Origin of the sequence: Streptomyces cinnamoneus (assembly GCF_014650495.1) — a bacterium.
Taxonomy (GTDB): Bacteria; Actinomycetota; Actinomycetes; order Streptomycetales; family Streptomycetaceae; genus Streptomyces; species Streptomyces cinnamoneus.
In genome coordinates, this window is record NZ_BMVB01000013.1 from 54662 (window position 1) to 163004 (window position 108343).

Annotated in this window: 95 protein-coding genes and 1 tRNA gene (1 of these 96 only partly in view); 43 read left to right on the forward strand and 53 right to left on the reverse strand. The window is 73.5% G+C overall.

The genetic code is table 11. From position 1 onward, the window contains the following. The 3 genes from IE182_RS19555 to IE182_RS19565 form a co-directional block, all read right to left on the reverse strand. Nucleotides 1-911, reverse strand: partial view of an NADP-dependent isocitrate dehydrogenase gene (locus IE182_RS19555; RefSeq protein WP_190111168.1) — the 5' portion only. It extends 310 nt beyond the left edge of the window; the window shows 911 of its 1221 coding nt (coding positions 1-911); the start codon lies at nucleotides 909-911; its stop codon lies beyond the left edge, outside the window. Nucleotides 912-1033: 122 nt separating this feature from the next. Beyond that, nucleotides 1034-1501 carry a DUF3017 domain-containing protein gene (locus IE182_RS19560; protein ID WP_190111169.1) on the reverse strand — a complete coding sequence of 156 codons (468 nt, stop codon included), beginning with the start codon at nucleotides 1499-1501 and terminating at the stop codon, nucleotides 1034-1036. Then, a complete protein-coding gene (locus IE182_RS19565) occupies nucleotides 1491-2360 on the reverse strand; it encodes a bifunctional methylenetetrahydrofolate dehydrogenase/methenyltetrahydrofolate cyclohydrolase (RefSeq protein WP_190111170.1) in 870 nt (289 codons plus the stop codon). The genes IE182_RS19560 and IE182_RS19565 overlap by 11 nt, the downstream gene beginning before the upstream one ends. Before the next feature lie 217 nt (nucleotides 2361-2577). Between IE182_RS19565 and IE182_RS19570 the strand changes: the two genes are divergently transcribed. Then, on the forward strand, nucleotides 2578-3225 hold the full coding sequence (locus IE182_RS19570) for an RDD family protein (protein ID WP_190111171.1): 648 nt from the start codon (nucleotides 2578-2580) through the stop codon (nucleotides 3223-3225). A 96-nt stretch (nucleotides 3226-3321) separates the two neighbouring features. Here the strand turns inward: IE182_RS19570 and purH are convergent, their stop codons facing one another. Both purH and purN read right to left on the reverse strand, forming a co-directional pair. Continuing rightward, nucleotides 3322-4869: a bifunctional phosphoribosylaminoimidazolecarboxamide formyltransferase/IMP cyclohydrolase gene (gene purH, locus IE182_RS19575; RefSeq protein ID WP_190111253.1), complete on the reverse strand. Its 1548-nt coding sequence runs from the start codon at nucleotides 4867-4869 to the stop codon at nucleotides 3322-3324. 26 nt (nucleotides 4870-4895) lie between these two features. Then, a complete protein-coding gene (gene purN / locus IE182_RS19580; protein ID WP_190111172.1) occupies nucleotides 4896-5513 on the reverse strand; it encodes a phosphoribosylglycinamide formyltransferase in 618 nt (205 codons plus the stop codon). Between the two features lie 257 nt (nucleotides 5514-5770). On the opposite strand from purN, the gene IE182_RS19585 reads away from it, so the two are divergent. After that, nucleotides 5771-6550 (forward strand): hypothetical protein, encoded by a 780-nt coding sequence (locus IE182_RS19585; protein WP_190111173.1) that lies wholly within the window; start codon nucleotides 5771-5773, stop codon nucleotides 6548-6550. A gap of 45 nt (nucleotides 6551-6595) precedes the next feature. Here the strand turns inward: IE182_RS19585 and IE182_RS19590 are convergent, their stop codons facing one another. The 6 genes from IE182_RS19590 to IE182_RS19615 all read right to left on the reverse strand — a co-directional run bounded on the left by IE182_RS19590 (nucleotide 6596) and on the right by IE182_RS19615 (nucleotide 15785). Beyond that, nucleotides 6596-8560 carry a cell division protein PerM gene (locus tag IE182_RS19590; RefSeq protein WP_190111174.1) on the reverse strand — a complete coding sequence of 655 codons (1965 nt, stop codon included), beginning with the start codon at nucleotides 8558-8560 and terminating at the stop codon, nucleotides 6596-6598. 279 nt (nucleotides 8561-8839) lie between these two features. Continuing rightward, nucleotides 8840-9724 carry a succinate--CoA ligase subunit alpha gene (gene sucD / locus IE182_RS19595; protein ID WP_190111175.1) on the reverse strand — a complete coding sequence of 295 codons (885 nt, stop codon included), beginning with the start codon at nucleotides 9722-9724 and terminating at the stop codon, nucleotides 8840-8842. 20 nt (nucleotides 9725-9744) lie between these two features. Next, nucleotides 9745-10923: an ADP-forming succinate--CoA ligase subunit beta gene (gene sucC, locus IE182_RS19600; RefSeq protein ID WP_190111176.1), complete on the reverse strand. Its 1179-nt coding sequence runs from the start codon at nucleotides 10921-10923 to the stop codon at nucleotides 9745-9747. Nucleotides 10924-11164: 241 nt separating this feature from the next. Continuing rightward, the gene (locus IE182_RS19605) at nucleotides 11165-12343 is read right to left on the reverse strand and encodes a VWA domain-containing protein (RefSeq protein WP_190111177.1); all 1179 of its coding nucleotides are present in this window, start codon (nucleotides 12341-12343) and stop codon (nucleotides 11165-11167) included. Then, a complete protein-coding gene (locus IE182_RS19610; protein ID WP_190111178.1) occupies nucleotides 12340-14688 on the reverse strand; it encodes a DUF5682 family protein in 2349 nt (782 codons plus the stop codon). Before IE182_RS19610 ends, IE182_RS19605 begins: the two co-directional genes overlap by 4 nt. Beyond that, nucleotides 14685-15785, reverse strand: a complete 1101-nt coding sequence (locus IE182_RS19615) for an ATP-binding protein (RefSeq protein ID WP_229844950.1) — start codon at nucleotides 15783-15785, stop codon at nucleotides 14685-14687. Before IE182_RS19615 ends, IE182_RS19610 begins: the two co-directional genes overlap by 4 nt. A gap of 127 nt (nucleotides 15786-15912) precedes the next feature. On the opposite strand from IE182_RS19615, the gene IE182_RS19620 reads away from it, so the two are divergent. Both IE182_RS19620 and IE182_RS19625 read left to right on the forward strand, forming a co-directional pair. After that, nucleotides 15913-17313 carry an SWIM zinc finger family protein gene (locus IE182_RS19620; RefSeq protein WP_190111179.1) on the forward strand — a complete coding sequence of 467 codons (1401 nt, stop codon included), beginning with the start codon at nucleotides 15913-15915 and terminating at the stop codon, nucleotides 17311-17313. Nucleotides 17314-17395: 82 nt separating this feature from the next. Beyond that, entirely contained in the window at nucleotides 17396-19006 is a 1611-nt protein-coding gene (locus IE182_RS19625) for a DUF5691 domain-containing protein (protein WP_190111180.1), read from the forward strand. A 588-nt stretch (nucleotides 19007-19594) separates the two neighbouring features. Here IE182_RS19625 and icmB read toward each other — a convergent pair. Then, the gene (gene icmB / locus IE182_RS19630; RefSeq protein WP_190111181.1) at nucleotides 19595-20008 is read right to left on the reverse strand and encodes a coenzyme B12-dependent isobutyryl CoA mutase small subunit; all 414 of its coding nucleotides are present in this window, start codon (nucleotides 20006-20008) and stop codon (nucleotides 19595-19597) included. Between the two features lie 384 nt (nucleotides 20009-20392). Here icmB and IE182_RS19635 point away from each other — a divergent pair, with 384 nt between their 5' ends. Together IE182_RS19635 and IE182_RS19640 are read left to right on the forward strand one after the other, a co-directional pair. After that, on the forward strand, nucleotides 20393-21286 hold the full coding sequence (locus tag IE182_RS19635; protein ID WP_190111182.1) for an esterase/lipase family protein: 894 nt from the start codon (nucleotides 20393-20395) through the stop codon (nucleotides 21284-21286). Nucleotides 21287-21481: 195 nt separating this feature from the next. Then, complete coding sequence (locus IE182_RS19640) at nucleotides 21482-23065, forward strand: M23 family metallopeptidase (protein ID WP_190111183.1); 1584 nt, start codon at nucleotides 21482-21484, stop codon at nucleotides 23063-23065. Between the two features lie 62 nt (nucleotides 23066-23127). Here IE182_RS19640 and pcrA read toward each other — a convergent pair whose 3' ends face one another. Both pcrA and IE182_RS19650 read right to left on the reverse strand, forming a co-directional pair. Next, nucleotides 23128-25614 carry a DNA helicase PcrA gene (gene pcrA, locus IE182_RS19645; protein ID WP_190111184.1) on the reverse strand — a complete coding sequence of 829 codons (2487 nt, stop codon included), beginning with the start codon at nucleotides 25612-25614 and terminating at the stop codon, nucleotides 23128-23130. 218 nt (nucleotides 25615-25832) lie between these two features. Next, the gene (locus IE182_RS19650) at nucleotides 25833-26186 is read right to left on the reverse strand and encodes a hypothetical protein (RefSeq protein ID WP_190111185.1); all 354 of its coding nucleotides are present in this window, start codon (nucleotides 26184-26186) and stop codon (nucleotides 25833-25835) included. Nucleotides 26187-26464: 278 nt separating this feature from the next. Here IE182_RS19650 and IE182_RS19655 point away from each other — a divergent pair, with 278 nt between their 5' ends. Further along, entirely contained in the window at nucleotides 26465-27556 is a 1092-nt protein-coding gene (locus IE182_RS19655) for a C40 family peptidase (protein ID WP_190111186.1), read from the forward strand. Nucleotides 27557-27631: 75 nt separating this feature from the next. Here the strand turns inward: IE182_RS19655 and IE182_RS19660 are convergent, their stop codons facing one another. From IE182_RS19660 to IE182_RS19675, 4 genes are all read right to left on the reverse strand, one after another. Continuing rightward, a complete protein-coding gene (locus IE182_RS19660) occupies nucleotides 27632-28747 on the reverse strand; it encodes an alpha/beta hydrolase (protein ID WP_190111187.1) in 1116 nt (371 codons plus the stop codon). A gap of 113 nt (nucleotides 28748-28860) precedes the next feature. After that, on the reverse strand, nucleotides 28861-29553 hold the full coding sequence (locus IE182_RS19665; RefSeq protein WP_190111188.1) for a LuxR C-terminal-related transcriptional regulator: 693 nt from the start codon (nucleotides 29551-29553) through the stop codon (nucleotides 28861-28863). Beyond that, nucleotides 29550-30818 (reverse strand): ATP-binding protein, encoded by a 1269-nt coding sequence (locus IE182_RS19670; protein ID WP_190111189.1) that lies wholly within the window; start codon nucleotides 30816-30818, stop codon nucleotides 29550-29552. The genes IE182_RS19665 and IE182_RS19670 overlap by 4 nt, the downstream gene beginning before the upstream one ends. Before the next feature lie 70 nt (nucleotides 30819-30888). After that, nucleotides 30889-32664 carry a serine/threonine-protein kinase gene (locus IE182_RS19675; RefSeq protein WP_190111190.1) on the reverse strand — a complete coding sequence of 592 codons (1776 nt, stop codon included), beginning with the start codon at nucleotides 32662-32664 and terminating at the stop codon, nucleotides 30889-30891. Between the two features lie 146 nt (nucleotides 32665-32810). Here IE182_RS19675 and IE182_RS19680 point away from each other — a divergent pair, with 146 nt between their 5' ends. Beyond that, nucleotides 32811-34175 carry a PspC domain-containing protein gene (locus tag IE182_RS19680; RefSeq protein ID WP_190111191.1) on the forward strand — a complete coding sequence of 455 codons (1365 nt, stop codon included), beginning with the start codon at nucleotides 32811-32813 and terminating at the stop codon, nucleotides 34173-34175. Beyond that, nucleotides 34162-34416, forward strand: a complete 255-nt coding sequence (locus tag IE182_RS19685) for a hypothetical protein (RefSeq protein ID WP_190111192.1) — start codon at nucleotides 34162-34164, stop codon at nucleotides 34414-34416. Before IE182_RS19680 ends, IE182_RS19685 begins: the two co-directional genes overlap by 14 nt. A gap of 112 nt (nucleotides 34417-34528) precedes the next feature. Here the strand turns inward: IE182_RS19685 and IE182_RS19690 are convergent, their stop codons facing one another. The 5 genes from IE182_RS19690 to guaA all read right to left on the reverse strand — a co-directional run bounded on the left by IE182_RS19690 (nucleotide 34529) and on the right by guaA (nucleotide 39730). Continuing rightward, a complete protein-coding gene (locus tag IE182_RS19690) occupies nucleotides 34529-35053 on the reverse strand; it encodes a DoxX family membrane protein (protein ID WP_190111193.1) in 525 nt (174 codons plus the stop codon). A gap of 157 nt (nucleotides 35054-35210) precedes the next feature. Then, nucleotides 35211-36239 carry a L,D-transpeptidase gene (locus tag IE182_RS19695; protein ID WP_190111194.1) on the reverse strand — a complete coding sequence of 343 codons (1029 nt, stop codon included), beginning with the start codon at nucleotides 36237-36239 and terminating at the stop codon, nucleotides 35211-35213. Nucleotides 36240-36527: 288 nt separating this feature from the next. After that, complete coding sequence (locus IE182_RS19700) at nucleotides 36528-37322, reverse strand: class II aldolase/adducin family protein (RefSeq protein WP_190111195.1); 795 nt, start codon at nucleotides 37320-37322, stop codon at nucleotides 36528-36530. A gap of 85 nt (nucleotides 37323-37407) precedes the next feature. After that, entirely contained in the window at nucleotides 37408-37992 is a 585-nt protein-coding gene (locus IE182_RS19705) for a Uma2 family endonuclease (RefSeq protein ID WP_229844951.1), read from the reverse strand. A 133-nt stretch (nucleotides 37993-38125) separates the two neighbouring features. Continuing rightward, nucleotides 38126-39730: a glutamine-hydrolyzing GMP synthase gene (gene guaA, locus IE182_RS19710; protein WP_190111197.1), complete on the reverse strand. Its 1605-nt coding sequence runs from the start codon at nucleotides 39728-39730 to the stop codon at nucleotides 38126-38128. A 317-nt stretch (nucleotides 39731-40047) separates the two neighbouring features. Between guaA and IE182_RS19715 the strand changes: the two genes are divergently transcribed. Together IE182_RS19715 and IE182_RS19720 are read left to right on the forward strand one after the other, a co-directional pair. Further along, nucleotides 40048-40398, forward strand: a complete 351-nt coding sequence (locus IE182_RS19715) for a chorismate mutase (RefSeq protein ID WP_190111198.1) — start codon at nucleotides 40048-40050, stop codon at nucleotides 40396-40398. An 833-nt stretch (nucleotides 40399-41231) separates the two neighbouring features. Continuing rightward, a complete protein-coding gene (locus IE182_RS19720; RefSeq protein ID WP_190111199.1) occupies nucleotides 41232-42308 on the forward strand; it encodes an LAETG motif-containing sortase-dependent surface protein in 1077 nt (358 codons plus the stop codon). A 140-nt stretch (nucleotides 42309-42448) separates the two neighbouring features. Here IE182_RS19720 and IE182_RS19725 read toward each other — a convergent pair whose 3' ends face one another. The 4 genes from IE182_RS19725 to IE182_RS19735 are packed head-to-tail and all read right to left on the reverse strand — an operon-like array spanning nucleotide 42449 to nucleotide 46617. Continuing rightward, complete coding sequence (locus tag IE182_RS19725; protein WP_190111200.1) at nucleotides 42449-44320, reverse strand: GMC oxidoreductase; 1872 nt, start codon at nucleotides 44318-44320, stop codon at nucleotides 42449-42451. A gap of 33 nt (nucleotides 44321-44353) precedes the next feature. Next, nucleotides 44354-45979, reverse strand: coding sequence for a succinic semialdehyde dehydrogenase (locus IE182_RS19730; RefSeq protein WP_190111201.1), 1626 nt, complete (start codon nucleotides 45977-45979; stop codon nucleotides 44354-44356). A gap of 57 nt (nucleotides 45980-46036) precedes the next feature. Continuing rightward, nucleotides 46037-46303: a DUF6255 family natural product biosynthesis protein gene (locus IE182_RS32815; RefSeq protein ID WP_373303587.1), complete on the reverse strand. Its 267-nt coding sequence runs from the start codon at nucleotides 46301-46303 to the stop codon at nucleotides 46037-46039. Then, nucleotides 46300-46617, reverse strand: coding sequence for a hypothetical protein (locus IE182_RS19735; RefSeq protein WP_190111202.1), 318 nt, complete (start codon nucleotides 46615-46617; stop codon nucleotides 46300-46302). Before IE182_RS19735 ends, IE182_RS32815 begins: the two co-directional genes overlap by 4 nt. A gap of 179 nt (nucleotides 46618-46796) precedes the next feature. Between IE182_RS19735 and IE182_RS19740 the strand changes: the two genes are divergently transcribed. Together IE182_RS19740 and IE182_RS19745 are read left to right on the forward strand one after the other, a co-directional pair. Next, complete coding sequence (locus IE182_RS19740) at nucleotides 46797-47339, forward strand: GntR family transcriptional regulator (RefSeq protein ID WP_190111203.1); 543 nt, start codon at nucleotides 46797-46799, stop codon at nucleotides 47337-47339. Next, a complete protein-coding gene (locus IE182_RS19745; protein ID WP_190111204.1) occupies nucleotides 47336-48121 on the forward strand; it encodes a GntR family transcriptional regulator in 786 nt (261 codons plus the stop codon). The genes IE182_RS19740 and IE182_RS19745 overlap by 4 nt, the downstream gene beginning before the upstream one ends. On the opposite strand, the gene IE182_RS19750 is transcribed toward IE182_RS19745, so the two are convergent. Next, complete coding sequence (locus tag IE182_RS19750; RefSeq protein ID WP_268249627.1) at nucleotides 48118-49647, reverse strand: serine/threonine-protein kinase; 1530 nt, start codon at nucleotides 49645-49647, stop codon at nucleotides 48118-48120. The two genes, IE182_RS19745 and IE182_RS19750, sit on opposite strands and share 4 nt — an antisense overlap. A gap of 52 nt (nucleotides 49648-49699) precedes the next feature. Here IE182_RS19750 and IE182_RS32130 point away from each other — a divergent pair, with 52 nt between their 5' ends. Continuing rightward, the gene (locus IE182_RS32130; RefSeq protein ID WP_229844953.1) at nucleotides 49700-49888 is read left to right on the forward strand and encodes a hypothetical protein; all 189 of its coding nucleotides are present in this window, start codon (nucleotides 49700-49702) and stop codon (nucleotides 49886-49888) included. 100 nt (nucleotides 49889-49988) lie between these two features. On the opposite strand, the gene IE182_RS19755 is transcribed toward IE182_RS32130, so the two are convergent. After that, the gene (locus IE182_RS19755; protein ID WP_190111206.1) at nucleotides 49989-51620 is read right to left on the reverse strand and encodes a serine/threonine-protein kinase; all 1632 of its coding nucleotides are present in this window, start codon (nucleotides 51618-51620) and stop codon (nucleotides 49989-49991) included. Between the two features lie 145 nt (nucleotides 51621-51765). Here IE182_RS19755 and IE182_RS19760 point away from each other — a divergent pair. Then, a tRNA-Arg gene (locus IE182_RS19760) sits at nucleotides 51766-51838 on the forward strand. Between the two features lie 114 nt (nucleotides 51839-51952). Next, the gene (locus tag IE182_RS19765) at nucleotides 51953-53131 is read left to right on the forward strand and encodes a winged helix DNA-binding domain-containing protein (protein WP_190111207.1); all 1179 of its coding nucleotides are present in this window, start codon (nucleotides 51953-51955) and stop codon (nucleotides 53129-53131) included. Nucleotides 53132-53207: 76 nt separating this feature from the next. Here the strand turns inward: IE182_RS19765 and IE182_RS19770 are convergent, their stop codons facing one another. Then, nucleotides 53208-53600, reverse strand: coding sequence for a VOC family protein (locus IE182_RS19770; RefSeq protein WP_190111208.1), 393 nt, complete (start codon nucleotides 53598-53600; stop codon nucleotides 53208-53210). A gap of 30 nt (nucleotides 53601-53630) precedes the next feature. Beyond that, nucleotides 53631-55097 carry a DHA2 family efflux MFS transporter permease subunit gene (locus IE182_RS19775; protein WP_190111209.1) on the reverse strand — a complete coding sequence of 489 codons (1467 nt, stop codon included), beginning with the start codon at nucleotides 55095-55097 and terminating at the stop codon, nucleotides 53631-53633. Between the two features lie 85 nt (nucleotides 55098-55182). Here IE182_RS19775 and IE182_RS19780 point away from each other — a divergent pair, with 85 nt between their 5' ends. After that, entirely contained in the window at nucleotides 55183-55842 is a 660-nt protein-coding gene (locus IE182_RS19780; RefSeq protein ID WP_190111210.1) for a TetR/AcrR family transcriptional regulator, read from the forward strand. Between the two features lie 164 nt (nucleotides 55843-56006). On the opposite strand, the gene IE182_RS19785 is transcribed toward IE182_RS19780, so the two are convergent. Beyond that, entirely contained in the window at nucleotides 56007-57293 is a 1287-nt protein-coding gene (locus IE182_RS19785) for a M64 family metallopeptidase (RefSeq protein WP_190111211.1), read from the reverse strand. A 151-nt stretch (nucleotides 57294-57444) separates the two neighbouring features. Further along, the gene (locus IE182_RS19790) at nucleotides 57445-58710 is read right to left on the reverse strand and encodes an alpha/beta fold hydrolase (RefSeq protein WP_190111254.1); all 1266 of its coding nucleotides are present in this window, start codon (nucleotides 58708-58710) and stop codon (nucleotides 57445-57447) included. Nucleotides 58711-58953: 243 nt separating this feature from the next. Between IE182_RS19790 and IE182_RS19795 the strand changes: the two genes are divergently transcribed. After that, nucleotides 58954-60267: a helix-turn-helix domain-containing protein gene (locus tag IE182_RS19795; protein ID WP_229844962.1), complete on the forward strand. Its 1314-nt coding sequence runs from the start codon at nucleotides 58954-58956 to the stop codon at nucleotides 60265-60267. 52 nt (nucleotides 60268-60319) lie between these two features. Here IE182_RS19795 and IE182_RS19800 read toward each other — a convergent pair whose 3' ends face one another. Next, nucleotides 60320-61168 (reverse strand): DUF4344 domain-containing metallopeptidase, encoded by an 849-nt coding sequence (locus tag IE182_RS19800; protein WP_190111213.1) that lies wholly within the window; start codon nucleotides 61166-61168, stop codon nucleotides 60320-60322. A 190-nt stretch (nucleotides 61169-61358) separates the two neighbouring features. On the opposite strand from IE182_RS19800, the gene IE182_RS19805 reads away from it, so the two are divergent. Both IE182_RS19805 and IE182_RS19810 read left to right on the forward strand, forming a co-directional pair. Next, nucleotides 61359-62024, forward strand: a complete 666-nt coding sequence (locus tag IE182_RS19805) for a response regulator (RefSeq protein WP_190111214.1) — start codon at nucleotides 61359-61361, stop codon at nucleotides 62022-62024. Between the two features lie 29 nt (nucleotides 62025-62053). After that, the gene (locus IE182_RS19810) at nucleotides 62054-63157 is read left to right on the forward strand and encodes a sensor histidine kinase (protein ID WP_190111215.1); all 1104 of its coding nucleotides are present in this window, start codon (nucleotides 62054-62056) and stop codon (nucleotides 63155-63157) included. A 19-nt stretch (nucleotides 63158-63176) separates the two neighbouring features. Here IE182_RS19810 and IE182_RS19815 read toward each other — a convergent pair whose 3' ends face one another. Then, nucleotides 63177-63554: an STAS domain-containing protein gene (locus tag IE182_RS19815; protein ID WP_190111216.1), complete on the reverse strand. Its 378-nt coding sequence runs from the start codon at nucleotides 63552-63554 to the stop codon at nucleotides 63177-63179. Between the two features lie 422 nt (nucleotides 63555-63976). On the opposite strand from IE182_RS19815, the gene IE182_RS19820 reads away from it, so the two are divergent. Together IE182_RS19820 and IE182_RS19825 are read left to right on the forward strand one after the other, a co-directional pair. Then, nucleotides 63977-64540, forward strand: coding sequence for a sigma-70 family RNA polymerase sigma factor (locus IE182_RS19820; protein ID WP_190111217.1), 564 nt, complete (start codon nucleotides 63977-63979; stop codon nucleotides 64538-64540). Then, nucleotides 64537-65667: a maleylpyruvate isomerase N-terminal domain-containing protein gene (locus IE182_RS19825; RefSeq protein ID WP_190111218.1), complete on the forward strand. Its 1131-nt coding sequence runs from the start codon at nucleotides 64537-64539 to the stop codon at nucleotides 65665-65667. Before IE182_RS19820 ends, IE182_RS19825 begins: the two co-directional genes overlap by 4 nt. Before the next feature lie 26 nt (nucleotides 65668-65693). Here the strand turns inward: IE182_RS19825 and purU are convergent, their stop codons facing one another. Both purU and IE182_RS19835 read right to left on the reverse strand, forming a co-directional pair. Then, nucleotides 65694-66557 carry a formyltetrahydrofolate deformylase gene (gene purU, locus IE182_RS19830; protein WP_229844954.1) on the reverse strand — a complete coding sequence of 288 codons (864 nt, stop codon included), beginning with the start codon at nucleotides 66555-66557 and terminating at the stop codon, nucleotides 65694-65696. Nucleotides 66558-66636: 79 nt separating this feature from the next. After that, nucleotides 66637-67080 (reverse strand): SCO4402 family protein, encoded by a 444-nt coding sequence (locus IE182_RS19835; RefSeq protein ID WP_229844955.1) that lies wholly within the window; start codon nucleotides 67078-67080, stop codon nucleotides 66637-66639. 180 nt (nucleotides 67081-67260) lie between these two features. On the opposite strand from IE182_RS19835, the gene IE182_RS19840 reads away from it, so the two are divergent. Beyond that, nucleotides 67261-68550, forward strand: a complete 1290-nt coding sequence (locus IE182_RS19840) for an ABC transporter substrate-binding protein (protein ID WP_190111220.1) — start codon at nucleotides 67261-67263, stop codon at nucleotides 68548-68550. 52 nt (nucleotides 68551-68602) lie between these two features. Here IE182_RS19840 and IE182_RS19845 read toward each other — a convergent pair whose 3' ends face one another. Both IE182_RS19845 and IE182_RS19850 read right to left on the reverse strand, forming a co-directional pair. Next, nucleotides 68603-69838: a hypothetical protein gene (locus IE182_RS19845; RefSeq protein ID WP_190111221.1), complete on the reverse strand. Its 1236-nt coding sequence runs from the start codon at nucleotides 69836-69838 to the stop codon at nucleotides 68603-68605. A 1150-nt stretch (nucleotides 69839-70988) separates the two neighbouring features. After that, nucleotides 70989-72377, reverse strand: coding sequence for an NsdA family TPR-like regulatory protein (locus IE182_RS19850; protein WP_190111222.1), 1389 nt, complete (start codon nucleotides 72375-72377; stop codon nucleotides 70989-70991). A gap of 316 nt (nucleotides 72378-72693) precedes the next feature. On the opposite strand from IE182_RS19850, the gene IE182_RS19855 reads away from it, so the two are divergent. The 3 genes from IE182_RS19855 (at nucleotide 72694) to IE182_RS19865 (ending at nucleotide 75898) form a co-directional block, all read left to right on the forward strand. Beyond that, nucleotides 72694-73362, forward strand: a complete 669-nt coding sequence (locus tag IE182_RS19855) for a bifunctional DNA primase/polymerase (RefSeq protein ID WP_190111223.1) — start codon at nucleotides 72694-72696, stop codon at nucleotides 73360-73362. Nucleotides 73363-73499: 137 nt separating this feature from the next. Then, nucleotides 73500-74279, forward strand: coding sequence for an ABC transporter ATP-binding protein (locus tag IE182_RS19860; protein WP_229844956.1), 780 nt, complete (start codon nucleotides 73500-73502; stop codon nucleotides 74277-74279). After that, on the forward strand, nucleotides 74276-75898 hold the full coding sequence (locus IE182_RS19865; protein WP_190111224.1) for a transporter: 1623 nt from the start codon (nucleotides 74276-74278) through the stop codon (nucleotides 75896-75898). Before IE182_RS19860 ends, IE182_RS19865 begins: the two co-directional genes overlap by 4 nt. A gap of 12 nt (nucleotides 75899-75910) precedes the next feature. Here IE182_RS19865 and IE182_RS19870 read toward each other — a convergent pair whose 3' ends face one another. From IE182_RS19870 to IE182_RS19880, 3 genes are all read right to left on the reverse strand, one after another. After that, on the reverse strand, nucleotides 75911-77335 hold the full coding sequence (locus IE182_RS19870; protein WP_190111225.1) for an FAD-dependent monooxygenase: 1425 nt from the start codon (nucleotides 77333-77335) through the stop codon (nucleotides 75911-75913). A gap of 143 nt (nucleotides 77336-77478) precedes the next feature. After that, nucleotides 77479-78327 carry an alpha/beta fold hydrolase gene (locus IE182_RS19875; RefSeq protein ID WP_190111257.1) on the reverse strand — a complete coding sequence of 283 codons (849 nt, stop codon included), beginning with the start codon at nucleotides 78325-78327 and terminating at the stop codon, nucleotides 77479-77481. Between the two features lie 462 nt (nucleotides 78328-78789). Continuing rightward, nucleotides 78790-79482, reverse strand: a complete 693-nt coding sequence (locus IE182_RS19880) for an iron-dependent transcriptional repressor DtxR (RefSeq protein WP_190111226.1) — start codon at nucleotides 79480-79482, stop codon at nucleotides 78790-78792. Between the two features lie 221 nt (nucleotides 79483-79703). Between IE182_RS19880 and IE182_RS19885 the strand changes: the two genes are divergently transcribed. Further along, nucleotides 79704-80459 carry an SIS domain-containing protein gene (locus IE182_RS19885; protein ID WP_190111227.1) on the forward strand — a complete coding sequence of 252 codons (756 nt, stop codon included), beginning with the start codon at nucleotides 79704-79706 and terminating at the stop codon, nucleotides 80457-80459. An 81-nt stretch (nucleotides 80460-80540) separates the two neighbouring features. On the opposite strand, the gene IE182_RS19890 is transcribed toward IE182_RS19885, so the two are convergent. Then, entirely contained in the window at nucleotides 80541-81902 is a 1362-nt protein-coding gene (locus tag IE182_RS19890) for a PAS domain-containing protein (protein WP_229844957.1), read from the reverse strand. Between the two features lie 460 nt (nucleotides 81903-82362). Further along, complete coding sequence (gene pdxH / locus IE182_RS19895; protein ID WP_268249629.1) at nucleotides 82363-83031, reverse strand: pyridoxamine 5'-phosphate oxidase; 669 nt, start codon at nucleotides 83029-83031, stop codon at nucleotides 82363-82365. A gap of 456 nt (nucleotides 83032-83487) precedes the next feature. Here pdxH and IE182_RS19900 point away from each other — a divergent pair, with 456 nt between their 5' ends. Next, nucleotides 83488-84588 carry a citrate synthase 2 gene (locus IE182_RS19900; RefSeq protein WP_190111228.1) on the forward strand — a complete coding sequence of 367 codons (1101 nt, stop codon included), beginning with the start codon at nucleotides 83488-83490 and terminating at the stop codon, nucleotides 84586-84588. A 31-nt stretch (nucleotides 84589-84619) separates the two neighbouring features. Here IE182_RS19900 and IE182_RS19905 read toward each other — a convergent pair whose 3' ends face one another. Next, a complete protein-coding gene (locus IE182_RS19905) occupies nucleotides 84620-85066 on the reverse strand; it encodes an ester cyclase (protein WP_190111229.1) in 447 nt (148 codons plus the stop codon). A 75-nt stretch (nucleotides 85067-85141) separates the two neighbouring features. On the opposite strand from IE182_RS19905, the gene IE182_RS19910 reads away from it, so the two are divergent. From IE182_RS19910 to IE182_RS19920, 3 genes are all read left to right on the forward strand, one after another. Then, nucleotides 85142-85843, forward strand: a complete 702-nt coding sequence (locus IE182_RS19910; protein ID WP_190111230.1) for a TetR/AcrR family transcriptional regulator C-terminal domain-containing protein — start codon at nucleotides 85142-85144, stop codon at nucleotides 85841-85843. Between the two features lie 529 nt (nucleotides 85844-86372). Beyond that, complete coding sequence (locus IE182_RS19915) at nucleotides 86373-87392, forward strand: esterase-like activity of phytase family protein (protein WP_190111231.1); 1020 nt, start codon at nucleotides 86373-86375, stop codon at nucleotides 87390-87392. An 83-nt stretch (nucleotides 87393-87475) separates the two neighbouring features. Then, the gene (locus IE182_RS19920; RefSeq protein ID WP_190111232.1) at nucleotides 87476-87850 is read left to right on the forward strand and encodes a peptidoglycan-binding domain-containing protein; all 375 of its coding nucleotides are present in this window, start codon (nucleotides 87476-87478) and stop codon (nucleotides 87848-87850) included. 87 nt (nucleotides 87851-87937) lie between these two features. Here IE182_RS19920 and serC read toward each other — a convergent pair whose 3' ends face one another. Next, a complete protein-coding gene (gene serC, locus IE182_RS19925; RefSeq protein ID WP_190111233.1) occupies nucleotides 87938-89056 on the reverse strand; it encodes a phosphoserine transaminase in 1119 nt (372 codons plus the stop codon). Between the two features lie 154 nt (nucleotides 89057-89210). On the opposite strand from serC, the gene IE182_RS19930 reads away from it, so the two are divergent. From IE182_RS19930 to IE182_RS19960, 7 genes are all read left to right on the forward strand, one after another. Further along, complete coding sequence (locus IE182_RS19930; RefSeq protein ID WP_190111234.1) at nucleotides 89211-92132, forward strand: FAD-binding and (Fe-S)-binding domain-containing protein; 2922 nt, start codon at nucleotides 89211-89213, stop codon at nucleotides 92130-92132. A gap of 48 nt (nucleotides 92133-92180) precedes the next feature. Continuing rightward, a complete protein-coding gene (locus IE182_RS19935; RefSeq protein WP_190111235.1) occupies nucleotides 92181-93881 on the forward strand; it encodes an acyclic terpene utilization AtuA family protein in 1701 nt (566 codons plus the stop codon). 109 nt (nucleotides 93882-93990) lie between these two features. Next, a complete protein-coding gene (locus IE182_RS19940; RefSeq protein WP_190111236.1) occupies nucleotides 93991-95589 on the forward strand; it encodes an acyl-CoA carboxylase subunit beta in 1599 nt (532 codons plus the stop codon). Between the two features lie 46 nt (nucleotides 95590-95635). Beyond that, nucleotides 95636-97585, forward strand: a complete 1950-nt coding sequence (locus IE182_RS19945; protein WP_190111260.1) for an ATP-binding protein — start codon at nucleotides 95636-95638, stop codon at nucleotides 97583-97585. Beyond that, entirely contained in the window at nucleotides 97582-98757 is a 1176-nt protein-coding gene (locus IE182_RS19950; RefSeq protein WP_190111237.1) for an acyl-CoA dehydrogenase family protein, read from the forward strand. Before IE182_RS19945 ends, IE182_RS19950 begins: the two co-directional genes overlap by 4 nt. 28 nt (nucleotides 98758-98785) lie before the next feature. Next, nucleotides 98786-99523, forward strand: a complete 738-nt coding sequence (locus tag IE182_RS19955; RefSeq protein ID WP_190111238.1) for an enoyl-CoA hydratase family protein — start codon at nucleotides 98786-98788, stop codon at nucleotides 99521-99523. Then, nucleotides 99511-100119, forward strand: coding sequence for a TetR/AcrR family transcriptional regulator (locus IE182_RS19960; protein ID WP_190111239.1), 609 nt, complete (start codon nucleotides 99511-99513; stop codon nucleotides 100117-100119). The genes IE182_RS19955 and IE182_RS19960 overlap by 13 nt, the downstream gene beginning before the upstream one ends. 23 nt (nucleotides 100120-100142) lie before the next feature. Here the strand turns inward: IE182_RS19960 and IE182_RS19965 are convergent, their stop codons facing one another. Genes IE182_RS19965 through IE182_RS19975 form a run of 3 tightly spaced genes read right to left on the reverse strand, consistent with a single transcriptional unit; the run spans nucleotide 100143 to nucleotide 101557 of the window. Continuing rightward, nucleotides 100143-100553, reverse strand: coding sequence for a VOC family protein (locus IE182_RS19965; protein ID WP_190111240.1), 411 nt, complete (start codon nucleotides 100551-100553; stop codon nucleotides 100143-100145). A gap of 48 nt (nucleotides 100554-100601) precedes the next feature. Then, entirely contained in the window at nucleotides 100602-100961 is a 360-nt protein-coding gene (locus IE182_RS19970) for a helix-turn-helix domain-containing protein (protein ID WP_190111261.1), read from the reverse strand. 32 nt (nucleotides 100962-100993) lie between these two features. Further along, nucleotides 100994-101557 (reverse strand): DUF3995 domain-containing protein, encoded by a 564-nt coding sequence (locus IE182_RS19975; RefSeq protein WP_190111241.1) that lies wholly within the window; start codon nucleotides 101555-101557, stop codon nucleotides 100994-100996. Between the two features lie 63 nt (nucleotides 101558-101620). Between IE182_RS19975 and IE182_RS19980 the strand changes: the two genes are divergently transcribed. Next, complete coding sequence (locus IE182_RS19980) at nucleotides 101621-102217, forward strand: TetR/AcrR family transcriptional regulator (RefSeq protein WP_190111242.1); 597 nt, start codon at nucleotides 101621-101623, stop codon at nucleotides 102215-102217. Here the strand turns inward: IE182_RS19980 and IE182_RS19985 are convergent. After that, the gene (locus IE182_RS19985; RefSeq protein ID WP_190111243.1) at nucleotides 102214-103134 is read right to left on the reverse strand and encodes a LysR family transcriptional regulator; all 921 of its coding nucleotides are present in this window, start codon (nucleotides 103132-103134) and stop codon (nucleotides 102214-102216) included. The two genes, IE182_RS19980 and IE182_RS19985, sit on opposite strands and share 4 nt — an antisense overlap. A gap of 132 nt (nucleotides 103135-103266) precedes the next feature. Here IE182_RS19985 and IE182_RS19990 point away from each other — a divergent pair, with 132 nt between their 5' ends. Next, on the forward strand, nucleotides 103267-103611 hold the full coding sequence (locus IE182_RS19990) for a carboxymuconolactone decarboxylase family protein (RefSeq protein ID WP_190111244.1): 345 nt from the start codon (nucleotides 103267-103269) through the stop codon (nucleotides 103609-103611). Between the two features lie 14 nt (nucleotides 103612-103625). Here the strand turns inward: IE182_RS19990 and IE182_RS19995 are convergent, their stop codons facing one another. Together IE182_RS19995 and IE182_RS20000 are read right to left on the reverse strand one after the other, a co-directional pair. Continuing rightward, a complete protein-coding gene (locus IE182_RS19995) occupies nucleotides 103626-104564 on the reverse strand; it encodes a GDSL-type esterase/lipase family protein (protein ID WP_190111245.1) in 939 nt (312 codons plus the stop codon). Nucleotides 104565-104727: 163 nt separating this feature from the next. Next, a complete protein-coding gene (locus IE182_RS20000; protein WP_190111262.1) occupies nucleotides 104728-105495 on the reverse strand; it encodes a MerR family transcriptional regulator in 768 nt (255 codons plus the stop codon). 226 nt (nucleotides 105496-105721) lie between these two features. Between IE182_RS20000 and IE182_RS20005 the strand changes: the two genes are divergently transcribed. The 3 genes from IE182_RS20005 to IE182_RS20015 all read left to right on the forward strand — a co-directional run bounded on the left by IE182_RS20005 (nucleotide 105722) and on the right by IE182_RS20015 (nucleotide 107164). Next, entirely contained in the window at nucleotides 105722-106195 is a 474-nt protein-coding gene (locus IE182_RS20005) for a carboxymuconolactone decarboxylase family protein (protein WP_190111246.1), read from the forward strand. A gap of 198 nt (nucleotides 106196-106393) precedes the next feature. Beyond that, on the forward strand, nucleotides 106394-106804 hold the full coding sequence (locus IE182_RS20010; RefSeq protein ID WP_190111247.1) for a DUF8189 domain-containing protein: 411 nt from the start codon (nucleotides 106394-106396) through the stop codon (nucleotides 106802-106804). A 93-nt stretch (nucleotides 106805-106897) separates the two neighbouring features. Next, nucleotides 106898-107164, forward strand: a complete 267-nt coding sequence (locus IE182_RS20015; protein ID WP_190111248.1) for a hypothetical protein — start codon at nucleotides 106898-106900, stop codon at nucleotides 107162-107164. Between the two features lie 18 nt (nucleotides 107165-107182). On the opposite strand, the gene IE182_RS20020 is transcribed toward IE182_RS20015, so the two are convergent. Beyond that, on the reverse strand, nucleotides 107183-108226 hold the full coding sequence (locus IE182_RS20020) for a hypothetical protein (protein WP_190111249.1): 1044 nt from the start codon (nucleotides 108224-108226) through the stop codon (nucleotides 107183-107185). Nucleotides 108227-108343 lie beyond the last annotated feature (117 nt).

Sequence of the window (108343 nt, forward strand, 5' to 3'; positions counted from 1 at the left end):
GCCTCGACGGTACGGCCGTCCGGCGACATCAGGACGGAGGTCATCAGCCCCAGCGAGCCGAAGCCCTGGGCGACGATGTCGGACTGCACGTCGCCGTCGTAGTTCTTGCAGGCCCAGACGTAGCCGCCCGACCACTTCAGCGCCGCGGCGACCATGTCGTCGATCAGCCGGTGCTCGTAGGTCAGCCCCTTGGCGTCGAAGTCGGCCCTGAACTCGGCGTCGAAGACCTCCTGGAAGACGTCCTTGAAGCGCCCGTCGTACTTCTTGAGGATCGTGTTCTTGGTGGACAGGTAGACCGGGTAGCCGCGGGAGAGGCCGTAGCGGAACGAGGCGCGGGCGAAGCCGCGGATGGACTCGTCGAGGTTGTACATCGCCAGTGCGACGCCGGCGCCGGGGAAGTCGTAGACCTCCAGCTCGACCGGTTCGGAGCCGTCCTTCGGAGTGAAGGTCATGGTGAGGGTGCCCTCGCCCGGGACCCTCAGCTCGGTCGCGCGGTACTGGTCGCCGAAGGCGTGGCGGCCGACGACGACCGGCTCGGTCCAGCCCGGGACCAGGCGCGGCACATTCTTCATGATGATCGGCTCGCGGAAGATCACGCCGCCGAGGATGTTGCGGATCGTGCCGTTGGGCGAGCGGTACATCGCCTTGAGGCCGAACTCCTCGACCCGTGCCTCGTCCGGGGTGATGGTGGCGCACTTGACGCCGACCCCGTGCTCCTGGATGGCGTGGGCCGCGTCGACGGTCACCTGGTCGCCGGTCGCGTCGCGGTGCTCGATGCCCAGGTCGAAGTACTTCAGGTCGATGTCGAGGTAGGGCAGGATCAGCCGGTCCTTGATGAACTGCCAGATGATGCGGGTCATCTCGTCGCCGTCGAGCTCGACGACGGGACGGGCCACCTTGATCTTGGTCATGAGCCGGAACGTCCCTCTCGCGCAGCAGGGGTGTCTCGACATCAAGACACTGGCCGAGCATCCCGACGTCGCGACGTCTGCGGGGCCGGCGCCGTGGACGGCCCCTCGACAGACACCTTGCGCTACCGGACGGTGAAGTGCAGCACGTCGTCCAGGAAAGGGATCTTCAGCCAGGCGTGCGGTTGGGCCATCAGGGCGAGCAGCACGATCGCCACGCCCATCCCGCCGTAGGTGAACATGTCGGTGAAGCGCGAGCGCACCGCCAGCATGCCCACGTCGGGCAGCATCCAGCGCAGCACCGCTCCGCCGATCATGGCCAGCCCGATCAGGAGCGCCCCCACCCGGAACGCGTCGAACGCCACGACCAGCAGGCCCAGGCCCGTCACGCCCAGCACGGCCAGCAGCGGCCACTGGCGCGCGGGCGCCGGGGCGTCGCCGGCCGCGGCGCGGCCGCCCCCCTCGGGGCGGGCGGTGTCCCGGGTCAGCCGCGGCGGGCGGCGCGAGAAGCGGGCGCCCCCCGGCCCGCCCGCGCGGGCGGGCCGGGGGGCGTCGGCGGAGCCGTTGCCCGGCTCGTCCCGCTCAGCCCGCATGGCCGCCCCCGGCGGCACGCTCGGCGGCCTCCACGACGTTGACCAGCAGCAGCGCGCGGGTCATCGGGCCGACGCCCCCGGGGTTGGGGGAGACCCAGCCCGCGACCTTGGCGACGGCCGGGTCCACATCGCCCATGATCTTGCCCTCGCCGTCCCGGCTGACGCCGACGTCCAGGACCGCCGCGCCCGGCTTGACGTCCTCGGGCTTGATCAGGTGGCCGACGCCCGCCGCGGCGACGATGATGTCCGCCTCGCGCAGCCTGGCCGACAGGTCACGGGTGCCGGTGTGGCAGAGGGTGACCGTCGCGTTCTCCGTCTTACGGGTGAGCAGCAGACCGATCGAACGGCCCACCGTGATGCCGCGGCCGACGACCACCACGTGCGCGCCGCCCAGCTCCACGTCGTGCCGGCGCAGCAGCTCGATGATGCCGTTCGGGGTGCAGGGCAGCGGGCCGGTCTCGTTCAGCACCAGGCGGCCCAGGCTCATCGGGTGCAGGCCGTCGGCGTCCTTGGCCGGGTCCATCAGCTCCAGGACGCGGTTGGTGTCGATGCCCTTGGGGAGCGGAAGTTGGACGATGTAGCCGGTGCACTCGGGGTTGTCGTTGAGCTCGCGGACGACCGCCTCGATCTCCTCCTGCGTGGCGGTGGCGGGCAGCTCGCGCTGGATCGAGCCGATGCCGACCTCGGCGCAGTCACGGTGCTTTCCGGCCACGTACCACTTGCTGCCGGGGTCGTCGCCGACGAGGAGGGTGCCGAGGCCCGGCGTGACGCCCTTGGCCTTCAGCGCCTCCACGCGGGTGGTGAGTTCGGACTTGATAGCGGCCGCGGTGGCCTTGCCGTCGAGAATCTGGGCGGTCATGTGTCCATCCTCCAGGATGTGATGCTGTGGGTTCCACTCAGGTGGGGCGCGGGCGGGGGTCGGGCGGGGCACGAGCGCGGGTCCGGGCGGGCACGGGCGGGCACAGGCGAGCACGGGCGGAGCGGCGGTACGACCGTATGCCTACGATGACCGCCGCCGTGGCGGACGCCACGGCCGTCCCCCGTACGTTTTCCGCCACCGCTCTAAGGACGCCCAGGTGACCCACCCGCAGCCGCCCGGCCAGTACCCGCCCTATCCCCAGCAGCCGGGCGGGGCGTACCCTCCGTTCCCGCAACAGCAGCAGCCGTACGGCTACGGGCCGGGTCCCGCCCACACCCCGGGCTACGGCTACGGGCAGGCCCCCTACGGCGCCGCACCGCAGCTCCCGCCGCTGGCCGGCTGGGGCTCTCGCGTGGGTGCGACCCTGCTGGACACGCTGATCGGCGCGCTCGTGCCGCTCATCGGCATGGTCGCCGGCGCGGTCATGATCTTCGCCGCCGTCGACGCCAGCGAGGAGTGCACGACCACGGCGTCCGGCTTCGAGATCTGCACGCACGACTCCGCCGCGGCCGTCCCGGGCATGGTCGTGATCGGCCTCTCGTTCCTGGTCGCGATGTTCATCGGCTTCTGGATGCTCTACCGCCAGGGCAAGACCGGTCAGACGCCCGGCAAGAAGGCGATGGGCATCAGCGTCCTGCGCGAGCGCGACGGCCTGCCGATCGGCTTCTGGATGACGTTCGTCCGCAACCTCTGCCACATCGTCGACAGCTTCCTCTACCTGGGCTACCTGTGGCCGCTGTGGGACGAGAAGAAGCAGACGTTCGCCGACAAGATCATCGGAACGGTCGTCATCCGGACGCGCTGAGCGTCCACGGAGGTGGAGGCCGCACCCGGGCGCCGGGTGCGGCCTCCACCCGTCTCAGTGGAATCTCAGCGGAATCTCAGTGGGTCCCAGTGGGTCTCAGTGGAAGAAGTGGCGCGTGCCGGTGAAGTACATCGTCACGCCGGCCGCCTTGGCGGCCTCCACCACCTGCTCGTCCCGGACCGAACCGCCGGGCTGGGCCACGGCCTTGATGCCGGCGGCGGTCAGCACCTCCAGCCCGTCGGGGAAGGGGAAGAACGCGTCGGAGGCGGCGTACGCGCCCCGGGCGCGCTCCTCGCCCGCGCGCTGGACGGCGAGCTTGGCGGAGTCGACGCGGTTGACCTGGCCCATGCCGACGCCGACGGTCGCGCCGTCCTTGGCGAGCAGGATCGCGTTGGACTTCACCGCGCGGCACGCCTTCCAGGCGAAGGCCAGCTCGGCGAGCTCCTCGGCGGACAGCGCCTCGCCCGTGGCGAGCGTCCAGTTGGCCGGGTCGTCGCCCTCGGCCTGGAGACGGTCCTTGGCCTGGACCAGCAGACCGCCCTCGATGGGCCGGGACTCGCCGTGCGCCGCGGGGGCGTCGGCGCAGCGCAGCACACGGATGTTCTTCTTGCGGGCCAGCACCTCGACGGCGCCGTCCTCGTAGGCCGGCGCGACGATGACCTCGGTGAAGATCTCGGCGACCTGCTCGGCCATGGCCACCGACACCGGGCTGTTGACGGCGATCACGCCGCCGAACGCGGACAGCGGGTCGCACGCGTGCGCCTTGCGGTGCGCCTCGGCGACGTCGGCACCGGTCGCGATGCCGCAGGGGTTGGCGTGCTTGATGATCGCGACGCAGGGGTCGGTGTGGTCGTACGCGGCGCGGCGGGCGGCGTCGGTGTCGACGAAGTTGTTGTACGACATCTCCTTGCCGTGCAGCTGCTCCGCGTTCGCGAGCCCCGTGCCGGTGGGGTCGAGGTAGAGCGCGGCGGGCTGGTGCGGGTTCTCGCCGTAGCGCAGCACCTGCTTGCGCTCGTAGGAGATGCCGATGAAGTCCGGCCAGGGGCTCTCGTCCGCGCCGTAGCCCTCCGCGAACCAGTTCGCCACGGCCACGTCGTAGGCGGCCGTGTGCTGGAACGCTTCGGCAGCCAGGCGCTTGCGGGCGGCGAGGTCGAAGCCGCCGTCGGCGACGGCCTTGAGCACGTCGTCGTAGCGGGCGGGGTTGACGATCACGGCCACGGAGGGGTGGTTCTTGGCCGCCGCGCGGACCATCGAGGGGCCGCCGATGTCGATCTGCTCGACGCACTCGTCGGGCGAGGCGCCCGAGGCGACGGTCTCGCGGAACGGGTAGAGGTTGACGATCACCAGCTCGAAGGGGCGGACGTCGAGCTGCTCAAGCTGCTCGCGGTGCGCCTCCAGCCGCTGGTCGGCGAGGATGCCGGCGTGGACGCGCGGGTGCAGGGTCTTCACCCGGCCGTCCAGGCACTCGGGGAAGCCGGTGAGCTCCTCGACCTTGGTCACGGGAACACCGGCGGCGGCGATCCGGCCGGCCGTGGAACCGGTGGAGACCAGCTCGACGCCCGCGTCGTGCAGACCGCGGGCCAGCTCCTCCAGCCCGGTCTTGTCGTAGACGCTGACCAGCGCCCGGCGGATGGGCCGCTTCATGCCTTCGGAGGTCGTACCTTCGGCGGTCACGAGATCCGTACCTTTCGTCCCTCAATGCGATAGTCGTGCCGGGCCAGGCGGCCCACGACTTCGACGAGCAGCGCTCGCTCGACTTCCTTGATCCGCTCATGGAGAGCGGCCTCGTCGTCCTCGTCCCGGACCTCGACCACGCCCTGGGCGATGATCGGTCCGGTGTCGACGCCCTCGTCGACGAAGTGGACGGTGCACCCGGTGACCCGCACGCCGTACGCGAGCGCGTCGCGGACGCCGTGGGCACCGGGAAAGCTGGGGAGCAGGGCGGGGTGCGTATTGACGATCCGCCCGCCGAACCGGGCGAGGAAGTCCTTGCCCAGGATTTTCATGAAGCCGGCCGAGACCACCAGGTCCGGCTCGTACGCCGCGGTCGCCTCGGCCAGGGCCCGGTCCCACGCGTCGCGCGTGGGGTGGTCCTGCACCCGGCACACGAACGTCGGCAGCCCGGCGCGCTCGGCGCGCTCCAGCCCGGCGATGCCGTCCCGGTCGGCGCCCACGGCCACGATGCGGGCCCCGTAGCCGTCGGGGTCGGCGGCGATGGCGTCCAGCAGGGCCTGCAGATTCGTCCCGGAACCGGACACGAGCGCAACGATGCGGGCGGGGGCAGCCACAACAGGGCCCTTTCTGGCGTTCTGGCGGGTGGCGCGGTTTGTATGGTCGTACGAGTCGGAGGGGTCGCCGAATACGGGGGACTCTACGAAGCCGCCGACCGCCAGCAACGATACCGGCACACCGAACCGCCCCCGCGGGACGGGGGCGCGCACGGGAGGTAGCGTCGGGACCGGGCCGGGCGACGGCGCGGGAAACGGGGCGCGGCACCGTAGGCTCGATGTGCAGGACGACGACACAAGGGGAAGACCTACTCCACATGCCGGACCGACGCCGCCACGCGGCTCACCGCCTTCCGCCGACGACCCCGGGCCTCGTGCTGCGCGAGGGCGGATCGTCGTCGTCCCCCACGGACGAGCAGCGGGACAACCCCTTCGCCGCGCCCCCGCAGGGCCGGCCGGACCGCCCCTGGCAGCCCCGGCAGCCGGGCGGCGAGGACAGCGGGCCCGGAACGCAGGGCGAGAGCGGCGGAACGCAGGGCCAGAGCGGCGGACAGGGCGACGAGCAGCCTCCGGCGTGGGGCAGCCAGTGGAGCAGCCGGCAGCCCGGCCGGCAGAGCGGCGGCTTCGGCGGCCAGGGCGGCGGCCCCGGCGGCCCTCCGGGCGGCCCGAACGGCGGCCTGCGCTGGGACCCCACGGACCCGGCCCAGCGCCGCGCCCGCTATGCCCTGCTCGCGGGCATGTGGGGCTTCTTCTTCGCCCTCTTCAGCATCCCGCAGGTGGCCCTGCTCCTCGGCGCGCTCTCGGTCTACTGGGGCGTCAGCTCCCTGCGCGCCAAGGCCAAGCCGAAGCCGTCCGACCCGGACGTCCCCGCCCCGCCGCCCCCGCCGGGCGGCTTCCGCCCCCAGACGACGGCGGCGGTGAGCGGCCTGGTGACGGGCGGCCTGGCGCTGGCGATCGTGGCGGCGACGTTCGCGTTCCACGTGGTGTACCGCGACTACTACACGTGCGTGGACGACGCCCTCACCCAGACCTCCCTCCAGTCCTGCGAGAACCACCTGCCGAAGCAGCTGCGCCCGCTGCTGGGGACGCAGGACTGAGGGCCACGACAGCGCAGGAACACGGTACGGCCCGGCCGCCCCTCGTCAGCGGTGATCGTCGGGCGGAGGCGCCGGCTCCTGCGGCGTGAAGTCCGGCACGAGGCCGCCACCCGAGTCCTTCAGAGCCGCCCACCGCCGCCGACGGGCAGCCGGGTCGTGCCACGCCTCCGAGGCGTCGAACGGCCCCCGGGACAGGGGCGGCGACTTGTGGCGGGACTTGTCACGGCGCGCCGTCTTCCGCCGGCGCGGCCGCCAGCGGCGGCGCCGCTCGCCGCGCGAGGCGCCCTCGGCGGACGAGGCCGTTCCCAGCGGCGGTGCCGCGTTCGGCTGGGGCAGCACGGGAAGCGTCTCCGGTTCGTACGCCACCTGCTCCGGGGCGAGCGCCACCGCCCCGCGCACACCGAAGCCGAACCAGGCCGCCAGGGCCCGCCACCACGAACGCGAGGGCTCGCCCGGGCACTGCTCCTGCTCCGCTTCCGGACCAGGATCACGTTCGGAGGGCTCGGCCCCGGCCTCGTCGTCCCCACCGGGTTCCGGCGCAGACGCCTCGGGGCCCACCGCGGACGGTGGCGTCGGGACGGCCAGCCCCAGCGCGTACCCCACGCGCCGCCACCCCTTCAACGCCACACCCTCGCCCCCACCGCCGCCCCCACCGCCGCTCGCGCCGCCGCCCTCGCCCCCACCGCCGTTTTCGGCATCCACAACCGCACGGCGCGCGCCTGCCGCTTCGCGCCTCCAGCGCACCACCAGGGCGCCCGGGACACCGATCGCAGCCGTCCAGACGGCGGCCGCCGCGCCCGTGCGCCAGCAGTTCGGGCCGAAGTCGGCGAGCACGGCGTTGCCGAGCGACCCGGCCGACGCGTACGCCAGAACGACCATCGCGGCCCCGCACACCACCGCCCCCAACAACGCGGTGGCCGCGACCTCCCGGCGCCCCACCCGCCCCCCGCCGCACTCCGAACGCTTCGGCACGGCAGCCCGGGCCACCACCACCCCCGCCCCCGCGGCCACCGCGGCCGCGCCCGCCAGCGCGAGCGGACCGGCCTGGCCCGGCGCCGGGAGTGCCGCGAGCAGCGGGAAGCGCGGCAGTACGGGCCGGGCGGTCACCAGTCCCAGGGGTGCGACGAGGCTGCCCGCCCCCACCGTGAACCCGGGCCCGAGCCCGTACGCCGCCGCCCAGACCACCGCATTGGGCAGCAGGGCCGCGCTCAGCAGGCCCACCGCCACCTGCCCCGACCAGCGCGGCGCCAACTGGATGAAGGCTTCCTGCGCCTCACCCGACCGCACGGCCAGCGACACGGCCACGAGCAGGAGCCCGCCGACGAGCAGCACCCCGGTCGCGAGCGCCCCGGTCCGTACGACCGCGGCCAGGCGGGCGCGGGTGAGCCACCGCCGCACGAACCCCGGCACCACCCGGCACAGCAGCGGCGACGCGTGCCAGCCCGGGCGCCCGGCGGCCCGCCAGACCCCGGCGGCGGTGAAGGCGCCGGCGACCAGCGGCAGGTGCACCAGCGCACTGAGCGGCGCGACCCGCACCGGCCCCGACCACGCGTACAGCGCCGCGGCGAGGCCCACCAGCAGGTAGCCGCCGAGCATGGCGGTGAAGGCGACGCGGGGCAGCGGCCCGGGCTCGTCCGGGGCCGCGCTCTCGGGGGGTTCGAGTGCGTGCCGGGCCGCGCGGTAGAGCAGGGTGCAGGGCACGACCGACAGCAGCAGCGGCGTCAGCCCGAGCGGCGCGGGCCCGCCCGAGAGCGTCTCGGTCCGTACGAGCGAGGCGCCATGGGCCAGCAGCCACAGGTCGGCGGCGATGCGCAGCGCACCGGCGGGGCCGTTGTCGGGGTACGGCGAAGTGATCCACAGGGCCAGGACGACCATGGAGATGGCCCCGATCCCCAGCCCGGCGGCCAGCATCCCGCCGAAGAACACGGTGGACGCCGCGGACGACGGCCCGGTCACGGCGGACCGGGGGCACGGCGGCGACGACGGTCCGTGATCGGCGTATTGGCTCACGGGGCCATGCTGCCAATAACACGGCTTTCCGTCCGGTAGCTGGCAAATGACCGTCGTGTCGCTTGTATGGCAAGGAATACGCCTATGACCGTTTCATGAAACCGCCATGTCGTGCAGACGGCCGTGGGCCCGTCCCCCTCTCGGAGGACGGGCCCACGGCCTGAAGAGTGACGCCCGGCCCGAAGGCCGGAGCCGCACCGACCCGAAGGCCGGTCACGCGCGGGTCCCGGCCCTAGGGCCGGAGACCAGGCGGCCGGAACGCCGGTGGCGACGTCGTCGTCAGCCGGCCAGCGCGGCGCGCGCGAGGAGAGCCGTCTCGGACGGGGTCTTGCCGACCTTCACGCCCGCGGCCTCAAGGGCCTCCTTCTTCGCCTGCGCGGTGCCGGAGGAACCGGACACGATCGCACCGGCGTGACCCATGGTCTTGCCCTCGGGCGCGGTGAAGCCGGCCACGTAGCCGACGACCGGCTTGGTGACGTTGGCCTTGATGAAGTCCGCGGCACGCTCCTCGGCGTCGCCACCGATCTCACCGATCATGACGATCAGGTCGGTGTCGGGGTCGGCCTCGAACGCGGCGAGCGCGTCGATGTGCGTGGTGCCGATGACCGGGTCGCCACCGATGCCGACGGCGGAGGAGAAGCCGATGTCACGGAGCTCGTACATCATCTGGTAGGTCAGCGTGCCGGACTTCGACACGAGACCGATGCGGCCGGGCTTGGTGATGTCGCCCGGGATGATGCCGGCGTTGGACTGGCCCGGGGTGATGAGACCGGGGCAGTTCGGGCCGATGATGCGGGTCTTGTTGCCCTTGGACTTGGCGTACGCCCAGAAGGCGGCCGAGTCGTGGACGGCGATGCCCTCGGTGATCACGACGGCCAGGCCGATCTCGGCGTCGATCGCCTCGACCACGGCGGCCTTGGCGAAGGCCGGCGGGACGAAGACGACGGTGACGTCGGCACCGGTCTTCTCCATCGCCTCGGCGACGGAGCCGAAGACCGGGACGGCCGTGCCGTCGAAGTCGACCTCGGTGCCGGCCTTGCGCGGGTTCACGCCGCCGACGATGTTGGTGCCGTCACCCAGCATGAGCTTGGTGTGCTTCATGCCCGTGGCACCGGTCATCCCCTGGACGATGACCTTGCTGTCCTTGGTGAGGAAGATAGCCATGGTTGTGGAGTCCTCGTCCTTTACTTAGCCGCAGCCAGCTCGGCGGCCTTGTCGGCCGCGCCGTCCATGGTGTCCACGCGCTGCACGAGCGGGTGGTTGGCGTCGGACAGGATCTTGCGACCCAGCTCCGCGTTGTTGCCGTCGAGGCGCACGACCAGCGGCTTGGTGACGTCCTCGCCCTTGTTCTTGAGCAGCTCAAGAGCCTGGACGATGCCCTTGGCGACCTCGTCGCACGCGGTGATGCCACCGAAGACGTTGACGAAGACGGACTTGACGTCCGGGTCGCCGAGGATGATCTCAAGGCCGTTGGCCATGACCTCGGCGGAGGCGCCGCCACCGATGTCGAGGAAGTTGGCGGGCTTGACGCCACCGTGGTTCTCACCGGCGTAGGCGACGACGTCGAGGGTCGACATGACCAGACCCGCGCCGTTGCCGATGATGCCGACCTGGCCGTCGAGCTTGACGTAGTTCAGGCCCTTGGCCTTGGCGGCCGCCTCAAGGGGGTTGGCCGCGGCCTTGTCCTCAAGCGCCTCGTGCTCCGGCTGGCGGAACTCGGCGTTGGCGTCCAGGGACACCTTGCCGTCGAGGGCGATGACGTCGCCGTTGGCGACCTTGGCCAGCGGGTTGACCTCGACGAGGAGCGCGTCCTCGGCGACGAAGGTCTTCCACAGGGTCACCATGACCTCGGCGACCTTCTCGGCGACCTCGGCCGGGAACTTCGCCTGGGCGACGATCTCGCGGGCCTTCTCGATGGTGACGCCCTCGTTGGCGTCGACCGGCACCTTGGCGAGCTTCTCGGGGGTCGTCGCGGCGACCTCCTCGATGTCCATGCCGCCCGCGACCGAGGCCATGGCCAGGAAGGTGCGGTTGGTGCGGTCGAGGAGGTACGAGACGTAGTACTCCTCGAGGATCTCCGGAGCGGTCTCGGCGATCATCACCTTGTGGACCGTGTGGCCCTTGATGTCCATGCCGAGGATGTCCGTCGCGCGGGCGACGGCCTCGTCCGGGGTGGCGGCCAGCTTCACGCCGCCGGCCTTGCCGCGGCCGCCGACCTTCACCTGAGCCTTGACGACCGAACGGCCGCCCAGACGCTCAGTGGCCTCGCGCGCCGCCTCAGGCGTGTCGATGACTTCACCGGCCAGCACCGGTACACCGTGCTTGGCGAAGAGGTCCCTCGCCTGGTACTCGAACAGGTCCACGCGCGTCCGTCCCTTTTCCATGGATATCGCGGTTCGTTGTCTGCGCGGGCGTGCCGCGGGGCAGCGTGACGACGCGATCTTTTACGAGGGCGGCACACGTTCACCGTTGACGCGGCATGTCCGTCTCGCAGGTTATCCCCGAGGGCGGGGGCTCCCTAAATCACAGGTCACACTCTGGCCGTGATTACGCTCACAGATCGCGGCGGCGGCCGCACGTCCAGGGGTATACCTGATGGCCGCCTCACGCCTCCGGTATGGGGAGCGGGCGCTTCTCCAGGGCCGCGGCCATGACGTCGGGGAAGAGGTCCGGCGTACAGGCGAAGGCCGGGGCGCCCAGGGCCGCCAGCGCCGCCGCGTGATCGCCGTCGTAGGCGGGAGCCCCCTCGTCGGAGAGCGCCAGCAGGGTGACGAACTGGACACCGGACGCCTTCATCGCCGCCACCCGCTTGAGCATCTCGTCACGGATGCCGCCCTCGTAGAGATCACTGATGAGGACGACGACGGTCTCCGCCGGCCGGGTGATCCGCGACTGGCAGTAGGCGAGCGCGCGGTTGATGTCCGTGCCGCCGCCGAGCTGGGTGCCGAACAGCACGTCCACGGGGTCGGTCAGCTGCTCGGTGAGGTCCACGACGGAGGTGTCGAAGACGACGAGGCGGGTGTCGAGGGCCCGCATCGAGGCGAGGACCGCGCCGAAGACGGAGGCGTAGACGACGGAGGCGGCCATCGAGCCCGACTGGTCGATGCAGAGGATCACCTCTTTCCTCACCGACTGCGCGGCGCGGCCGTAGCCGATGAGGCGCTCCGGGACGACCGTGCGGTACTCGGGCAGGTAGTTCTTCAGGTTGGCCCGGATGGTGCGGTCCCAGTCGATGTCGTGGTGGCGGGGGCGGCCGACGCGCGCGGAGCGGTCGAGGGCGCCGGAGAGCGTGGCGCGGGTGCGGGTCGCCAGGCGCTTCTCCAGGTCCTGGACGACCTTGCGCACGACGGCGCGGGCCGTTTCCTTCGTCGTCTCGGGCATGGCCCGGTTGAGCGAGAGCAGGGTGCCGACGAGGTGGACGTCCGCCTCGACGGCCTCCAGCATCTCCGGCTCCAGCAGCAGGGCGGACAGCCCGAGCCGGTCGATGGCGTCGCGCTGCATCACCTGAACGACGGATGCCGGGAAGTACGTGCGGATGTCCCCCAGCCAGCGCGCGACCCGCGGCGCGGAGCCGCCGAGCCCGCCCTCGCGCGGGCCGCCGCCCCGTTCCCGGCCGGTGCCGGGCCGGGAGCCGTAGAGCGCTTCCAGCGTCCGGTCCATGGCGGCGTCGGTGCCCGCGAGCGCGCACCCCGTGCCGTCGCCGCCCTCGCCCCCGAGGACGAGCCGCCAGCGCCGCAGCCGCTCGCCGGCCCCGGTCGCCCGTGTGGCGGGTGCCGTGTTCATCGTCCCGTTCCTCCCGTCGGTGTCGTGCCCAGCAGCAGGCGCATGGTCGGCAGTACGGCCTCGGCCCGCTCCTCGTCGAGGGCGGCGCCGAAGCCGGGTATCCCCTTCTCCTCGGCGGCCCGGCCCGCCTCCTCGTCCGCCGGGCCGCGGCGCACCTGCTCGCCGAGGGCCCGGCGGACCCCCGCCTCGAACGCGGAGAAGGTGCGGCGCAGCAGCGGCAGCACGCCCGTGAAGGCGTCCGGCGGGACGCCGGTGAGCCAGTCGTCGACGAGGGTGAAGAGACGTGGGTCGTGGATCAGCAGGGAGCCGCCGCTGCCGAGGAACCCTTCGATCCATGCGGCCGCGTCGGCCGGTGCGGCGCCGGCGGACAGGGCGAGGCCCATGAGGCGGGCGGCCTCGCCCTCGGCGAGCCCGCCGTCGTCGAGCAGCAGCCGCGCGGCCCGGCCGCGGATGCCGCCGGGCAGCCCGTCCCGCCCGGCGAGCACCGTGAGCACGGCCGCCCACCGCTCGCGCATGCCGGACTCGCCCGGCACTCCGGGCCCCGCCAGGAGGCCGACGGCCTGGTGGACGGCGTCGACGTGCTCCCGCATCCGGGCGGCGGCGTCGGCGTCGAGGCCCGAGCAGGCGGCGGGCAGGCCGACGAAGACGCGCTCGGCCAGCCCTGCGGCCACCTCGCCGAGCGCGGTGGCGTCCGTGCGGCGCACGTCGCCGTAGCGCAGGGAACGGACGAGGGCGGGCAGGGCCTGCGCCAGGTGCCCGACGTCCGTGTCGAGGGCGGCGCGCTCGGACAGGGCCCGCATGACGACGGGCAGGGCCTCCCCCAGCCCGGCGAGCAGGCACAGCTCGGCCAGGGTGGTGACGTCGGCGAGGGCCTTCGCCTCGTGGGCCAGGGACTGGGCCCTGGCGGTGGCGGCGCTCTCCACGGTCGTGCCCCACACCGCCGCCTCGGCCAGGCGCACGGCCAGCTCGGGCTCCCAGCACAGCCGCCAGGTCTCGCGGAACGTCCCGAGGCCGCCGCGCGAGCGGACCGGCTCGCCCCAGCCGACGCCGAGCAGCCGCAGCCGGTGCAGCAGCCGGCTGCGGGCCGCGTCGGTGTCCTTGCGCAGGTCGAACTCCCAGTCCCGGCCGGCTGCTTCGGGCTTGAGGCGCAGGGTGCGCTGGAGGCGGGTCAGGTCGCGCTGCAGGGGTGAGGCGGGCGCGGAGTCGGGGACCTTGCCGAGCACGTCGCCGATCACGAGCCGGTCCCGGACGAGCGCGAGGGGGACGTCCGAGCCCTCGCACATCACCGCGCGGATCGCGTCGGTGGTCTCGGTGAGCCCGGCGAGCGGGCGGCCGCGCAGCGCGGCGAGGGTGTCGGCGAGCCGTACGGCCTCGATGACGTGCGCGGAGGAGACGGGGTGGTCCTCTTCGCGCAGCAGGCGCGCGACGGTGGTCATCCACCGCTCGACGGGCCGGTCGGGGGCGTGGAAGAGGTGCCCGTACCAGCCGGGCGAGGTGATGCCGGCGCCGTAGCCGCTGTGGCGCGAGAGCCGGCGGTGCGTCCACGGCACCCAGACCGTCTCCGCCTTGACCTTGGGCAGTCCCTTCAGCAGCTGCCGGTCGGCGGTCACGGTCCGCTTCTCGGCGAGGGCGGGGACGTGCCAGGCGCCGCAGACGACGGCGATGTCGTCACCGAACTCCCGGCGGGCTTCCCGCAGTTTGAGCCGCATGTGCGCCTCGCGCACGGTGTCGCGGCCGGCGTCTCCGCTGCTCCCGTCACTGTCGTCGTCGCCGTAGGCGGTCCGCAGCTCCGCCATGGCCTCGGCGATGGCCCGGAAGGGAGCGAGCGCGTCGCCGCCCGCGGGGCCGCCGTCGCGGGAGTGCTCGACGACGTCCTCCCACCACCGCTCGGGGTCGTCGTACCCGGCCGCGCCGGCCAGGGCGGCGAGGGGGTCCAGGCGCGGTGCCGGGCGCGGATCGCCGGGGCCCGGCTCCTGAGCCTGCTCCTGTTCCTGCTGCTGCCCGCCGGGGCCGCCCGCCGCGAGCGAATGGGCCGCCGGCAGGTCGATGAAGCGCACCGGCACGTCGTGGGTCAGCGCCCAGCGCAGGGCTGCCCATTCCGGCGAGAACGCGGCGAACGGCCAGAACGCGGCGCGCCCGGGGTCGTCGGAGACGTGTGCGAGCAGGGCCACCGGCGGGCGCATCCCCTCCTCGGCGGCGAGGTGGACCAGCGCGTCCGCCTCGGGCGGGCCCTCGATGAGCACGGCCCCGGGCCGGCACTGGTCGAGCGCCGCCACCACGGCCCGCGCGGAGCCCGGCCCGTGGTGGCGCACCCCCAGCAGCGCCGGGCCGGCCGGCCCGCTCATGCCGACACCTCGCGGCAGGCGCGGTAGAAGTCCTTCCAGCCGTCGCGCTCACGGACGACGGTCTCCAGGTACTCCTGCCAGATGACGCGGTCCTGCGCCGGGTCGCGGACGACGGCGCCGAGGATTCCGGCGGCCACGTCCCCGGCGCGCAGCACTCCGTCGCCGAAGTGGGCGGCCAGGGCCAGCCCGCCGGTGACGACGGAGATCGCCTCGGCGGTCGAGAGCGTGCCCGAGGGCGACTTGAGCTTCGTGCGGCCGTCGGTGGTGAGCCCGTCGCGCAGCTCGCGGAAGACGGTGACGACGCGGCGGATCTCGTCGATGCCGTCGGGCGAGGCGGGCAGGTCGAGGGAGCGGCCGAGCTGGTCGACGCGGCGGGCGACGATGCCGACCTCGGCGTCGGCCGTGGCGGGCAGGGGCAGCACGACCGTGTTGAAACGGCGGCGCAGCGCGCTGGAGAGCTCGTTGACGCCGCGGTCGCGGTCGTTGGCGGTGGCGATCAGGTTGAACCCGCGGACGGCCTGCACCTCCTCCCCCAGCTCGGGGATGGGCAGGGTCTTCTCGGACAGGACGGTGATGAGGGTGTCCTGTACGTCGGCGGGGATGCGGGTGAGCTCCTCGACGCGCGCCGTCATGCCCTCGGCCATGGCCCGCATGACGGGGCTCGGCACGAGCGCCTCGCGGCTGGGGCCGTGGGCGAGGAGCCGGGCGTAGTTCCAGCCGTAGCGGATGGCTTCCTCGGCGGTGCCGGCCGTGCCCTGCACAAGCAGGGTGGAGTCGCCGCTGACGGCCGCGGCCAGGTGCTCGGACACCCATGTCTTGGCCGTACCGGGCACGCCGAGCAGGAGCAGGGCGCGGTCGGTGGCGAGCGTGGTGACGGCGACCTCGACGACTCTGCGCGGGCCGACGTACTTAGGTGTGATCACGGTGCCGTCGGGCAGCGTGCCGCCGAGCAGGTAGGTGGCGACCGCCCACGGCGACAGGCGCCAACGGGCCGGCCTGGGGCGGTCGTCGGCCGCCGCGAGGGCCTTCAGCTCCTCGGCGAAGGCGTCCTCCGCATGCGGTCGCAGGGCTTCGGTCTCAATTCCGGGCACGGTCACAAGTCCCCCTCGTCGTGCGCTTCCGGGCTACGCGACAAACCCTGCACCACACCACTGACAATCGGCCCCGGCGGAGCAAAAGCGCTGGTCAGGCCGATTGTCAGTGGGTGCCCCTACCTTCGGGACCATGAATGCGCAGGGGGAACGCTGGACGGCGGAGCAGGTGCTCGCACTGGCTCCTGACGCCGCATCACGCAAGGCGGGGACCAAGCTCGCGACACCCGGCCCGTGGTCGGGCGCGGGCACGGACGGGGGCGGCCGCGCGGACGGGGGCGCGGGCTCGGTGTGGGGGGAGTGCAAGGGCAGCGGCAGCACGCCGTACCGCACGGTCGTGGACCTGGCGGGGCAGGACGGCCCCGCCTTCCACTGCAGTTGCCCGAGCCGCAAGTTCCCGTGCAAGCACGCCCTGGGCCTGCTGCTGTTGTGGGCGGATGGCGAGGCTGCCGTGCCGTCCGCCGCCGGGGCGCCGCCCGGCTGGGCGGGGCAGTGGCTGGAGCGGCGACGTCAGCGCGCGGAGCGGGCGCCGGGCGGCGCGCCCGCCTCTGCGGAGCGGGCGCCGGCCAATGCGGAGGCGGCCCGGCGCCGCGCGGAGCGCCGGGCGCAGCGGATCGCCGCGGGCGCAACGGAGTTGGAGCAGCGGCTGGCCGACCTGCTGCGGGGCGGGCTCGCGGCCGTCGAGGGCGCGGGCTACGGACAGTGGGACGAGACGGCGGCCCGCATGGTCGACGCCCAGGCGCCGGGTCTGGCAGCGCACGTACGGGAGTTGGCGGCTGCGGCCGGCTCGGGGGCCGGCATGGAGTGGGCCTCCAGACTGCTGGAGGAGTGCGCCCTGCTGCACACGCTCAACCAGGGCTTTCTGCGCGTCGACCGGCTTCCGGAGCCGCTGGCCGCGACGGTCCGGGCCCGCGTCGGCATCACCTCGGACGCAGCGGCGCTGCTGGCCTCCGCCCCGCCCGTGCGGGACCACTGGCTCGTCCTGGCCCAGCGTGACAGTGACGACGGCCGTCTGATCACCCGCCGCATCTGGCTCCACGGCCGGAGCACGGGCCGCATGGCTCTTCTCCTCTCCTACGGCGCGGCCGGCCGTGCGCCCGAGCTGTCCCTGCCGGTGGGGCTGGCCGTGGACGCCGATCTCGTCTTCCACCCGTCCGCGCGGCCGCTGCGCGCGGTGCTGGGCACCCGGCACGGCGCCCCGGCACCCTGTCCGGAACCGCCCCCGGGCGGGGACACGACGGCGGCGCTGCGCACCTACGGCGAGGCCCTGCGGGACGACCCCTGGCTGGAGGCGTGGCCGGTGGTGCTGTCCGCGGTGGCGCCGGTCCCGGGCGCGGACGGCCGCGGCTGGCAAGTGGCCGACGCGGACGGCCCGTCGGCGCTTCCCGTCGACCCCCGGTGCGAGGGGGACAGTGCGGGGTTGTGGCGGCTCGCGGCGATATCCGGCGATGGCCCGGTGCGGGTCTTCGGGGAGTGCGGCCACCGGGGCTTCACGCCGCTGGCGGCGTGGGCACCGGACGCGGTGGCGCTCTGAGCACCTACCGGCCGTCCCCCCCTTCTCCCTCCCCCTCCCCTCCCCCTTCTTCAGCGACGGTCCCGCAGCGAGGAGCAGGCACATGACCACCACTTGGAACGATCTCGTCACCACCGCGCTGCTCGGTACCGAGCGGCGTGCCGTGCCCGTGGGCGTCCGGGAGCCGGGGCAGGAGCCCGCCGGGGCGCTGCTGGACGCCGCCGCGGTGCGGACCGTGCAGCGGCGGGCGGCTCTGCTGCCGGTCGCGGCGAGAGCGCGGCCCGAGCCCGCGCCGGAGGACGGGCGGCCGCCGCTGCCCGCCGCCGCGCGGCTGCGGCTGGAGCGGCTGCTCGCCGACCGGGCCGGCGCCGGCGGCGGGGGGCGCCGGGGCGGCGCAGCGCCCGACCTCACCGAGCTGTTGCCGCAGTGGCTGGCCGCGGCCAACGGGCACGGGTTCAGGGCCCCGGAGGCACTGCTGCCCGCGCTGCTGGAGGCCGCCCGGGCCCGGAGCGACCTGCGGCCGGAGGCGCTGGCCCTGGGCGGGCCCCGGGCCCTGTGGCTGGCCCGGCTCAACCCGCAGTGGAAGTACGCGCTGCGCGGTGACGCGGCCGGTGGTGCGGCGCTCGCCGCGAGCGGCGTTGTCGCCGGGGCGGAGGGGCGGCACGTCTGGGAGGAGGGGTTGTTCGCGGAGCGGGTGGCCGTGCTCGCGGCCCTGCGGCGGCGGGACCCGGCGGCGGGGCGCGAGCTGCTGGGCTCGACCTGGGGGAAGGAGCGGGCGGAGGACCGGCTGATGTTCCTGGACGTCCTGCGCGAGCAGCTCTCCCCCGCCGACGAGCCGTTCCTGGAGCAGGCCCTGTCGGACCGGAGCCGCAACGTCCGTTCCGCTGCTGCCGAGCTGCTGACCACGCTGCCCGGTTCTGCGCTCGCGGCCCGGATGGCCGCCCGGGCCCGGGCCTGCGTCGCCCTGGACCGCACCACGGACGGCGGCCCGCGCATCGTGGTGGAGGCGCCGCCCGAGTGCGACGGGGGGATGGAGCGGGACGGCGTCGTGGCCAAGCCGCCGTCGGGGCGGGGTGAGCGGTCGTGGTGGCTGAGCCAGTTGGTGGAGGCGGCCCCGCTGGAGATCTGGTGCGAGCGGCTGGGGGTGGGCGGGGCGGCGGAGGCCGTGGCACTGCCGGTCGCCGACGGCTGGCAGGCGGACCTGCACGCCGCGTGGTGCCGCGCCGCCGTCCGGCAGGGAAATGCCGAGTGGTCACGGGCGCTGCTGGGGCCCGCGGCCCACCCGCCCGCGCCGCAGGGCTCGTCCTGGCTGGACCCGGCCAGGCTGCTCTCGGCCCTGCCGGCCGGGGAGCGGGCGGCGTGGGTGGCCGAGTTCATCGCGGTCCACGGTTTGTCGGAGGCGTTCCGGCTGCTGGGCGTGTGCGCGGTGCCGTGGGCGGAGCCGCTGGGCGCGGCGGTGGTGGACGCCCTGGACAGCGCCCGCGACGCGGGCGGCTACCCCTGGAGCTTCAGCGGCGTCATGGGCCTGGCAGAACGCTGCCTGAACCCGGCCCAGGCCGACCGCCTGAGCGTCCTGACCACTGCTCCGGGCGGGCCGGCGGTGGCGTCCGACTACTGGACGGAGGCGTTCCAACGTCTGATAGGCACCCTGCGCCTACGCGCCACGATGCAGAGGGAACTCGCCGAGGGCGCGCCCGAGAAGACCGCCCGGTAGCCCCGCGGCCACCGCCCGGCGAGCGGTGCGCCACTACGGGTGCGGCAGCGACGTCTGCCGAGCCGGGGGGCGGGGCGAGTCCTGTCGCCGCCACCGGCGCGCGGTGGACGCCACCGCGGGCGGGGCGGCGGCAGCCGCTGAGCCATCGGGGTGGGGGCGCGCGCAGTCGCCGCGGCCGCGGGAGCGACGTCTGCCGTGCCGGGGGGCGGGGGCGAGTCCTGTCGCCGCCACCGCGGACGGGCGCAACGCCCCGCCGCCACCGGCGCGCGGTGGGCGCCGGTGGCAGCCGCTGAGCCATCGGGGTGGGGCGTGCGGCAGTCGCCGTGGCCACGGAGGCGGCACAAGGGCCCGCGGGCCTCGCCGCGCGGGCCGCTACCGGCGGTGGGGCGGCGCCGTCGGGCCCCGGCGCCCGGTCCGTCCGCGGCAGGGCGCCGGGGCGGGTGGTTCGTCGCTCCGGGTGGGACGGCGCGGCGGCGGGGCGACATGGGCCCCTGGAGGCACAGCGCCCCGGCGCAGGGCCGGGGGGCGACGGCCGCCGTGCCGTCGGGGCAGGGCCCATCGGCGGCCGCCGAAGACAGGCGTCGGACGTCAGGCGCCTGCGGCTTCACGGACGTTGGTGTTGACCCATTCCACGATCGCGGTCGTCGTCGCGCCGGGGGTGAAGATCTCCGCCACGCCCTGTTCCTTGAGGAGGGGGATGTCCGCCTCGGGGATGATGCCGCCGCCGAAGACCTTGATGTCCGCCGCGTCGCGCTCCTTCAGGAGCTCTATCACCTTGGCGAAGAGGGTGTTGTGCGCACCGGAGAGGATGGAGAGGCCGATCGCGTCGGCGTCCTCCTGGATCGCGGTGTCCACGATCTGTTCCGGCGTCTGGTGGAGGCCGGTGTAGATGACCTCCATGCCGGCGTCGCGCAGCGCCCGTGCGATGACCTTGGCGCCGCGGTCGTGGCCGTCGAGCCCCGGCTTGGCCACCACCACGCGGATCGGACCGGTCACTCCCATCACTGCCTCCATGTACGTGCCAGTACGTGCCGTCAACCGGCCGCGAGGTCTCCCCGGGCCCAGGCGCCGGGGACGTGAACGAACGTTATCCCCCAGCATCCCGCACGCGGCCGTTTCGCGGTGGAGACCGAGGGGGAAATCACACGTGGGACACCACGTTCGCTACGCACCGTTCCCGCACCCCGCGTCTCACGGGCCGCAAGTGCCCCTCGGAGCGAGTCGCCGGGCCGCGGAACGGTCGCGAGGGGAGCCGCGACGAGGCCGCCGCGCCCCTGTGCCGACAGCCGCGCGGCACAGCGGTCCGGCCGGCAGCGCACAGCTGCCCGGGAGGGCACACGGGGGAGAGGGTCGCTCCCTGCGTGCTGTTCGGGAGGTCGGTCGGCCATGGGAGCCTTGCCTTTGTCGGTTCTCCATATCTTCTTGCGCCCTTGTGCTCTTGTGCGTCCATCGGCCGCACTCGTGCGCTCCACGGTGCTGGAGCTGGCGATCCTCGCCGGGCATCTGCTGGTCTACCCGACCGGCATGGCCCAGGAGCGCCGGCCGCCGCCGGTGCCCGTACCCGCACCCGTACCCGCGCCCGCCCCCGTGCCCCCGCCGGCACCTGCCGCCCCCACCTCCACTGCGGCCGCACCCGCCCCCGCGGGCCGTGCGCCCGTGCTGCTCCTCCACGGCTTCATCGACAACCGTTCGGTGTTCGTCCTGCTGCGGCGCTCACTGCGCCGGCACGGCTGGCAGCAGGTCTGGTCCCTCAACTACTCCCCGCTGACGTGCGATCTCCGCACCGCGGCCGCGATGCTCGGCCGGCACGTCGAGGAGGTCTGCGCCCGCACCGGCCGGGAGCGGGTCGACATGGTGGGCCACAGCCTCGGCGGCCTGATCGCCCGCTACTACGTCCAGCGGCTGGGCGGCGACGCCCGCGTCCGCACCCTCGTCACGCTCGGCACCCCGCACGGCGGCACGCGCGTCGCGCCCCTGATGTCCGCCCATCCCCTGGTTCGGCAGATGCGCCCCGATTCGGATGTCATCGCGGAGTTGGGCGAGCCCGCCCCGCATTGCACGACGCATTTCATCTCCTTCTGGAGCGACCTCGATCAGATCATGGTCCCCGTCGAGACGGCCGCTATCGATCACCCGGATCTCATTTCGCGCAATGTGCGCGTGAGCGGCGTGGGCCATCTCGCCCTGCCCGTGCACCCGGAGGTGGCGGCGGGGATCCGGCAGGCGCTGACCTCGGACGAGGCGGAGACGGGCGCCACGGGGGCCGCGTCCGTCGCCTGATCATCCGGGATTGAGCCGGATACGGATCGAACGAATATCGAACGCCGGGTCGACCCATCACGGCCCACTCCGCCAAAAGGCGACTAAATGCCCGGTCCCCGACCGGCCGAAACGCGAGGAAGATTGTCGTCGTCGCATACCGCCGGGTACAGTCGCCGCTAATTCTCCTGCTGCCAAGGCGAAATGGAAGTGGTGGTGAACGACCGTCACCCGTCGGCGGGCCCGGCTCCGTCCGTTCCCGCTCCCGATGCCTCCTACGGGCACTACGCCTCGTACGAGCAGCAGAGCATTCCGCAGGGCCATACCGCGTACGACGGTTACAGCTCCGGCCAGTGGGACACCACGGGCCAATGGGGCACCACCGGACACACCCAAACGTGGGATTTCAGCGGTTACGACCTTTCCGGCCACACGGGACACTCGGGTCACACCGACCCCCTGGGTCAGCACCACACCGGGCAGCACCACACCGGTGAGTACAGCGGCCAGTGGGAGACAGGCGCCTGGAGCGCGGCCGGTTCGCCGGCCGGTGTGTACGACACCTCCGGCCAGGGTTACCAGTGGGACCAGTGGGGCACGGGCGGCTACGACCAGGCCCACGCCCAGGGTTGGGACGGGACCGGGCAGTACGCCTCCGGCACATGGGACACCACGGGCCAGTCGGACACGTCCGGCCAGTGGGACATCAGCACCCAGCAGACGCAGATGTGGGACACCAGCGCCTACGCCTCCATGGAGAACCACCGGCAGGCGCCTGTGCAGGCCGCTCCCGCCGTCGCGGCCGAAGTCCCGCACTCGCCCACCGTGATGGTCGACGTCTCCGGTCTCGACCTCGACGCCGCGCCCGCGCCCGCACCCACTGCCGCCGTCCCCGCCGCCCGGACCGTCGCCGACGCCGAGACCCGCACCATAAGCGTCCTCGACCTGGAGCCCGAGCAGGCGGAGCAGGACGCACCGGACACCGCGGGCGCCGCGCTCCCCTCCCCCTCCCGGGCGAGTCACGACGACGCCCCGGACCGCGCCCGCGCCAACCGGCGCAAGGGCTCACCGCCCCGCACCGGTTACCGTCCGCGCCGCAAGGCGCTGCTGACGGTGGCCGTGCCCTCGGTCGCCGTCATGGGCGTGGCCGGCATCGCCGCCGCCTCCGTGATGTCCGGCGGCGAGAAGGACACCCCGCAGACCACCGCCGCCTCGGCCCCCGACACGGCCGTCAAGACCCAGGCGGCCAACAGCAAGCTGGACACCCAGCTCGCGAGCCTCAGCCGGGGTGCCGACGACTTCGCCAGCCGCGCCAACCGCACCCAGGAGCGCATCGACCTCAAGGCCCGCCAGGACGAGGAGCGCAAGCGCAAGGCGGAGGAGGCGGCGAAGAAGGAGCGCGAGCGGCCGAAGTACTCGCTCCCCGTCGCGCAGCACGGGCTGAGCGCGATGTACGGGCAGGCGGGCGTCAACTGGATGTCCGTGCACACCGGCATCGACTTCCCCGTCAGCTACGGCACGCCCGTCATGGCCGCCACCGACGGCACCGTCCGTACGCAGTACAACGTGGCCTACGGAAACATGGCCATAGTGACGTCACCCGACGGCACCGAGACCTGGTACTGCCACCTCAGCAGCACCAAGGTGCGCTCCGGGCCCGTCAAGGCCGGGGACGTCATCGCCTACTCCGGCAACTCCGGCAACTCCACCGGCCCTCACCTGCACTTCGAGGTGCGGCCCGGCGGCTCGGCCGTCGACCCGCTGCCCTGGCTGCGCAGCCACGGCTTCGACCCCACGTAGGACGCGGGTACGGAACCGGGCCGGTACGAAAACCGGCCCGGCCCGCGCTGCGTCTCCGCCCGCTACAGCTTCTCGACCGGCGCGTACCGCAGCAGCAGACGCTTGGGCTTCTCGCCGCCGAAGTCGATGGTGGCCTCGGCGTTGTCACCGCTGCCCTTGACGGCGACGACCGTGCCGAGCCCGAACGAGTCGTGCGTGACGCGGTCGCCGGTGACCAGCGCGACCACGGGCCGGTCGTTGGCGCGCCGCGTCGCGAAACCTCCCCCGAACTCCGTCCGGGAGGTGCCCCCAGGCCCCGCCTTGCCGCGGCCACCGCTGCGGGAGGAGGAGAAGCCCGAGGTGATGCCGGAGCCGGCGCCCAGCGAGGACGCGGACGGCGTCGCGGGCCCGGTGCGGCGCCAGGCCAGGTACTGCTCGGGGATCTCCTCCAGGAACCGCGACGGCGGGTTGTACGAGGGCTGCCCCCACGCGCTGCGCATGCTCGCGCGCGTCAGGTAGAGCCGCTCGCGGGCGCGGGTGATGCCGACGTAGGCGAGGCGGCGCTCCTCCTCCAGCTCCTTCACCTGGCCCAGGGCACGCATGTGCGGGAAGACGCCGTCCTCCATGCCGGTGAGGAAGACGACGGGGAACTCCAGGCCCTTCGCCGTGTGCAGCGTCATCAGCGTGATGACGCCCGTGCCCTCGGTGTCCTCGTCGGGGATCTGGTCGGAGTCGGCGACCAGGGCGACCTTCTCCAGGAAGTCGGCCAGCGTGCCCGGCTCGTCCTCCGTGCGCTCCTGCTCGAACTCCAGGGCGACGGCCGCGAGCTCCTGGAGGTTCTCGACGCGGGTCTCGTCCTGCGGGTCCGTGGACGCCTGCAGCTCGGCGAGGTAGCCCGTGCGCTCCAGCACCGCCTCCAGCACCGTCGCGGGGCCGGCCCCGGACTCGACGACGGTGCGCAGCTCCTCCATCAGCACGTTGAAGCGCTTGACGGCGTTGGTGGAGCGGGCGGCCATGCCGTACGCCTCGTCCACACGGCGCAGCGCCTGCGGGAAGCTGATCTTCTCGCGCAGCGAGAGGGCGTCGATCATGGCTTCGGCGCGCTCGCCGATGCCGCGCTTGGGGACGTTGAGGATGCGCCGCAGCGGGACGGTGTCCTCGGGGTTGGCGAGCACCCGCAGGTACGCCAGGATGTCGCGGACCTCCTTGCGCTCGTAGAAGCGCACGCCGCCGACGACCTTGTAGGGCAGGCCGACGCGGATGAAGATCTCTTCGAAGACGCGGGACTGGGCGTTGGTCCGGTAGAAGACGGCGACGTCGCCGGCCTTGGCGTCCTTGGCGTCGGTCAGCCGGTCGATCTCGTCGGCGACGAACTGGGCCTCGTCGTGCTCGGTGTCGGCGACGTAGCCGGTGATGGAGGAGCCCGCGCCGGCCTCGGTCCACAAGTTCTTGGGGCGGCGGTTCTGGTTGCGCTCGATGACGGCGTTGGCGGCGCTGAGGATCGTCTGCGTGGAGCGGTAGTTCTGCTCCAGGAGGATCGTGGTGGCGTCCGGGTAGTCCTCCTCGAACTGGAGGATGTTGCGGATGGTGGCGCCGCGGAAGGCGTAGATCGACTGGTCGGCGTCGCCGACGACGCACAGCTCGCCGACGCCCTCCTCGCCGGCCGTCTCCGGCGTGCCCACCAGCTCGCGCACGAGCGTGTACTGCGCGTGGTTGGTGTCCTGGTACTCGTCGACCAGGACGTGCCGGAAGCGGCGGCGGTAGTGCTCGGCCACGTCCGGGAACGCCTGCAGCAGGTGGACGGTGGTCATGATGATGTCGTCGAAGTCCAGGGCGTTGGCCTCGCGCAGCCTCGACTGGTACATCGCGTACGCCTCGGCGAGCGTCTTCTCGAAGCCGTCGGCCGCCTGCGCGGCGAACGCCTCCTCGTCGACGAGCTCGTTCTTGAGATTGGAGATCTTCGCGCTGAACGACTTCGGCGGGAACTTCTTCGGGTCGAGGTCGAGGTCCCGGCAGACGAGCGCCATGAGCCGCTTGGAGTCGGCCGCGTCGTAGATCGAGAAGGAGGAGGTGAAGCCGAGCTTCTTGCTCTCACGGCGCAGGATCCGCACGCACGCGCTGTGGAAGGTCATCACCCACATCGCGTGGGCGCGCGGGCCGACGAGCTGCTCGACGCGCTCCTTCATCTCGCCCGCGGCCTTGTTGGTGAAGGTGATCGCGAGGATCTGACCGGGGTGCACGCCGCGCGCGCCCAGCAGGTGGGCGATGCGGTGGGTGAGCACGCGGGTCTTGCCGGAGCCGGCGCCCGCGACGATCAGCAGCGGCGATCCCGTGTGCACGACGGCGGCACGCTGCTGCTCGTTCATGCCCTCCAGCAGTGCGGCCGGGTCCACGACGGGCCGGGCGGCGCCGTCGCGGTAGTACGCCTCGCGGGGGACGGGCGCGTCGAAGGCGCCGCCGAACAGGTCGTCCGGCAGGGGCTCCGGGGCCGTGTCCTCCGGGGGCGGCGGGTGCTCCTCGTCGGAGGGGGCAAAATCCGCCAGGAAGCTGTCGTCAAAGAGGCTGCTCATCGCCTCCCGAGTCTAGGCCGCCCCGCTGACAGCCGGTCCCGGATCCGGCGGACAGTGTCCAGGCCCACAGGACGGCCGGGGCCGCCGGGCCCGAAGGCCCGGCCCAAAGGCCCGGCGCAAGGACCCGGCGCAAGGGCCCGGCGCGCAGAACTCGCCGCGACGACCTCGCCGCGCGCAGACCGCGGCGCGCGCAGACCTCGGCCCTCAGACCTCGGTGCTCAGACCCAGAGGACGGCGATGAAGACGTTGGCGGCCGTCAGCGCGCCCACCGTGCCGAAGGCGGCCGCCTCGACCTTCTCGTCGTCGCGCTTGACGTAGACCAGGCCCAGGATCACGACCAGCAGCGCCAGCTTGATGCCGATCTTGACGGTGTTGAGGGTGTGGTCCTCGGCCTGGTTGAGGCCGACCAGCGCGACGCCGGTGACCAGCATGGTCAGCGCGCCGTGCAGCATCGCCGGAACCATGCGCGCCGTGCCCTTGCCCATGGCCTTCATCTGGGTCATGAAGCCGCCGAGCAGGGCGGCGATGCCGATGACGTGCAGGCCGACGACGGCGTGAATGAGTACGTCCATGGGGCACGACCCTAGCCGGGCCCATACCACCCATCGGCGGCGAGGTGGGAGTAATCGGCTCTTCGGTCAGTCCGGGCCCCGTTCTTTCCGTACGGTCGGGAATCGCCCGCCAGGCGCAGTCATCAATTGGCTGATTACAGCCAATACCGGTCATGGCCGTTTCCCCGCGATCCCGGGGTTTAGCGTCCTCATCCAGACGGCGGTGGCCCGCCCTCCCCCCCCTCGCGCGGGCCACCGCCGGGCATCTCTTGCCGGACCCGAAGGAAGTGACGGCCGTCGTGGCGACGCACCGAAAGCCCAAGCAGAACCCGCTCGCCGGCAGCACCGCGCGCACCGCGGCCACCCTGGCCCTGGCGGGCGCCGCCACCGCCACCGCTCTGGAGGGCACCGGGCACGCCACCCCCGCGATCACCGCCGACCAGGCGAAGAGCCAGGTGGCGGGCTACTACCGGCAGGCCGAAGTGGCCACCGAGAAGTACAACGGCGCCAAGGAGCGGACCGACCGGGCCCGGTCCGCCCTCGACCGGCTGCAGGACGAGGCCGCACGCCGGACGGAGCGGCTGAACGCCGCCCGCAACGCCCTGGGCTCCTTCGCCACCGCCCAGTACCGCGAGGGCGGCATGCCCGCCGGGGTGCGGCTGCTGCTCTCCTCCAGCCCCGACCGCTACCTGGAGAGCGCCGCGCTCGCCGACCGGGCCGGGACCCGGCAGGCCGTGGCGGTGGCCCGGGTGCGGCACGAGCTCCGCGACGTCCAGCAGGTCCGTACCACCGCCGGGGCCCGGCTCTCGGAGCTCCGGCGCGAGGAAGCCGCGCTCGCGGTGCACAAGCGCACCATCGAGGCCAGGCTCGCCAAGGCGAAGGAGGTGCTGAACGCCCTGCCCGCCGCCGAGCGCACGGCGGTCGAGGCGGCCGACGGCGCGGTGGAGACCGCCGGGACCGCGGGCACCGCGGGCAAGGCGGCGGCGCACACCGCGCTCGCCGCTGCGGGGGCCGTTCACGCCGCCCCGGCCCCGGCCGCTTCGGGGCGGGCCGCCCGGGCCGTGGCCTTCGCCTACTCCGCCATCGGCAAGCCGTACGTGTGGGGGGCGACCGGCCCGTCCGGATTCGACTGCTCGGGGCTGACGCAGGCGGCGTGGCAGGCGGCCGGGGTGTCGCTGCCGCGCACGACGTACACGCAGATCAACGCCGGGCGGCGGGTCGCCCGGAACCAGCTCGCCCCCGGTGACCTGGTGTTCTTCTACTCCGGCATCAGCCACGTCGGGCTCTACATCGGCGGCGGCCGGATGATCCACGCTCCGCACCCGGGCGCCCCGGTGCGCATCGCACCGATCGACGAGATGCCCTTCGCGGGAGCGTCCCGGCCCGCTTGAGAAGCGGACCGGACCCGGCCGACGGCCCAGCGTCGGGCCCGGTCGGCGGCTCAGCGGCCGGGCCCTGCCGGCGGCTCAGTGGGTGAGCTGCTGGCTCAGCCACTTGAAGACGTCGGGGACCTGCCGCTTCCAGACGGCCGTGCCGTGACCGCCGGCGCCCGCCGGGACCATGACGACGTGCACGGTCGCCGGCGGCTTCGCGGCCTGCTTCAGCGCCTGCCCGCTCTGGTAGCCGTCGCCCTCCGCACCCGAGAGGAACAGCGCCGTTCGGGGCGGGGTCTTGGCGTGCTGCAGCATGGTCAGGGGGTTGTTGGCCTGCCGCAGGTCCGGCGTCTTCGCGGTGAGCGAGGCCGGCTCGCCGGCGGGGTCGTTGTAGCCGGACAGGCTGACGCCGGCCCGGTAGCGGTCGGGGTGGGCGACGGCGAGCTTGGTGGCGCAGTGCGCCCCGGCCGAGTAGCCGGCGACGGCCCAGCCGTCGGGCTTGTCGGAGGCGCGGAAGGTGTCGAGGACCATCTTGCGGACGTCGACGCTCAGCCACGTGTCGGCGTTGACCTTGCCCGGGGTGTTGGCGCAGCCGGTGTCGACGTCGCCGAGGAGCGTGGTGCGCGGCGCCACGATGATGAACGGCGCGACCTCGCCCTTCTGCATCATCGGCTTGAGCTGGGTATTGACGTTCAGGGTGCCGAACCACGCCTTGGCCGAGCCGGGGAAACCGGGCAGCACCTCGACCACCGGGAACTTCTTGTCCTTGTGGGCCGGGTCGTCGTACTGCGGCGGCAGCCAGACGTAGACCTCGCCCTCGACGCCCGATATGCGGCCCTTGAGCTTGGTCTCCTGGACGCCGGGTCCCATCCGCTTGTCGGAGGCGGGGGTGAACTTCTGCACCACCTTGGGCTCGCCGTCCAGCGACTTGCCGCCGGTGCCGTCCGGGCCGAGGTCGGCCGCCGCGCTGACGTGGTCACCGGTGCCCAGCAGATCGGCCCAGGTGTCGAACAGCCCGTTGGCGTTGTTGACGGCCACGAAGACCACGGCGATGGCCGTGACCTGCGCGAACAGCAGCATGAACAGGCGCGTGACGTGGCGCACCAGGCGGGACCCGCCGATCTTGCCCCACAGCGCAAGCGGCAGGGCCAGGGCCACGACGACCAGGACGATCGTCGTCAGGAAGAAGGGTGTTCCCGTCAGGCTCATCGGGCGGCGGCTCTCGTTTCGGGTGCTGTGCTTCTCGCCCTGGCTAGATGGCGAGGAGGGCGGGGAGGTTCCCCGCGGCCCCGTCGAGTGACCGCCCAGCCCGGCGGGTCAGCTCACACCAGCCGCCGTGCCGTCGCCCACCGGGTCAGCTCGTGCCGGTTGGAGAGCTGGAGCTTGCGCAGCACCGCCGAGACGTGGGACTCGACCGTCTTCACCGAGATGAAGAGCTGCTTCGCGATCTCCTTGTAGGCGTAGCCGCGGGCGATCAGGCGCAGCACCTCGCGCTCGCGCTGCGTGAGGCGGTCGAGGTCCTCGTCGACCGGCGGGGCGTCCGTCGAGGCGAAGGCGTCGAGCACGAAGCCGGCCAGCCGGGGCGAGAAGACCGCGTCGCCGTCCTTGACCCGGAAGACGGCGTCGACCAGGTCGGTGCCGGTGATGGTCTTGGTGACGTAGCCGCGCGCGCCGCCCCGGATGACGCCGATGACGTCCTCGGCGGCGTCGGACACCGACAGCGCCAGGAAGCGCACGGGGGCGTCCTGATCGGCCATCATGGCGGCGCTGCGGCGCAGCACCTCCACCCCGCCGCCGCCGGGGAGGTGGACGTCGAGCAGGACGACCTCGGGCCGGGTCGCGGTGATGACCGTGACCGCCTGGTCGACGTCGGCGGCCTCGCCGACGACCTCGACGCCCGTGCGGTCGGTGGCGCCGATCTCGGCCTGCACGCCCGTGCGGAACATGCGGTGGTCGTCCACCAGCACCACCCTGACGTGGCGCGCTGCGCCCCCGCCGGTCTCTTCGGTCGTCATGCCTTCTCCGCCCTCTCCATCTCCAGCTCCACTTCCGTCCCCCCGTCGGGCGCGGAACGCAGTCTCGCCGTACCGCCGTTGCGCTGCATCCGGCCGATGATCGACTCGCGGACGCCCATCCGGTCGTCCGGCACCGCGTCCAGGTCGAAGCCGGGGCCGCGGTCGCGCACGGAGATGAAGACCGTACGCCCTTCGACCTCGGCGTAGACCTGCACCGCCCCGCCGTCGCCACCGTACTTGGCCGCGTTGACCATGGCCTCACGGGCCGCCTGCAGCTGGGCACCCAGCCGCTCGTCGAGGGGGCAGTCGCCGACGACCACGACCTCGATGGGCACGCCGTGGTAGTCCTCGACCTCGGCGGCGGTGGCCTTGACGGCCTCGGCCAGGGTCTGCGGCTCCTCGGCCTCCTCCTTGCCCCGGCCCTCGGGGTTGTACAGCCAGTTGCGCAGCTCGCGCTCCTGGGCGCGGGCCAGGCGGGCGACCTCGCGGGAGTCCTCGGCGTTGCGCTGGATGAGGGTGAGGGTGTGCAGGACGGAGTCGTGGACGTGGGCGGCGACCTCGGCCCGCTCCTGCGCGCGGATGCGCATCGTCCGTTCGGCGGAGAGGTCCTGGGTCATCCGCACGACCGAGGGGCCCGCCAGCAGCGCTATGCCGACGAGCACCGCCAGCGACGCCTGCAGGACCGTGCCCAGGTGCTCGGCCGAGCCCTGGAGCACGACGATGCCGGTCGCGCCGACCCCGACGAGCACCACGCCCGCCGCGCCGCGCGCGAGCGGCAGGACGCGCTTGCGGCGGCTGACCTCCATCCAGTGGGCACGCCGGGCGTTGTCGGCCTGGCGCCAGACGAGGGCGACACCCGCGCCTATGAAGATCAGCGGCCAGATGTAGGTGTTGGCACGGCCGAGGTGGAGCCGGTCGAGGAAGATCGCGGCGCTGATGAGCAGAGCGAGGAAGGCGAAGACCTGGCCGCGGTCGGGCTTGCGGGCGAAGAGCCGGCGGCGGCCGTCCGCGGTGACCTCGGCGAACGCCAGGGGGCGTGCCTCGACGCCGCCCACGCCGAGCGGCACGACGAACCAGAACACCGCGTACAGCAGCGCCCCCATGCCCTCCGCCATGAACAGCGCGAGGAACACCAGCCGCACCCAGGACACCGGCACGCCCATGTGCCCGGCGAGCCCGCGGGCCACGCCGCCGAGCATGCGGCCCTCCGCGCTGCGGTAGAGCTTGCGCAGGGGCGGGCCTTCGGGGGGCGGGGCGGTGGTCATGCACTGATCGTCACACGGGGGCGGGGGCCGTGGCATCAGGGTCGCCCCTGAGGAGTCCCCCATCCCGGCGTCAGTGGTCCGTTCCCTTGTCCTCGGGCAGCACGAAGCCGTCCTTGACGTCGTCGAACACCTTCTTGTGCTTGTCCCAGTCCGCCTTGGGCGCCGAGAGGTAGATCGCGTACTCGTTCTGGCCCGGGCGGCCGAACCCCAGGTCCACGGCCCGGAAATCACGCGCCCGTCCCCGCCAGGAGAACTCCCAGAGCGCGGCCGGCTGCCCCCGGTACTCCGTGCTCTGCATGCGCAGTTGCTTGTAGCCGGGCAGCTTGCCCTCCGCCACGGACTTGGCCTCGTCGTCCTTCCAGCGCTGGAGGGGGTCGCTGCTCGCGAGGTCGAGGACGGAGATGCGCAGCCCGACCAGTTCGGTCGGGTCGACGTAGAGGATCTCGCCGCTTTCCTGCAGCCTCTTGCGCTTCCAGCCGTCCGGCACGGGGAAGGAGACGCCCACTTCCTTCTCCTCGGCCAGGTGGTAACCCTTGGGGAGGGGCGGCGGTTTGTGGGCCGACGGGCTCGGCGCCGACGTCTCCTTCGACGTCGACGGAAGGGGTGCGGCGTTGTCGTCGCTCTCGTCGCCGCCTTGCGGGAAGAGGACGTACGCGCCGGCCGCCAGCCCCAGCGCGAGGACGGTGCCCACCGCGGTCCAGACCGGCCCCCGGCGGCGCGGGGCCCTGGGCTCCGCCGCCTCTGCCTTCGCCGCTCCCGCTGCCTTCGCCTCCGGGGCTTCGGCCTGACGGGTCGTGGCCGGGGCCGGGGCGGACGTCGGGGCCGTTGCCGTTGCCGTTGCCGGGGCCGTTGCCGTGAAGGTGTTCGCGTCGGCGAGCGTCGCGGCGGACTGCGTCACGGGGGCGGCCGGTGCGGCCGCGGTCGGCGACGTGGCCGAGGGTTCGGCCGAGGTGACGTGCTGCGCGGCGGGCCATCCGGGCGCGACCGGGGCCGGGACGGCCGGTGTCCGCGCGGCGTACGCGTCCGTGCCCCGCCCTATTTCCGGCTCGCGCAGGATCTGCTCGACGAGCTCGGCCGGCGGGCGCAGCGCCGGGTCCTTGGCCAGCAACGTCTCGACGAGCCTGGTCAGCTCGCCCGCCCGGCGCGGCGGCTCGAACGGGTCCATGGCGATCGCGTACGCCGTCTCGACCGCGGTGTCCTTGCGGAACGGCGGCCGGCCCTCCAGGGCCTGGTAGAGCGTGGCGCCCAGCGCCCACAGGTCGGCGGCGGGGCCGGGCTTGGCGCCCTTGACCCGCTCGGGGGCGATGTAGTCGATCGAGCCGACCATCTCGCCGGTCTTGGTCAGGGTGGAGGTGCCGGTGGACTGGGCGATGCCGAAGTCGGTGAGGACGACGCGGCCGTCGTGGCCGAGCAGGACGTTGCCGGGCTTGACGTCGCGGTGCAGCACACCGGCCGCGTGAGCCGCGCGCAGCGCCGCGATCATGCCGCGGCCGATGCGGGCGGCCTCCTCCAGGGTGACGGTGCCGCGCTTGAGCACGTCCCCGAGGGTCGTGGAGGGCACGTACTCCATCACGATGCACGGCAGGCCCTGGTCCTCGACCACGTCGTGGACGACCACCACGTTGGGGTGGGTGATGCGGGCCGCGCTGCGGGCTTCGCGGCGGGTGCGCTCGTAGAGGGTGGCGAGCTCGTCCTCCTCCAGGCCCGGGGACACGTGCAGCTGCTTGACCGCCACCTGACGGCCCAGCAATTCGTCCTCGGCGCGCCAGACGGTGCCCATGCCGCCGCGGCCTATCCGCTCGGCGAGCCGGTATCGCCCCGCGATGAGCCGACCCGTCCCAGGCACTGCACCGTGCACCGCGCGGCCCTCCGGTTTCCCCGTGTGTGTTCGATCCGCCACACCCTAACCGGCCGGGGGTCAGGGACGATCTCAGGGAATGTCCAGGGTCGACACGGATGTCGCATGCACGTTCCGGTTGACACCATGTCCCCATGACCGACGCATCGACCGCCGAGCACGACGCCCGACCACCGCTGCGGCGCAGCCGCGAGCACAAGATGGTCTCGGGCGTCTGCGGCGGGCTCGGCCGCTGCTTCGACCTGGACCCTGTCATCTTCCGCGTGGTGCTGGGAGTGCTGGGGGTCACGGGCGGGCTCGGGCTGATCGTGTACGGCTTCGCGTGGCTGCTCATCCCGCTGGAGGGCGAGGAGGAGAACGAGGGCCGCCGGATGCTGTCGGGCCGCGTCGAGGGGCCGGCGCTCACGGCGGTGCTGTGTGCGCTGGTGGGCTGCGGTCTGTTCCTGTCGATGCTCAACAACAGCGGCGTGATGGCCTTCGCCCTGATGCTGACGATTGCGATAAGCGGCGCCGCCTACTGGTCGCAGCACCGCGGCGAGGCCGAGGAGGAGGCCGGCGAGCCCGGGCCCGCCGACGGCCGGGCCGCCGGGCAGCCGCTGCCGTACGCGGCCCACAAACCCCAGAAGACCGTCAGGGCACTCAAGCCGCACAAGGTGGTGGACGCCCCGCCGGAGACCCAGGCCCCCCCGGCGCCGGGCACCCCCTCGTGGTGGCGCGACCCGGTCAAGGACTCCACGGCCGCAGCCCCTGCCGGCTCTCCCGGCACCGGCTACTTGTGGGGTCCGGACGACGGCACGTACGTCCCCGGGCCCGTCGGCAGCTCCCGCGCCGCCGCCCGCGTGCCCGCCCGGCCGGCGCCCACCGGGCGTCAGCTGGGCGGCTGGACGTTCCTGCTGGCCCTCGCAGCCCTCGGCCTGGGCACCGGCCTGACGTGGCACCACCAGCCGCTGAGCACCTCGCTGGAGACGGGCCTGGCCTGCGCCCTGGGCGTCTTCGGCCTGGGCATCGCGCTCAGTTCGCGCTACGGGCGCACCGGCGGCGGCACCGTCGTCGCCGCCCTGCTGACCGGCACCCTGCTGACCGGCGCCGCCGCCCTGCCCAAGTCCGTGAGCAACGAGTGGATGCGCACGACCTGGCACCCGTCGAGCACGGCCGAGCTGCGCCCGCGCTACGAACTGGGCACCGGCGTCGGCGTGCTCGACCTGAGCGGGGTGGCGTGGCCACAGGGCGGCCCGTCCCCCGTCGCCCTGAGCGCCGAGGTCGGCGCGGGGCAGCTCCGGGTCGTCCTCCCGCAGGACGTGACGGCCGTGCTGGACATCGAGGTCGGCCTGGGAGACATCCAGCTCCCCGGCGAGGGGCGCGAGGACGTCGACGTCCAGCCCGGGCAGCGCAAGCACCTCACCCTGGACCCATCCGCCGGGCACCCCTCGCACGGCACCCTGCAGATCAAGCTCAAGGCCGGCATCGGCCAGGTGGAGGTGGAACGTGCCACGCCATGAATTCGACCCCGGCAGGCTCGTCCTCGGACTGGTCATGCTCGGCGGCTGCCTGGCCTATCTGGCCGCCGCCCGCGGCTGGTGGCACTTCCCCTCCTATGTGCTGCTGCCCGTCATGGTGGCCGGCCTCTGTGCGGCCGGTGTGGTCTCCTTCCTCGCCTACGTCCTGCGCCGGCGCCGCGGCCGCGCCGCCGACCCCGACGACCGCACTGGTCACACCAGCCACACCGGTCACACCAGCTGACGCCGTCACGGACGCGCTCCCCCGCCGTCACGGACGCGCCGCTCCCCCGCCGTCACGGACGCCCGGCACCCGACGCCGTCGCCGCGGGGAGGCCGGCCGCCGTCGGCCGGGGTCAGCCGAAGTGTGCGCCCCGGCCGTGCCGTCGGGCGCGCCCCCGGCGGCGGGCGGACCAGGCCGCGTCCACGGACAACAGCGGCGCACCGGCGATGACCAGTGGCAGCCACGCCATCAGGTAGGCCAGGTCGTTGCCGTAGTAGTAGGGCGTGGTGGACCAGCTGACGGTCAGCCACAGGCTGAGCGAGATCAGCGCGCCGCCGGCCGCGGCGACGCGCGCCCCTATGCCCAGCAGGGTGCCTATGCCCACCGCCAGCTCACCCAGGGCGATGGCGTAGCCGAAGCCGACGGGGCTCTTCAGGGCCAGGTCCACCAGGCCCGGCACGGCGGCGGTCTCCCGTGCCGAGGCCATCAGCGCCCCGATGGACTCCGGCCCCTGGCTCGCCATGAAGGCCGAGTCGGTGAGCTTGTCGAGGCCGGCGTAGACGAAGGTGATCCCGAGGAAGAGGCGCAGCGGCAACAGCGCGTACCGCGCCGTGTCCCGCTCCGCGCCCCCGCGACCCGCCCATGACCTATCGCTCACGTCGCCGCCTCCCTTGCCTTCCTTCGCCCTCACGCACCGTGACCCTTCGTCTTCCGACCATACGTGCGCGGCGCGGAACGCGTTCAGCCCTGTGGACAACCTCCGCCGCGGCCGGCGGAAGTTGTCCACAGGGCTTGTGGGTGGCGGTGCGGGATGCTCAGCGGCCGGTGCGCACGCCCAGGGCACTGCCCTTCAGCCACTGCTCCCAGCTGAGGTTCCAGTCGCCGTAACCGTTGCCGAAGTGGTCCATCGGCTTGGGCTTCGTACCACCGCCGACCTGGACGACGTCGCCCTTGAGGCTCATGCCGTACAGCCACTTGGCGTCGTCGGTGGACATGCCGATGCAGCCGTGGCTGACGTTCTCCTTGCCGAACGACTCGGCGTTGTCGGGGGCCGCGTGCACGTATTCGCCGCTGACGGTCTCGCGCATGCTGTAGTCGTACGAGCCGTAGAAGCCGTCGGGGTGGTTGCGCGGGATGCCGATGGAGAGCGAGTCCATGACGACCCGGCCCTCCTTGGCGAGGATGGTCTTGATGCCCTCGCGGGTGCCGAAGCCCTTGCCCTCGTCGCCGCCGCTGATCGCGATGGTGCGCAGGGTCTTGCCGTTGCGGACAACGGTGAGCTTGTGGGTCTTGAGGTCGACGGTGCTGACCATCGAGTCGCCGATGGTGAAGGAGATCGTCCGGTCCCCGGCGGCGGCGGTACCCGCGGCGAGCTTCACGCCCGCCAGCCGGGCGTCCAGGGTCACCTTGGTACCGGCCGGCCAGAACTTCTCGGGCCGGAAGTGGACGCGGGTGTCGCCCTTGGACTCGTTCCAGTGCCAGGCCCCGGGGACCTGCGGCGAGGTGGAGACCTTCAGCCGTCCCTCGATGCCGGCGCGCAGCTCCTCGGCGACCTTCTGCTGCTTGAAGACGATCGCGATGGGCTGGCCGACGCCGACCTTCTCCCCGCCCGCGGGGGCGATCTCGGGCCGTACGGTCCGGGCGGCGCCGGACAGCATGACGGCCGCCGGGGCCGGCATCTCGGAGACGGGCGCCGGGCTGGACGGCGCCGGGGCCGACGAGCCCCGGGCGGAGGACTTCGCGGGGCGCTCCTCGGCCTCGGCACCGCCGCCGCACGCCGTGACGGCGAGCCCGGTCAGGGCGAGGGCAGCGGACAGCCCGAGGCAACGGGAGAGGCGGCGCATGGTTCTCCTACCGGTTCGTTCTTTGCAGGTCCGGACGCCGGGTCCGGACGCCGGATACGGACGCCGGATACGGGCGCCGGATACGGGCGCCGGGCCCGGACACCAGGGCCGGCCGGCGGGCCCGGACACGACGGAGCCGAGGCGTCGCCGCCTCGGCTACCCACCATCATAGGCAAGGTAAAAGGACCGCAAAGACGCCCGGAAGAACGAGCCACCCCCGCCGCTCGGCGGGGGTGGCAGCGGTGGGTGACGGCGATGGGTGACAGCGGTGATTCCCGCCGTGCGCCGTCAGTCCAGGAGCTCCGGCTCGCTGCGCGTGATCTGCTGGTACAGCGGCTGGTAGTTGATCCACGCCACCAGGTCGTTGCCGAGCTGATCGCGGGTGTGCCCGGCGCTCGCCGCGTCGATGCGCACGGGCTTGCCGGCCGCCTTGGCGGCCAGCTGCACCTGGCAGGAACGTTCCATCGTGATGAACCACCACGCCGCCGCGTCCACCGAGTCACCGACGGTCAGCAGCCCGTGGTTGCGCAGGATGACCGCCTTGTGGGGCCCGAGGGCCGTGGCGATGCGCCGCCCCTCCTCCTCGTCCAGGACGACACCCGTGTAGTCGTCGAAGAGCGCGTGGTCCTCGTAGAAGGCGCACACGTCCTGGGTGATCGGCTCCAGCAGCTCGCCGAGGGCGGCCAGCGCGCGCCCGTACGTGGAGTGGCTGTGCGCGGCGGCCACGACGTCGGGGCGGGCCCGGTGGATCTGCGAATGGATCGCGAACGCGGCCTGGTTGACGTGGTAACGGCCCTCGACGACCTGTCCCCGGTGGTTGACGAGGAGCAGGTCGGAGACGGTGATGTGCTTGAAGGACATCCCGAAGGGGTTGACCCAGAAGTGATCGGTGAACTCCGGGTCCCGGGCGGTGATGTGCCCGGCGACGCCCTCCTCGAACCCGAACCGCCCGAAGAGGCGGAGCGCGGCGGCGAGACGTTCCTTGCGGTACCGCCGCTCGTCCTCGACGGACTCGTGCTTCGGCGGCATGGCGAAGTGGAGCTGGTCGGTGGGTATCGGTTCGGGCGCTTGCGCCTGCGACATGGCGGGGCCTCCTCCGGTGATCCGTGGCTACGGACCGGAAGTTACCGCCGGGGTAGCGGAGGAGGCCAGGACTACGCGCGGACGTCTAGAGCTTGTCGATCTCGGTGAGATCGATGTCGATGTCGAAGGGGACGGTGAGTTTGAGTGTGTCCCGGTACGTCCCGGTCGGCGTGTATGCGCGCGCCTCCTTGTCCAGCTCGAAGACGTGCACGACCGGCTGGTGATCGGTGGTCGTCATCTCGACTCGCCAGAAATGCGGGATGCCCGCGCGGGCGTACTTGAACGGCTTGGTCATCTGGTCGCGCGCCTCGGAGTCCGGGGAGACCACCTCGACCGCGAGCAGTACGTTCTCAACCTGGTAGTACGTCTGCTCCTTGCTGCGAACCGACGCAGCGCGCACGACAGAGACGTCCGGCTCCGGGCCGTTACGCCTGTCGATCACAACGGTCATCTCCCGCCGGACCCTGAGCTCAGGTGGCACGGTGTGGCGCAGGCCGCTCACCAGCAGATCGATCACGATGCTGTGGAAATCCCTCTGCGGACTCACGAAGACCAGGCTCCCGTCGATCAGCTCCGTGTGCGGCGGGAGGTCGGGCAGCGTCAGCAGGTCGTCCACGGTGTAACCGTCCTGCGGCGGCACCGGCCAGTGGTGCGCGGGCTCAGCGGTCATGGTTCCTCCCATGGACGGGATTCTCGGCCGTACGGTCAGCGTACCCACCGAAAACGCCACCGCCGCCGCTCAAAACGAATGAGCGACGGCGGTGGCGTCCTGACCTGACGGCCCTACGAAAGGGCCGGTGGGATTACTCCCACTCGATCGTCCCCGGCGGCTTGCTCGTCACGTCGAGCACCACGCGGTTCACGTCACGCACCTCGTTGGTGATGCGCGTCGAGATCCGCGCCAGCACCTCGTACGGCATGCGCGTCCAGTCGGCCGTCATGGCGTCCTCGGACGAGACCGGGCGCAGCACGATCGGGTGACCGTACGTGCGGCCGTCGCCCTGGACGCCCACGCTGCGGACGTCGGCGAGCAGCACGACCGGGCACTGCCAGATCTCGCGGTCCAGGCCGGCGGCGGTGAGCTCCTCGCGGGCGATGGCGTCGGCCTCGCGGAGCAGGTCCAGGCGCTCCTTGGTGACCTCGCCGACGATGCGGATGCCGAGGCCGGGGCCCGGGAAGGGCTGGCGCTGGACGATCTCGTCCGGCAGGCCGAGCTCCTGGCCGACCATGCGGACCTCGTCCTTGAAGAGCTGGCGGAGCGGCTCGATGAGCTTGAACTCCAGGTCCTCGGGGAGGCCGCCCACGTTGTGGTGGGACTTGATGTTGGCGGTGCCGGTGCCGCCGCCGGACTCGACGACGTCCGGGTAGAGCGTGCCCTGGACCAGGAAGGCGACGTCCTCGCCGCCCGCGCCGGCCTCGGCCACGATCTCGGCCTGGGCCTGCTCGAAGACGCGGATGAACTCACGGCCGATGATCTTGCGCTTGGTCTCCGGGTCGGAGACGCCGGCGAGCGCGTTCAGGAAGCGCTCCTGCGCGTCGACGACCTTGAGCTGGACGCCCGTGGCGGCGACGAAGTCCTTCTCGACCTGCTCGGTCTCGCCCTTGCGCATCAGGCCGTGGTCGACGTAGACGCAGGTCAGCTGGGAGCCGATGGCCTTCTGGACGAGGGCCGCGGCGACCGCGGAGTCCACGCCGCCGGACAGGCCGCAGATCGCGCGCTTGGTGCCGACCATCTCCTTGATGGCGGCGACCTGCTCCTCGATCACGTTGCCCGTGGTCCAGGTCGGCTCGATGCCCGCGCCGCGGTAGAGGAAGTGCTCCAGGACCAGCTGGCCGTGCGTGGAGTGCATCACCTCGGGGTGGTACTGCACGCCGTAGAGCTTCTTCTCGTCGTTCTCGAAGGCGGCGACCGGCACGACGTCCGTGGACGCGGTGACGGCGAAGCCCTCGGGGGCGGCCGAGCAGGCGTCGCCGTGCGACATCCACACCGACTGCTCCGCCGGCGTGCCCTCGAAGAGGGTCGAGCCGGTCTTGGAGACGTGCAGCGGCGTACGGCCGTACTCGCGCGCACCGGTGTTGTCCACGGTGCCGCCGAGCGTGGTGGCCATCAGCTGGAAGCCGTAGCACATGCCGAAGACGGGGACGCCGGACTCGAAGAGGCCGAGGGCGTCGTCCAGGCGCGGGGCGCCCTCCTCGTACACGGACGAGGGGCCACCGGAGAGGATGATCGCCTTCGGTTTCTTGGCGAGCATCTCGGCGACGGGCATCGTGCTGGGCACGATCTCGCTGTAGACGCGGGCCTCACGGACGCGACGGGCGATGAGCTGGGCGTACTGCGCACCGAAGTCGACAACGAGCACCGGTTCCGCGGTGTTGTCGTGGACGGCGGCGGGGGGTGCTGCTGACACGGGAGCGGCCTTCCGGCGGGGTCGAAGAGGGGGCTGTATTTGTCGATTCTACCGGGGCACGGGTGCTTGCCTTTGTCTCACCATCCGAATCCGCATTGGCCCTGCAGCCGCCCGCGGGCCATACTGTGCGCCATGCGCAAGCACTCGACCTTCGTCTTTACCTATGGCATCCGGCCCGTCCGGTGCCATGGTCGTTCTGCTTGAGCAGCTGACAAGCGACTTCCCAGGCGCCCCGGGCCGACAAGGCCCGGGGCGCCTGTCGTTTCTCCGGGCCTTGCCGCTCCGGGGGGCCGCACCCCCTTTGGAGGAACACACATATGAGCACCCCGACCGCGACCGCCACCGCCCTCGCCACCGCCCTCGCCGACGCCCCTGCCGACGCCACCGCCGGCGCACCCGCCGCGACCGGCGCCCGCACCCCCCAGGCCGCCGGCGTGATCACCGGGGCCCGTGAGCGCATCGACGATCTCGACGGCCGGATCATCGGCCTCGTGCAGGAACGGATGGCCGTCTCCGCCGTGATCCAGCGCGAGCGCATCGCCTCCGGCGGCCGCCGCGTCAACCTCTCCCGCGAGATGGAGATCCTCAACCACTACAGCGAGCAGCTCGGCAAGCCCGGCACCGCACTGGCCATGACCTTGCTGGAGCTGTGCCGCGGGCGCGTCTGAGAGCGGGCGTGTCCGGGACCGGGCCGTCACCCGTACGGCGCCGTGACCGGGGGCTGATCATCTTCGTTCATACCGGTGTCCGCGCCATCCAGGAGCGGCCCTCCGAGATCCGCACACGGCTTCCGCCCCCGTCCGTCCGGGCGCCCGGCAACGACAGGGCGGATCCACCGGAGTGTGTGGCGCGCGAGCACGCGCGTCGTGGGACCTCACTCCGGTGGCGCGGCGACCGGTCAGCAGGGGACAGCAGCCCGGCCGCCATCCAGGGACGGTCGGTTCCAGGGACGCCTGGAACCGACCGTATCCGGTCTAAACGGTTGCGCCCGGGGCGGCTCATCCCGCACGATGCCAAGGGAGACACCGACGAGAAGGCCGAGGGGCGCACCAAGTCCCTTGCCCCGCACCGCCATTGGCTCCACGTACTGCCATTGGTTCGACCACATCAGCACCACCTCAGCATCAGCCCTCAGCACCACCCCTCAGCCCGCGACGCTCCCCCCGGCGTCGCTCCGCGGCACCGACCTGCCCTGACCTCGGTGCCGGCAGTCAAGGGCCCCGAGGCCGCCCGCACGCCCCCGCGGAGCCGGCCCGGGGCCCTTCGCCGTGACGAGGGGGCCACCGGATGCCCGTACGGGCCGCGGCGCCCGGCGCCCCGCACCACGGGCTGTGAGATCAATCACTGGACGCCCGCCCGCGTTCCGTACAACTCTTCGAGCCGGGCACCGGTCACCTCCCTGCAAGCGCACCAGCGCACGGCCATTCCGCGCCCTCCCTCCCCCCACCGCGACGGCCTTCGCACCGGACCCGGACGAGATCTGCACCGGAAGAGGTCAGCCATGAAACTTCGCCGCGCCCTGGCGGCCGCCGTCACGACGGCGGCGTTATGCCCTGCCGCACTCGCCGCGCCCCCCCTCGCGCACGCCACGCCGGGGCCGACGCCCGGCCCGACCGCGGGCCCGGCGCTGCCCAGCGCCGCACCGTCGGGCACCCCGGCGCCGACCGGCACGCCGCCGGTGCCCTCGGCGTCCCGTTCGATGCCGCCGCCCTCGCAGCCGCCCACCACGGGGCGGCCCTCCCCCGGCCCCTCCGGCCCGCCGTCGGCGGCCCCTTCCGCCGCGCCCGGCGCCCCGGCGACCGCGTCGCCGTCCCCGGCGCCCTCGGCCGCCCCCAGCCGTCGGCCGGACTCCTGCACCCGGGCGGACGTCCCCGGCCGCAAGCGGGTGACGACCGAGCTGCGCGGACTGCCGAGTGAGATCGAGGCCGGCTCGGGCTGGCAGGAGTTCACCTTCCGCACCACCAACGTCTCCGACCACGAGCTGAGTTCGGTCGCGGCGCTCCTGGACGCGTGGTCCTGGCGCACGTCCGACTTCAGCGAGACCACCGCGTACCTGACCGTGCAGTGGTACGACCCGGCCACGTCCTCCTGGCGGGACGTTCCCCGGCAGTTCGGTTACTTCGGCGAGGCCCGGAACCTCGCACCGCGCGCCTACGCCGACGCCCGCCTGCGGCTGCAGGTCGACGCCGAGGCCCCGGCCGGCATCGGCGCCGCGTTCCAGCTCGGGCACTACCGCACCGGCGAGGGCACCTGCGGGTACGGCGAGGGCGAGTACTACTACTTCGACGTCCTGCCCAGCGGCAGCAGGCCCGGCCGGCACGAGGACGCCAAGGGCACGGCCAAGCCCCCTGCCAAGCTCCCCGCCAGGCCCGCGGGCGGCGGCGACGGTCGGGGCGGCAGGCCCGCGCCGCAGGGCGGTCTGTCGGCCATCCCCGTCTCGGGCCGGCTCGCCGCGACCGGCTCGTCGTCCACCCTGCCGGCGATCACCGCGAGCGCCGGAGCGGCGCTCGCGGTGGGTGCGGGCGCCGTGGTGCTCGTACGCCGTCGCCGGGGCGCCGGGGGCGGGAACGGCGCGTAGGCCCTGGCGGGAGCAGCCGGGGTGCCGGAGCAGCCGGGGCGCCAGCCCCCGGCTGCTCCGGCCCCGGTTCGGGGCTCCGGCCTGGGGCGCCGGCCCACGGCTCCGGCCCGGGGGCCCGGCCCGGAGGCCCGGCCTCCGGCCTACGGCTCGGGGCACTCCGGCGCCCCGGGCTCCTGGGACGCCCCCGCCCCGGGCCCCCGGGAAACCTCAGGCCCCCGAGGCACCTGAGATACCTCACCCCCCTCGGCCACCCTGGGCACCTCCGGCACCGGCAGGAGCGGCAGTCGCAGCGCCGCGAAGGCGTCCTTCGGGACCGCCGGGCTCCGTGGCTCGACCGCGGTGGTCCTCACGTACGGGCTGCCCTGCTCCGGCCGGGGGTCGGCCTCCCCCTTGTTCGGCCAGAGCGCCATCGCGCGCTCCGCCTGCGCCGTGATCGTCAACGAGGGGTTGACGCCGAGGTTCGCCGAGACGGCTGCGCCGTCGACGACCGAGATGCCCGGGTGCCCGTACAGCCGGTGGTACGGGTCGATGACCCCGCGGTCGGCGTCCGGGCCGATCGGGCAGCCGCCGATGAAGTGGGCGGTGAGCGGGGTGCCCATGAGCTCCCCGACGTTACTGCCGGGGAAACCGTTGATCTCCCGGGCGACGAGGGCGGCCGCCTCGGCCGCTACCGGGATCTGCTTCGGGTTGGGCGTACCGTGCCCCTGCCGGGCCGTGAGCAGGCCCTTCCCCACGCCGCCCGGCTTGCGGTACGTCGTCAGGGAGTTGTCCAGCGCCTGCATGACCAGGCCGATGATCGTCCGCTCCGACCAGCGGTGGTTGGACAGCGACCGCAGCAGCAGCACCGGGTGCCGCACGCACTGCGCCGCGAAGGCCACCGCCCGCGGCGCCCGCGTCCCGACCGGCACCTGCAGGACGGACAGGCTGCCCATCGCGTTGGAGCCCTTGCCGTAGCGGACTGGCTCGATGTGGGTGTCCGCATCGGGGTGGACGGAGGACGTGATCGCCACGCCGCGGGTGAAGTCGGGTTCCCGGCCGTGTGCCTTGCGGTAGCGGCGGGGGGTGGTCTGGGCGCCGACCAGCGCCTCGGAGTTCGTCCGGGTCAGCTCGCCCAGCCGTGCGGAGACCCGGGGCAGCAGGCCCTTGTCCCGCATGGTGTGCAGGAGGGTCTGCGTGCCGTACGTACCGGCCGCGATCACCACGCGTTCGGCGCGCAGCACGCGCGGGCGCGCGTGGCGGCGCCGGGCGGTGGGGACGGTCAGGACGCGGTAGCCGCCGTCGCGGTGCTCGGTGACGGCCACGACCGTCGTCATCGGGTGGACGACCGCGCCGGCTCGTTCGGCGAGGTGGAGGTAGTTCTCGGTGAGGGTGTTCTTGGCGCCGTGCCGGCAGCCGGTCATGCACTCGCCGCACTCGGTGCAGGCCCGCCGGGCGGGGCCCGCGCCCCCGAAGTACGGGTCGGGGACCGCCTCTCCGGGGCGGGCCCGCCGGTCGCCGTCGCCGTCCTCGCCGTCGCCGAAGAAGACGCCGACCGGCGCCAGGTGGAACGTCTCCCCCACGCCCATCCGCTCCGCGGCGGCCTTCAGGTGCACGTCCGAGGGGGTCATGGTGGGGTTGAGCCGCACCCCCAGCATGCGCCGGGCCTGCTCGTAGTACGGCCGCAGCTCCGCCTCCCAGTCGGTGATGCCGGCCCACTGCGGGTCGTCGAAGAACGCCTTGGGCGGAACGTAGAGCGTGTTGGCGTAATTGAGCGAGCCGCCGCCGACCCCCGCGCCCGCCAGGACCATGACGTTGCCGAGGAGGTGGATGCGCTGGATGCCGTAGAGGCCGAGGGCCGGGGCCCACAGGTAGTTGCGCAGGTCCCAGGAGGTGCGGGGCAGGGTGTCGGGGGTGAAGCGGCGGCCGGCCTCCAGGACGCCGACGCGGTAGCCCTTCTCGGTCAGGCGGAGGGCGGAGACGGAGCCGCCGAACCCGGAGCCGATGACGACGACGTCGTAGTCGAATGTGGTCACTGATACCTCCGGTCAGCGGTCAGCGGTCAGCGGTCAGCGCAGGCGCATCGCCTTCAACACCCTTAGCCCGCCCGTCATCAGCCGGGCGTACTGCTCGTCGTCGAGGCCGAACGCCGGCCCGAGCGGCATGATCCGCTGGTGGGCGACGGTCTGGGCCTCGGTGTACTTGAGGATGCCCTCGGCGCCGTGCCGGCGCCCCAGGCCGGAGTCCCGCATGCCTCCCATCGGGGCCTGCGCGCTGCCGTAGCCGGCCGCGTACGCCTCGTTGACGTTGACGGTCCCGGCGCGCAGCCGCGCCGCGACCGCCCGGCCGCGGCGGCCGTCCCGCGTCCAGACGCTGGCGTTGAGGCCGTAGGGGGTGGCGTTGGCGAGCCGGACCGCCTCGTCCTCGTCGTCGAAGCGGTAGACGGAGACGACCGGTCCGAAGGTCTCCTCCGTGCAGACGGCCATGGGCGGCTCGACGCCGTCGAGAATGGTCGGTTCGTGGAACAGCGGTCCCACGTCGGGCCGGTGGCGTCCGCCGGCCAGGACCGTCGCGCCCTTGGCCACCGCCTCCTCCACGTGCCGCCGGACGGTGGCGAGCTGGTGCTGCGAGACGAGCGAGCCCATGTCCGCGCCGTAGGCGAGGCCCGTGCCCAGGCGCAGGGCGCGGGTGCGGGCGACGAAGCGCTCCAGGAAGGCGTCGGCCACGGAGGAGTGCACGTACAGCCGCTCGATGGAGATGCACAGCTGGCCGGCGGAGGAGAAGCAGCCGCGGACGGCGCCCGCCGCCGCCTTCTCGACGTCGGCGTCGCGCAGCACGAGCATCGCGTTCTTGCCGCCGAGCTCCAGCGAGCAGCCGACGAGCCGGGCGGCGGCCGCCTGGGCGACCTCGCGGCCGGTGCGGGTGGAACCGGTGAACGAGACGTAGTCGGCGCCCGCGACGACGGCCGGGCCGACGACCGGACCGTCGCCGAGCACGATCTGCCAGACCCCCTCGGGAAGCCCCGCCTCGACGAGGAGTTCGCGGGCCCACAGCGCGGTGAGGGCGGTCTGCGTGTCGGGCTTCATCACGACGGCGTTGCCCGCGGCGAAGGCGGGCAGCGCATCGCCGACGGACAGCTCGAGCGGGTAGTTCCACGGGGCGATCTGGCCCACCACCCCGCGCGGCACGCGCAGTTCGGTGACGCGGGTGAGGACGGGCAGGACGCCCGTGTGCGCCTTGGGCCGCAGGTACGCCGGGGCCGAGCGCCCGTAGTGCCGGGCGGCCACGGCGACCGCCTGCACCTCCTCGTGGGCGTGCAGGCGGGCCTTGCCGGTCTCCAGCTGGATGAGGTCCAGCACCTCCGACTGGCGGGCGAGCACGAGGTCGTGGAAGCGCAGCAGCACGGCCGCCCGCCGCCGCACCGGCACGGCCGCCCACGCCCGCTGCGCCTCCCGGGCCCGTACGAACGCCTCCGCGACGTCCTCGGGCGAGGAGACGGGCAGCTGGGCGAGCCGCTCCCCGGTGAGAGGGGCGTGGCCGGCGGTGGTGGCGCTCCCGGAGCTCACGACGGGGCGTATGAGGCGGGTGACGAGCGCGGGCGTCAGCACATCGGCGGCGGTACGGGCGCCCGCCGGGGCTACGGGATTGCGGGAGGTGCCATCGGAGACTGTTCCAGTGTCCTGCGGGTCCGTCATGCGGGTGAGCGTATGCCGGGTGGGCCGCTTTGGGTACCCGTTGGTAACACGATCCCCTTACGAGCGGGCCTGGCGTTGGCGCCGGCGGGCGAACCGCGCCAGGTTCCGGGCGGCCGTTCGGTCCGCGGCGTGCGGGTCCCTTGCCGTAGCGCCGATCGCGCGCGGCAGGCCCGGGGGCCGCAGGGCGCCGTACTGGGTGAAGCGACGCGTTCCGCACGCGTTGCAGCGCGATTCCCCCGCGGTGTGGGTCCAGCCGGAGCCGTGCGCACAATGGCCGACGAGACGGCCGGTCGCGAAGGCAGTGCCCGCCTCGGAGCCACTCACCAGGTCCTCCCCGGCAGGAGATGCGCGTCGCGAAAATGACTGCGGACGGCGACGGTGGCGTCCACGATCGCCTCCTTGTCGCCGTGCGCCACGGCCTGCCGCCGCGCGACCTCCAGCCCGGCACACTCCACGCAGCCGACGGGGGACCTGGCCGCGGTGGCACGGACTCCCGCCGCTTCCCTCTCGGCGCGGGTCGCCAACCGCAGTGCGGCGAAGGGAACTTCCCACTCGACGCCACCCCCGGGCCTGCGCAGCCGCGCGCGGCCCGCTCTGCTCCAGACCACTTCGGCGATCCGGTTCTCTCGCGTGTCCACCAACGTAAGCGCCGTCTCGGTACGCCATCGACCTGCACCTTCCCCAGAGGTTGTCAGCCATGAGCAACCGTACCGCTATTCGCGAAAGGCAGCAAGGTTGCAGGTGGTGGCCTATGGCCTGCGGTGGTCGCATACCGTGTGAGGCAAGCAGGGTTGAACGGCAGCCGTGGGAGGACAGCGTGAGCAACGGTCAGTGGGTCAGCAGCTCGATGCCGTACCTGACGCCACATCCCCCCGGCCGACCCGACGTCTGGAGCGCGGAAACGGCCGCCCAGGGCCGTCGGGGCTCCCAGCGCATCGTCCACGCGGGCGAGGTGCCCGCTCCGCCGGTCGTCGCCGGGCTGCTCGAACTGCCCGAAGGCGAGCCGGTCGTCGTGCGGCGGCGGATGATGTTCCTCGACGACGAGCCCAACGAGCTGACGGACACCTACTACCCCGCCGGAATCGCCCGCGGTACCCGGCTCGCCGGAACGTCCAAGATCCCCGGCGGTGCGGTCACGCTGCTCGCCGAGCTCGGCCACGTGGGCGCGGTGGTCCGCGAGGACGTGATCGCCCGGATGCCGACCCGGGAAGAAGCGGAAGCGCTGCGAACGGCGCCGGACGAGCCCGTCCTCCAGCTGACGCGGCTCACGCTCGACGGCCGGGAGCGTCCGATCCAGGTGGACGTGATGACCATGCCCGCTCATCGCCAACGGCTGCATTACGAGATCAGGATCGGATGACCGTGCCCGGATACGAAGCCGAAGCCGAAGCCGCCGACCGGCGTTCCCTGCACGAGCGGATCGCCGCGGATCTGCGCGACGAAATCATGAGCGGCGACCTGGCACCGGGAGCCAAGCTGCCGTCCACCGTGCAGCTCAAGGCCCGGTTCGACGCGTCCAACGCCACGGTGCAGAAGGCCCTGCAGCTACTCAAGGACGAGCGCCTTGTCATCGGACGGCCGGGAGCGTCCGTCACGGTGCGCGAGCGGCGGCAGCGCACCATGAGGCCCGCCGCCTACATGGCTCCGGCGCCGGCCGGTGCACCGTACCGCTGGCTCTCCGAGGCGGGGAAGCTCGGCACGGAGGCCCGGAGCGAGCTGCTCGACGTGGCCGAGGCCGTCCCGCCCGCGGACGTCGCCGCGGCCCTGAACCTCGCGCAGGGCGGTACGGCACTGCTCCGTTCACAGGTGCTCACCGTCGACGGCGAGCCCGTGGAACTGGTCAAGTCCTACTACCCGCTGGAGCTCGCCCGCGGCACGGCCATGATGGAACGCCGCAGGATCAAGGGCGGCACGCCGAGGCTCCTGGCCGACCTGGGCTTCCCGCCGCGGCTCAGCGTGGACAAGGTCTCGGCGCGCGTGCCCACGCAGGAGGAGTACCAGGTACTCCGCTTGCCGGGCAGCCTGCCGGTGCTCCGGACCCTGCGCGTCGTCTACAGCGAGGACGACCGGCCCATCGAGGCCACCGCGATGACGAAGGCCGGTCATCTCTACGAGCTGCAGTACGAGTTCACGTCCGACTAGCCTTCCGCCGGCGCCTCCTGGATCGTCAAGTACTTGAGGACGTCCTCGAAGAGCTTGTCGCCGTCCTTGCGGCCCTGGCCGGCCGCGGGCATGCGGACCTCCAGTTCCCAGGAGACGTTCTCGTCCTCGTTGACGATGACGCGCTGGCGGATGGCCCGCTTGGGGTCCTTCTCGTCGTTGCCCGACCTGCGGTAGACGGTGACCGTCTCGGCCGCCTCCATGCCCTGGTGGCGGGGGGTCGCGACCGTCGTCGACGTGGGGTCGTTGACACCCGACACCTTGCCCTCCTTGTAGGACTGGGCCAGCTTGTCCGCCTCCTGCTCCGCCGAGCCGATCTCCGCGTGCTCGGTCGAGTACTTGGACTTCGGCTCCTCGGTCCTCCTGGTGAGGTAGATGTTGAAGATGCCGCTGGGGTCCTCGAACCCGACCCAGCCCTTCTCGGCGTCGACGGCCTTGACGTAGTCCTCGGGGACCGCGAGGGACGCCTTGACGATCTCCGGCTCGTCGCGGACCTTCCAGTGGGGCGGGATCGTTTCTTCGGCGAAGGGGTCCAGCACGACCAGGCTCGCCGTGACGGCCGCCGCCAGCACGCCGCTCAGCAGGCCGAACTGCGCCTTGCGGTTGCCCTGCAGGACGGGCGGGACCCAGGCGTTGCCGGCGGCGGCCGGGGGCGCGGCGGGGGGTGTGGGAGCGGGGGGCTGGGGCGGGAGCGGGCGGGCCAGGTCCTCCAGGGTGCGGCGGATCTCGGCGGGGGCCGGGCGGTCCGCCGCGTCCTTGCTGAGCAGCCGCATGATCAGCGTGCCCAGCGGGCCCGCGGCACGCACCGGCGGCTGCGGCTGGGCGGAGATGATCGCCTGCATGGTCGCCTGGGTGTTGGAGCGGCGGAACGGCGAGACGCCCTCCACGGCCGCGTACAGCACCACGCCCAGCGACCACAGGTCCGACTCCGGGCCCGGGCGCCGGCCCGCCGCCCGTTCCGGGGCGACGAACTCCGGGGAGCCGACGAACGCGCCCGTCTCGGTCAGGCCCTGTTCGCCCTCGATCTGCGCGATGCCGAAGTCGGTGAGGACGACTTGTTCGTCGCGCCCGAGCAGCACGTTGTCCGGCTTCACGTCGCGGTGCAGCACACCCGCCTCGTGGGCGGCGGCGAGCGCGCCGAGGACGGCAAGGCCCACGCGGGCCGCCTCGCGGGGCTCCAGGGTGCCCTCGGCGAGCTGGTCGGCGAGCGAGCGGCCGTGCACCATCTCCATCACGATCCACGGGCGGCCGTCCTCCTCGACCACGTCGTGGACGGTGACGACGGCGGGGTGCTCGATCCGGGCGGCCGCGCGCGCCTCGCGCAGCATGCGCTGGTGGATCTGCTGGAGCATGTGCTCGGGCAGGTGGTCGGGAACGCGCGGCTCCTTGACGGCGACGTCACGGTCGATGACCTCGTCGCGGGCCTTCCAGACCGTGCCCATGCCGCCGTGGCCCAGGCGGGAGATGAGGCGGTAGCGGCCGCCGACGAGCCGGCCGGCACCCGGCACGGGCGCCTCGGACGGGGCGGGATCGGCGGCTTTCCGGCCGGATGCTCCGGATGTGCTGGATGTGCCGGATGCTTCGGATGCGCCGGATGCAATGGGTGTACCGGATGCGCCGGATGCATCGGATGCGTACGGATTGCCGGCGGTCGGCTGCTGGGGCACCGAGCGCAGCGTGGGCAGCGACATCGGCGCGGTCGCTGTTCCTGGCGTGAAATGTTCGGGTTCAGGCGCGCCCGGCGGCTGAAGTCCGTAGCTGGTGGGCTCGTTCGCCCATCCCCCGTGGTTGGTCATGGCTCATTCTCTACCAAGCACCGCGCCGCCACCGCACCTTGGGATCCCCGTCCTCAGGGGGACGAGACCGGCTTCGTCCTGACAAACGTGGACAGCGCCGTACGGAAGTGGCGCCGGCCCTCCGCCGCCTTTCCGGCCGGGGACGAGACCCATACGTCATACATCTTTTCCCCCTCGTCCCAGGCGAGGTCGTAGGTGTGCCGCGGACCGACGGGCCCCTTGTTCTCCTGCGCTTCGAAGCCGTCCCAGACGAACTCCCAGGAGGCGGCGCGGCGGCCCCGGTGCGAGGTGCGCTCGACCTTGCCGTCGCGGTAGCCGGGGTAGCGGTCCGGGGCGAGCGCGGCGGAGCTGCGCATGACGACGATCGGACCGCCCTCCTGGATGTCCTGGATGAGGACGCCGATGCGGAATTCCTTGCCGGGCGAGTAGTAGAAGACGCGCGGCGGCTCGAAGGAGCGGGTGAAGCCGTCGGGCACGGCGAAGGCGAAGCCCGCCGGGTCCTGCACGGCGTGGTAGCCGTCGGGCGCGGCCACCGACGCGCTGGCGGGAGGCGGTTCGGCGGCGGAGGGGGCACGCGGCGTGCCCGAGGAGTGGATCGCCTTGCCGTCCACCGACGCGGCCCCCTCACGGTCCATCAGCAGCGCGGCCGCGCCCGCACCCATTCCGGCCAGCGTGACGACGGTCAGCGCCGCCATCAGGGCGGTACGTGCACGGCTGCTGCCGGGCGTGACGGCCGAAGCGGGGGGCGGGGCGGGGGCGGAAGCCAGGGCCGAGGCGGGGGCGGGGGCGCAGACGGGCAGCGGCGGCGGGCCGCCCGCCGCCGTGGGCGTGTACGTCCGCGGGGCGGGGCTGCGGCCGGTCTCCAGGTACACCCGCAGCAGCCGCTCCGCCTCGTCCGCGCCCATCCGCTGCGCCGGGTCGCGCTCCAGCAGGCCCCGCACGACCGGCAGCAGCGGCCCGGCCGCGGCGGGCGGCCGGATCTCGGCGTAGACGACGGCGTGCAGGATGCCGCCCAAGGAGTCCCGGTGGAAGGGCGATTCCCCGTTCATGGCCGTGCACAGCAGCACGCCCAGCGACCACAGGTCGGACTCCGGGCCCGCACGGCCGCCCGCCATCCGCTCGGGCGCGGTGTACTCGGGCGAGCCGACGAACGCGCCCGCCTCCGTGATCGTCGTGGCGCCGGAGACCTGGGCGATGCCGAAGTCGGTGAGCACGACCCGGCCGGTCACCGCCTCCAGCAGGACGTTCGGTGGCTTGATGTCGCGGTGCAGGACCCCCCGGGCGTGGGCCGCGCGCAGCGCGCCCAGCATCGCGATGCCGATGCGGGCCGCCTCCTGCGGGCCCACCGGGCCCTCCGCCGAGAGCCGGCCCGACAGCGAGCGGCCCTCGACGAGCTCCATGACGATCCAGGGCCGGCCGTCCTGCTCGACGATGTCGTGCATGACGATCACATTGGGGTGCTTGATCAGCGCGACCGCACGGGCCTCGCGCAGCATGCGGTCGTACTGCGCCCGGGCGCCCGCGGGGGACTGCTGATCGTCGACGTGCAATTCCTTGACCGCGACCTCGCGGGCGAGCAGCTCGTCCGTGGCACGCCACACCGTGCCCATGCCGCCGCGCCCGATCTTCCTGACCAGCCGGTACCGCCCGGCGATGAGACCGCCGTGTGCAGCGAAGGTGCCCATGAGGCCATACTGCCGCACCGCTCCCCGGCCGACCGGGCCCGTACAGGTCGCTTCACTCCGCGGGCGTGAAAAGCAGGGCAACGAGTCATGTACAGTTGTTCCCGCAACGCCGACCGGCCAGCGGATTTCCGCCACCGGGGGCCGAGCGCTCGTAGCTTAACGGATAGAGCACTTGACTACGGATCAAGAGGTTGCAGGTTCGAATCCTGCCGAGCGCACGTGCATGACGGGAGCCGGACGATCAACGTCCGGCTCCCGTTCTTCGTTCCCGCAGGGCGCACGCCGCGCGTTCTAGGACGGACTCCGTCCTACATCCGGCCTACGGTCGTCCCATGGCCACCATCCCCCGCATCGGCGACGCGCAGCGTCGCGCCCGCCTCGGGCACCGTCACCTCCTGGCACCCGCGCACCGGGCCGCCACCGTCGAGGAAGTGGCCGACGCGGTCGTCGGGCTGCACGCCACCGACGCGGCGACCGTCTACCTCTCCGCCTGTGCGCGGCTCGCCGAGCCGTCGCCGGCCGAGGTGGAGCGGGGGCTGTACGAGGACGTGACGCTGGTGAAGCTGCTGTCCATGCGGCGCACGATCTTCGCCGTCAGCACCGACACCGCCCCGTACGTGGCCTCGTCCACCGCCCGGGCCATCGCGCTCAAGGAACGGGCGACGTTCGTCAAGCACCTGCACGCGAGCCTGCCGGAGTGGGACGAGCGGCGCCTGGTGCGCACCGAGCGGGAGGTGCTGGAAGCGCTGGCCGCCCGCGGCGAGGCGACCACCGCCGAACTGGCCCAAGACGTGCCGGCGCTGCGGGAGACCATGGTGGTGTCGCCCGGCAAGCCGTACGAGGGGCGGCAGAGCGTGGGCAGCCGGGTGCTGCGGCTGCTGGCCTCCGACGGGCACGTGCGCCGGGCCCGCCCGCGCGGTTCGTGGACGAGCAGCCTCTACACGTGGGCGTCGGCGCCGCAGTTGCCGGACGTGCCGGTGCGGGAGGCCAAGGCGGAGGTGGCGCGGCGCTGGCTGGCCTCCTACGGGCCCTCGACGGAGGCGGACCTCAAGTGGTGGACGGGCTGGACCGTGCGCGACACGCGCACGGCGCTCGCCGACGCCGGGGCGTGCGCCGTGCGGCTGGAGACGGGGCCCGGCCTCGCGCTGCCCGACGACCTCGACGACCTCGACGGCGTGGAGCCGTGCGGCGACTGGGCCGCGCTGCTGCCCGGGCTCGACCCCACCGCCATGGGGTGGCGCGAGCGCGACTGGTACCTCTCCCCCGACGACGTGCCCTTCCTGTTCGACCGGGCGGGCAACATCGGCCCGACCGTCTGGTGGAACGGCCGCATCGTCGGCGGCTGGGCGCAGCGGGCGGACGGCGAGATCGTGTGGCGGGCCCTGACGGACGTGGGGCGCGACGCGGTGGCCGCGATCGAGGCGGAGGCCGGCCGGCTCTCCGCTTGGATCGGCGACGTCCGCGTCACGCCCCGGTTCCGCACCCCGCTGGAGCGGGAGCTGGTCCGTTAGACGCCGGTTCCGGCAGACGCCGGCTCCGGCAGGAGCCGGGCCGGTCAAGAACCGGGCCGGTCAGGAGCCGGGCCGGTCAGGAGCCGGAGCCGTACGGGCGGGTGATGAATTCGACGGCGATGGTGCCGCCCGGGTCCCACACGTACACGCCGCGGCCGCCGTCGTTGCGGTTGATGCCCTCGGTCGTGCGGTAGGGGTCGGCCCAGTGCTGCAGGCCCCGCTCGGTGATCCGGGCGTAGGTCGCGTCGAACTCCTCCTCGCTGATGAGGAAGGCGAGGTGGGAGCTGTTGAGGTCCTCGGGCTTGACGGCGAAGTCGGCGAAGTCGATGTCGACGCCGTTGGACGTCTTCAGCTGGGTGAAGTGGTGGACGTCGACCGGCGGCTCGCAGCCCAGCAGCTCGCTGACGAACGCGGCGCTCTCCCGGCGGTCCTTGCAGTGGACGATGATGTGGTTCAGCTCGTGCGCCATGGTGATCTTCGTTCCTTCCGGTCCGGTGGGTCAGGGCTTGGTGGTGCGGCGGGGCAGGGCCAGGCCGCCCAGGGCGGCGCAGGCCGCGCAGACCGCCGCCAGCAGCAGGCCGCGCCCGTAGCCGGCGGCCAGCGCGGCCGGTACGTCGTGGGCGTGGCCGGCCAGCCGGGCGGCCGTGGTGCGGGAGGCGACGGTGCCCAGGACGGCGAGGCCGAGGGCGCCGCCGACCTGGCGCGAGGTGTTGACGAGGCCGGAGGCCAGCCCGGCCTCCTCGCGGGCGGCGCCGCTGGTGGCGGTCATCGTGGTGGGCATGGCGGCCAGGCCTGTGCCGAAGGTGGCGAGGACGAAGGGCACGGCGACGTCGGTCGCGTAACTGCCGTCGGCGGAGACCTGCGAGAGCCAGGCGAAACCGACGGCGCTGACAGTCATACCGCCGACCAGCAGCGGGCGGGCACCGACGCGCCCGACGTACCGGGTGGCGAGACGCGAGGCCGCGATGATCGACAGGGCGCCGGGCAGGAAGCACAGGCCCGCCTGCAGGGCGGTGTAGCCGAGGACCTGCTGGAGATAGAGGGACAGCAGGAACCACATGGAGAACATGGCCGCGCCGATCGCGATCACGACGAGGTTCGCGGTGGCGAGCGTGCGGCGGCGCAGGACCGCCAGGGGGACGAGCGGGTGGGCGACCCTCGCCTCGACCGCCAGGAACGCCCCCAGCAGGACGACGGCGGCGGCCACGGGGCCCCACACCGCGGGCGCGTCCCAGCCGTGGGTCTCCCCGGCGATGATCCCGTAGACGAGGGCGGTCAGGCCGGCCGTCACGGTCGCCGCGCCCGGCAGGTCGAGCCGGCGCAGGCCGCCGCCACCGCCGGTGGCGGCCGGTACGTACACCAGGGCGGCCGCCAGCAGCACGGCGCCGAGCGGGACGTTGACGAACAGCACCCAGCGCCAGCCCGCGTACTGCGTGAGCACGCCGCCGACGACGGCACCCGCCGCGCCGCCGGCCGCCATGACGGCGCTCCAGGCACCCATGGCCCGGGTGCGGGCGGCGGGCTCGGTGAACGTCGTCATGATCAGCGTCAGGGTGGCCGGCGCGAGGACGGCGCCGCCCACGCCCTGCACCGCCCGCGCGGCGACCAGCAGGGCGCCGCCGGGGGCGAGGCCGCCGGCGAACGAGGCGACGGTGAAGGCGGCGAGGCCGGTGAGGAAGGCCCGTTTGGTGCCGACGAGGTCGGCCAGGCGGCCGCCGAGCAGCAGCAGGCCGGCGAAGCCGAGGGTGTAGGCGTTGACGATCCACTGCTGGCCGGCGCTGCTGAGGTGCAGCTCGGCGCGGATGGAGGGAAGCGCCACGTTCACGATCGACACGTCGAGGACGACCATGAACTGGGCGGCACAGGCCAGGGCCAGGATCGCCGCGGTGGCGCGGGGCGCCGACGCCGTGGCGGGCGCGGACGGGCCACCCGTCGTGCCGGGCCGCGGTAACGCGTCGGTGTCCATGAGGCGCCCCCAAGCATCAGAAGTAGACCAGCTCTAAAAATATAGCAGCTCTAATTCTGTGGTGGGGAGTCGTTATTCTGAGCGCATGACGTCATCCCCTACGGACACGAGCGGGCTGCGCGGCCGCAAGCGGGAACGCACCCGGCGCGCCATCTCCGACGCGGCCTTCCGGCTCTTCTCCGAGCAGGGCTTCGACGCCGTCACGCTCACGCGCATCGCGGCCGCGGCGGACGTGGCGCCGGCGACGGTCTTCACGCACTTCGCGTCGAAGGAGGACATCTTCTTCAGCCGGCGCGAGGAGTTCTGGACGGGCATGCCGGAGACCGTCGAGTCGGCCCGCACCTGGGACGGCCTCCTCGACGGCCTGCGCGCGTTCTACGCCGGCCGATGCGAACGGATCCTGCCCGACGACCACTTCGCCCACGGGCGGGTCTTCTCCCGCGTCCTGCTGGAGAGCCCCGCCCTCAAGCGCAGCTACCTCGCGATCACCGCGGAGCGCCAGCAGATGCTGTGCGACCTCCTGACCGCGCGGGCACCGCACGTGCCGGAGGCGGAACGGAAGCTGTTCGCCGCCCTGGTCATCGCCGTCGGGGAGACGGCCTACGCGGCCGTGCACACCACCCTGGCGGCGGGCGAGCCGGCCGAACGCGCGCGGTCGGCCGCCGCCGACGCCCTCGGCCGGGGCTTCGCCCGGCTCGCCCGTGCCTACCCCGGCACGGACGCGCTCACGACGGCGCCGGCGTAACCCCACGCGGAACAGGGGGCCGCCGATGCGACCCCCTGACCGGCCCGGTCCGACGCGCCCGGCGTGACCGGCCCGGCACGACCGGCCCAGTACGACCGGCGCAGCGGAACCGACGAAACCGGCACGACCGGTGAGACCGGCATGACGTGAGAGCCCGCTCGCCGTCAGCCGACCCGCCAGCCCAGCGTCGCCGTCATCCGGTCCGCCAGCGCCGGGTCGCGCACCGCCTCCGTGCGGTCGGTCCCCCTGACCGTCAGCATGTGGTGCCGGCCGTCGGCGGGGACGCCGAGCGCGCGCGGGACGACCGTGGTGCGCCCCCGGGCGGCCACGGCCTCGCGGCCGTCGACGTACCAGCGCACCTCGGTCGTCGCCGACGCCGCACGGACGCTCACCCGGTCGCCGCGCCCGACGCGCGTGCCACCGCCCGGCTCCCCGCTGAGCACGCGCGCGTGCCGGTAGAAACCGGCGATCATCGCCTCGCGGCCGGGGAGGTTGAACTCGCGGCCCAGCGACCGCATGAGCGAGTCCTGGGTGGGCCGGAAGAGGCCCCGGGGGTAGTAGCCCCCACCCTCGTACGCCCCGACCGTGCCGCCGTCGGGCGAGGTCCGGCCGATCCAGCGGTACCACTTGGCGCGCCGGTCCGTCATCCCGTCCGCGGTGAGCGTGGAGACGTTGACGTCGCCGGGCTCGGGGCCGGTGTAGGTGCCGTACGCGTCGTACTGGTACTCGTCGGCGAGCTTGCCGAGGGAGTGGCCGGTCTCGTGGACGGCGATCTGGTCGGACCTGTCGTTGTCGGAGGAGGCGGTGGCGATGCCGTCGTAACCGACCGTCGAGACGACGTCGTTGTAGCCGGCCCCGCCGTACTTGGTGGAGTTGGCCAGCACCACCACGAGGTCGGCGGCGGGTGCCTTGGCGGCGTACGACTCGACCTTGCCGGTGTCCACGCACAGCAACCGCTCGATGCCGTCGCAGAAGAAGCCGGACTTCAGCGCGGTGTCCTTGACGACGCCCTGCGCGGGGTCGCCGGAGACGCCCGACTCGCGCGACACGGCGTCCACGGCCCACACGTTGAAGAGGTTGCGGTAGGAGGCGTAGGGCTCGACGGCCGACATCCTGGCCCACTTGGCCCGCACGGCCGCGTGGAAGGCGTCCTGCTGGGCGGCGGTGTAGCCGTCGCCGATGAAGACGACGTCGAGCGTGGTGCCGGTGGGCCCGTTGGTGACGACGGGCGTCACGTCTCCGTCGCCCTTGACGGAGGGGCGCAGCGAGCGCGGTGGGGTCGGGGACGCCGGGACGGTGGTGTGGTGCGGGTGTCCGCCCGGCTCGGTGAAGTACTCCACCCGTTGGGCGGGTTTGGGAGCCGGAGTCGTACCAACGGCGGAGGCGCCGGTGCCGGCGGCGAGTACGGCCATGACGGCCACGCTCGCCGCGACAGGTATTCGTCGGTGCATGGGGGGTTCCTCCCGAACCGAAACCCGCTGCACAAGCAGCGGGTTAAGTCGCGTTAAGGCGCGGCTTAACGTAGAGGCTCGGGAGGTCCATGACAATGGATGGGGCTGATGCCGCCTCATTTTTCCCAGGAGGACGGCAGGGGCGATGCGTTCAGACCTCGTCGCGGACGAGCCGGAGCAGCCGGTCCAGCACCACGCGCCCGCTCGCCCGCACGCCGTCGTGCTCGTACTCGTCCGTGACCCACGTCCGCAGCCCGGCGATGGACCGTGCCGTCCGCAGGGAGTGTCCGGTGTCGACGTAGAGGTCGTCGTGGTAGATCGCGGCGGCGACCGGGACGGTGTTGCGGGCGAGCTGCGCCGCGTCGTACAGCGGCGTCCAGCCCTCGCGCCGGGCCAGCAACTGGGCGGTCTCGCGCAGCGGGCGCAGGGCGGGCTGGGTGTGCAGCATCCAGGGGTGCACGGTCTCGCCGGTGAAGAGGAAACGCCCGCCGTCCTCGACATTCGGTTCGAACTGCGGGAACTCGGCCCGGACGCGTTCGGCCGACCAGTGCGTCGGGCGGCCGTCCTGGGCATAAATGGCCTCATGGAGGAGCGTGTACAGAGGGCTCGCGGCACGCGAGAGCAGCGCCGCGACCTGCTCGCCGAACGCGTCGGAGAGCTGCTCTCCGGCGGGCGTCGGCACGAAGGCGTCCTCCAGGAGGTAGTGCAGCCGGTGCGAGCCGTCGCCGGTGCCCAGCAGGATGCCGAGCTGCTGGAACTGCTCGACGGTCAGGACGGTGCCGTCCGGCAGCGTCTGCGGCTGCCGCGCCAGGTGCCGGGCGATGCGCCGGGCCGCTTCCTCGTCCTGCGGGTAACGGGCGTAGTGGGCGCGGCACTTGCGCTCCATGCGCGGGTAGGCCGCGCGGTAGACGTCGTCGGCGCCGGCGTCCAGGGACGGCAGGCCGCCGGTGACGATCACCTCGGCGAGCCCCTCCGGCGCGAAGGAGAGGTAGGTGACCGCGCAGAAGCCGCCGAAGCTCTGGCCGAGCACGGTCCACGGACGGCCACCGGTCAGCAGGGGGCGGATGTACTCGCAGTCGCGGACGATCGCGTCGGCCCGGAAGTGGGCGAGGTAGGCGGCCTGCTCCCCGGGGGTGCCGCGCAGCGGCAGGGTCTGCCGGGTGGCCGGGGTGGAACGGCCGGTCCCGCGCTGGTCGAGGAGGAGGACGCGGTAGTCCTCCAGTGCCCGGTCGAGCCAGTTCTCCCGGCCCACCGGCCGCCCCGCCGGGAAGCCGGGGCCGCCCTGGAGGTAGACCAGCCAGGGCAGGTCCTCCCGGGCGCGGCCGGCGGCGACGACCTCGCGCGCGTAGAGGCGGATACGCTCCCCGTCCGGGGCCCGGTGGTCGAGCGGTACGTCGAAGAAGTGGTCGGTCATCATGAGGCCGGGCTGGCGGACGGTGGCGGCGCCACGGGCCCCGGTGTTCGCTGTGTCACCGTTTCCGGTGGTCTTCGGTATGGACGGCACGGACGGCGCAGGCGACACGGTTACATCCTCACGTAAGCAGACTTAACGAACGGCTTGGATCACGGCGCAATGTACCGAGGGGCGGAAGTGGCCGAGAACAGCACCCACGGCATACGGGCGGACGAACCCTCCGACATCGGGCGCCGCGTCCTGCGGATGCGCACCGAGCGGGGGCTCACCCAGAAACAACTGGCCGAACCCGCCTATACCGCCGCATACATCTCCACGTTGGAGGCCGGCAAGGTGAGGCCCTCCGAGACCGCCCTGCGCCACCTGGCCGGGCGGCTGGGCACCACCGTCGAGGAGATCGCCACCGGCCGTCCCCCGCACCTGGCCACCGAGCTGCGCCTGCGGCTGACCGACGCCCGGCGCACCCTGGCCACCGGCGACGCCGAGGACGCCGCCGGGCTCTTCCGCGCGCTGCGCGACGAGGCCGCCGGGCTCGACCTCGTGCAGGAGCACTTCACCGCCCTCCTCGGGCTCGGCGACTGCGCGCTGGAGACGGGCGAGCTCACCGACGCCCGCGACCTCTTCGGCGAGGCCGAGACCCTGCTCGCCGACCAGCCGCTGCCGCGCCGCGTCCCCGCCCTGCGCGGGCGGGCCACCGCCCACCTCCTGGCGGGCGAACTGCGCTACGCCTGCTACCTGCTGGAGACGGCCCTCGACGAGCTGAACGCCTCCGGCATGCACGACCCGGACGCCCTGCTGCTGCTCTACACCGCCTCCATCGCGCCCTACATGGACATGGGTGCGCACGCACGCGCCGCGCACGCCGCGGAGCTCGCCCTCGCCCTCGCGCCCCAGGTGGACAACCCCGCGCTGGTGGCCGGCATGCACCGGGGCGTGGCCCGCACCCTCATCGCCGAGGGACGCATCGCCGACGCCGACGCCTCCCTCGCCAAGGCCCAGGAGCTCTACCAGCAGCTGCACATCCGCACCGAGCTGGCCCACTGCCACTGGATGCGCGGCTACGTGCACGCCCAGGACGGCAACCTGCGCAAGGCGGAGAGCGAGCTGCGCACGGCCCGCGACATGCTGGCCTCCAAGCGCGCCGCCCTGTTCACCGTGCAGGTGGAGGTGGAGCTGGCGGACGTGCTGCGGCGCCGGGGCAAGGCGGCCGAGGCCGAGGAACTGCTGCGCCCCCTGCTCGCGCCCACCGCGCTGGGCGCCGAGCGCGGCGCCGTCCACGCGGGCGGCGCGCACCGGCTGCTGGGGCTCATCGCCGAGGAACGGTCCGACACCGACGCCGCCGAGGAGCACTACTGCGCCGCACTGTCGCTGCTGGAGCGCACGGGCGCCGCGGGCGACCTCGCCGACCTGTGCCGCCTGCTGGGCGACCTGCTGCGGCGTACGGGCCGTACGGAGGCCGCCCTGGACGCCTACCGCACCGGCCTGGGACACCGGGCCGCGCCCGGGACGACCACGCTGGGCCCCGCGCCCACCGCGCCGCCGTACTGGCCGCGGCCCTGACGCCGCGGGCCGTCGCCGGCCCGCCGACCGGCCCTCCCCTCACCGGGGCCGGTCAGCGGTCGGACATATGGGGGGCGAGCAGCCGTTGCCAGCCGCGCCGCAGGCTCACGTACTCCTCCTCGCACAGCCCGGCGCGCTCCTTGCTCAGCCGCTTGCCGTCGACGAGCGAGCGGTACTCCTTGCCCCGCTTCTGCCGGGGCGCCGAGCCGTAGAGGTAGCAGCGGTAGCTCGCGCTGCGCACGGCGTCGGGGGCGTGCTCGTCGGAGGGGTCCACGTCGGAGGGGTCGGCCTCGCGCGCGTACTGGTCGTAATTGTCCGCGGCGGCCAGCAGCGCTGCCCGGCCCGTCTCTCCCCGGCTCAGCAGGCGGTACGCCGCGAACTGGTCGGCGACGTCCTCCTCGTGACCGGTGAAGGGCAGCGCCAGCTTGTCGATGAGCGCGTGGCCGGCCTCGTGGTAGAGCGTCTCGGTGACGACGCCGGCCGTCCGCTCGTCGGGGTCGCCGCCGCCCCGCTCCGCCGCGAACATCGAGCGGACCTCGCCGATGAAGCCGTAGCACAGCGTTATGCGCCCGGCCTCCGGGTCGTACTCGGGGATGCCGTCCTTCTCGCAGGAACGCCCGACGATCCGCACCGGCTGCGGCAGCCGGACCGTCCGGTTCAGGTCGGCCGCGACCTGTTCGGGCAGCCGGCGCCCGCGCAGGAAGGCCCGCTCGTCCTCGCCGCCGCGGGAGGGGGCCTCGTAGGACACGGACAGGCCGCCGCCTGTGGGGGGCGCGGCGGCCTGCGACCGTGGGCCGCACGCAACGGCGAGGGCGGCAGTACAGACACCGGCCGTCACGAGCGCGCGGGCGCGCCGCGCACGGGCCGGGGTCCGGGGGCCGGCCCCCGCATGGTGCAGCATGGACAGCACTCTGCCGTCCGGCGGGCCGGAACGGAATCCGCCGTGGGTCCAGATCCACCCCCGCCGGTCGGCGGGGGTGGGCCCGGCCCTGGGGTGGAGTGCCGAACTCCGCTTTTATCCGCCGGTGCGGCAGGCTGGAGGGGCCGGGAGCCGGACGGAACCCGGCGGGACAGGGAAGAGGGAGCGGGCGGTGATCCGTGTTGCGGTGGTGGACGACGAACAACTCGTCCGGTCCGGGCTGCGGATGATCCTGGGCACGGCCCCGGACATCGACGTGGTCGCCGACTGCGGCGGCGGCGAGGCGGTGGCCATGGTGCTGCGGTGCGCCCCCGACGTGGTCCTCCTCGACATCCGCATGCCGGACGTCGACGGACTGACCGTGCTGCGCTCCCTGCGCGCCCAGCCGCACCCGCCCGCCGTCGCCATGCTCACCACCTTCGACGCCGACGAGTACCTCGCCGCGGCCCTGCGCTCGGGCGCCGCCGGCTTCCTGCTCAAGGACACCGACCCCGAGCAGCTCGTGCGGGCCGTGCGCACGCTCGCCGGGGGCGGCAGCGTCCTCGACCCGGGCGTGACCCGCGCGGTCATCGGCGGCTATCTGGCCGCCGAGGCCGAGTCCACGGCGGCCGCGGCGGTGCGGACGCTGACCCCGCGCGAGCGTGAGGTGCTGGCCCACCTGGGCGCGGGCCTGGCCAACCCGCAGATCGCCGAGCGGATGGGGCTCGCGCCGAGCACCGTCAAGGACCACGTGCGCGCGGTCCTGGGCAAGCTCGGCGGCGTCAACCGCGTACAGGCCGCGATCGTCGCCGACCGGGCCGGGCTCGTGGCCACGGTCCGGGAAGGCGGACGGCGGTGAGCCCGTGGCGGCCGCCGCGGCCTGCCCGGATGCCGGACTGGGTGCCCGTGGCCGGGCCCGCGCTGCTCGCCGCCGGGGACGCACTGCTGGTCAACGGGGTCACCCCGGGGCGCGACCTGTGGCTGTCCCTGCTCGCGGCGGTGGCGCTGCTGTGGCGACGGCGGCTGCCCGCGACCGTCTTCGCCGCCACCATGCCCGGCATGTACCTGACGTACATCTGGCTCGCGCCCATGATCGCCCTCTACACGCTGGCCGTGCGGCGCCCGCGGCGGTGGCTGCTCGCCGTCGCGGGGCTGCTGATGACCGCGGCGCAGTTCGTGCCGTACCCGGTCTCGGACCTGACGCTGACCAACCGGCGCGAGACGGCCGTCAACCTCGTCGACGCCGTCGTGGTGGCGGCCACCCCCATCGCGCTGGGCCTGCTCACCCGCACCCGCCGCGAACTCGCCGACCGGCTCGACGAACTGACCCGCAGCCGGGCCCGCGAGGACCGGCTGCTGGCCGACCGCGTCCTGGCCACCGAGCGGGCCCGGCTCGCCCGCGAGATGCACGACGTCGTCGCGCACCAGGTCAGCCTCATCAGCCTGCAGGCCGGAGCCGTGCAGATCAGCACCGAGGACAGCCAGGCGCGCGCCGGGGCCCGCACCATCCGCGAACTGTCCGTGCGGACCCTGGACGAGCTGCGCCACATGGTCGGCATCCTGCGGGCGGCGGGGGCGGACACCGAGGAACTCACCCCCCAGCCCCGGCTGTCGGACCTGCCGCGGCTGATCGAGCTGAGCGCGCTGGACGTCGCCTTCGAGGACGGCTCCGATCCGGGGGCGGTGCGCCCGGAGGCCGTCGAGCGCGCCGCCTTCCGCACGGTGCAGGAGGCCCTGACGAACGTCCGCAAGCACGCACCGGGGGCGAAGGTGACGGTCCGGATCACCGAGGACGAGCGTACGGGGCTGCTGGTGGAGATCCGCAACGGACCGGCGGACGCGGCCGTGCCGGCACCGGAACTGCCCGGCGGGGGCCACGGTCTGGTGGGGCTGCGCGAGCGGGCGCAGAGCCTCGGCGGGACGCTGGAGGCGAGCGCCACCGGGGAGGGCGGGTTCACCGTGCGGGCCCGCTTCCCCCGGGAGGAGAGGTGACGGCGGCGCGGGGCCGCGCTCAGGCCGAGAGCGGCTTCGTGGCCGGCTCCACGGTCGCGCTCTCCAGGTCCGGGTAGACCTCGAACAGCCGGCGCACCCCCAGCGCCCCCAGCACCCTGTTGACGTGCGAGTCCTCCACGGTGCCCTGGGCGGGCAGGATCAGCCTGAGTCTTCCCTGACAGGAGCGCATCAGCCGGCGTGCGGCGATCAGCACCCCCACGCCGCTGGAGTCGCAGAACCGCACTTCGCCGAGGTCGAGCACCAGGCTCCGCCGGCCGTCCGCCACAGCGTCGTGCACGTGCTGGCGGACCGACGGGGAGGTCACCAGATCGAGTTCACCACAGACCTGGAGCACGGCCCAGTCCCCTTGCTCATGCTCCAACACCTTCAACGTCACGCGTTCGAGCCCCTTCACTCGGTCTGTCGTTTCCTTCGGAATGGACCCTTCCGCGGTATGGCTGCCTGGCGCTTCCCCCGTGGAGCGGCATGTGAAACACCGCGCGCGGCACGGTGTGAATCATCGCCTGGCATAAGCCGACCGCTGTTGAGCCTATGCCCAGCCCGAACCCCCAATCCCCATAGATCCGGTCACACCCGCATAACACATCGGCACATTCGGGCACGTTCGACCACGACCGGGCATGACCGGTCGTCACCTTGAGCCGGACATCCACCCAAAGTGAACGCTTCAATACCATGCGCAGCAGAAGTGAGAGTCACCCTTTCCGGGTTTCGCCTCAAACGCTCGTGCGTTGTCGGACCCTGCCGATACATTCGGCGAGAGGGCGTACAGCAGTGCGTACGGAGGGGGCAGGCCGGATGACGAACGACGCACCACCCCGGTGGGACCGCAAGATGCAGCAGCGGCTCGTGCACGGCGAGGCCGCCGCGCTCGGCGAACTCTACGACCGCTTCGCCTCCCTCGTGCACGGCCTCGCCCATCGCGTCCTCGGCGACGAGGGCGGCGCCGACCGCGTCACCCGCGAGGTCTTCGGCTACGTCTGGGAGCACCCGGAGGCGTACGACCCCAAGGAGGGCCCGTTGCGCTCGTGGATCGCCTCCCTCGCCCACCGGCACGCCGTCAGCCGGCTGCGGCGCACCGAGGACGACGGGGAACGGCCCGCGGCGGAGATCGAGGCCAAGGTGCGCGCGGCCAGCGCGGCCGCCCGCGCCGACTACATCGTCACGTCCATGCCCGCACCCCTGCGGGCCGCCCTGGACCTCGCCTACTTCCGCCGTCTGGACTACCGCCAGGCCGCGGCGCGCCTGGGCGTCACCGAGGACGAGGCGCGGCGACGGCTCAGGCTGGGGTTACAGCTGTTGTCCACCGCCCATGAAGGCCCCCGGGCGGTCGCACCGCCCGGCAAGGCGGCCCTGCGATGAACGACGCGCCCCTGCCGCCGGAGGCGGCCCGTCCGCCGTCCCACCACGTGCTCAAGTCGCTGCTCGGCGCCTGGGCGCTGGCCGCGTGCTCGGCCGAGGAGACCGCCGCCGTCGAGGAACACCTGACCGACTGCGCCCCGTGCGCGGAGGAGGCCGTGCGGCTGCGCGACGCCGTCGCGCTGCTGCACCCCGAGGACAGCCTCGACCTCGATCCCACGCTGCGCTCCCGCGTCCTGGCCGGGGCGCTCAGCCGCCGGCCCGCCCGCATCCCCGTCCCCGAATGGGCCGCGCCCTACGAGGCGGAGGCCGCCCGGCTCGACGCCCTGCTGCGCGACATCGGCGAGGCGGAGTGGCAGGCGCCGGTGCGGCTCACCTGGTTCGACGGGCGGCGCCCCGCCGCGCGGGAGGCGACCGTCGCCGGCGTCATCGGCCATCTGGCGGCCGTCGACGGCATCGTCGCGGGCACGCTCGGCCTCCCCGACGGAGGCGGGAACGGTTCGCCGGACGAGCGCACGGAGGCCCTCTGGGCCTCCGGCGCCTCCGCGGAACGGACGCCCGCCCAGGTGCGGTCCGCCTGGCGCGACCAGGGCCGGGCGCTGATACGGACGGTGTCCTTCGCCGACGGGAACGTCGCCGACCTCGACGTGCCGTACGGCCCGTTCAGCCTGCCGCTGCGCGATTCCTTCCTGGACCGCGCCTTCGAGTGCTGGGTGCACGCCGAGGACATCGCCGACGCCGTCGACTATCCGTACGAGCCGCCGTCCTCGCCGCACCTCAACCGCATGATCGACCTGGCGGCCCGGCTGTTGCCCTCCTCGATCGCGGCACGCCGCCGCGCGGGCCTGGCCCCGCCGGCCCGCACCCTGGTCGCGGCGGGCACACCCGGCCGCGCCCTGCACCTGGAGATCGAGGGCAGGGGCGGCGGCCACTGGTACATCGCCCTGGACTCCCCCGGCGCGCTCGGCACGCCGGAGGGAGAGGTGGCACATGTGGCCCTGGACGGGGTGGAGTTCTGCCGTCTGGCCGCGGGCCACGTCGCCCCGGAGGAGGCCGCCGCGGGCTCACTCGGCGACGCCGAAGCCGTCCGCGACGTCCTGTACGCGACGGCATCCCTGTCACGGCTGTGACGGCGGATGCCGTTCAGGGGGAGCCGTCAGGCGAAGACCACCGTGCGGGTGCCGTTCAGGAGCACGCGGTGCTCGCTGTGCCACTTCACCGCGCGCGCCAGCGCCTGGCACTCCACGTCGCGGCCGACCGCGACGAGCTGCTCCGGCGTGACCTCGTGGCCGACGCGCTCGACCTCCTGCTCGATGATCGGGCCCTCGTCGAGGTCGGCCGTCACGTAGTGCGCGGTGGCACCGATCAGCTTCACACCGCGCGCGTGCGCCTGGTGGTACGGCTTCGCGCCCTTGAAGCTCGGCAGGAAGGAGTGGTGGATGTTGATGATCCGCCCGGAGAGCGCCTTGCAGAGGTCGTCGGAGAGCACCTGCATGTAGCGGGCGAGCACGACCAGCTCGACGTTCTCGGCCTGGACCAGCTCCAGCAGCCGCGCCTCGGCCTCCGGCTTGTTCTCCTTCGTCACGGGGATGTGGTGGAAGGGGACGCCGTAGGAGCCGACGAGCTCGGCGAAGTCGGTGTGGTTGGAGACGACCGCCGCGATCTCGACCGGGAGGGCCCCGATGCGGGAGCGGAAGAGCAGGTCGTTGAGGCAGTGCCCGAACTTGGACACCATCAGCACGATGCGCATCTTCTCGTCGGCCCGGTGGATCTGCCAGTCCATCTGGAAGGAGTCGCCGACCGCCGCGAAGCTGGCCCGCAGCTTCTCGACCGTGACCGGGGCCTCCGCGCCGAAGTGCACCCGCATGAAGAACAGCCCGGTGTCCCGGTCGCCGAACTGCTGACTGTCCTCGATGTTGCAGCCGGTCATGAAGAGGTAGCTGGACACGGCGTGCACAATGCCCTGCTTGTCCGGGCAGGAAAGAGTGAGGACGTACTGCTGAGGCTGTTCGGTGGTCATAGCCCAATAGCGTCGCATATCCCGGGCCCCTGCCGGACCGCCCGGTTCCGCGGCGGCCGGGCCACCAGCGCGTCGCGGTTCAGTACCCGGTGGCCAGCTCCAGCACGGCGAGCGGGTGCGGCGGCACGTCCGGACTCTCCCCGTCGCCCGCCGCCAGCCGGACGTGTGCCTCGCGCGCGGCCTGTACGGCCTCCGGCCAGCCGTGGTGCCCCAGGTAGGCCGAGGACGGCGCGTCCGCCCCGACCTGGTGCATGATCCGCAGGACACGCAGCACGACGACGTCGACGAGCGCGGCCTCGCCCGAGTCGCGGAAGACGGTGCCGACGTACTTCTCGGCCGACCAGTTGTCCAGCCAGGTGTCCTCGACCAGGCGGTAGACGGCGTCGGTCACGTCCCCGTACCCCTCGCGGCCCGCGAGCCAGCACTCCTGCTGGAAGACGGGATCCGAGAGCATGTGCAGCGCGGAGCGCACGTTCGCGCGCCAGCGCCACCACGGCATGTCATTGAGCGGCATACCGTCCATGGTGGTCGAGCGGCGGCCGCGACGGGAAGACTTCTCTGAACCCTGCACAACAATCGATCGTACGTTCCCGCCGCGCCCCGCGGTCCGCCACCCCGGCCGCTCCCGGTGTTCACCCCGGCGTCACCCTTCGTTGCGACGTGATCACTCGGCCGTTACCTGCCGGGCGGCAGGCTTCCGGCCATGACCGGACGGCGCCGCCTGCTCCCCCGCCCGCTCCTGCGCACCGCCATGGCCGCGGTGTGCGCCACAGCGGTGGGAGCGGCACTGTTCACCGGCTGCAGTGGTGGGCTCCCGGGGGCCCGGGGGGACTCCCGGGAACCCATCACCGTCATGACGTGGGCCCCCGAGGGCACCCAGGCCACCAACATGGCCGGCATGCCCGCCATGGCCACCGCCTACGCCCGCTGGGTCAACGCGAGCGGCGGCATCCACGGCCGCAGGCTGAAGGTGCTCACCTGCAACGAGCGCAACGACACGGTCGCCGCCGCGGGCTGCGCGCAGCGGGCGGTGGAGGCGGGGGCCGTCGCGGTCGTCGGCTCCTACAGCCAGCACGGGCGCTCGATGATGTCGCCGCTGGAGGCGTCGGGGACGCCGTTCATCGGCGGCTACGGGATCACGAACGAGGAGTTCACCAGCCCGCTGTCGTACCCCGTCAACGGCGGCCAGGCGACCCTGCTCGCCGGCAACGGCCGGCAGCTGGCCGGGGTGTGCCGGCGCGTCGCGCTCGTCCGGCCGGACACGATCGCCGGCGACCAGTTACCGGCGCTGCTCGACGCGGGCCTCACCGCGGGCGGCCGGCCGCGGGCCGCCGACGTCCGGGCGCCGGAGGACGCGACGGACTACACGCGGCACAGCGCCGCCGCCCTGGAGAGCGCGGGCACCGAGGACGGCGCCTGCGTCACCGCGGCGCTCGGGGAGCGCACGAACACCTTCTTCGACTCCTTCCGGCGGCTGCGCGAGACCGGGCGGGGGACCGGGGTGCGCATCGCCGCCGTGCTGGGCAGCGTCCAGCAGTCGCTGGTGGACAGCACGGGCGGCGCGAGCAGCCCACTGGAGGGCGCGTACGCGACCGGCTGGTACCCCGCCGCGGACGACGGCCGGTGGGCCCCGATGCGGAAGGTCATCCAGGAGCACGCCTTCGGCGACAACCGCGTCAGCCCCACGGACCCCGGAGTCCAGACGACGTGGCTCGCGTACACGGTGCTGCGGTCGGTGCTGACGTCCCTGGACGCGGACGACATCAGCGCCGCGTCGGTGCACCACGCCCTGGACGACGGCCACCAGGTCGACACGGGCGGCCTGACGCCGCCCCTGCGCTGGCGGCAACAGGACCTGCTGGCCGTCCGCGACTACCCGCGCGTGGTCAACGCGGACGTCACCTACCAGGTCGTCCGGGGCGGCCGCCTGGTCGCGGACCGCAGCGGCTTCGTCAACGTGGCGCGGACGCTGGAGGAGCAGAGCAAGGGGTGACCCCAGCCGCGCCGCCGGGCAGCGCTCGTCCGTGCCACGTCGTCCGCCCTCGTCACAGCTGGGTCCACTCGTGCTGCGTCAGGCCGTACTTCTTCGCGATCGGGTTCCACAGGTCGGCCGCCTTCTTCTTGGCGGCCGTCGCGTCGCCGCTGGCGCGGTCGCCGGCGGCGCTGTCGGCCGTGGGGCGGGCGTGGCCCTTCACACAGCCCTTCTTGCCCTCCACCTGACGGGCCCACGCCGCGTAGTGGCTGTCCGCCGACGCGGACGACTTCCACGCCTTCGACAGCTGGCCCGTCAGCTCCGCGTGCTGGGGCAACCGGTCCGTGGCCGTCTGTTCGAGGCGCGTCACCAGGCCGTTGCGCTGGCCCGCGGCGGCGTCGAGGTCGGCGGCCGACTTGCCGAGGTCCTTGCAGCTCCGGGTGGAGTCCACCGCCTTGATGACGGAGTCGCGGCTGTTGTTGCTGTCCTTCAGCAACGCGTCCAGCGCCTTCGCCTGGGCCTCGGCCGGGTCGGCCGACTTCTCCGGGGCCTTGGGGGTGGGGCCGGCCGTCGCCTCGCCCTTGGGCGCGGCGGTGGGCGACGTGCTGGCGACGGCGGCCTTCTGCGGCTCGCTCTTGTCGTCGTCCCCGCCGCTGAGCAGCGCGCCCGCGCCGAGCCCGGCGACGGCACAGCCCGCGACGACCGCGGCGATCAGCACGGCCGGCGACTTCTTGCGCCCCGGCGGGCGCGGCGCGTCGTTCCGCGGGCCCTGGGGGCCGCGCGGACCCTGCGGCCCGTTCGGGGGCACGCCCGGGAGCCCGTACGAGGCGTTGGCGGCCGGCTGCTGCGGCTGGGGGCGCGGCGGGAACGGCGCGGGCCCGCCGGCCGGCGGAACGGGCGGCAGCTGCTGCGTCGGGGTGGCGGCCCGGAAGAGCGTGTCGAACTCGGCGGGCGGCGGCCGGTCGCCCGCCGGTGCCATCACCGTGAAGGGCGTGGCCGGCCCGGAACCCGTCACAGGCGGGGCCGGAGCGGCGCCCCCGGCCGGGCCCTCGGACGTACGGTCCGGCGCGGCGTGCCGGGCATGGGCACCGCCGCCCGTCGACGGGGTGACCGCGGTCGCCTCGGCGTCGGCGGGACGCGCACCCGCGGGACCACCGTGCGCGCCGCCCGTCGGCGGCACGGCGGGAGGCCCCTGCGGGGCGAAGCCGGCAGGCGGCAACTGGGGCGAGCCGGGGACCGGGGGCATCAGGGCCGTGGCCTCGGCATCGGAGCCACGGCCCGCACCGGCACCCGGCGCGAAGGGCGGCATACCCCCACCCACGGGCGAAATCAGAGCAGTCGCCTCAGCATCGGAGCCACGCCCCGCACCGGCACCCGGCGCATAAGGCGGCATACCGCCGCCCGGACCACCCACCGGAGGAATCAGAGCAGTCGCCTCAGCATCCGAACCACGCCCCGCACCACCACCCGGCACGAAGGGCGGCATACCCCCACCCACGGGCGGAATCAGGGCAGTCGCCTCCGCATCGGGGCCACGTCCGGCACCCGGCGGGAACGGCGGGACGCCGCCCGCGCCGCCGCCGACCGGCGGCATCAGGGCAGTCGCCTCCGCATCGGGGCCACGTCCGGCACCCGGCGGGAACGGCGGGACGCCGCCCGCGCCGCCGCCGACCGGCGGCATCAGGGCCGTGGCCTCGGCGTCCGGAGAACGGTGCGGTAGGGCGCCGCCCCGCTGCGGCGGGAGCAACTGCGTGGCTTCTGCAGCGGATTCGGGGACGCCGCGACCGTACGTGCCGGGCGGCTCGTCGGCCGCCTCCCGTATCTCCCGTATCTCGTACACGTCCCGTCCGGCGGGCGGACCGCCGTCGCCGCTCACCGGCGGCAGGTACTGCGTGGACGCCTCGGGCACGGGCGGGGCCGCGTACGGCGGGGGCGGCAGCGGGGCACCCGGCATGGGGGCGGCGCCCAGCGGCGGGAGGTACTGCGTGGCGTCGGAGTCGCCCTGCGGGGTCTCCGGCGGCAGGGGGGCGCGATGTGCGCCGGGGCCCCAGGGGGCGCCCCCGTCGGGGGCGGGCCGTACTGGCGGCGCGGGCGGGGCCGCAGGAGGCTGCGGCTCGTTTCCCTGTCCGCTCTGCGTCACCGGGACTCCTCAGGCTGTAACGGGACTTGCGTAACCGGCGACTCACGCTACCGGTTCGCACAAGTGCGCGGCCGCACCGACCCGGCCGCTCCCGCCGCTCCGGATCCCGGCGGGAGGGTCCGGGGCGGGAGGGGAGGGCCCCGGCAGGGGGCGTGACGCGTTATTTGCGGCGACATGGGGGGCAACCGCACCAGGTGCGGTTGCCGTAAACAATGCAGCCCCCAGAGGGGTCCGTCCCCTCCCGACCCGGCCCCGCCCCACGACGGACGGACAGCCGGGGCCCCGGCCCGGACCGAGGCCCCAGCACCTTCTACGCCGCCTACGCCGCCTGCAGCTCCATCCGCGCCCCGAACTCCCGTACCACCGGCTCGTCCCGGTACGGCTCCAGGCGTTGCCGGAAGTCGTCCAGGTACTCCGCGCCCCGGTTCGAGCGCAGGGTGCCCAGCAGTTCCAGGGCCCTCGTGCCCGTCACACAGGCTTCCTCCACCTCGCGCTGCTGGACGTGGGCCGTGGCCAGCAGCAGCAGGTCGATGGCACGGCGGCGCACCCTGCCCGTCGGATGCGTGGTCAGCGCATCCTCCGCGTGCCGGCGTGCGGGCTCCGCCTGGCCCAGATCGCGGTGACAGTGCGCCAGCTCGTCCGAGAGGTAGGCCCGGTCGAAGTGGCGGATCCACGGCGGGTCGTCGCCGGAGTCCGGGCCGTTGTCGGCGGCGTCCAGGCGGGAGATCGCCCGGGAGGCGACCGTCTGGCAGGAGCGCGCGTCACCCAGCAGGGCGTGGCCGCGCGCCTCGGCGGCGTAGAACATCGCCTCCGCGCGCGGCGTGACGTGCCCGCGCGCGCCTTCCTGTGCGGCCTTGGCCAGCTGCGCGATCTCCCGCGGGTTGCCCAGGGACGCGGCGAGGTGGCTCATGCTGGCGGCCAGGACGTAGCCGCCGTAGCCGCGGTCACCGGCCGCCTGGGCGAGCCGCAGGGCCTGGATGTAGTAGCGCTGGGCGAGGCCGGGCTGACCGGTGTCGACGGCCATGTAGCCCGCCAGTTCCGTCAGCCGGGCGACCGCCGCGAACAGTTCGCGGCCGACCGCCTCCCGGTACGAGCCCGCCAGCAGCCCCGAGACGACGCTGTTGAGGTAGTGGACGACGACCGGGCGCACGTGGCCGCTGCCGTAGCGGTGGTCGAGCTCGACCAGCGCCTCGGTCGTGGCGCGCACCGCCTCGACGTCCGACGGACCGACGCGCGCCCCGGCGCTCCGCGCGACCTGCGCGTCCGCCGCGGTGATCAGCCAGTCGCGGCTCGGCTCGACCAGGGCCGAGGAGGCGACCGAGGTGCCGCTGAGGAAGTCCCGGCGGCCCACGTCGCTGCGCCACAGCTCGCAGACCTGCTCGATGGCCCCGAGGACCGTCGGGGAGAACTGCAGGCCCACGCCCGAGGCCAGGTTCTTGCCGTTGGCCATGCCGATCTCGTCGATGGTGACGGAGCGGCCCAGCTTGCGGCCGAGGGCCTCGGCGATGACGGCGGGGGCCCGCCCGCGCGGCTGCTGACCCCGCAGCCAGCGGGCCACGGACGTCTTGTCGTACCGCAGGTCCAGACCGTGCTCGGCGCCGCACATGTTGACCCTGCGCGCCAACCCGGCGTTGGAGCAGCCGGCTTCCTGAATCAGCGCTTGCAGCCGTTCGTTCGGCTGCCGCGCAACGAGTGGCCGTGCGGCCATGACGTAACCCCCTGAGACGCTATGCGTTCGCGATGAGCTCCGCTGGGTGCGGAGGAGCCGGTACAGCGGTGAACGCTCTCTCCTTCGATCTTTGCCCCCCTGATATCCGGAGAATGCAGGACTTGCCGGTATTCGCATCGATCGCGGCAATGTCCTGGGTCAGCACGGTGCGCCCAGGTGGCTACCCCTTCGTTGCGGCGAACTTTCGCCTGCGCCCCCGTACATGCATCCGTGCGCCCCACGTGCTGTTACCGGCAGTTGCAACATGCCTGTGCCCAAGCCGTAACCCCTGGTGACAAGGGGAGTTGTGTTGAGCGTGGAAGAGACCATCGGAGTAGGAGCCCCGCACATCCCCCAGCAACGCGGCGAGCGCGTGCTCGATGCGGCGGCGAGATACGCGGAGGACCGTCACTGGGACGTATTCGCCGGTACGTGGCTGGAGGCCGTGGACGGGCGGGAGCGCTGCTCGTGCGGCGATCTCGACTGCCCCGCACCGGGCGCCCATCCGGCCCGGCCCGACTGGGCGACCCAGGCCACGGGGAGCGCGTCCACGGCGCGCCGCATGTGGGCGAAGCAGCCCCGCGCCTCGATCCTGCTGCCGACGGGCCGTACGTTCGACGCCCTCGACGTCTCCGAGTCCGCCGGCTTCCTCGCGCTGGCCCGCATGGAGCGCATGGAGATCCAGCTGGGGCCGATCACGTGCACGCCCTTCCGGCGGATGCAGTTCTTCGTGCTGCCCGGCGGAGCCCTGAAGGTCGCCGACCAGGCCCGCAAGCTCGGCTGGTCGCCCTCCACGCTCGACCTCGTCGCCCGCGGCGAGGGTGACTACGTCGTCGCGCCCCCCACCCGCATCGGCAATCGCGGGCCGGTGCAGTGGGCCCGTCAGCCCACGGCCGCCAACCGCTGGCTGCCGGACGCGGAGGAGCTGGTCAGCGCCCTGGCCTACGCCTGTGGGCGGGAAGCCGCCCTCTCCCGCGGCCGCTGAGCCGGGGGGCCTTCCTCGCACGGAACTCCTGACAAATCTCACTGCCCGCCCTCTTGGACCGCCCCTACCGTGGAGCAGGAGGGCGGGGCGTTTCCGGCTCCCCCAGCACCATCTTCACGGGGAAAAGGACGAGCACAGTGGGACAGGACGTCATACCCGCGGTCCGCATCGAGGGACTGTGGAAGCGCTTCGGCGAGCAGGCGGCGGTGGCCGGTATCGATCTGGAGATACCGGCGGGGCAGTTCATCGGCCTGGTCGGCCCGAACGGCGCCGGCAAGACGACCACCCTCTCCATGGTCACCGGCCTGCTGCGGCCCGACTCCGGCCGCGTCGAGATCGGCGGCCACGACGTCTGGCAGGACCCGGCCGCCGTCAAGGCGCGCATCGGTGTCCTGCCCGAGGGCCTGCGGATGTTCGAGCGGCTCTCCGGGCGCGAGCTCCTCGCCTGCACCGGGCGCCTGCGCGGCCTGCCCGGCGACGAGGTCGACAAGCGCGCCACCCAGCTGCTGGACGTCCTCGACCTCGCCGGCTCGCAGCACAAGCTGGTCATCGACTACTCCACCGGCATGCGCAAGAAGATCGGCCTGGCCGCCGCGCTGCTCCACAATCCCGAAGTCCTCTTCCTGGACGAGCCGTTCGAGGGCGTCGACCCCGTCTCCGCCCAGACCATCCGCAAGGTGCTGGAGCGCTACACCGCCTCCGGTGCCACGGTCGTCTTCTCCAGCCACGTCATGGAGCTGGTGGAGTCCCTCTGTTCCTGGGTGGCCGTGCTGGCCGCCGGCCGCATCCGGGCCCACGGCCCGCTCGCCGAGGTGCGGGGCGAGGCGCCCACCCTGCAGGATGCGTTCCTCTCGCTGGTCGGCGGGCGCGCGGGCGCGGAGGGCGAGAACCTCGACTGGCTGGGCGGTGCCCGATGAGCGCCCCCGCACTCCCCTCACTCCCCTCACTGCTCGGCACGTTCGCGCACCTGAAGCTGTCGCTCCTGCGTAACGGCCTGCGCCAGTCCTCGGGCCGCAAGGCCGTCTACATCACCTCCCTCGTCCTCACCGCGCTCTTCGCGGCGCTGGAGCTCATCGGCCTGATCGCCCTGCGCGGCAACGAGCACGCCGCGGCCCTGACCGTGCCGCTGGCGGTCCTGCTGGCGCTCGGCTGGGCGTTCGTCCCGCTGTTCTTCCCCGGCGGGGACGAGACCCTGGACGCGTCCAAGCTGGTGATGCTGCCCCTGCGTCCCACCCCGCTGGTGGCGGCCCTGATGACGGCCTCGCTGATCGGCATCGGCCCCGCCTTCACGCTGATCCTCTTCGTCGGCTCGGTGATCGCGACCGCGCACGGCGTCGCCGCGGCCGTCATCGGGGTGTTCGGCGCGGCCCTGGCGCTGCTGCTCTGCCTGGCGCTGGCCCGGGCCGTCGCCACCGCCAACGCCCGGCTCCTGACCAGCCGCAAGGGCCGTGAAATGGCCCTGCTCAGCGGCCTGATCATCGCCGTCGGCCTGCAGTTCGTGAACCTCGGCATGGCCAAGCTGAACACCCTCCACCTCGCCCGGCTGGAGCCGCTCGCCGACATCCTGCGCTGGGTGCCGCCGGGCTCCGCGCTGGACGCCGTCCGGGCCGCCGGCGAGGGCTCCTACGGGCTGGCCGCGGGTGAACTCGCCCTGTCCGCCGCGGTGCTGGCCGCCGTGCTGTGGTGGTGGCAGCGCAGCCTCGCCGCGGTGATGGTCTCGGCGGACGCCTCCACCGTCTCCCCCGACGCGTCGCGCAAGGACGCCGGCCGGGCGGCGGACAAGGGCGCCGGTCTGGCGGGCCTGCTGCCCGCCGGGCGCACGGGCGCGGTCATGCTGCGCTCGCTGCGCTACCTGAGCCGCGACCCCAAGACCCGGATGGCGTGGGTCTCCGCGCTGGTCATCGGTCTGATCGTGCCGGCGGTCAACGCCGCCCAGGGCAACGGCAGCATCTACTTCGCGTTCTTCGCGACGACGGTCCTCGGCATGCACAACTACAACCAGTTCGGCCAGGACGGTTCGGCGTTCTGGATGGTGCTGCAGACGATCTCCTCGCCGCGCGACGCCTACGCCGAGCTGCGCTCCCGCGCCCTGGCCGTTGCGCTGATCGCCGTGCCGTACACGACGCTGGTCGTCATCGTCTCGGCCGCGATCACGGACAACTGGCGGGACATGCCCATGGTGTGGGGTCTGTGCCTGGCGCTGGTGGGTGCCCTCTTCGCGACGGCCGCCACGACGTCGGTGCGCTTTCCCTACTCCATCCCCCAGGAAGGGGCCTTCAAGAACGTCGCCCCCGGCCAGAACGGCATCGCCTGGGGCGGCATGCTGCTCGGCGCGCTGGTGAGCGCGGCGCTGTGCACCCCGCTCATCGTGGCGGCCGTCTGGCTGCACTCGGCCGGCGCGACGGGCCTGTTGTGGGCGCTGGTGCCGGCCGGTGCCGGGTACGGGCTGCTGATCGCCTGGGCGGGGCTGCGGTTCGCGGCCCCGCGGGTGGCCGGCCGGCTGCCGGAGATCCTGGCGGCGGTGAGCAAGGGCTGACGGCGGCGCCCGTCAGCCGTCGGTGGCCCGCTCCACGTAGCCGTCGGGGCGGACGAGCAGGGTCGTGGGGGCGGCGTCGGCACGGGTGACCGTGGTGACGCCGCCCTCCTTCCCGTCCGCCTTGCCCGCGTCCGCGCCCCGCGGCAGGACCCGTACGTACGTGCCGGCGCGCAGCGCCTCGTAGAGGCGGTCCGGGCCGTCGGCGGTCTCGGCCAGCGGCAGGTCGGGGGCGCGGCGGCCGACGAGGGGGTGGGCACCGGGCGGGGCCGGGTAGTGGATGCCGACGCCGGAGATGAACAGGGCGGCCCGGTCCAGCGCGAAGGGCGCGAGGGCGACCGCCCCGGCCAGGGCGTTGCGCAGGCCCCGGGTGACGGGCGTGGCGGCCAGGACCGACCGGACGATGGCTCCCGAGAGCCGCAGGACGGCCGTGCCGACGGGGTGGCGCTCGTCGTGGTAGCTGTCCAGGAGCCGGTCGTCACCGCGCTGCTGCAGGACGGCGGCCAGCTTCCAGCCGAGGTTGGCGGCGTCCTGGACACCGGTGTTGAGGCCGAGGCCGCCGGCGGGCGAGTGGCAGTGGGCGGCGTCGCCCGCGAGGAGGACGCGGCCGTCGCGGTAGCGCGGCACCTGGCGTTCGTCGCTGTGGAAGCGCGAGGTCCAGCGGGGCTCGCGCATGCCGAAGTCCGTGCCGAACGCGGCGCGGGTGACCGCGCGCAGGCTGTCGAAGTCGACGGGGGCCCCGGAGGGCAGGTCGCTGCCCCGCTCCCAGGCGATGACGCGGTACCAGCCGTCCCCGAAGGGGGCGATGAAGGCGAAGCCCCCGGCGACGCCGTTGAACGCGGGCACGTCCTTGGGGGGCACGTCCAGGCGGACGTCGGCGAGCATCACGGACCGCAGGACGGACTTCCCGGGGAAGGGCATCCCGAGGGCCGTGCGGACGGCGCTGTGCACCCCGTCCGCGCCGACGACGTAGCGGCCGCGCACGGTGGCGGACGCGCCGTCCCCGGCGGGCTCGACGTCGACGTCGACGCCCTCGGCGTCCTGGCGCAGCCCGGTCACCCGGGCGCCGCGCCGGATCTCGGCGCCGTGCGCCAGGGCGCGCTCCTCCAGCAGCCGCTCGATCTCGTACTGCGGGGTGATGAGCACGCCGGGGAAACGGGAGTCGAGCCGGTTCAGCTCGATCCAGGTGCGGCCGAAGAGCCGCAGCCGGCCCAGGAAGGTGCCGGTGGCGATGAGTTGCTCGGCGAGGCCCCGCGCGTCGAGCACCTCCAGGGTGCGGGCGTGGATGGCGAAGGCCCGGGTGAGGTTGGACTCCTGCGCGCGCTTCTCCAGGACGGTGACGCGCACGCCGGAGGCGGCGAGATCACCGGCCAGCAGCAGCCCGGTGGGACCGGCTCCGACGACCAGGACGTCCGCGGTGGGTTCGGTGCGTGGGGACATGACGGCTCCCGGTGGATGGCGGCGGCATGGCTGCGCATCGTGCGCAGGGCGTGGACTGCGCCTCATTGCCAGTGCACACCCGGCACCCCGGCTATGTCAACGGGTGTTGAATTAATCCGGGCGCGCCCCGGCAGGGACGCCCCTCACGCCGGTACGGCGGCCTCCAGAAAGGGCTCGGCGACGCGCCGCCAGCCGGCGGGCTGGTCGTAATGGGCGAGGTGCCCGGCGTCGGGGATCTCGGCGTAGCGGCCGCGGGGCAGGACGCGGACCATCTCCTGGGCCTCGGCGCGGCCCAGCGCGCCGTCCAGCCCGCGGACGACCAGCGCCGGGCACTCCACCTGCGCCAGCTCCTCCCAGTGCGCGTCGTGGGCGTAGCCCTCGCGGGCCTGGAGCATCTGGCGGCGGAAGAACAGCGGGCGCCAGCCGTCGGCGCGCTCGGACATCACCTCGGCGTAGAAGTCGCCCCGGGCCGGGGCGGGCCGCTCCAGGGTGGGGTCGTCCTCCCCGAACCACTTGCGGACGTCGGCGAGCGTCGCGAACGGCACCGGCCAGGACCTCAGCCACTCGCTCCACTGGCGCTGGGTGGCTGCGCCCAGGGCGGAGGCGCGCATGTCGCAGATGACCAGGGCGCGGACGAGGTCGGGGCGGCGGGCGGCCAGCTGCCAGGCGGTGAGGGCGCCCATGGCGTGGCCGATGAGGGTGACGGGGGCCAGGCCGAGCTGCTCGACGGTGGCCTCGGCGTCGGCGACGTACGCCTCGCGGGCGTAGGGGCCGCTGACGGGCTTGTCGCTGCGGCCGTGGCCGCGCTGGTCGAGGGCGATGGTGCGGTACCGCGTGGACAGCCAACGGGCCGTGTCGGCCCAGTGCGCGGCCCGGCCCAGCAGGCCGTGCAGGAGCAGCACCCCGCCTCCCCCCGCCTTCGGCGGTTCGGCGAACTCCCAGGCGGCAAGCCGCACTCCGCCGCTTCCGGTCACTTCGATACGCCGGACCATGAGCTCTGACACCCCCTCGTCTCCCCCGAGCAGCTCCACCTTATGGAACTTCCATTCGAATGAACCGTGGTCGTGCGCAACACCCCTCGTTCGAGTGACCGGACGGAAGGGTTGACCGTCTGCGCCCCGGGGAGAAATCGACCTGGGCGCGGGCCGTTCGGGGAAGAAGGCCCGCGAGGCGCACCCTGGGAGCTCGGGGCTCCGGGGCGCCGCGGGGGAGAACGGGGAGGTGGGGCCCCGGCAGTCCGCGAGGGCGCCGGGGCCCTTTCGCCGTGGTGCGGCCCCCCGCTGGCCTCATCCGATCCCCTCCCCGGTCGGCGGCGCGCGCATATGCGTTCAGCACTCAGCGCCAGCGTCGCACGGCTCGGGCCCGCCCGCGCCGATTCCGCCGCGGCTCGGCAGCTTTACGTAACGCGGTATACGTACCCGGCGCGGCCGGCGCCTGCGAGGCGTCGAGGCCGGTCAGCGCTTGGCGACGAAGACGTGGGAGGCGATGTCCGACGCCAGCTCGGCGGCCTCGCCACTGCTGCCCACCATCACCCCACCGGGCGACTCCGTCACGCTGACCACGGCGCCGGGCTGCACACCGGCGCGCCGCAGCGTGTACATGAGCTGGGCGTCCGTCTGGATGGGCTCGCCGATGCGGCGCACGACCACGGTCTTGCCCTCCGTGCCCGGCTCCAGGTCCATCAGGCTGACCATGCCGGCGTTGAGGAAGGGGTCCGACTCGGACTTCTCGCCCAGCTCCTCCAGGCCCGGGATCGGGTTGCCGTACGGCGACTCGGTCGGGTGGCGCAGCAGCTCCAGCACGCGCCGCTCGACGGCCTCGCTCATCACGTGCTCCCAGCGGCACGCCTCGGCGTGCACCTGCTCCCACTCCAGGCCGATCACGTCGACCAGGAGGCACTCCGCGAGGCGGTGCTTGCGCATCACGCGCGTGGCCAGCCGGCGGCCCTCCTCCGTCAGCTCCAGGTGCCGGTCGCCGGCGACGGACACCAGGCCGTCGCGCTCCATGCGGGCCACCGTCTGGCTCACCGTCGGGCCGCTCTGGTCGAGCCGCTCCGCGATGCGGGCACGCATGGGAACCACACCTTCCTCTTCCAGCTCCAGGATGGTGCGGAGATACATCTCCGTGGTGTCGATCAGTCCGGACATGCCGTGCCCCTCGAAATAAGTCGTGCGCTGGCCCTGGACTCAATTCTGACGCATACCACCGACAACGGGGCCGCCACGCCCCTGACGGCCCCCGCCGTATTGACAGCGCCGCCATCGGGGCCGCAACGTGATCGGCGCCGCGGGACAATGCGCCGGACGGCCGCATTCCCCCACGGCCCCGCCGCACCGAGCCGACGACGCACCCGAGGAGCCCCGCAGCGATGAGCGAGAACAAGCCTGCCGGCCAGTTCTTCGACGCCGCGATCGCCCTGCTGCGGCGGGTGCGCGACGAGGAGGGCGAGCGCATCGCCGCCGCCGGAGTCCTGATCGCCGACACCGTGGCGGCCGGCGGCCGGCTCTTCGTCTTCGGCGCCGGCCACTCCTCGCTGCCCGCCCAGGACGTCGTCTACCGGGCCGGCGGCCTGGCCCTGATGAACCTGCTCGCCGTGCCGGGCACGGTCGGCGTCGACATCATGCCCGCCACACTGGGCAGCGCCCTGGAGCGCGTGGACGGCCTCGCCGGCGCGGTCCTGGACACCAGCCCGGCACAGCGCGGCGACGTCCTGATCGTCATCTCCCTCTCCGGGCGCAACTCCCTGCCCGTCGAGATGGCGCTCAACGCCCGCGCGCTGGGGCTGAAGGTAATCGGCGTCACCTCGCTCGCCTACGCCGGGGAGACGAAGTCGCGGCACGCGTCCGGGACGTTCCTGAAGGACCACTGCGACCTCGTCCTCGACAGCAAGATCGCGACCGGGGACGCGGAGCTGTCCGCCGAGGGCATCGCGGCGCCGTTCGGCCCGGCCTCCACGGTCGTCACCAGCGCCGTGATGCAGGCGGTCGTCGCCTCCGCGGCCACCGAGCTCGCGGCGCGCGGCATCGACCCGCCGATGCTGCGCTCCGGCAACGTCGACGGGGGCCACGAGTGGAACGGCCGCCTGCTGGACGAGTACGGGGACCGCATCTTCTTCCGCCACTAGGCGGGCCCGGCCCCGCCACTAGGCGGGCCCGGCGCCGGCCCATTTCCCGTCCCCGGGCGGGGCGGCGGTTGCGGACACGGCCTATCGGGCCACCGTCACCGCCAGGTCGATCGCGGCCGCGACGCGGGTCGCGATGTCCTCCGCGTAGACGGCGTCCGCCCGGTCGAACGGGCGTCGTGCCGCGCCGCGCAGGAACGTCACCACCCCGACCGTCCGGCCGCGGCTGCGGAGCGCCGTCGCCAGGGCGTGCCGCGTGCCGTCCGGCCACTTGCGGGCCGCCGCCCAGCCGTCCGAACGGTCCGTGGCCGCCCGGACCGAGCCGCAGCGCTCGACCGCCTGCAGGGCCGGGTGCCCGGCCGCGTACGGCACGGGGACGCCGGCCCCGGCCGGGGCCGCCGCCCCGGGGGCGCCGGCGGGCGTGCTCGCGGCCCGGGTCAGCCGGACGGGCGGCTCGGGGACCGGCTCGGGCTCGGGCAGCGTGTCGACGAGGGCGTGGTCGGCGAAGCCCGCGAGCGCGAACTCCAGGTAGAGCGCCGCCGCCTCCATCGGGTCCTCGCACTCCGCAACAGCCCGCCCCGCCCGGTGCAGCTGACTGCCGCGGAAGCGCAGCCGCGCGCTCTCCTGCTCCGCCAGCCGCGCCTTCGTCACGTCCGTGAAGAGCCAGGCCACCCCCAGCGGCACGGGTTCCTCCACCAGGGGCGTGGCCAGCCGCAGGAAGCCACTGCGCCAGCAGCGCCGCTCGGGCAGCGCGACGCCGGTGCCCTGGTCCCGCACGGTCACCCACAGCTCGGTGGGCGCGGGCGGCGCGCCGGCCGCCAGCACGTGCTGCAGTGCGCCTTCCAGTTCCTCCACGCCCTGGTCCAGCAGCTCGCCCAGCGGCCGCCCGAGCAGCGCCGTACGGCTCGTCCGCAGGGCCCGTGCGGCGTGCGCGTTGGCCAGGGCGGGCCGCAGGTCCGCGTCGACGAGGACCACGCCCCACGACGCCTCGCCGAACAGCGCCTCGCTGAGCGCGACCGACCGTTCCAGGTCGATCTGGGTGTGCACCTCGCTGAAGGCGCAGTACACCCCGGCCGGGCTGCCGTCGCCGCCCGGCACGGCCGACGACTGGATGCGCACGAGTACCCGCCCGCCGGCCTTGGTGAGCAGCGCGAACTCGTCCACCTGGCGCCCCGGCGCCTTCATCGCGCCCAGCAGCCGGGCGGTGACCTCCGCCGCGTCCGCCTCGCGCAGGGCCCAGCCGGCCAGGCCGTGCCGCCCGACGGCCTCCTCCGCGGACCAGCCGAGTATCCGCTCGGCCTCGCGGTTCCAGTGGGTGACGGTGCCGTCGGCGTCGAACGCGCAGAGCGCGGCGTCCATGCCGTCGAGGAGGGCCGCGAGGAGGTCGTGGTCGTCTCTGTCCGCCGCCTCGTGACGGGCGGCGCCGGACTGGTGTGGAACGGTCACGGGGTACCCCCTGCTGGACGCCTGTGCGTGGTCCGCATGCCCTGCATGTCCTGCACGAGCGGCATTCAACTCGACCCCGGCGCGGACCACACCGTCTTCCGCGAAATCGAGCCCCCGGAAATTCGCTTGTCGCCGCCGGAGGCGGTTCCTAGGCTGGGGCGTACACGAGAAGGGAGGTGGTTCGGGACATGATTTCTTTCCGGACGCGTGAGGTGACTGCGGGCTGACGCCCGTCGTCGCGCACAGCGCAGCGCCGGCGGGAGTGCCGGCCAATCCCAGGCAGTCACCCGATCCGTGGGCCGCCGAGTCGTCCGCTCGGCACCCTGCGCCGCTTGTGCGGCGCGGGGTAGCAGGCCCACGGATCGTCTGCGTCAGCGCCTTCCGGGGCTCCGCCCCGGACGCCGGTCAGGGGCACCGGACGGGCTGATTTCCCCTCTCGTCACGGGCTCGTCATGGCTCGTCATGGGCACAGACGCTCCACCCGCCAGCCGTCGCCCGTACGGACGTACCGCAGCCGGTCGTGCAGGCGGTTCTCCCGGCCCTGCCAGAACTCCACCGTCTCCGCCCTGACCCGGAAGCCGCCCCAGTGCGGCGGCACCGGCACGTGCTCGCCCTGCGGGTAGCGGGCCGTCATCCGTGCGTACGCCGCGTCGAGGTCGGCGCGGCAGGCGGCCACCGTCGACTGATCGCTCGCCCAGGCGCCGATCTGCGAACCGTACGGGCGGGAGCGGAAGTAGGCGGCGGTCTCCTCCCGGTCCACCCGCTCGGCGGTGCCGGTGACGACGACCTGCCGGGCGAGCGGGTACCAGGGGAAGAGCAGGGACACCGCGGGGTTGACGGCGATGTCCCGGGCCTTGCGGGAGCGGTAGTTGGTGTAGAAGACGAATCCGCGCGGGTCGTAGCCCTTGAGCAGGACGGTCCGGGAGCTGGGCCGGCCGGCGGCGTCAGCCGTGGAGAGCACCATCGCGTTGGGCTCGTGCAGCTCACCCGCGGCCGCTTCCCCGAACCAGCGGGCGAACTGCTCGTACGGGGTGGGGGCCATGCCCGGCTCGGACAGGCCCTCGAACTGGTAGTGGGCGCGCATGGCGGCCAGATCGTGCGCGAACTCGTACTTCTCGGAGTGGGACACGGCCACAATCTTGCAGGAGGGCGGCGGCCGGCGAAAAGACTTGATCAGCTTGTCTGCCCCGTGCGACACGCCGGTAATCCTGCTTCCGGCGAAAAGAGCGGTGTGCCGGACATCACCTTCCCCCGTGTGCGCCGGAGACCCCAGAATCACGAGGCGGACAGATGTGGCGTCCGCACCCCACCGGCTATCGTGTCCGGCCCCGGCACCCGAACCGTCCTTCTGCGGAGGCCGGGTGAAGTACCGGGTGAAGTACCGCCGCACGGGGCATGACCGGGTTGACCGGAACGGACCGCGAGCCGCGCACGCTGCCGCGTAACCGATCCGGCGCCCACGCCGGAAGCACCCTGCCCCGAGCACCCGCCTCAGCACTCTGGCCGCCCGGCCGGACCCGGAGACCCCGGACCCCGCCCGCGCGGCCGGCAGCCGCTTGTCGAACACATCACGAGGAGCCGCCTGATGTCCGACTTCGTCCCCGGACTCGAAGGAGTCGTCGCGTTCGAAACGGAGATCGCCGAACCCGACAAGGAAGGCGGTTCCCTCCGCTACCGAGGCGTCGACATCGAGGACCTGGTCGGCGACGTGTCCTTCGGGAACGTCTGGGGCCTGCTGGTCGACGGTTCCTTCAACCCCGGCCTGCCGCCGGCCGAGCCGTTCCCCATCCCCGTGCACTCCGGCGACATCCGCGTCGACGTCCAGTCCGCGCTGGCGATGCTCGCCCCGGTGTGGGGCCTGAAGCCGCTGCTGGACATCGACGAGGCCACCGCCCGCGACAACCTCGCGCGCGCCGCCGTCATGGCCCTGTCGTACGTCGCCCAGTCGGCCCGCGGCCAGGGCCTGCCGATGGTGCCGCAGAAGGAGATCGACAAGGCGGAGACCGTCGTCGAGCGCTTCATGAAGCGCTGGCGCGGCGAGCCCGACCCCAGGCACGTCAAGGCCGTCGACGCCTACTGGACCTCGGCCGCCGAGCACGGCATGAACGCCTCCACGTTCACCGCCCGCGTCATCGCCTCGACCGGCGCCGACGTGGCGGCCGCGCTGTCCGGTGCGGTCGGCGCCATGTCCGGCCCGCTGCACGGCGGCGCGCCCTCCCGCGTCCTCGGCATGATCGAGGAGATCGAGCGCACCGGCGACGCCGTCGCGTACGTCAAGGGCGCCCTCGACCGCGGCGAGCGCCTCATGGGCTTCGGCCACCGCGTCTACCGCGCCGAGGACCCGCGCGCCCGCGTGCTGCGCCGCACGGCCAAGGAGCTCGCCGCGCCGCGCTTCGAGGTCGCGGAGGCCCTGGAGAAGGCGGCGCTGGAGGAGCTCCACAACCGCCGTCCGGACCGGGTGCTGGCGACCAACGTCGAGTTCTGGGCGGCCATCGTCCTGGACTTCGCGGAGGTGCCCGCGCACATGTTCACGTCGATGTTCACGTGCGCCCGCACGGCGGGCTGGAGCGCCCACATCCTGGAGCAGAAGCGGACCGGCCGCCTCGTGCGTCCTTCGGCCCGCTACGTCGGCCCGGGCCCGCGCGACCCGCGCGAGGTGGAGGGCTACGCGGACATCGTGAGCTGAGCCCCGCCGGGCCGGGACCCGGCCTGACGGGCTAGTCCGCGGAGGGCCAGTCCCAGCCCAGCTGCACGAACATCCCGAGCCGGTCGCTGACGGCACGGATCTGCGAGATCCGGCCGTCGGCGACCGTGAAGATCCAGATCTGCTCCACCTCGAAGGAGCGGTGCGTCGGCTCCGGCATGCGCGGGTGCGCCCCGGTGTGCGTGCCGCTGACCATCAGGCGGGCGACGACGGTGTCGCCCTCGACGACGTACTGGCGCGCCTCCATCCGGGCGTTGCCGAAGGCCGCCATCTGCTGCGCGAAGGCGTCGAACGCCGCTCCGGGCTCGTCGGGCTCACCGTGGATGACCTTGTTGTGGTCGACGACGTCGGGAGCCAGGTAGTCGGGCAGGTCGGCGAGCCGACGCTCGTTGATCGCCCGGAAGAAGCCGTCGACCACCGTCTTGCTGCTGGTGCCGTCGACGTTGACGTCCTGTCGCATCGCTCTGCCTCGCTTCACGGATTCTTACGCCGTAAGTGTGACGGCGTGCGCCCAGGATGGACTTACGATGTAAGAATGTCAACAAGATCGCGGGGCGAACGGGCCGGGCTGACCAGGGAACAGATCCTCGACGCGGCCCTGGCACTGGCCGACCGGGCGGGGCTCAAGGCGCTGACGATGCGCCGGCTCGGCGCGGAACTCGGCGTCGAGGCCATGACGCTCTATCACTACGTACCCAGCAAGGACGCCTTGCTGGACGGCCTCGTCGAGCGCGTCTTCGCCCGGGCCCTGCCGCTGGCGGACGCGGACGGCGACGGGGCTCCCGACTGGCAGGCCATGCTGCGCGCGTACGCCGACGCGCTGCGCGGGACGCTGCTGCGCCACCCCGGCGTACTGCCGCTGGCCGCCGCGCGGCCGGCCGTGACGCCGGCCACCCTGGACGCGGTGGAACGCGGCCTGGGTGCGCTCACGGCGGCGGGCTTCCCGCTCGGGGCGGCGGTCGACGCGCTCAACTCCCTGTCGGTGTTCGTGGTCGCCCACACGGCCGCCGAGGCCGCCGCCGAGGAGGGCGACGCCACCGCCCCCGGCCGGGCCGACTGGCTGGCCGGACTGGACGCCGCGCGGTACCCCTTGCTCACCGAGGCCGCCCGCACGGGCGCCGGGGCGGACGACGCGGCCCGCTTCCACGCCGCGACGACGGCCCTGATCACCGGCTTCGCCACGACAGCAGGCGTCCCGGCCCACTCCTCGCAGACCGGCCCCACGACGGACGACTGAGGCCGGGGGTACACAGCAACGGCGGCCGGGCGCCGGCCCACGGCCCGCGCGGCCCGTCACGACGGGGCGGGCCCCGCACCACGGCACGGCGACCGCACGACAACGCCTCTCGCGGCCGGGCCCCAACAGGACGTCACCCGGGCCCGGCCGTCCCGCCCCAGGCACCAGCCCACGGCCCGACGGGGTGGGCTCACACACCACGGCACCCCCGGCCCGGCCGCCCCGAGTGCCGGCACGCGCCCCTCACGGCCCGTCACAACGAGGCGGGCCCCACACCACCGCGCCCGGGCCGCCCGCCGCAGGCCCGGGCGGGCCGGACCGAGCCGGACCGAGCCGAGCCGCACCCCACCGCGCCCGGGCAGACCGCACCGAGCCCGGGCAGGCTGCGCCAACCCGCCCGCCCCGCCCGTCCGCCGCCGCGTGGCAGCCGTCACCCCCGGCCCGGCCCGGACGGCCGAAACCCCTGCCCTCCGCGCCGACACACAGCCGTCGTGCCCCCTCCTGGCGTGGTGAATGGCAGGCTTGGGGCATGCGACCGCTCCTCGCCGCTTCCGGAATCGCCGCCCTGGCCGTGCTGGCCGTGCTGCCGGCCGCCGCCCCCGCGGCCGCCGACGCTCCCGCCGGCTTCACCATCGAGGACCCCCGCGTCAAGGAGTCCAGCGGCCTCGCCGCCAGCCGTGCGCACCCCGGCGTGTACTGGACGCACAACGACAGCGGCGACGGGCCGTACGCCTACGCCGTGGACGGGCGCACCGGTCGTACGGTCGCCCGCGTCACCCTCGACGGCGTCGAGGCCCGGGACGTCGAGGCGATCTCCGTAGGCCCGGACGGGAACGTCTACCTCGGCGACATCGGCGACAACCTCGGCGGCACCTGGCCCGACGTGCGCATCTACCGCTTCCCGGAGCCGAAGGAGCTCAAGGGGGAGATCACGCTCACCCCCACCCGTTACACCGTCCGCTACGAGGACGGCCCGCGCGACGCCGAGTCGATGATGGTGCACCCGGTGACCGGCCGGCTGTACATCGTGAGCAAGAAGAAGTCCGGCAAGGGCGCGCTCTACGAGGCGCCCGAGAAGCTCTCGTCCTCGGACGTGAACACCTTCCGGCGCGTCGCCGACATCAACATCTGGGCCACGGACGGCGCGTTCTCCCCCGACGGCACGCGCCTGGTGGTCCGCGGCTACTTCGACGCGCGCGAGTACCGCTGGGAGGACGGCCGGCCGGAGGAGATCGGCCGCCCCACGGTGCCGCTGCAGCGCCAGGGCGAGTCGGTGACGTTCACGCCCGACGGCCGTGCGCTGATGTACGGCTCCGAGGGCGCGAACAGCAGGGTGACGCCGGTCGCGCTGAGCGGCGAACTGCTGCCCGACAGCGCCGCGAAGGAGAACAAGAACCCCGGCCGCGGCGGCGCCGGCGAGCAAGCGGCGGGCGGCGACGGCGGGGACGGCAACCACACGCTCGTCCTGGGGGCCGGGGCCCTCGCCGTCCTGGCCGTGCTGGCCCTGTGCGTGCGGTGGCTCTTCCGCCGGCGCCCGGACGGTACGTAAATCGCTTGGTCGGCCCGGACGTTGATCCATATGCTCAAAGCCCGTCCCACACCGGGACATCGGGTGAAAGAGGTGGACCAATCATGAAATCTTCCGGACGATTAGCAGCATCGGCGACGCTCGTCGCCGCCCTGCTCGTGGGAGCCGGCGCCCTCACCGCCGGAACCGCCGCCGCGGACGAGGTCCCCGTCGAGGGCCTCTCGTGCGGCTTCGACGGCAGCCACCGGCCGGCAGCCGTCCAGCTGGGCAGCACGGGCCCGGCCGTCAAGGAGGCCCGGTGCCTCCTGGGCTTCTGGGGCTACCTGCCGGTGGCGCACGACCCGTCGGGTGAGTTCGACGAGGAGACCGGGTCCGCGGTCAAGGACTTCCAGGCCGACCGCGGCCTGACCGCCACCGGCGTCGTCGACGCCGGGACCTGGGACGAACTGCGCCGCAGCCCGCGGCCCCGCCAGGGCTGACGCCGCGGGCCCCCGGGGCCGGCCACGGCCCCGGCGGCGCACAGGGGGCCGCAGCCCCCCCTGCCGGACGAGCCGTCCCGCCCCTGACTACAGCCGCTCGATGACGTAGTCGATGCACTGCGTCAGCGCCTCGACGTCCGACGGGTCGATCGCCGGGAACATCGCCACCCGCAGCTGGTTGCGGCCCAGCTTGCGGTACGGCTCGGTGTCCACGATGCCGTTGGCGCGCAGGACCTTGGCCACGGCCGCGGCGTCCACGTCCTCGGTGAAGTCGATCGTGCCGATGACGGCCGAACGCTTCGCCGGGTCGGCCACGAACGGCGTCGCGTGCTTCGACGCCTCCGCCCAGCCGTAGAGCGTGCGCGCGGACGTCGCGGTGCGGCGCACCGCCCAGTCCAGGCCGCCCTGGCCGTTGATCCACTCCACCTGCTGCTCCAGCAGGAACAGGGTGGCGAGGGCGGGGGTGTTGTAGGTCTGGTTCTTCAGGGAGTTGTCGATGGCGGTCGGCAGCGAGAAGAACTCGGGGATGTGCCGCCCGGAGGCGTGGATCCGGGCGGCGCGCTCCAGGGCCGCCGGGGAGAACGCCGCCAGCCACAGCCCGCCGTCGGCGGCGAAGGACTTCTGCGGGGCGAAGTAGTAGACGTCCGTCTCGGCGATGTCGACGGGCAGGCCGCCCGCACCGGACGTGGCGTCGACGAGGACGAGCGCGCCCTCGTCGGCCCCCGCGACGCGCGCGAGCGGCGCGGCGACACCGGTCGACGTCTCGTTGTGGGTGAACGCGTACACGTCCGCACCGGCCTCGGCCTGCGGCTCGGGGTGCGTGCCCGGCTCGGAGGAGATGACGGTCGGCTCCGCGAGCCAGGGGGCCTGCCGGGCGGCCTTGGCGAACTTCGACGAGAACTCGCCGAAGCTCAGGTGCTGCGACTTCGACTCGATCAGGCCGTGCGTGGCGACGTCCCAGAAGGCGGTCGATCCACCGTTGCCGAGGATCACCTCGTAGCCGTCGGGCAGGGAGAACAGCTCGCGGATGCCCTCGCGCACCCGGCCCACCAGCTCCTTGACCGGGGCCTGGCGGTGGGACGTGCCGAGCAGTGACGTTCCGGTGGCGGCCAGCGCGGCGAGCGCCTCCGTCCGCACCTTGGAGGGGCCCGCGCCGAAGCGACCGTCGGCGGGCTTGAGGTCAGCGGGGATCTGGATATCAGCCACGACGGCAGCCTAATCCGTCGCCGGGCGCACGGACGGGGAATATCCACTCGGTGAGACGGCCGGCCGGGCCGGCTGCCGGGTCATGGCGAAGCCGGTTGCGACGGATGAGGCAACTGTGCCGTATTCGGTGGTTTTTGCGGGCAGGCTGATCCCCATGGGTGACCACAGCAGTCGCAGCGCGACGGACCCGCACGCCTCCCTGCGGGCCGCGCTCGGCGCCGTCGTGCGCGGCGACGTCGACTTCTCCGCCTCCGCCCGCGCCCTGACCACCATGGACGCGTCCAACTACCGGCGCGTCCCGCTCGGCGTGGTCGCGCCCCGCGACGCCGACGACGTGGCGGCCGTGCTGGCCGTCTGCCGCGAGCACGGCGTGCCGGTCGTGCCGCGGGGCGGCGGGACGTCCGTGGCCGGCCAGGCCACGGGCGAGGGGGTCGTCCTCGACTTCACCCGGCACATGGCCGCCATCGTCTCCGTCGACGCCCAGGCCCGCACCGCCGTCGTCCAGCCCGGGGTGGTCCTGGACCGGCTGCGCACGGCGGCGGGGGCGTACGGGCTGACGTTCGGGCCCGATCCCTCCACGCACGGGCGGTGCACGCTCGGCGGCATGATCGGCAACAACGCGTGCGGCTCGCACTCCGTGGCCTGGGGCACGACGGCCGACAACGTGACCGTCCTGGACGTCCTGACGTACGACGGCGAACGGGCCCGGCTCGCCCGCGGCTACGAGGGCCTCCCCCAGCTCCTCGCCGACGGCGTACGCGCGCTGGTCGACGGCCATCTGGCCCTGCTGCGCACCGGCTTCCCCGCCCTGCCGCGCCGCATCTCCGGCTACGCCCTCGACGCCCTGCTGCCCGAGCGGCGCACCGACGTCGCCCGGGCCTTCACGGGCAGCGAGGGCACGCTCGGGGTGCTGACGGAGGCGACCGTGCGCCTCGTGCGGCCGCCCGCCGCGCGCGCCCTGGCGGTGCTCGGCTATCCGGACGAGGGCGCGGCGGCCGACGCGGCACATCTGCTGCTGCCGCACCGGCCGTTGACCGTCGAGGGGATGGCCGCGGACCTGGTGGGCGACGCCGCCGCGGACCTGCCGCGGGGGGCCGCCTGGCTGTTCGTCGAGACGGGCGGCGACACGCCCGCCGAGGCGACGGCCCGCGCCGTCGCGCTGTGCCGGGCGGCAGCCGCGGACGGGGCGGTTTCCGGTCACGCCGTCGTCACCGACCCGGCCGGGCAGCGCGCGCTCTGGCGTGTCCGCGAGGACGCCGCCGGCACGGCGACGCGGCTGCCCGACGGCAGCGAGGCGTGGCCCGGCTGGGAGGACTGCGCGGTGCCACCGGAACGGCTGGGCGCCTATCTGCGGGCGTTCCGCGCCCTGTTGGGCCGGCACGGGCTGCGGGGTGCGCCGTACGGGCACTTCGCCGACGGCTGTGTCCACGTGCGGCTCGACGTCGACCTGCTGAGCGCAGCGGGCGTGCGCCGCTACCGCGCCTTCTCGGCCGAGGTGGCGGAGCTGGTGGTGGCGCACGGCGGCTCCCTGTCGGGCGAGCACGGCGACGGGCAGGCGCGCGCCGAGCTGCTGCCGCTGATGTACGGACCGCAGGCGGTACGGCTCTTCGAGCGCTTCAAGGACCTCTGGGACCCGGCGGGCGGGCTCAACCCCGGCATGGTCGTCCGCCCGTACCGCCTGGACGAGAATTTGCGCTTCGACGTGCTGCCCCGGCGGCCCGTCCCGGTGGAACTCGCCTATCCGGGTGACGGAGGGGACTTCTCGACGGCGGTCCGCAGGTGCGTCGGCGTCGCCAAGTGCCGCGAGACGGAGCCGGCTGCCGGTGCTGGTTCCGGCACGGGCGTCATGTGTCCTTCCTACCGCGTCACGCGCGACGAGCGGCACTCCACGCGGGGCCGGGCACGGCTGCTGCACGAGATGCTCGCCGGGGAGCTGATCACGGACGGCTGGCGCTCGCAGGACGTGCGGGAGGCGCTCGACCTGTGCCTCGCGTGCAAGGGCTGCCGCAGCGACTGCCCGGCGGGGGTGGACATGGCCACGTACAAGGCAGAGTTCCTCCACCACCACTACGCGGGCCGCCCGCGCCCGGCCGCCCACTACACGATGGGGCGCCTCCCCCTGTGGCTCCACCTGGGGGCACCGGCCACCCCCTTGATCAACAACCTGCTGTCCCACCCCCGCCCGACGGCCCTCGCGAAGCGCCTGTCGGGCATCGCCCCGGAACGCGACCTGCCGCGTCCGGCGAGCGAGCCGTTCACCCGGTGGTGGCGGAGGCGGGCCAGGGCGAGGAAGGGGGACGCGGGCGGCCGCGGGCGTTCCGCCGTCGTGCTGTGGCCCGACACGTTCACCAACTACTTCTCGCCCTCCGTCGGACGCGCCGCCGTGGCCGTGCTGGAGGACGCCGGGCTGCGGGTGGTCGTGCCGCCCAAGGCCGTGTGCTGCGGCCTGACCTGGGTCTCCACCGGACAGCTCGCGCAGGCCCGGGCCGTTCTGCGGCGGACGCTGCGCGTCATGGCGCCCGCCCTCGACGCCGGCCTGCCCGTCGTCGGGCTCGAACCCGGCTGCACCGCCGCCCTGCGCACCGACCTGACCGAGCTGCTCCCCGACGATGCCCACGCCCGCCGGCTCGCCTCCTCCGCACGGACCTTCGCCCAGGTCCTCGAAGAGCGTGCCCCACTCTGGGAACCGCCCCGCATCGGCCGGCCCGTCGTCGGCCAGACCCACTGCCACCAGCACGCCGTCCTCGGCGACGCGGCCGAGCGCCGGCTGCGCGAACGCGCCGCGATGAGCGGCGGGTTGAGCAGCGGGTGCTGCGGTCTCGCCGGGGACTTCGGGTTCACGCGCGGCCACTACGACGTGTCCGTCGCCTGCGCCGAGGAGCAGCTCCTGCCGTCCCTGCGGCAGGCCCCGCACGACGCCGAGGTGCTCGCCGACGGTTTCTCCTGCCGCACCCAGATCGCCCAACTCGCCGATGTCCGCGGGCGTCACCTGGCCGAGGTCCTGGCCGAGGCGCTCGCCTCCCGTGGCCGCGGGGAGGGCACCGGCGAGGGCGCCGGGATCGGCGGCCGAAAATAATGCAAGCACGCTTGCTTGTTTCTGCGGGCGGTGCCACCCTCCGGTGCCATGCCCGTGCCCGTTCTGCGAATCGGCAACGCCTCCGGCTTCTACGGCGACCGCTTCGACGCCCTGCGCGAGATGCTCACCGGCGGCCCCCTCGACGTGCTGACCGGTGACTACCTCGCCGAACTGACCATGCTGATCCTCGGCCGGGACCGCCTGAAGGACCCCGCCACCGGCTACGCGCGCACGTTCCTGGCGCAGTTGGAGGAGGGACTGGGCCTGGCCGCCGACCGCGGCATCAAGCTCGTCACCAACGCCGGCGGCCTCAACCCCGCCGCCCTCGCCGAGCGCATCGGCGAGCTGGCGGACCGCGTCGGCGTACCCGTCCGCGTCGCCCACGTCACCGGTGACGACCTCCTCGCCGACGGCCAGGACCAGTGGCCGCGGGACGTCCTGACCGCCAACGCCTACCTCGGCGGGGCCGGCATCGCCGAATGCCTGCGGGCCGGCGCGGACGTCGTCGTCACGGGCCGGGTCACCGACGCCGCGCTCGTCACCGGCCCCGCCGCCGCGCACTTCGGCTGGACCGCCGAGGACCTCGACCCGCTCGCGGGCGCGGTCGTCGCCGGGCACGTCCTGGAGTGCGGGGCGCAGGCCACCGGCGGCAACTACGCGTTCTTCGGCGAGCACGACGTGCGCCGGCCCGGCTTCCCGCTCGCCGAGCTGTACCCGGACGGCTCGGCGGTGATCACCAAGCACCCGGGCACGGGCGGCGCCGTCACGGTCTCCACCGTCACCGCGCAGCTGCTGTACGAGACGGCGGGCGCCCGCTACCCGGGCCCGGACGTCACGGCGCGGCTCGACACGGTCCGGCTCGCACCGGACGGCCCGGACCGGGTGCGCATCAGCGGGGTGCGCGGCGAGGCCCCGCCCGCCGCGCTCAAGGTGGGACTCACCCGGCTCGGGGGCCACCGCAGCGAGGTCGTGTTCGTGCTGACCGGCCTCGACGTCGAGGCCAAGGCGCGGCTGGTGCGCGCCCAGCTCGACGGGGTCCTGGCCGCCGCCCGCCCCGCCGAGGTGCGGTGGAGCCTGGCCCGTACCGACCGGGCCGACGCACCCGTGCAGGAGGAGGCCGGCGCCCTGCTGCGGCTCGTCGTCCGCGCCCGCGACCCGGAGGTGGGGCGCGTCGTGGGCGCCGCCTGCGTGGAGCTGGCGCTGGCCAGTTACCCGGGCTTCCACGTGGCGGCGCCGCCCGGCAAGCCGGCCCCGTACGGGGTGTTCGAGGCCGCCTCCGTGGACGCGGACGCGGTACGGCACGTGGCGGTCCTGCCGGACGGCACCCGCGTGCCGGTGCTGCCGGCGCCCGTGCGGACGGCCGACGAGCCCGCTCCCCTGCCCGGGCCCGTGCTGCCGGAGCCGCTGCCCGCCGGGCCCACCCGGCGCGCCCCGCTCGGCCTCGTCGCCGGGGCACGCAGCGGCGACAAGGGCGGCAGTGCGAACGTCGGGGTGTGGGTGCGCGACGACGACGCCTGGCGGTGGCTGGCCCACGAGCTGACGGTCGAACGGTTCCGCCACTTGTTACCGGAGACCGCTCGCTTCACCGTCACCCGGCACGTCCTGCCCGCCCTGCGGGCCCTGAACTTCGTGGTCGACGGCATCCTCGGCGAGGGCGCCGCCTCCCAGGCGCGCTTCGACCCGCAGGCCAAGGCCGTGGGCGAGTGGCTGCGCGCCCGCCACCTGGAGATACCGGAGGTGCTGCTGTGAGACGCCGGGTCGCGATTCCCCAGGCCGGGATTCCCCGGGCCGTGCCGCTGCGGGCCGTGCTGCTTCGGACCATGCCGCTGAGGGCCACCGTGCGACCGGAGGCCCTCGTATGACCGTGCTCGCCTCCGCGCTCGACACCTCCGCCCCCGAGTACGCCGCCCACCGCGCCGCCATGCTCGCCAAGCTCGACGACCTCGCGGCCGAGCACGCCAAAGCCGTCGCCGGGGGCGGCGAGAAGTACACCGCCCGGCACCGGGCGCGCGGCAGACTCACGGCGCGCGAACGCATCGAGCTGCTCCTCGACCCCGACACACCCTTCTTGGAACTCTCGCCGCTGGCCGCCTGGGGCAGCGACTACGCCGTCGGCGCGTCCCTCGTCACCGGCATCGGCGTCGTCGAGGGCGTCGAATGCCTGATCACGGCCAACGACCCCACCGTGCGCGGCGGCGCCAGCAACCCGTGGACCCTGAAGAAGGCGCTGCGGGCCAACGAGATCGCCGCCGCCAACCGGCTGCCGGTCGTCTCGCTCGTGGAGTCGGGCGGCGCCGACCTGCCCAGCCAGAAGGAGATCTTCATCCCGGGCGGCGGTCTCTTCCGCGACCTGACCCGCCTGTCCGCGGCGGGCGTCCCGACCGTGGCGGTCGTCTTCGGCAATTCCACGGCCGGCGGCGCGTACGTACCCGGCATGTCCGACCACGTCATCATGGTCAAGGAACAGGCCAAGGTCTTCCTGGGCGGGCCGCCGCTGGTGCGGATGGCCACGGGCGAGGAGAGCGACGACGAGTCGCTGGGCGGAGCGGAGATGCACGCCCGCGTCTCCGGCCTCGCCGACTACTTCGCCGTCGACGAGAAGGATGCGCTGCGGCAGGCCCGGCGTGTGGTCGCCCGGCTCAACTGGCGCAAGACTGCGGATCGTCCGGGGCACGTCGAGCCACCGCTCCACGACGAGGACGAACTGCTCGGCATCGTGCCGGGGGACCTCAAGGTGCCCTTCGACCCCCGCGAGGTCATCGCGCGCCTCGTCGACGGCTCGGACTTCGACGAGTTCAAGCCGCGCTACGGAACGAGCCTGGTGACCGGCTGGGCGCGACTCCACGGCCATCCGCTGGGCATCCTGGCCAACGCCCAGGGCGTGCTGTTCAGCGAGGAGTCGCAGAAGGCCGCGCAGTTCATCCAGCTCGCCAACCAGCGCGACATCCCGCTGCTCTTCCTGCACAACACCACCGGCTACATGGTCGGCCGCGCCTACGAACAGGGCGGCATCATCAAGCACGGCGCCATGATGATCAACGCGGTGTCCAACTCCCGGGTGCCGCACCTGTCGGTGCTGATGGGTGCGTCCTACGGGGCCGGGCACTACGGCATGTGCGGCCGGGCCTACGACCCGCGCTTCCTGTTTGCCTGGCCCAGCGCCAAGTCGGCCGTGATGGGCCCGCAGCAGCTCGCCGGGGTCCTGTCCCTCGTGGCCCGGGCCTCGGCGGCGGCCGGAGGCCGGCCGTACGACGAGGAGGCCGACGCCGCGCTGCGCGCCATGGTGGAGCAGCAGATCGAGGCGGAGTCGCTGCCGGCGTTCCTCTCGGGGCGGCTGTACGACGACGGGGTCATCGACCCGCGGGACACGCGGACGGTCCTCGGCATCTGTCTTTCGGCCGTGCACGGCGCCCCCGTGGAGGGTGCGCGGGGCGGCTTCGGCGTCTTCCGGATGTGACGTGAGGGATGTGTGGGGTGTTGGGGGTGTCAGAGGCGTGGACCGTTTGATCTCTTCCGTGCTCGTGGCCAATCGCGGCGAGATCGCCTGCCGGGTCTTCCGCACCTGCCGCGAGCTGGGCCTCGCGACGGTGGCCGTGCACTCCGACGCCGACGCGGACGCCCGGCACGTGCGGGAGGCCGACGCGGCGGTGCGGCTGCCGGGGTCGGCGCCCGCGGACACGTACCTGCGCGGCGACCTGCTGATCGCGGCCGCCCGGGCCGCGGGCGCGGACGCCGTGCACCCGGGGTACGGATTCCTGTCCGAGAACGCGGAGTTCGCCCGGGCGGTGCGGGACGCGGGGCTCGTGTGGATCGGGCCGCCGCCGGACGCGATCGAGGCGATGGCGTCCAAGACGCGCGCCAAGCGCATCATGGCGGACGCCGGGGTGCCGCTGCTCGCCCCCGTGGCGCCGGAGGCCGTGGCGGCCGCCGGCCTGCCGGTGCTGATCAAGGCCGCGGCCGGTGGGGGCGGGCGCGGGATGCGGGTCGTACGGGACCTGGCCGCCCTGCCCGGGGAGCTGGCCTCGGCCCGGGCGGAGGCGGCCGCCGCGTTCGGTGACGGCGAGGTCTTCGTGGAGCCGTACGTCGTGGGCGGCCGGCACGTGGAGGTACAGGTCCTCGCCGACGCCCACGGCACGGTGTGGACGCTGGGGACGCGCGACTGTTCGCTGCAGCGGCGGCACCAGAAGGTCGTCGAGGAGGCGCCGGCGCCAGGGCTGCCGGATGCTCTGGTGCGGACCCTCTGCGGGGCGGCCGAGGCGGCCGTCCGCGCCATCGGGTACGTCAACGCCGGCACCGTCGAGTTCCTCGTCGCGGCGGACGGCCGGCCGTACTTCCTGGAGATGAACACCCGCCTGCAGGTCGAACACCCGGTGACGGAAGCGGTGTACGGGGTGGACCTGGTGGCGTTGCAGCTGCGCATCGCCGAAGGGGCGGTGCTGGGCGATGCCCCGGTGGCGGCGGGGCACGCCGTGGAGGCCCGGCTCTATGCGGAGGACCCGGGGCGGGAGTGGGCGCCGCAGGCGGGGGTGGTGCACCGGCTGGCGGTCGGAGCCGGAGCGTCGCAGGACCGTCCGTTCCCGCCTTCCGCTCCCGTCCTGCGCGTCGACTCCGGGTACGCGGACGGTGACCGCGTCGGCGTTCACTACGATCCCCTGATCGCCAAGGTCGTCGCCTGGGCGCCCGGTCGGGCGGAGGCCGTGCGTACGCTCGCGCGGGCCCTGGAGCGCGCCCGTCTCCACGGGCCCTCCACCAACCGTGATCTGCTCGTGCGTACGTTGCGGCATCCGGAGTTCACCGGCTGTCGCATGGACACCGGCTTCTTCGCCGCGCATCTGGACGAGGTGGCCGCCCCTCCGGACGATGCCCGGCTGGCGGCCCTGGCCGCCGCCGTCGCCGATGCCCAGGGGCGTCACCGGTTCGGCGGCTGGCGCAACGTTCCCTCACAACCGCAGGTCAAGCACTACCGCTGCGGGGACTCCGAGCACGAGATCCGCTACCGCCCCACCCGTGACGGTCTGGAGGTCGAGGGCTTTCCGGACGTCCGGGTCCTGCACGCCACCCGGGAACGGGTGGTGCTGGAGACGGGCGGCGTACGCCGCGAGGTCGAGGTGGCCTCGTACGGGGCGGGGCCCGTGTACGTCGACACCCCGCACGCGGGCTCCTACGTCCTCACGCCCGTTTCCCGCTTCCCCGACCCCACCGTCCGCAGCGAACCCGGCTCCCTGCTCGCCCCCATGCCCGGCACGGTCGTCCGGCTCGCGGACGGGATCGCCGCCGGCCGGCCCGTACGGGCGGGGCAGCCGCTGCTCTGGCTGGAGGCCATGAAGATGGAGCACCGGGTCGCGGCCCCCGCCTCCGGGACGCTCACCGCCCTGCACGTGGCACCCGGCCGCCAGGTGGAGGTCGGGGAACTGCTCGCCGTGGTCACCGAGACCGAGGAGAAGACCTCATGAGCGACACCCGCGGCGGGACTCCCGCCGAGACCCCCGAGCACCACGCCCTGCGGGCCGCCGTCGCCGCGCTCGCCACCCGCTACGGCCGCGACTACTTCACCGCCGCCGTGCGCGACGGCAAACACGCCGACGAGCTCTGGGAGGAGGCCGGCAAGCTGGGCTACCTGGGGGTCAACCTCCCCGAGGAGTACGGCGGCGGGGGCGGCGGCATCACCGAACTGGCCATCGTCCTGGAGGAACTGGCCGCCGCCGGCTGCCCGCTGCTCCTCCTCGTCGTCTCGCCCGCCATCTGCGGCACGGTGATCGCCCGCTTCGGCACCGAGGAGCAGAAGCGCACCTGGCTGCCCGGGCTGGCCGCCGGCACCCTGCGCATGGCGTTCGGCATCACCGAGCCCGACGCCGGCTCCAACTCCCACCGTCTCACCACCACCGCACGCCGGGACGGCGACGACTGGGTCCTCACCGGCCGCAAGGTCTTCATCTCCGGCGCGGACGTCGCGGACGCGACCCTGGTCGTCGGCCGGACCGCCGACGACCGGACCGGCCGGCTCAAGCCCTGTCTGTTCATCGTCGGCCGCGACGCACCCGGCTTCACCCGCCGCCCCATCCCCATGGACGTCGCCTCCCCGGAGAAGCAGTTCGAGCTCGTGCTCGACGAGGTGCGGCTGCCCGCGCGGGCGCTGGTGGGGGACGAGGACGCCGGGCTGCTGCAGCTGTTCGCCGGCCTCAACCCGGAACGGATCATGACGGCCGCGTTCGCCATCGGGATGGGCCGCTACGCGGTCGCGCGGGCCGCCGACTACGCCCGCACGCGCCAGGTGTGGAACGAGCCGATCGGCGCCCACCAGGCCATCGCCCACCCCCTCGCGCAGTCGCACATCGAGCTCGAACTGGCCCGCCTGATGATGTACAGGGCCGCCGCTCTCTACGACGCCGGGGACGACGAGGGCGCCGGCGAGGCGGCCAACATGGCGAAGTACGCCGCCGCCGAGGCCGCGGTGCGCGCCGTCGACCAGGCGGTCCACACCCTGGGCGGGAACGGCCTGAGCGCGGAGTACGGGCTGGCCTCGCTGATCACCGCCGCGAGGGTGACGAGGGTGGCGCCGGTGAGCCGGGAGATGATCCTCAACTACGTCTCGCACCGGACGCTGGGCCTGCCCAAGTCCTACTGAGAACCTTCTTCCGGAAAGGAGGTCCGCGATGCTGGTCCGCAGCTCGTACGAGCACGGCATCACCACGCTGACCCTGGATTCCCCCCACAACCGCAACGCCCTCTCGGCCCGGCTGGTGGGCGAGTTGGGGGACGGCCTGGAGCGGGCGGCCGAGGACGCGGACACCCGTGCGGTGGTGCTGACGCACACCGGCACCACCTTCTGTTCGGGCGCGGACCTGTCCGAGCCGACGCCGACCGGCCCGGCGGAGCTGACGCGGCTGCTGCGGGCGGTCGTCGAGCTCCCCAAGCCGGTGGTCGCCCGGGTGACCGGGCACGTCCGTGCCGGGGGGCTCGGCCTCCTGGGGGCCTGCGACATCTCGGTGGCCGGCACGTCGTCGTCGTTCGCCTTCACGGAGGCGCGGCTGGGGCTGGCCCCTGCCGTCATCTCGCTGCCCCTGCTGCCACGCCTCGACGCACGCGCGGCGGCCCGCTACTACCTGACCGGCGAGCGCTTCGACGCGGCGGAGGCGGCCCGGATCGGACTGGTGACGGCGGCGGACGACGACGTCGACGCGTTCGTCGCACGCATCACGGACGGGCTGCGCCGCGGCTCCCCGCAGGGGCTCGCCGAGTCGAAGCGGCTGGCCACGGCCGAGGTGCTGCGCACGTTCGACCGCGATGCGGCGGAGCTGGCGCAGCGGTCGGCGCGGCTGTTCGCGTCGGCGGAGGCCAGGGAGGGCATGACGGCGTTCCTGGCGAAGAAGGATCCGTCGTGGGTGCGCTGAGCGGCCCCAAGCAGGACCGCAGCCGGGCCACGCGGCAGCGCCTGCTGGAGGCGGCCATCTCCTGTCTGTCCGAGTACGGCTGGGCGGGCTCGACGGTGTCCGTCGTCGCCGAGCGGGCGGGCGTCTCGCGCGGTGCGGCCCAGCACCACTTCCCCACCCGCGAGGACCTGTTCACGGCGGCCGTCGAGTACGTGGCCGAGGAACGCTCGGCGGCACTGCGGTCCGTGGTGGCCGCCGCCTCGCCCATCGTGGGGCCCGCACGGCGGTACGTGGTCGTCACCGAGCTCGTCGAGCTCTACACCGGCCCGCTGTTCCGGGCCGCGCTCCAGCTGTGGGTGGCCGCCTCCCACGACCACTCGCAGCTGCGCGAGCGCGTGACGGCCCTGGAGGCGCACGTCGGCCGGGAGACGCACCGCATGGCCGTGGAACTGCTCGGCGCGGACGAACGGATCCCCGGGGTGCGGGAGACCGTGCAGGGCCTGCTGGACATGGCGCGCGGGCTGGGCCTGGCGACGCTGCTGACGGACGACCGGGCACGGCGGCGCCGCGTGGTGGAACAGTGGCTGCGGATCCTGGAAGGCGCCCTGGACCGCTGAACGACGGATTCCACCAGCGCGTTTCAGGCCCGGGGCTGGGTGAAGCGGATGCGGTTGCCGAAGGGGTCGCGGAGGCCGCAGTCGGTCCCGTACGGGCGCTCGGTGGGCTCCTCGGTGAACTCCACGCCCCGGGCCAGCAGCGTCTCGTACGTCTTGCGGCAGTCGTCCGTGGTGAGGATGAGCCAGCCGCCCATGGCGCCCTTGGTGACCAGATCCCGGACCTGGGCAGCGGTCTCCTCGGACATCATCGGCCCGCCCGGCTGCTCCAGCAGGATCTGGCGCTCCGGGTGGCCGGGGACGCTGACGGTCAGCCAGCGCATGAAGCCCAGCGGGATGTCGGCGCCGACCTCCAGGCCGAGCTTGCCGACGTAGAAGTCGAGGGCCTCGTCCTGGTCGAGGACGTATATCTGCGAGTGCGTGATGGCGTTGAACATGTGGACAACGCTAGGCGACAGCAGGCGGGAAAACTTATCCAGAACTGCTCACCTGGCGGGCCGGGTCCAGGCCATGGCGAAGCACGTGGGCACCGGCTGCGCCATGGCCTGCTTGCGGTACTGCCGGGGCGACTGCCCGACGATGTCGCGAAAGGTCCGGCTGAAGGTCCCCGTGCTGCCGAAGCCGACGTCGAAGCAGATGTCCGTCACGCTGCGGCCGGTCTCCCGCAGCAGGAACATCGCCCGTTCGACGCGGCGGCGCTGCAGGTACCGGTGCGGTGTCTCACCGAACACGGCCCGGAAGGTGCGCGTGAAGTGCGCCTCCGACACGTGGGCGATCCGGGCCAGGGCCGGGACGTCCAGGGGCTGCGCGTAGGCGCGGTCCATCGCGTCCCGGGCCCGGAGCATGCGGCGGTTGCTGTCTTCGGAGGCGGTGCGGCTCACGCCGCCATCACACCACGGCCCTTCGGCGTCCGGGACCGGCGGCGGGTGCGCAGGGCCACGTAGCCGGCGAGCCCGCCCAGCGTGACGCACAGCGGGGAGTAGAGGACCAGATCCCAGTGCCGGTGCTCGGCGGGCACGTCGCCGAGGCCGAGGCCCGAGGCCACGAGGCCGCCGAGGCCGCGCACGCCCAGCACGCCGGCCACCGTCCACAGGCCGGCGCGTACCGGCCACGAGCCGGACAGCCGGTGCGCAGGGGGGCGGGCCCCGGCCAGGACCAGACTCCCGGCCACGCCCAGCAGGCCCGCCACCGCGAACGTCAGCGGGGCGGAGGGCAGGTGCGCCTCGTCGACCCCGACCACCACCGTCGCGAACTCGGCCCGCGACTCCAGCGGCCAGGGCGAGAACACCCACACCGCGTGCAGGGCCCCCGCCGCGATCAGTCCCCCGGCGGCCACCGCCGCGGCGACGCGCACCGCCCGGCCCGGCTCGGCCCCGGCCGCTTCGCCCACCCCGGCCGTCCTGCCCGTCCTGCCGTCGAGTGCTGTCCCCGTCACGCTCATCGCGCAGCCTCCCCGCTTTCCGTACACCTCTGTATGGATGTTCCGTACAGTACTGTATGGAACATGGCCAAGGGGAGAGTCAGCAGGGACGACTGGACGATGGCGGCGCTCCGCGCGCTGGCCCGGGGCGGCGTCGCGGCCGTGGCGGTGGACGCGCTCGCGCGCGAACTCGACGTCACCCGCGGCAGCTTCTACTGGCACTTCGAGAACCGCGACGCCCTGCTCGTGGCCGCTCTGGAGACCTGGGAGCAGCGGGCGACGACCGACGTCATCGCCGCCCTCCGCGACGTGACCGACCCCTCCACGCGGGCCCGCGCCCTCTTCGCCGAGGCACTCGGCAGCGAGGAGATCGCCGGTCTCGAACCGGCCCTGGTCGCCCACACGGCCCACCCGGCCGTCGCCGCCGTCGTGGCCCGGGTCACCCAGGTGCGCCTCGGCTTCCTGACCGAGGTCTTCGCCGGCCTGGACTTCACCCCCCGGGCCGCCCGCCACCGCGCCCTGGCCGCCTACGCCGCCTACCTCGGCTGGCTCGAACTGCGCCGCACCTCCCCCGAGGCCGCCCCGGAGGCACTGCTGGACGACCCCGGAGCGGACGCGGCACTGGACCACCTGGTCTCCATGCTCCAGACGCCGGTCCGGCCCCAGGCCGCGAAGGACTAGCGGACGGCCGTGGTCCGCGGCCCGTGCAGGGGCTGCCCGTACGGTCGCGGCCGTGCCTGCTCCGCGGCGGCGGCGAGGGCGTCCGCGAGGGCCTCGACGAGCGGGTCGGCCACTGCCGCGCGCCGGGCGATGACGACGCGGCTCGGCGGGTGGCCGTCGACGGGCACGAAGGCGATGCTGGGACGTGCGTGCCGCAGCGCCGCCCCTGCGGGGAGGAGGCCGACCGTGCCCTCCCAGAGGACGGCGTGCAGGCACTCCTCGACGGACGCCACCACCGGGCCGGGTGCGTCCTCCTCGGCGGCGAGCCAGTAGGCGCGCCACCGGGCGTCGGTTCCCGGCGGCAGGCGGAAGCGCGGGCGGCCGGCCAGTTCCGCGACGCGCAGGCGCGGCCGGGCCGCCAGCGGATCGTCCGCGGGGACGGCCGCCACCACCGGTTCCTCGCCGAGCAGGCGGACCGTCAGGCCCGCGGTGTCGAAGGGCAACCGGGTCAGTGCGAGGTCCACGCGCCCCTCGCGCAGGCCGGCCGTCGGGTCGGTGATCGGTGCCTCGCGCAGGCGCACCCGCGCACCGGGACGGTCGCGCCGCAGGGCGGCCAGCGCCGCCGGACCGACGTCCAGGTCCGCCCCCGCGACCGTGCCGAGCACGAGGACCCGTGCGGCCTCGGCGCCGCGGACCCGCTCGCGGGCGCGTTCGGCGCGCTCCAGGAGGTCCCGTGCCTCCGTCAGCAGCACCTCACCGGCCGGGGTGAGCCGCGCCCCCGTGGGGATCCGGTCGAACAGCCGGCATCCGAGGTCGGCCTCCAGCTCCCGGATCCGGCGGCTGAGCGGTGGCTGTGCGAGGTGCAGGCGTGCCGCCGCGCGGCCGAAGTGGCCCTCCTCGGCCACGGCGACGAAACAGCGCAACGCCCGCAAGTCCATGACCGGCCACGATACCCAGAACGCAACCGCCCTCCCGGAACCGGTCTTGGACGGGACCGCGGCACCCGCGGTGAGGTGGTGTCAGGCGCCGGGCGACGGGCCCGCCGCCACCCACCGCTTGAGGAGCCGCCCGTGTACCAGCACCCCGACGACCTGCACCGCGCCCGTTCCGTCGGCGGCGGCGCCCCGGCCGAGTTCGCCGCCTGGCTCGCCTTCCAGCAGGCCGTGGACCGCGAGGACGGGGCGGTGCCGCGCCGCTACCGCGAGCTGATCTCGGTGGCGGTCGCGCTCGTCACCCAGTGCTCCTACTGCCTGGACGTGCACACCGCCGCCGCCCGCCGGCACGGCGTCACCGCCGAGGAGCTCGCCGAGACGGCGTTCGTGACCGCCTCCGTCCGGGCGGGCGGCACGCTCGCGCACGCGCTGCTCGCCGACCGCCTCTACGAGCAGCACGGCCAGCAGCACGGCCACGGCTGAGCGGGCACCGCGCCTCAGCCGCTCAGGGCGGCGAGGTGCCGGTGGAGTTCCCGGTGTCCTTCGGGGCCGGGGTGCAGGCCGTCCGTGAACAGTTCGGTGCGGTCGCGCAGCGGCTCCCACATGTCGAGGTAGTCGACGTGGTTCCCGGCGCACCATGCCTGCAGGGTCTCGCGCAGGGCCAGCGCCCGGGCCTCGGTGAACCGCAGGCCCCCGTAGTCGCCGGTGCGCGTCTCGTCGAGCCATATCGGTCCCATGACGACGAGGCGCGCGTTGTGGGACGCGGCCGTGGCGGCCAGCGAGTCGAGGCTGTCCGCGATGCGGGCCGGCCCGTCGCCGTGGGCCTGCGCACCGGCGAGCCGCAGGGCGGAGTCGTTGATGCCGGCGGCGACGAGGAGGGTGTCGGGGAGGCGCGGCCCGAGGAGGGCAGGGGTCTGCTCACTGGCCTCGGTCAGGGTGCTGCCGGGGATGGCCAGGTTGAAGACCCGGTGCCTCGCCTCGTTGCCGGCGATGTGGGCGGCCGCCAGGTGGGCCGCCCAGCCTCCGTGCGGGTCGCAGCGTCCGTAGGCGATGCTGTCGCCCACGATCACGATGCGCTCCGCCGAACGCAGCGGCTTGGCGTCCAGGTAGGCCCAGGCGCTCTCCCCGGAGGAGAGGAGCACCCGTCGGCGCACGTAGTCGTCGACCTCGTAGGCGTCGGCCGCGGCGAGGTCCTGGTCGGTGAGGTGCAGGACGGCGCCCTCGACCTCGGCGCCGATCTTCCGCTCCAGGGTCAGGTGCACGGAGAGGCCGCTGGTGGCGATCACGGACGGGTCGGTGATCGTCAGGGGCCTGGTCGTGTGGCCGGCCAGCGACGCCGCGGACGTGGGCACGGCCCGGCCGAAGAGCGCGGTCTGGACGTGCTCGTCCCTCAGCGTGCCGAAGGAGAACAGGGTGTGGGGGCGGGACTCGGTCACCGTGAGCGCCGTGGCCTTTCGTTCGGGTTGATCAATTCACCCTAACGGCCGTGCCGGACCGGGCGGCCGGCCGCCCGGCACCGTGCGCGCCCGGCGCCGTGGCGTCCGGGGCAGGTGCGTGTCGCCGGGGGTCTGCAGCCCCCCGGCAAGGGTGAGTCGTCGGTCAGCCCAGCCGGGTGTCGGCGTAGACGACCATCGCATCGCGCTGGTAGACGGCCAGCCCGTCGGCGATCTTGTCGTAGTTCGCGCGGAACTGCGGGTCATCGACGTAGGTCTGGCCCAGCCCCTTGTACGCGTCCGCGTTCGGGGTCCAGAAGCGGCACACGCCCTGGTAGTGGTCGTGCATCTCGGCCTGCACCGCGGGGTCGGCGACCGGCGTCCCGGCCACCATGAACTCCGCCAGCCGGATCATCTGCGCCGTCACCTCGCGCTGCCACCGCTCCGTGTCCTCGGCGGTCATCGCCTCGACGGCCTGCCGGGACTCCTCCCACGCCTCCGGCCACCGCTCCTGCACCTCGGCGTCGGTCTCGGGGTCCGAGGTCTCGAAGCCCTCGAACAGGTTCTCGGGACGGTTGATCTTCGCCATGTCGTTCTTCTCCTTGTTTTCCTCCAGTTCGGCGATGGTGCGGCCGACCGTGCGGGCGAGCTTCTCCAGCCGTTCCTGCTCCCCCAGCAGCCGCTGGTGGTGCTCGCGGAGCACGGCCACCCGGTCGACCTGGCTCTCCAGGACCGCCCTGATCTCGCGCAGTCCCAGGCCCAGCTCCCGCATGAGCAGGATCTGCTGCAGCCGCAGCAGGTCGTCCTCCTCGTAGTGGCGGTGCCCGTTGCTCCCGATCCACGCGGGCGGCAGCAGGCCGATGTCGTCGTAGTGCCGCAGAGTCCTGGACGTCACCCCGGACATCCGGGCCACATCCGCGATCGACCAGGCCATTGCCCTGCCTCCCATCGCCGGGCCGGTCTTTCCGGCCACACAGACGACGGTAGGAGTTGACGCAACGTAAAGCGCAAGCCGAGCGAGGGATCTTGTTCGCCCGGCCCTTCCTCGGGCACCCCGCCACCGACCTGGGGAGACGCACGTCACAATCCCCGATGTCACATCGCGCAGGGCCGCTTCCGTCCTAGGGGTGCAGTCATCGACAACGACACAGGAGCGCACCATGGAAGCCCGCATGAACGTCTTCGGCAACCCGACCGCCGGCAAGCTCATGAAGCACTTCGTCTCCGCAGGCAAGGCGGTCTCGGACACCCCGCTGCCGGCCGCGACCCAGGAACTGGTGAAGATCCGCGCGAGCCAGATCAACGGGTGCGGCTTCTGCCTCGACATGCACACCAAGGAGGCCGCCGCCGCCGGTGAGACCTCCACGCGCCTCAACCTGCTCGCGACGTGGCGGGAGGCCACGGTCTTCACCGACGCCGAGCGCGCGGCGCTGGAACTGACGGAGCAGGGCACCCGCATCGCCGACGCGGCCGGCGGGGTCCCGGACGAGGTCTGGGCGAACGCCGCCAAGCACTACGACGAGGACCAGCTCATCGCCCTGGTGTCCCTGATCGCCCTCATCAACGCCTTCAACCGGATGAACGTCATGCTGCAGATGCCCGCGGGCGACTACCAGCCGGGCCAGTTCGCGTAACGGATCCGACGGCGGGGCCGGGGGAGCTCTCGGGCGGGTCCGTCAAGGAGTCTGTGCGTCCGCTGTGTTCGTGGTCTTCCACGATGCCCGGCGACTCGATCACCGGGCAGGGTGGGAACCGCGACGGCGACACAGCAGCACCGCACAGGAGCCGTCGACGTTGCGCCCCGAGTCATACCTCTGACAAGGAGACTTTTCATGGCCCTTGCCTTCCTCCGCCGCCGTGCCCTGACCGCCGGTGCCGTCGCCCTGGCGGCCTCCGGCTTCGTGGGAGTCGTCGCCACGGCTCCGGCGCAGGCTTCCACCTGCAGTGTCCAGGGGCACGGCGGCGCGTACATCTGCGAGTACGGCAAGACGACCGTCACCTTCCCCAACGGTCAGCAGCAGATCTTCGTCATCGGCACGGACTACGCGGTGTGGACCACCTACAACTACGAGAACGGTGACTGGTCCAGCTGGGAGTCGATGAGCGGATCGGCCCGTAGCGGCGTCAGCGTCACGGGTGACCGGACGTGGGAGCCGACCATCACGGTCACCGGCACCGACGGCAACAAGTGGTCCCGGCACCGTCTGGACTCCGGCGCCTGGACCTCCTGGACGCGCCGGTAGCCGTCAGGACTGCGGGCCTGACCACCCGCACGTCCCTTCTGCTCATCGCCCGTCACACATCACTGCGACATCCGAATCGCCTCTAGGAGAGTCATGCGTATCCGTAACGTTCTGCCTGTCGTACTCCTGGCCGCCTCCGGCCTCTTCGTCGGTGCCGGCAACGCCTCGGCCGCGGGCGGCTACCCCGGCTTCCAGTGCTTCAAGACCCAGGACCGCACCCAGTACTGCAGCGACGCCAAGGTGAAGAACCACGCGACGGGCGACGCGTGGATCAAGACCTGCCCGGCCGACGTCCTGAGCGCCGTCTCGGGCAAGCCGTACATCCTCGAAAAGCGTCCTGCTGCCGCCAAGAGCTGCTGAGGACTGCCGGCCGGCCGGCTACTGCATCAGCTCGATGTGGGGATGCTCCGGCGCCGCCGGGCAGACGTAGAGCTGCTGTTTGTAGCCGCTGCCGATCTGGACCGCGGTCGGTTGGCGCGTGTCGCGGTAGCGGTGGTCGGTGGTGGACGCAGCGGCTTGGTCTTCGTACGGGATCCAGCTGCGGTTGCTGCCGTCCCATTCGAACGTGTCGATGGTCAGCAGCGGGTCCATCGCGGTGTCGCAGGCGGGGCACTGCCGGGGAGCGGGGTCGGTGTAGCCCCACTGGGGCCAGCCGCCGGCCTTCCAGCCGGGGGCGACGGACAGATGGCTGCGGTAGTAGGACTCCGGGTAGGGAGCGTAGGAGCTGTCCACACCGGCGTCGGCCGCCTGCCACCTGCTCCAGTCGCCCAGCTGCTCTCGCAGCTCCTCGCTCAACTCCAGCGAGTTGGGGTACTCGGTGACCTGCTCCGGCGCGAGCACGCACGGCACGGGCACGTATTCCTCCATCTCCACATCGAGCGGTTCCGGAGGTGAGGTGAGGATGTCGGTGACGGCGTCCGCGGACCGCCAGAACACAGCGGTCCTGGGCATGTACATATCCGGGTGGTCGAAGGGGCACCACAGCACCTGGAGCAGATCGGCCCGGCCGGGCGGGCGCAGCACGGGGACGTCACGCACGGACAACTGGGCCACGGGCAGCAGGGGGACCGGGCCATCGGGCCGTTCGAGGTCCCAGTCGATCCCCTCCAAGATCGCCGTCTCCTCCGGCGTGTACTGGACGGCGCGGGGATCATCGTCCGGGTACATCGCCCTTCTCGCCCGGGCGCGCTGATCCACCCGCACCGCGGCCAGCACGTGGCCGCCCCCCTCGTGCGGGGCGTCGCAGTGCGGCCACGGCTCGTCGGCGGGCCACAGCAGCGGCCCGCCGATCGAACTGTCATGCGGCGACGGCGTCCCCGGGCGGGGGTGCAACCGGGTCGCCGGGCGTGCCAGCGGGGCCAGTTGAGGGAAGACCGCTGCGACGTCGACCGGCCGCGGCGGAGTGGTACGGGTGACGTTCATACCGGCGATGCTGCCAGCAGCCTCTGACAACGGGCGTGCCCGCCTAGGCAGTGTCTGATGGCTCTTGCCCGTGTGGTGGATCAGCCGTTCTCCCGGGCAGGAGTCCGTCATGGTGCG

Excerpts from the sequence above, each read along its gene's own strand:
- IE182_RS19560 (WP_190111169.1), bottom strand. The coding sequence starts at position 1,501 with ATGCGGGCTGAGCGGGACGAGCCGGGCAACGGCTCCGCCGACGCCCCC.
- IE182_RS19565 (WP_190111170.1), bottom strand. The coding sequence starts at position 2,360 with ATGACCGCCCAGATTCTCGACGGCAAGGCCACCGCGGCCGCTATCAAG.
- purH (WP_190111253.1), bottom strand. The coding sequence starts at position 4,869 with ATGAAGCGGCCCATCCGCCGGGCGCTGGTCAGCGTCTACGACAAGACC.
- IE182_RS19585 (WP_190111173.1), top strand. The coding sequence starts at position 5,771 with ATGCCGGACCGACGCCGCCACGCGGCTCACCGCCTTCCGCCGACGACC.
- sucD (WP_190111175.1), bottom strand. The coding sequence starts at position 9,724 with ATGGCTATCTTCCTCACCAAGGACAGCAAGGTCATCGTCCAGGGGATG.
- IE182_RS19605 (WP_190111177.1), bottom strand. The coding sequence starts at position 12,343 with ATGAACACGGCACCCGCCACACGGGCGACCGGGGCCGGCGAGCGGCTG.
- IE182_RS19610 (WP_190111178.1), bottom strand. The coding sequence starts at position 14,688 with ATGAGCGGGCCGGCCGGCCCGGCGCTGCTGGGGGTGCGCCACCACGGG.
- IE182_RS19620 (WP_190111179.1), top strand. The coding sequence starts at position 15,913 with ATGAATGCGCAGGGGGAACGCTGGACGGCGGAGCAGGTGCTCGCACTG.
- IE182_RS19625 (WP_190111180.1), top strand. The coding sequence starts at position 17,396 with ATGACCACCACTTGGAACGATCTCGTCACCACCGCGCTGCTCGGTACC.
- icmB (WP_190111181.1), bottom strand. The coding sequence starts at position 20,008 with ATGGGAGTGACCGGTCCGATCCGCGTGGTGGTGGCCAAGCCGGGGCTC.
- IE182_RS19635 (WP_190111182.1), top strand. The coding sequence starts at position 20,393 with ATGGGAGCCTTGCCTTTGTCGGTTCTCCATATCTTCTTGCGCCCTTGT.
- pcrA (WP_190111184.1), bottom strand. The coding sequence starts at position 25,614 with ATGAGCAGCCTCTTTGACGACAGCTTCCTGGCGGATTTTGCCCCCTCC.
- IE182_RS19650 (WP_190111185.1), bottom strand. The coding sequence starts at position 26,186 with ATGGACGTACTCATTCACGCCGTCGTCGGCCTGCACGTCATCGGCATC.
- IE182_RS19660 (WP_190111187.1), bottom strand. The coding sequence starts at position 28,747 with ATGAGCCTGACGGGAACACCCTTCTTCCTGACGACGATCGTCCTGGTC.
- IE182_RS19665 (WP_190111188.1), bottom strand. The coding sequence starts at position 29,553 with ATGACGACCGAAGAGACCGGCGGGGGCGCAGCGCGCCACGTCAGGGTG.
- IE182_RS19670 (WP_190111189.1), bottom strand. The coding sequence starts at position 30,818 with ATGACCACCGCCCCGCCCCCCGAAGGCCCGCCCCTGCGCAAGCTCTAC.
- IE182_RS19680 (WP_190111191.1), top strand. The coding sequence starts at position 32,811 with ATGACCGACGCATCGACCGCCGAGCACGACGCCCGACCACCGCTGCGG.
- IE182_RS19695 (WP_190111194.1), bottom strand. The coding sequence starts at position 36,239 with ATGCGCCGCCTCTCCCGTTGCCTCGGGCTGTCCGCTGCCCTCGCCCTG.
- IE182_RS19700 (WP_190111195.1), bottom strand. The coding sequence starts at position 37,322 with ATGTCGCAGGCGCAAGCGCCCGAACCGATACCCACCGACCAGCTCCAC.
- IE182_RS19705 (WP_229844951.1), bottom strand. The coding sequence starts at position 37,992 with ATGACCGCTGAGCCCGCGCACCACTGGCCGGTGCCGCCGCAGGACGGT.
- IE182_RS19715 (WP_190111198.1), top strand. The coding sequence starts at position 40,048 with ATGAGCACCCCGACCGCGACCGCCACCGCCCTCGCCACCGCCCTCGCC.
- IE182_RS19720 (WP_190111199.1), top strand. The coding sequence starts at position 41,232 with ATGAAACTTCGCCGCGCCCTGGCGGCCGCCGTCACGACGGCGGCGTTA.
- IE182_RS19730 (WP_190111201.1), bottom strand. The coding sequence starts at position 45,979 with ATGACGGACCCGCAGGACACTGGAACAGTCTCCGATGGCACCTCCCGC.
- IE182_RS19745 (WP_190111204.1), top strand. The coding sequence starts at position 47,336 with ATGACCGTGCCCGGATACGAAGCCGAAGCCGAAGCCGCCGACCGGCGT.
- IE182_RS19755 (WP_190111206.1), bottom strand. The coding sequence starts at position 51,620 with ATGGGCACCTTCGCTGCACACGGCGGTCTCATCGCCGGGCGGTACCGG.
- IE182_RS19765 (WP_190111207.1), top strand. The coding sequence starts at position 51,953 with ATGGCCACCATCCCCCGCATCGGCGACGCGCAGCGTCGCGCCCGCCTC.
- IE182_RS19770 (WP_190111208.1), bottom strand. The coding sequence starts at position 53,600 with ATGGCGCACGAGCTGAACCACATCATCGTCCACTGCAAGGACCGCCGG.
- IE182_RS19775 (WP_190111209.1), bottom strand. The coding sequence starts at position 55,097 with ATGGACACCGACGCGTTACCGCGGCCCGGCACGACGGGTGGCCCGTCC.
- IE182_RS19780 (WP_190111210.1), top strand. The coding sequence starts at position 55,183 with ATGACGTCATCCCCTACGGACACGAGCGGGCTGCGCGGCCGCAAGCGG.
- IE182_RS19785 (WP_190111211.1), bottom strand. The coding sequence starts at position 57,293 with ATGCACCGACGAATACCTGTCGCGGCGAGCGTGGCCGTCATGGCCGTA.
- IE182_RS19790 (WP_190111254.1), bottom strand. The coding sequence starts at position 58,710 with ATGATGACCGACCACTTCTTCGACGTACCGCTCGACCACCGGGCCCCG.
- IE182_RS19795 (WP_229844962.1), top strand. The coding sequence starts at position 58,954 with ATGCGCACCGAGCGGGGGCTCACCCAGAAACAACTGGCCGAACCCGCC.
- IE182_RS19800 (WP_190111213.1), bottom strand. The coding sequence starts at position 61,168 with ATGCTGCACCATGCGGGGGCCGGCCCCCGGACCCCGGCCCGTGCGCGG.
- IE182_RS19810 (WP_190111215.1), top strand. The coding sequence starts at position 62,054 with ATGCCGGACTGGGTGCCCGTGGCCGGGCCCGCGCTGCTCGCCGCCGGG.
- IE182_RS19820 (WP_190111217.1), top strand. The coding sequence starts at position 63,977 with ATGACGAACGACGCACCACCCCGGTGGGACCGCAAGATGCAGCAGCGG.
- IE182_RS19825 (WP_190111218.1), top strand. The coding sequence starts at position 64,537 with ATGAACGACGCGCCCCTGCCGCCGGAGGCGGCCCGTCCGCCGTCCCAC.
- purU (WP_229844954.1), bottom strand. The coding sequence starts at position 66,557 with ATGACCACCGAACAGCCTCAGCAGTACGTCCTCACTCTTTCCTGCCCG.
- IE182_RS19835 (WP_229844955.1), bottom strand. The coding sequence starts at position 67,080 with ATGGACGGTATGCCGCTCAATGACATGCCGTGGTGGCGCTGGCGCGCG.
- IE182_RS19840 (WP_190111220.1), top strand. The coding sequence starts at position 67,261 with ATGACCGGACGGCGCCGCCTGCTCCCCCGCCCGCTCCTGCGCACCGCC.
- IE182_RS19845 (WP_190111221.1), bottom strand. The coding sequence starts at position 69,838 with ATGCCGCCCTTCGCGCCGGGTGCCGGTGCGGGCCGTGGCTCCGATGCC.
- IE182_RS19850 (WP_190111222.1), bottom strand. The coding sequence starts at position 72,377 with ATGGCCGCACGGCCACTCGTTGCGCGGCAGCCGAACGAACGGCTGCAA.
- IE182_RS19865 (WP_190111224.1), top strand. The coding sequence starts at position 74,276 with ATGAGCGCCCCCGCACTCCCCTCACTCCCCTCACTGCTCGGCACGTTC.
- IE182_RS19870 (WP_190111225.1), bottom strand. The coding sequence starts at position 77,335 with ATGTCCCCACGCACCGAACCCACCGCGGACGTCCTGGTCGTCGGAGCC.
- IE182_RS19875 (WP_190111257.1), bottom strand. The coding sequence starts at position 78,327 with ATGGTCCGGCGTATCGAAGTGACCGGAAGCGGCGGAGTGCGGCTTGCC.
- IE182_RS19880 (WP_190111226.1), bottom strand. The coding sequence starts at position 79,482 with ATGTCCGGACTGATCGACACCACGGAGATGTATCTCCGCACCATCCTG.
- IE182_RS19885 (WP_190111227.1), top strand. The coding sequence starts at position 79,704 with ATGAGCGAGAACAAGCCTGCCGGCCAGTTCTTCGACGCCGCGATCGCC.
- IE182_RS19900 (WP_190111228.1), top strand. The coding sequence starts at position 83,488 with ATGTCCGACTTCGTCCCCGGACTCGAAGGAGTCGTCGCGTTCGAAACG.
- IE182_RS19905 (WP_190111229.1), bottom strand. The coding sequence starts at position 85,066 with ATGCGACAGGACGTCAACGTCGACGGCACCAGCAGCAAGACGGTGGTC.
- IE182_RS19910 (WP_190111230.1), top strand. The coding sequence starts at position 85,142 with ATGTCAACAAGATCGCGGGGCGAACGGGCCGGGCTGACCAGGGAACAG.
- IE182_RS19915 (WP_190111231.1), top strand. The coding sequence starts at position 86,373 with ATGCGACCGCTCCTCGCCGCTTCCGGAATCGCCGCCCTGGCCGTGCTG.
- IE182_RS19920 (WP_190111232.1), top strand. The coding sequence starts at position 87,476 with ATGAAATCTTCCGGACGATTAGCAGCATCGGCGACGCTCGTCGCCGCC.
- IE182_RS19930 (WP_190111234.1), top strand. The coding sequence starts at position 89,211 with ATGGGTGACCACAGCAGTCGCAGCGCGACGGACCCGCACGCCTCCCTG.
- IE182_RS19935 (WP_190111235.1), top strand. The coding sequence starts at position 92,181 with ATGCCCGTGCCCGTTCTGCGAATCGGCAACGCCTCCGGCTTCTACGGC.
- IE182_RS19940 (WP_190111236.1), top strand. The coding sequence starts at position 93,991 with ATGACCGTGCTCGCCTCCGCGCTCGACACCTCCGCCCCCGAGTACGCC.
- IE182_RS19950 (WP_190111237.1), top strand. The coding sequence starts at position 97,582 with ATGAGCGACACCCGCGGCGGGACTCCCGCCGAGACCCCCGAGCACCAC.
- IE182_RS19955 (WP_190111238.1), top strand. The coding sequence starts at position 98,786 with ATGCTGGTCCGCAGCTCGTACGAGCACGGCATCACCACGCTGACCCTG.
- IE182_RS19965 (WP_190111240.1), bottom strand. The coding sequence starts at position 100,553 with ATGTTCAACGCCATCACGCACTCGCAGATATACGTCCTCGACCAGGAC.
- IE182_RS19970 (WP_190111261.1), bottom strand. The coding sequence starts at position 100,961 with ATGCTCCGGGCCCGGGACGCGATGGACCGCGCCTACGCGCAGCCCCTG.
- IE182_RS19975 (WP_190111241.1), bottom strand. The coding sequence starts at position 101,557 with ATGAGCGTGACGGGGACAGCACTCGACGGCAGGACGGGCAGGACGGCC.
- IE182_RS19980 (WP_190111242.1), top strand. The coding sequence starts at position 101,621 with ATGGCCAAGGGGAGAGTCAGCAGGGACGACTGGACGATGGCGGCGCTC.
- IE182_RS19985 (WP_190111243.1), bottom strand. The coding sequence starts at position 103,134 with ATGGACTTGCGGGCGTTGCGCTGTTTCGTCGCCGTGGCCGAGGAGGGC.
- IE182_RS20000 (WP_190111262.1), bottom strand. The coding sequence starts at position 105,495 with ATGGCCTGGTCGATCGCGGATGTGGCCCGGATGTCCGGGGTGACGTCC.
- IE182_RS20005 (WP_190111246.1), top strand. The coding sequence starts at position 105,722 with ATGGAAGCCCGCATGAACGTCTTCGGCAACCCGACCGCCGGCAAGCTC.
- IE182_RS20010 (WP_190111247.1), top strand. The coding sequence starts at position 106,394 with ATGGCCCTTGCCTTCCTCCGCCGCCGTGCCCTGACCGCCGGTGCCGTC.
- IE182_RS20015 (WP_190111248.1), top strand. The coding sequence starts at position 106,898 with ATGCGTATCCGTAACGTTCTGCCTGTCGTACTCCTGGCCGCCTCCGGC.
- IE182_RS20020 (WP_190111249.1), bottom strand. The coding sequence starts at position 108,226 with ATGAACGTCACCCGTACCACTCCGCCGCGGCCGGTCGACGTCGCAGCG.